This is a genomic window from Mesorhizobium sp. WSM4871 (assembly GCF_055811295.1).
Map to the genome: position 1 here is coordinate 57,672 of NZ_JBVVPU010000004.1, position 112,876 is coordinate 170,547.

At 63.0% G+C, this 112,876-nt stretch carries 106 protein-coding genes and 4 pseudogenes (2 of these 110 only partly in view); 48 read left to right on the forward strand and 62 right to left on the reverse strand.

All coding sequences use genetic code 11. The annotated features are described in order from the left end of the window. The 8 genes from xylB to AC0L2H_RS09575 all read left to right on the forward strand — a co-directional run. Positions 1–782, forward strand: the 3' portion of a protein-coding gene (gene xylB, locus AC0L2H_RS09540; RefSeq protein WP_473589961.1) for a xylulokinase. The gene continues 739 nt to the left of window position 1, outside the view; the window shows 782 of its 1,521 coding nt (coding positions 740–1,521); its start codon lies beyond the left edge, outside the window; the stop codon is at positions 780–782. A gap of 19 nt (positions 783–801) precedes the next feature. Next, a complete protein-coding gene (locus AC0L2H_RS09545) occupies positions 802–1,482 on the forward strand; it encodes an HAD-IA family hydrolase (RefSeq protein WP_473589962.1) in 681 nt (226 codons plus the stop codon). Between the two features lie 14 nt (positions 1,483–1,496). Beyond that, positions 1,497–2,330 carry a MurR/RpiR family transcriptional regulator gene (locus tag AC0L2H_RS09550; RefSeq protein ID WP_473589963.1) on the forward strand — a complete coding sequence of 278 codons (834 nt, stop codon included), beginning with the start codon at positions 1,497–1,499 and terminating at the stop codon, positions 2,328–2,330. A 40-nt stretch (positions 2,331–2,370) separates the two neighbouring features. Then, on the forward strand, positions 2,371–3,081 hold the full coding sequence (gene rpiA / locus AC0L2H_RS09555; RefSeq protein WP_473589964.1) for a ribose-5-phosphate isomerase RpiA: 711 nt from the start codon (positions 2,371–2,373) through the stop codon (positions 3,079–3,081). A 245-nt stretch (positions 3,082–3,326) separates the two neighbouring features. Further along, the gene (locus AC0L2H_RS09560) at positions 3,327–4,421 is read left to right on the forward strand and encodes a substrate-binding domain-containing protein (RefSeq protein WP_473589965.1); all 1,095 of its coding nucleotides are present in this window, start codon (positions 3,327–3,329) and stop codon (positions 4,419–4,421) included. A 110-nt stretch (positions 4,422–4,531) separates the two neighbouring features. Further along, positions 4,532–6,058 (forward strand): sugar ABC transporter ATP-binding protein, encoded by a 1,527-nt coding sequence (locus tag AC0L2H_RS09565; RefSeq protein ID WP_473589967.1) that lies wholly within the window; start codon positions 4,532–4,534, stop codon positions 6,056–6,058. A gap of 25 nt (positions 6,059–6,083) precedes the next feature. Then, entirely contained in the window at positions 6,084–7,088 is a 1,005-nt protein-coding gene (locus AC0L2H_RS09570; protein ID WP_473589968.1) for an ABC transporter permease, read from the forward strand. Between the two features lie 32 nt (positions 7,089–7,120). Further along, positions 7,121–8,542 carry an FAD-binding oxidoreductase gene (locus AC0L2H_RS09575; RefSeq protein WP_473589969.1) on the forward strand — a complete coding sequence of 474 codons (1,422 nt, stop codon included), beginning with the start codon at positions 7,121–7,123 and terminating at the stop codon, positions 8,540–8,542. Between the two features lie 40 nt (positions 8,543–8,582). On the opposite strand, the gene AC0L2H_RS09580 is transcribed toward AC0L2H_RS09575, so the two are convergent. Further along, entirely contained in the window at positions 8,583–9,347 is a 765-nt protein-coding gene (locus AC0L2H_RS09580) for an SDR family NAD(P)-dependent oxidoreductase (RefSeq protein WP_473589970.1), read from the reverse strand. 42 nt (positions 9,348–9,389) lie between these two features. Continuing rightward, a pseudogene (locus tag AC0L2H_RS09585) lies at positions 9,390–9,568 on the reverse strand (glucose dehydrogenase); the annotation flags it as partial. A gap of 23 nt (positions 9,569–9,591) precedes the next feature. Between AC0L2H_RS09585 and AC0L2H_RS09590 the strand changes: the two are divergent. Both AC0L2H_RS09590 and AC0L2H_RS09595 read left to right on the forward strand, forming a co-directional pair. After that, complete coding sequence (locus AC0L2H_RS09590; protein WP_473589971.1) at positions 9,592–10,005, forward strand: LysR substrate-binding domain-containing protein; 414 nt, start codon at positions 9,592–9,594, stop codon at positions 10,003–10,005. Between the two features lie 45 nt (positions 10,006–10,050). Continuing rightward, positions 10,051–10,221 (forward strand): annotated as a pseudogene (locus AC0L2H_RS09595) (SDR family oxidoreductase); the annotation flags it as partial. A gap of 38 nt (positions 10,222–10,259) precedes the next feature. Here the strand turns inward: AC0L2H_RS09595 and AC0L2H_RS09600 are convergent. The 6 genes from AC0L2H_RS09600 to AC0L2H_RS09625 are packed head-to-tail and all read right to left on the reverse strand — an operon-like array spanning position 10,260 to position 16,469. Then, positions 10,260–11,033 carry an SDR family NAD(P)-dependent oxidoreductase gene (locus AC0L2H_RS09600; protein ID WP_473589972.1) on the reverse strand — a complete coding sequence of 258 codons (774 nt, stop codon included), beginning with the start codon at positions 11,031–11,033 and terminating at the stop codon, positions 10,260–10,262. A gap of 5 nt (positions 11,034–11,038) precedes the next feature. After that, a complete protein-coding gene (locus AC0L2H_RS09605) occupies positions 11,039–12,373 on the reverse strand; it encodes a dihydroorotase (protein WP_473589973.1) in 1,335 nt (444 codons plus the stop codon). 15 nt (positions 12,374–12,388) lie between these two features. Further along, the gene (locus AC0L2H_RS09610; protein ID WP_473589974.1) at positions 12,389–13,324 is read right to left on the reverse strand and encodes a polysaccharide deacetylase family protein; all 936 of its coding nucleotides are present in this window, start codon (positions 13,322–13,324) and stop codon (positions 12,389–12,391) included. A 12-nt stretch (positions 13,325–13,336) separates the two neighbouring features. Next, positions 13,337–14,362, reverse strand: a complete 1,026-nt coding sequence (locus tag AC0L2H_RS09615) for an NAD-dependent epimerase/dehydratase family protein (RefSeq protein WP_473589975.1) — start codon at positions 14,360–14,362, stop codon at positions 13,337–13,339. 30 nt (positions 14,363–14,392) lie between these two features. After that, the gene (locus tag AC0L2H_RS09620) at positions 14,393–15,142 is read right to left on the reverse strand and encodes an SDR family NAD(P)-dependent oxidoreductase (RefSeq protein ID WP_473589976.1); all 750 of its coding nucleotides are present in this window, start codon (positions 15,140–15,142) and stop codon (positions 14,393–14,395) included. A 10-nt stretch (positions 15,143–15,152) separates the two neighbouring features. After that, the gene (locus AC0L2H_RS09625; protein WP_473589977.1) at positions 15,153–16,469 is read right to left on the reverse strand and encodes an MFS transporter; all 1,317 of its coding nucleotides are present in this window, start codon (positions 16,467–16,469) and stop codon (positions 15,153–15,155) included. A gap of 229 nt (positions 16,470–16,698) precedes the next feature. Here AC0L2H_RS09625 and AC0L2H_RS09630 point away from each other — a divergent pair, with 229 nt between their 5' ends. From AC0L2H_RS09630 to AC0L2H_RS09655, 6 genes are all read left to right on the forward strand, one after another. After that, positions 16,699–17,049: a RidA family protein gene (locus AC0L2H_RS09630; protein ID WP_473589978.1), complete on the forward strand. Its 351-nt coding sequence runs from the start codon at positions 16,699–16,701 to the stop codon at positions 17,047–17,049. Positions 17,050–17,128: 79 nt separating this feature from the next. Beyond that, positions 17,129–18,043: a nitrilase-related carbon-nitrogen hydrolase gene (locus AC0L2H_RS09635; protein WP_473589979.1), complete on the forward strand. Its 915-nt coding sequence runs from the start codon at positions 17,129–17,131 to the stop codon at positions 18,041–18,043. 12 nt (positions 18,044–18,055) lie between these two features. Continuing rightward, on the forward strand, positions 18,056–19,366 hold the full coding sequence (locus AC0L2H_RS09640; RefSeq protein WP_473589980.1) for a Coenzyme F420 hydrogenase/dehydrogenase, beta subunit C-terminal domain: 1,311 nt from the start codon (positions 18,056–18,058) through the stop codon (positions 19,364–19,366). A gap of 13 nt (positions 19,367–19,379) precedes the next feature. After that, complete coding sequence (locus AC0L2H_RS09645; protein ID WP_473589981.1) at positions 19,380–20,546, forward strand: NAD(P)/FAD-dependent oxidoreductase; 1,167 nt, start codon at positions 19,380–19,382, stop codon at positions 20,544–20,546. Beyond that, positions 20,543–21,826: a Zn-dependent hydrolase gene (locus AC0L2H_RS09650; RefSeq protein ID WP_473589982.1), complete on the forward strand. Its 1,284-nt coding sequence runs from the start codon at positions 20,543–20,545 to the stop codon at positions 21,824–21,826. The genes AC0L2H_RS09645 and AC0L2H_RS09650 overlap by 4 nt, the downstream gene beginning before the upstream one ends. Continuing rightward, positions 21,823–22,488 (forward strand): cysteine hydrolase family protein, encoded by a 666-nt coding sequence (locus AC0L2H_RS09655; RefSeq protein ID WP_473589983.1) that lies wholly within the window; start codon positions 21,823–21,825, stop codon positions 22,486–22,488. Before AC0L2H_RS09650 ends, AC0L2H_RS09655 begins: the two co-directional genes overlap by 4 nt. On the opposite strand, the gene AC0L2H_RS09660 is transcribed toward AC0L2H_RS09655, so the two are convergent. From AC0L2H_RS09660 to AC0L2H_RS09700, 9 genes are all read right to left on the reverse strand, one after another. Continuing rightward, a complete protein-coding gene (locus AC0L2H_RS09660) occupies positions 22,473–23,996 on the reverse strand; it encodes an N-acyl-D-amino-acid deacylase family protein (RefSeq protein WP_473589984.1) in 1,524 nt (507 codons plus the stop codon). The two genes, AC0L2H_RS09655 and AC0L2H_RS09660, sit on opposite strands and share 16 nt — an antisense overlap. Positions 23,997–24,081: 85 nt before the next feature. Beyond that, positions 24,082–25,623 carry a trimethylamine methyltransferase family protein gene (locus tag AC0L2H_RS09665; protein ID WP_473589985.1) on the reverse strand — a complete coding sequence of 514 codons (1,542 nt, stop codon included), beginning with the start codon at positions 25,621–25,623 and terminating at the stop codon, positions 24,082–24,084. A gap of 19 nt (positions 25,624–25,642) precedes the next feature. Further along, entirely contained in the window at positions 25,643–26,611 is a 969-nt protein-coding gene (locus AC0L2H_RS09670; protein ID WP_473589986.1) for a D-2-hydroxyacid dehydrogenase, read from the reverse strand. Positions 26,612–26,621: 10 nt separating this feature from the next. Beyond that, positions 26,622–27,530 carry a dihydrodipicolinate synthase family protein gene (locus tag AC0L2H_RS09675; RefSeq protein ID WP_473589987.1) on the reverse strand — a complete coding sequence of 303 codons (909 nt, stop codon included), beginning with the start codon at positions 27,528–27,530 and terminating at the stop codon, positions 26,622–26,624. Further along, positions 27,527–28,117 carry a hypothetical protein gene (locus AC0L2H_RS09680; protein WP_473589988.1) on the reverse strand — a complete coding sequence of 197 codons (591 nt, stop codon included), beginning with the start codon at positions 28,115–28,117 and terminating at the stop codon, positions 27,527–27,529. Before AC0L2H_RS09680 ends, AC0L2H_RS09675 begins: the two co-directional genes overlap by 4 nt. Then, positions 28,118–30,976, reverse strand: coding sequence for a 2Fe-2S iron-sulfur cluster-binding protein (locus tag AC0L2H_RS09685; RefSeq protein ID WP_473589989.1), 2,859 nt, complete (start codon positions 30,974–30,976; stop codon positions 28,118–28,120). Continuing rightward, complete coding sequence (locus AC0L2H_RS09690) at positions 30,973–31,239, reverse strand: sarcosine oxidase subunit delta (protein WP_473589990.1); 267 nt, start codon at positions 31,237–31,239, stop codon at positions 30,973–30,975. The genes AC0L2H_RS09685 and AC0L2H_RS09690 overlap by 4 nt, the downstream gene beginning before the upstream one ends. Before the next feature lie 2 nt (positions 31,240–31,241). Continuing rightward, positions 31,242–32,483: an FAD-dependent oxidoreductase gene (locus AC0L2H_RS09695; protein WP_473589991.1), complete on the reverse strand. Its 1,242-nt coding sequence runs from the start codon at positions 32,481–32,483 to the stop codon at positions 31,242–31,244. Positions 32,484–32,490: 7 nt separating this feature from the next. Further along, on the reverse strand, positions 32,491–33,909 hold the full coding sequence (locus AC0L2H_RS09700) for an MmgE/PrpD family protein (protein WP_473589992.1): 1,419 nt from the start codon (positions 33,907–33,909) through the stop codon (positions 32,491–32,493). A gap of 171 nt (positions 33,910–34,080) precedes the next feature. Here AC0L2H_RS09700 and AC0L2H_RS09705 point away from each other — a divergent pair, with 171 nt between their 5' ends. The 3 genes from AC0L2H_RS09705 to AC0L2H_RS09715 all read left to right on the forward strand — a co-directional run bounded on the left by AC0L2H_RS09705 (position 34,081) and on the right by AC0L2H_RS09715 (position 39,385). Next, positions 34,081–34,968 (forward strand): LysR substrate-binding domain-containing protein, encoded by an 888-nt coding sequence (locus AC0L2H_RS09705; protein ID WP_473589993.1) that lies wholly within the window; start codon positions 34,081–34,083, stop codon positions 34,966–34,968. A 194-nt stretch (positions 34,969–35,162) separates the two neighbouring features. Continuing rightward, positions 35,163–36,818 (forward strand): ABC transporter substrate-binding protein, encoded by a 1,656-nt coding sequence (locus AC0L2H_RS09710; protein WP_473589994.1) that lies wholly within the window; start codon positions 35,163–35,165, stop codon positions 36,816–36,818. Between the two features lie 146 nt (positions 36,819–36,964). Continuing rightward, a complete protein-coding gene (locus tag AC0L2H_RS09715) occupies positions 36,965–39,385 on the forward strand; it encodes a GcvT family protein (protein WP_473589995.1) in 2,421 nt (806 codons plus the stop codon). 153 nt (positions 39,386–39,538) lie between these two features. Here the strand turns inward: AC0L2H_RS09715 and AC0L2H_RS09720 are convergent, their stop codons facing one another. Together AC0L2H_RS09720 and AC0L2H_RS09725 are read right to left on the reverse strand one after the other, a co-directional pair. Next, the gene (locus tag AC0L2H_RS09720) at positions 39,539–40,444 is read right to left on the reverse strand and encodes an allantoinase PuuE (RefSeq protein WP_473589996.1); all 906 of its coding nucleotides are present in this window, start codon (positions 40,442–40,444) and stop codon (positions 39,539–39,541) included. Positions 40,445–40,492: 48 nt separating this feature from the next. After that, positions 40,493–41,560 carry a pyridoxal phosphate-dependent aminotransferase gene (locus AC0L2H_RS09725; protein ID WP_473589997.1) on the reverse strand — a complete coding sequence of 356 codons (1,068 nt, stop codon included), beginning with the start codon at positions 41,558–41,560 and terminating at the stop codon, positions 40,493–40,495. A gap of 230 nt (positions 41,561–41,790) precedes the next feature. Between AC0L2H_RS09725 and AC0L2H_RS09730 the strand changes: the two genes are divergently transcribed. From AC0L2H_RS09730 to AC0L2H_RS09755, 6 genes are all read left to right on the forward strand, one after another. After that, positions 41,791–42,048 carry a hypothetical protein gene (locus AC0L2H_RS09730; RefSeq protein ID WP_473589998.1) on the forward strand — a complete coding sequence of 86 codons (258 nt, stop codon included), beginning with the start codon at positions 41,791–41,793 and terminating at the stop codon, positions 42,046–42,048. A 115-nt stretch (positions 42,049–42,163) separates the two neighbouring features. Beyond that, the gene (locus tag AC0L2H_RS09735) at positions 42,164–44,587 is read left to right on the forward strand and encodes a phosphoketolase family protein (protein WP_473589999.1); all 2,424 of its coding nucleotides are present in this window, start codon (positions 42,164–42,166) and stop codon (positions 44,585–44,587) included. Positions 44,588–44,638: 51 nt separating this feature from the next. After that, a complete protein-coding gene (locus tag AC0L2H_RS09740) occupies positions 44,639–45,832 on the forward strand; it encodes an acetate/propionate family kinase (RefSeq protein WP_473590000.1) in 1,194 nt (397 codons plus the stop codon). Positions 45,833–45,991: 159 nt separating this feature from the next. Further along, positions 45,992–46,498 carry a hydrolase gene (locus AC0L2H_RS09745; protein WP_473590001.1) on the forward strand — a complete coding sequence of 169 codons (507 nt, stop codon included), beginning with the start codon at positions 45,992–45,994 and terminating at the stop codon, positions 46,496–46,498. Positions 46,499–46,893: 395 nt separating this feature from the next. Next, on the forward strand, positions 46,894–47,706 hold the full coding sequence (locus AC0L2H_RS09750) for a universal stress protein (RefSeq protein ID WP_473590002.1): 813 nt from the start codon (positions 46,894–46,896) through the stop codon (positions 47,704–47,706). Further along, on the forward strand, positions 47,637–48,080 hold the full coding sequence (locus tag AC0L2H_RS09755; protein ID WP_473590003.1) for a cation-transporting P-type ATPase: 444 nt from the start codon (positions 47,637–47,639) through the stop codon (positions 48,078–48,080). Before AC0L2H_RS09750 ends, AC0L2H_RS09755 begins: the two co-directional genes overlap by 70 nt. Positions 48,081–48,151: 71 nt before the next feature. Here the strand turns inward: AC0L2H_RS09755 and AC0L2H_RS09760 are convergent, their stop codons facing one another. The 7 genes from AC0L2H_RS09760 to AC0L2H_RS09790 form a co-directional block, all read right to left on the reverse strand. Continuing rightward, positions 48,152–48,586, reverse strand: a complete 435-nt coding sequence (locus AC0L2H_RS09760) for a GNAT family N-acetyltransferase (protein ID WP_473590004.1) — start codon at positions 48,584–48,586, stop codon at positions 48,152–48,154. A 133-nt stretch (positions 48,587–48,719) separates the two neighbouring features. Beyond that, positions 48,720–49,367 (reverse strand): helix-turn-helix domain-containing protein, encoded by a 648-nt coding sequence (locus AC0L2H_RS09765; protein ID WP_107652362.1) that lies wholly within the window; start codon positions 49,365–49,367, stop codon positions 48,720–48,722. A 327-nt stretch (positions 49,368–49,694) separates the two neighbouring features. After that, the gene (locus AC0L2H_RS09770; protein ID WP_473590005.1) at positions 49,695–50,081 is read right to left on the reverse strand and encodes a hypothetical protein; all 387 of its coding nucleotides are present in this window, start codon (positions 50,079–50,081) and stop codon (positions 49,695–49,697) included. Positions 50,082–50,159: 78 nt separating this feature from the next. Further along, positions 50,160–51,413, reverse strand: coding sequence for an MgtC/SapB family protein (locus AC0L2H_RS09775; RefSeq protein ID WP_473590006.1), 1,254 nt, complete (start codon positions 51,411–51,413; stop codon positions 50,160–50,162). Positions 51,414–51,426: 13 nt separating this feature from the next. After that, entirely contained in the window at positions 51,427–51,876 is a 450-nt protein-coding gene (gene trxC / locus AC0L2H_RS09780; protein WP_473590007.1) for a thioredoxin TrxC, read from the reverse strand. 29 nt (positions 51,877–51,905) lie between these two features. Then, positions 51,906–53,759, reverse strand: a complete 1,854-nt coding sequence (locus AC0L2H_RS09785) for a heavy metal translocating P-type ATPase (RefSeq protein ID WP_473590008.1) — start codon at positions 53,757–53,759, stop codon at positions 51,906–51,908. Positions 53,760–53,907: 148 nt separating this feature from the next. Beyond that, positions 53,908–54,294 carry a DUF302 domain-containing protein gene (locus tag AC0L2H_RS09790; RefSeq protein WP_473590009.1) on the reverse strand — a complete coding sequence of 129 codons (387 nt, stop codon included), beginning with the start codon at positions 54,292–54,294 and terminating at the stop codon, positions 53,908–53,910. A gap of 163 nt (positions 54,295–54,457) precedes the next feature. Here AC0L2H_RS09790 and AC0L2H_RS09795 point away from each other — a divergent pair, with 163 nt between their 5' ends. Beyond that, on the forward strand, positions 54,458–57,139 hold the full coding sequence (locus AC0L2H_RS09795; RefSeq protein WP_473590010.1) for a bifunctional acetate--CoA ligase family protein/GNAT family N-acetyltransferase: 2,682 nt from the start codon (positions 54,458–54,460) through the stop codon (positions 57,137–57,139). A gap of 23 nt (positions 57,140–57,162) precedes the next feature. Here AC0L2H_RS09795 and AC0L2H_RS09800 read toward each other — a convergent pair whose 3' ends face one another. Together AC0L2H_RS09800 and AC0L2H_RS09805 are read right to left on the reverse strand one after the other, a co-directional pair. Then, positions 57,163–58,716 carry a bifunctional aminoglycoside phosphotransferase/ATP-binding protein gene (locus AC0L2H_RS09800; protein WP_473590011.1) on the reverse strand — a complete coding sequence of 518 codons (1,554 nt, stop codon included), beginning with the start codon at positions 58,714–58,716 and terminating at the stop codon, positions 57,163–57,165. 45 nt (positions 58,717–58,761) lie between these two features. After that, the gene (locus AC0L2H_RS09805) at positions 58,762–59,160 is read right to left on the reverse strand and encodes a c-type cytochrome (RefSeq protein WP_097571439.1); all 399 of its coding nucleotides are present in this window, start codon (positions 59,158–59,160) and stop codon (positions 58,762–58,764) included. Positions 59,161–59,338: 178 nt separating this feature from the next. Here AC0L2H_RS09805 and AC0L2H_RS09810 point away from each other — a divergent pair, with 178 nt between their 5' ends. Beyond that, positions 59,339–60,175: a universal stress protein gene (locus AC0L2H_RS09810; protein WP_473590012.1), complete on the forward strand. Its 837-nt coding sequence runs from the start codon at positions 59,339–59,341 to the stop codon at positions 60,173–60,175. Between the two features lie 81 nt (positions 60,176–60,256). Here AC0L2H_RS09810 and AC0L2H_RS09815 read toward each other — a convergent pair whose 3' ends face one another. After that, positions 60,257–60,703 (reverse strand): pyridoxamine 5'-phosphate oxidase family protein, encoded by a 447-nt coding sequence (locus tag AC0L2H_RS09815; RefSeq protein ID WP_473590013.1) that lies wholly within the window; start codon positions 60,701–60,703, stop codon positions 60,257–60,259. A gap of 300 nt (positions 60,704–61,003) precedes the next feature. On the opposite strand from AC0L2H_RS09815, the gene AC0L2H_RS09820 reads away from it, so the two are divergent. The 3 genes from AC0L2H_RS09820 (at position 61,004) to AC0L2H_RS09830 (ending at position 62,557) form a co-directional block, all read left to right on the forward strand. After that, on the forward strand, positions 61,004–61,387 hold the full coding sequence (locus AC0L2H_RS09820) for a phasin family protein (protein ID WP_473590014.1): 384 nt from the start codon (positions 61,004–61,006) through the stop codon (positions 61,385–61,387). 95 nt (positions 61,388–61,482) lie between these two features. Beyond that, complete coding sequence (locus AC0L2H_RS09825; RefSeq protein WP_473590360.1) at positions 61,483–61,773, forward strand: c-type cytochrome; 291 nt, start codon at positions 61,483–61,485, stop codon at positions 61,771–61,773. A gap of 28 nt (positions 61,774–61,801) precedes the next feature. Further along, on the forward strand, positions 61,802–62,557 hold the full coding sequence (locus AC0L2H_RS09830; RefSeq protein ID WP_473590015.1) for an SDR family NAD(P)-dependent oxidoreductase: 756 nt from the start codon (positions 61,802–61,804) through the stop codon (positions 62,555–62,557). A 452-nt stretch (positions 62,558–63,009) separates the two neighbouring features. Here AC0L2H_RS09830 and fixJ read toward each other — a convergent pair whose 3' ends face one another. After that, complete coding sequence (gene fixJ / locus AC0L2H_RS09835; protein WP_473590016.1) at positions 63,010–63,624, reverse strand: response regulator FixJ; 615 nt, start codon at positions 63,622–63,624, stop codon at positions 63,010–63,012. Next, positions 63,611–65,125 carry a PAS domain S-box protein gene (locus AC0L2H_RS09840; protein WP_473590361.1) on the reverse strand — a complete coding sequence of 505 codons (1,515 nt, stop codon included), beginning with the start codon at positions 65,123–65,125 and terminating at the stop codon, positions 63,611–63,613. The genes fixJ and AC0L2H_RS09840 overlap by 14 nt, the downstream gene beginning before the upstream one ends. Positions 65,126–65,378: 253 nt before the next feature. On the opposite strand from AC0L2H_RS09840, the pseudogene AC0L2H_RS09845 reads away from it, so the two are divergent. Next, a pseudogene (locus AC0L2H_RS09845) lies at positions 65,379–65,708 on the forward strand (universal stress protein); the annotation flags it as partial. 141 nt (positions 65,709–65,849) lie between these two features. Beyond that, entirely contained in the window at positions 65,850–66,119 is a 270-nt protein-coding gene (locus tag AC0L2H_RS09850) for a DUF6455 family protein (protein WP_473590017.1), read from the forward strand. A gap of 163 nt (positions 66,120–66,282) precedes the next feature. Here AC0L2H_RS09850 and AC0L2H_RS09855 read toward each other — a convergent pair whose 3' ends face one another. Together AC0L2H_RS09855 and AC0L2H_RS09860 are read right to left on the reverse strand one after the other, a co-directional pair. Further along, on the reverse strand, positions 66,283–66,981 hold the full coding sequence (locus AC0L2H_RS09855; protein ID WP_473590018.1) for a CBS domain-containing protein: 699 nt from the start codon (positions 66,979–66,981) through the stop codon (positions 66,283–66,285). Between the two features lie 134 nt (positions 66,982–67,115). Continuing rightward, positions 67,116–67,340, reverse strand: a complete 225-nt coding sequence (locus tag AC0L2H_RS09860) for a hypothetical protein (protein WP_473590019.1) — start codon at positions 67,338–67,340, stop codon at positions 67,116–67,118. A gap of 135 nt (positions 67,341–67,475) precedes the next feature. Between AC0L2H_RS09860 and AC0L2H_RS09865 the strand changes: the two genes are divergently transcribed. Further along, complete coding sequence (locus AC0L2H_RS09865) at positions 67,476–67,691, forward strand: hypothetical protein (RefSeq protein WP_473590020.1); 216 nt, start codon at positions 67,476–67,478, stop codon at positions 67,689–67,691. Between the two features lie 290 nt (positions 67,692–67,981). On the opposite strand, the gene ccoS is transcribed toward AC0L2H_RS09865, so the two are convergent. From ccoS to ccoN, 8 genes are all read right to left on the reverse strand, one after another. Next, positions 67,982–68,140: a cbb3-type cytochrome oxidase assembly protein CcoS gene (gene ccoS, locus AC0L2H_RS09870; RefSeq protein ID WP_473590021.1), complete on the reverse strand. Its 159-nt coding sequence runs from the start codon at positions 68,138–68,140 to the stop codon at positions 67,982–67,984. Continuing rightward, positions 68,137–70,428, reverse strand: coding sequence for a cation-translocating P-type ATPase (locus tag AC0L2H_RS09875; protein WP_473590022.1), 2,292 nt, complete (start codon positions 70,426–70,428; stop codon positions 68,137–68,139). Before AC0L2H_RS09875 ends, ccoS begins: the two co-directional genes overlap by 4 nt. Then, a complete protein-coding gene (locus tag AC0L2H_RS09880; RefSeq protein WP_473590023.1) occupies positions 70,425–70,922 on the reverse strand; it encodes a FixH family protein in 498 nt (165 codons plus the stop codon). The genes AC0L2H_RS09875 and AC0L2H_RS09880 overlap by 4 nt, the downstream gene beginning before the upstream one ends. Beyond that, positions 70,919–72,484, reverse strand: coding sequence for a cytochrome c oxidase accessory protein CcoG (ccoG, locus tag AC0L2H_RS09885; protein ID WP_473590024.1), 1,566 nt, complete (start codon positions 72,482–72,484; stop codon positions 70,919–70,921). Before ccoG ends, AC0L2H_RS09880 begins: the two co-directional genes overlap by 4 nt. Before the next feature lie 211 nt (positions 72,485–72,695). Continuing rightward, a complete protein-coding gene (ccoP, locus tag AC0L2H_RS09890; RefSeq protein ID WP_473590025.1) occupies positions 72,696–73,559 on the reverse strand; it encodes a cytochrome-c oxidase, cbb3-type subunit III in 864 nt (287 codons plus the stop codon). Between the two features lie 2 nt (positions 73,560–73,561). Beyond that, positions 73,562–73,711 carry a cbb3-type cytochrome c oxidase subunit 3 gene (locus AC0L2H_RS09895; RefSeq protein ID WP_097571450.1) on the reverse strand — a complete coding sequence of 50 codons (150 nt, stop codon included), beginning with the start codon at positions 73,709–73,711 and terminating at the stop codon, positions 73,562–73,564. 11 nt (positions 73,712–73,722) lie between these two features. Continuing rightward, a complete protein-coding gene (gene ccoO / locus AC0L2H_RS09900) occupies positions 73,723–74,454 on the reverse strand; it encodes a cytochrome-c oxidase, cbb3-type subunit II (protein ID WP_473590026.1) in 732 nt (243 codons plus the stop codon). Between the two features lie 11 nt (positions 74,455–74,465). Continuing rightward, positions 74,466–76,076, reverse strand: a complete 1,611-nt coding sequence (gene ccoN, locus AC0L2H_RS09905; RefSeq protein WP_473590027.1) for a cytochrome-c oxidase, cbb3-type subunit I — start codon at positions 76,074–76,076, stop codon at positions 74,466–74,468. Positions 76,077–76,351: 275 nt separating this feature from the next. Between ccoN and AC0L2H_RS09910 the strand changes: the two genes are divergently transcribed. Beyond that, positions 76,352–76,768 (forward strand): hemerythrin domain-containing protein, encoded by a 417-nt coding sequence (locus tag AC0L2H_RS09910; protein ID WP_473590362.1) that lies wholly within the window; start codon positions 76,352–76,354, stop codon positions 76,766–76,768. Between the two features lie 255 nt (positions 76,769–77,023). Here the strand turns inward: AC0L2H_RS09910 and AC0L2H_RS09915 are convergent, their stop codons facing one another. After that, positions 77,024–77,752: a Crp/Fnr family transcriptional regulator gene (locus tag AC0L2H_RS09915; protein ID WP_473590028.1), complete on the reverse strand. Its 729-nt coding sequence runs from the start codon at positions 77,750–77,752 to the stop codon at positions 77,024–77,026. A gap of 153 nt (positions 77,753–77,905) precedes the next feature. Between AC0L2H_RS09915 and hemN the strand changes: the two genes are divergently transcribed. Then, positions 77,906–79,255, forward strand: coding sequence for an oxygen-independent coproporphyrinogen III oxidase (gene hemN / locus AC0L2H_RS09920; RefSeq protein ID WP_473590029.1), 1,350 nt, complete (start codon positions 77,906–77,908; stop codon positions 79,253–79,255). A gap of 12 nt (positions 79,256–79,267) precedes the next feature. Here the strand turns inward: hemN and AC0L2H_RS09925 are convergent, their stop codons facing one another. From AC0L2H_RS09925 to AC0L2H_RS09945, 5 genes are all read right to left on the reverse strand, one after another. Continuing rightward, positions 79,268–79,699 (reverse strand): potassium channel family protein, encoded by a 432-nt coding sequence (locus AC0L2H_RS09925; RefSeq protein ID WP_473590030.1) that lies wholly within the window; start codon positions 79,697–79,699, stop codon positions 79,268–79,270. Between the two features lie 106 nt (positions 79,700–79,805). After that, positions 79,806–80,255 carry a group III truncated hemoglobin gene (locus AC0L2H_RS09930; RefSeq protein WP_473590363.1) on the reverse strand — a complete coding sequence of 150 codons (450 nt, stop codon included), beginning with the start codon at positions 80,253–80,255 and terminating at the stop codon, positions 79,806–79,808. 21 nt (positions 80,256–80,276) lie between these two features. Continuing rightward, positions 80,277–81,149: an SUMF1/EgtB/PvdO family nonheme iron enzyme gene (locus AC0L2H_RS09935; protein ID WP_473590031.1), complete on the reverse strand. Its 873-nt coding sequence runs from the start codon at positions 81,147–81,149 to the stop codon at positions 80,277–80,279. Between the two features lie 73 nt (positions 81,150–81,222). Continuing rightward, positions 81,223–82,326: a copper-containing nitrite reductase gene (gene nirK / locus AC0L2H_RS09940; protein ID WP_473590032.1), complete on the reverse strand. Its 1,104-nt coding sequence runs from the start codon at positions 82,324–82,326 to the stop codon at positions 81,223–81,225. Between the two features lie 310 nt (positions 82,327–82,636). After that, entirely contained in the window at positions 82,637–83,083 is a 447-nt protein-coding gene (locus tag AC0L2H_RS09945) for a pseudoazurin (RefSeq protein WP_473590033.1), read from the reverse strand. Positions 83,084–83,234: 151 nt separating this feature from the next. Here AC0L2H_RS09945 and AC0L2H_RS09950 point away from each other — a divergent pair, with 151 nt between their 5' ends. Then, on the forward strand, positions 83,235–83,939 hold the full coding sequence (locus AC0L2H_RS09950; protein WP_473590034.1) for a Crp/Fnr family transcriptional regulator: 705 nt from the start codon (positions 83,235–83,237) through the stop codon (positions 83,937–83,939). Here the strand turns inward: AC0L2H_RS09950 and AC0L2H_RS09955 are convergent. From AC0L2H_RS09955 to AC0L2H_RS09970, 4 genes and pseudogenes are all read right to left on the reverse strand, one after another. Beyond that, the gene (locus AC0L2H_RS09955) at positions 83,936–84,181 is read right to left on the reverse strand and encodes a DUF1858 domain-containing protein (protein WP_473590364.1); all 246 of its coding nucleotides are present in this window, start codon (positions 84,179–84,181) and stop codon (positions 83,936–83,938) included. The two genes, AC0L2H_RS09950 and AC0L2H_RS09955, sit on opposite strands and share 4 nt — an antisense overlap. A 72-nt stretch (positions 84,182–84,253) precedes the next feature. Beyond that, a pseudogene (locus AC0L2H_RS09960) lies at positions 84,254–84,586 on the reverse strand (DUF779 domain-containing protein); the annotation flags it as partial. Between the two features lie 67 nt (positions 84,587–84,653). Beyond that, positions 84,654–86,171 (reverse strand): aldehyde dehydrogenase, encoded by a 1,518-nt coding sequence (adh, locus tag AC0L2H_RS09965; RefSeq protein ID WP_473590035.1) that lies wholly within the window; start codon positions 86,169–86,171, stop codon positions 84,654–84,656. Positions 86,172–86,317: 146 nt separating this feature from the next. Further along, the gene (locus AC0L2H_RS09970) at positions 86,318–87,286 is read right to left on the reverse strand and encodes a GAF domain-containing protein (RefSeq protein WP_473590036.1); all 969 of its coding nucleotides are present in this window, start codon (positions 87,284–87,286) and stop codon (positions 86,318–86,320) included. Positions 87,287–87,772: 486 nt separating this feature from the next. Between AC0L2H_RS09970 and AC0L2H_RS09975 the strand changes: the two genes are divergently transcribed. The 5 genes from AC0L2H_RS09975 to AC0L2H_RS09995 are packed head-to-tail and all read left to right on the forward strand — an operon-like array spanning position 87,773 to position 94,540. Next, positions 87,773–88,750 carry an ABC transporter permease gene (locus AC0L2H_RS09975; RefSeq protein ID WP_097571468.1) on the forward strand — a complete coding sequence of 326 codons (978 nt, stop codon included), beginning with the start codon at positions 87,773–87,775 and terminating at the stop codon, positions 88,748–88,750. Between the two features lie 35 nt (positions 88,751–88,785). Beyond that, the gene (locus tag AC0L2H_RS09980) at positions 88,786–89,790 is read left to right on the forward strand and encodes a sugar ABC transporter substrate-binding protein (RefSeq protein ID WP_473590037.1); all 1,005 of its coding nucleotides are present in this window, start codon (positions 88,786–88,788) and stop codon (positions 89,788–89,790) included. Between the two features lie 27 nt (positions 89,791–89,817). Continuing rightward, positions 89,818–91,938 carry an ABC transporter permease gene (locus AC0L2H_RS09985; protein ID WP_473590038.1) on the forward strand — a complete coding sequence of 707 codons (2,121 nt, stop codon included), beginning with the start codon at positions 89,818–89,820 and terminating at the stop codon, positions 91,936–91,938. Further along, a complete protein-coding gene (locus AC0L2H_RS09990) occupies positions 91,935–93,050 on the forward strand; it encodes a strictosidine synthase (protein ID WP_473590039.1) in 1,116 nt (371 codons plus the stop codon). The genes AC0L2H_RS09985 and AC0L2H_RS09990 overlap by 4 nt, the downstream gene beginning before the upstream one ends. Beyond that, positions 93,047–94,540: a sugar ABC transporter ATP-binding protein gene (locus AC0L2H_RS09995; protein WP_107650798.1), complete on the forward strand. Its 1,494-nt coding sequence runs from the start codon at positions 93,047–93,049 to the stop codon at positions 94,538–94,540. The genes AC0L2H_RS09990 and AC0L2H_RS09995 overlap by 4 nt, the downstream gene beginning before the upstream one ends. A gap of 64 nt (positions 94,541–94,604) precedes the next feature. Here the strand turns inward: AC0L2H_RS09995 and AC0L2H_RS10000 are convergent, their stop codons facing one another. The 4 genes from AC0L2H_RS10000 to AC0L2H_RS10015 are packed head-to-tail and all read right to left on the reverse strand — an operon-like array spanning position 94,605 to position 98,153. Next, the gene (locus tag AC0L2H_RS10000; RefSeq protein WP_473590040.1) at positions 94,605–95,342 is read right to left on the reverse strand and encodes an SDR family oxidoreductase; all 738 of its coding nucleotides are present in this window, start codon (positions 95,340–95,342) and stop codon (positions 94,605–94,607) included. 26 nt (positions 95,343–95,368) lie between these two features. Next, positions 95,369–95,755, reverse strand: coding sequence for a carboxymuconolactone decarboxylase family protein (locus tag AC0L2H_RS10005; RefSeq protein ID WP_473590041.1), 387 nt, complete (start codon positions 95,753–95,755; stop codon positions 95,369–95,371). A gap of 28 nt (positions 95,756–95,783) precedes the next feature. Next, complete coding sequence (locus tag AC0L2H_RS10010; RefSeq protein WP_473590042.1) at positions 95,784–97,205, reverse strand: MmgE/PrpD family protein; 1,422 nt, start codon at positions 97,203–97,205, stop codon at positions 95,784–95,786. A 24-nt stretch (positions 97,206–97,229) separates the two neighbouring features. Then, positions 97,230–98,153: an NAD(P)-dependent oxidoreductase gene (locus tag AC0L2H_RS10015; protein ID WP_473590365.1), complete on the reverse strand. Its 924-nt coding sequence runs from the start codon at positions 98,151–98,153 to the stop codon at positions 97,230–97,232. Positions 98,154–98,331: 178 nt separating this feature from the next. Here AC0L2H_RS10015 and AC0L2H_RS10020 point away from each other — a divergent pair, with 178 nt between their 5' ends. Further along, a complete protein-coding gene (locus AC0L2H_RS10020) occupies positions 98,332–99,264 on the forward strand; it encodes a LysR family transcriptional regulator (protein WP_473590043.1) in 933 nt (310 codons plus the stop codon). A gap of 42 nt (positions 99,265–99,306) precedes the next feature. Here AC0L2H_RS10020 and AC0L2H_RS10025 read toward each other — a convergent pair whose 3' ends face one another. The 3 genes from AC0L2H_RS10025 to AC0L2H_RS10035 are packed head-to-tail and all read right to left on the reverse strand — an operon-like array spanning position 99,307 to position 102,828. Further along, positions 99,307–100,320 (reverse strand): ABC transporter permease, encoded by a 1,014-nt coding sequence (locus tag AC0L2H_RS10025; RefSeq protein WP_473590044.1) that lies wholly within the window; start codon positions 100,318–100,320, stop codon positions 99,307–99,309. After that, a complete protein-coding gene (locus AC0L2H_RS10030; RefSeq protein ID WP_473590045.1) occupies positions 100,317–101,864 on the reverse strand; it encodes a sugar ABC transporter ATP-binding protein in 1,548 nt (515 codons plus the stop codon). The genes AC0L2H_RS10025 and AC0L2H_RS10030 overlap by 4 nt, the downstream gene beginning before the upstream one ends. Before the next feature lie 34 nt (positions 101,865–101,898). Next, positions 101,899–102,828: a sugar ABC transporter substrate-binding protein gene (locus AC0L2H_RS10035; protein WP_097571478.1), complete on the reverse strand. Its 930-nt coding sequence runs from the start codon at positions 102,826–102,828 to the stop codon at positions 101,899–101,901. Between the two features lie 424 nt (positions 102,829–103,252). Between AC0L2H_RS10035 and AC0L2H_RS10040 the strand changes: the two genes are divergently transcribed. Further along, positions 103,253–104,035 carry an SDR family NAD(P)-dependent oxidoreductase gene (locus AC0L2H_RS10040; RefSeq protein WP_473590046.1) on the forward strand — a complete coding sequence of 261 codons (783 nt, stop codon included), beginning with the start codon at positions 103,253–103,255 and terminating at the stop codon, positions 104,033–104,035. 52 nt (positions 104,036–104,087) lie between these two features. Here the strand turns inward: AC0L2H_RS10040 and AC0L2H_RS10045 are convergent, their stop codons facing one another. After that, positions 104,088–104,966 carry an N-acyl homoserine lactonase family protein gene (locus tag AC0L2H_RS10045; protein WP_473590047.1) on the reverse strand — a complete coding sequence of 293 codons (879 nt, stop codon included), beginning with the start codon at positions 104,964–104,966 and terminating at the stop codon, positions 104,088–104,090. A 24-nt stretch (positions 104,967–104,990) separates the two neighbouring features. Continuing rightward, complete coding sequence (locus AC0L2H_RS10050) at positions 104,991–105,467, reverse strand: hypothetical protein (RefSeq protein ID WP_473590048.1); 477 nt, start codon at positions 105,465–105,467, stop codon at positions 104,991–104,993. 217 nt (positions 105,468–105,684) lie between these two features. Between AC0L2H_RS10050 and AC0L2H_RS10055 the strand changes: the two genes are divergently transcribed. The 5 genes from AC0L2H_RS10055 to AC0L2H_RS10075 all read left to right on the forward strand — a co-directional run bounded on the left by AC0L2H_RS10055 (position 105,685) and on the right by AC0L2H_RS10075 (position 110,867). Then, on the forward strand, positions 105,685–106,665 hold the full coding sequence (locus tag AC0L2H_RS10055) for a LacI family DNA-binding transcriptional regulator (RefSeq protein ID WP_473590049.1): 981 nt from the start codon (positions 105,685–105,687) through the stop codon (positions 106,663–106,665). Positions 106,666–106,815: 150 nt separating this feature from the next. Further along, positions 106,816–107,649 carry an SDR family NAD(P)-dependent oxidoreductase gene (locus tag AC0L2H_RS10060; RefSeq protein ID WP_473590050.1) on the forward strand — a complete coding sequence of 278 codons (834 nt, stop codon included), beginning with the start codon at positions 106,816–106,818 and terminating at the stop codon, positions 107,647–107,649. Between the two features lie 59 nt (positions 107,650–107,708). Continuing rightward, positions 107,709–108,509, forward strand: a complete 801-nt coding sequence (locus tag AC0L2H_RS10065) for an N-acyl homoserine lactonase family protein (RefSeq protein ID WP_473590051.1) — start codon at positions 107,709–107,711, stop codon at positions 108,507–108,509. Between the two features lie 50 nt (positions 108,510–108,559). Continuing rightward, on the forward strand, positions 108,560–109,468 hold the full coding sequence (locus AC0L2H_RS10070) for an NAD(P)-dependent oxidoreductase (protein WP_473590052.1): 909 nt from the start codon (positions 108,560–108,562) through the stop codon (positions 109,466–109,468). A gap of 31 nt (positions 109,469–109,499) precedes the next feature. Then, a complete protein-coding gene (locus AC0L2H_RS10075; RefSeq protein WP_473590053.1) occupies positions 109,500–110,867 on the forward strand; it encodes an MmgE/PrpD family protein in 1,368 nt (455 codons plus the stop codon). Positions 110,868–110,983: 116 nt separating this feature from the next. Here AC0L2H_RS10075 and AC0L2H_RS10080 read toward each other — a convergent pair whose 3' ends face one another. Further along, complete coding sequence (locus tag AC0L2H_RS10080) at positions 110,984–112,363, reverse strand: aminotransferase (protein ID WP_473590054.1); 1,380 nt, start codon at positions 112,361–112,363, stop codon at positions 110,984–110,986. Positions 112,364–112,401: 38 nt separating this feature from the next. Then, a protein-coding gene (locus tag AC0L2H_RS10085; RefSeq protein ID WP_473590055.1) for an NAD-dependent succinate-semialdehyde dehydrogenase crosses the window boundary here: on the reverse strand, positions 112,402–112,876 show its 3' portion. Its footprint extends 1,019 nt past the window's final position; only the last 475 of its 1,494 coding nucleotides appear in the window; its start codon lies beyond the right edge, outside the window; the stop codon is at positions 112,402–112,404.

The following is a 112,876-nucleotide window of genomic DNA, read 5'->3' on the forward strand; positions in this document are numbered from 1 at the left end:
GTTCGGGAGTTATCGCGCCGGGTGAGCTGCAGACCACGATCGGCACGGCAGGCATCGTCGCGGCAGCGCTCGACGAGCCGGTGGCCAACCCGGACGGCCGGCTGCAGGTCTTCTGCAATGTGGCACCGGACAAGTGGCATTGCATGGGCGTCTCGCTCAACGCCGGTGGCGCGATGGAGTGGCTGCGGGCGTTGCTCGGCGGCTTCGCTGGCGGCGATACACCGTCCGCCGAACGGATGGTGACGATTGCCGCCGAAGCGCCGGCCGGGTCGCGTGGGCTCCTCTTCTTGCCCTACCTCAATGGTGAGCGCTGTCCGCATCCAGACCCTTCCGCGCGTGGCGGTTTCGTCGGGCTGACCGCACGCCACGGCGCGGCGGACATGGCTCGCAGCGTCATGGAAGGCGTGACCCATTCGCTGTTCGACATCTACGCGCTGATGGAGAGGGTCGGCATCGGCCGAACCCTGATCAAGGCCTCCGGCGGTGGCGCCCGCTCGGCACTGTGGCGGCAGATGCAGGCGGATCTCTTCGGCTGCGATGTGGTGACGACCGAAGGGGCGGCGGAAGGCGGCGCCTTTGGAGCGGCCCTGATCGCGGGCGTCGGGGTGGGGGTCTGGCCCAGCGCAATCGAGGCGGCAAGAGCGTGTCGTCCCGTCACCCGCGAGACAGCGGATGCGACCGCAGGCGAATTGCTGCGCAAGTCCTTCGAGATTTATGGCGGCCTCTATGGCGCGCTGGCCCCGAGCTTTGCCGCGATCGGCAAGGCTGGACTCGACCGTTGATGGCAGAGGGAGGCGTCGTATGAGCCCACGCAAGGACAGCTACCAGGCGCTTGTCTTCGACCTTGACGGCACGCTTATCGACAGCGCGCCCGACATCGCCGCCGCCGTGAACAAGGTGCTGGAACGTCGCGCCTGGCCGATCCAGAGCGTCGCCTTCATCGAGACGTTTATCGGTTTTGGGCCGCGCAGATTGCTGCTCGACATGTTTGTGGCGCTCGGTCTGCCGAGCGACGATGCGACAGTGGACGAGGCGGTGAAGGAGTATCTCGATAACTATAGCCGGGAGCCTGCCGGACGTACGCTGTTCTATCCGCATGTCCGCGAGGATTTGGAGGCGCTCCATGGCGCTGGCGTGCGTCTCGGCATCTGCACCAACAAGCCGCAAGGACTGTCGCTGAAGGTGCTCGAAATCCTGGGCGTCGCGCCGCTGTTCGAAGCGGTTGTGGGCGCGGATGCGGCGCCCGTTTGCAAGCCGCACCCAAGCCATCTGCTCGCCGTCGCCGAGCGTATGGGCATCACTGGCGACGTCTGGGCCTATGTCGGCGACACCGCCGTCGATCAGGCGACCGCCACCGCGGCGCGTGTACCGTTCTATGCCGTTTCCTGGGGATGCGGCGGACAGGTCGCCGTGGAATCCGAGTGGCGCCTTGACCGCCTGATCGATCTGGCAGCCAATTCCGGACTTGTTCAAGGCAAGTAGGGAGGCCGGTGGCGATGAGCCTGTTGCAACGCATCGTGCAGGAGAGCGGGGAGATGGGCTCGGCCGAGCGCAGGGTGGCCCGTTTCGTCAGCGCCAATCCGGGCGACGTCATCCATATGAGCATGGCGCGCCTGTCGGAGCAGTGCGCGGTAAGCGATCCGACCATCATGCGCTTCTGCCGACGCTTTGGCTTCCAGGGTTACCAGGACTTCAAGCTCAACCTCGCCCAGAGCCTGGTGCCGTCCGCGCCCTTTGCCTACGAGCAGATCGTTCCAGGCGATTCAATCCAGAACGTTGTGCGAAAGACGGCGCGCAACTCGCTGAACGCCATTCAGCGGCTGCTGGAAGATCTCAATCCGGGCGAGGTCGAAGCCGGAGCGAGGCTGCTATCCACTGTCTCGTGGGTCGGCATCTATGCCAGTGGTATTTCCGAGATTACGGCGCTCGATGCCGAACACAAGTTCCAGCGCCTGGGCATGCGTTGCGCAGCCCTCGTCGGGCGCAAGAAGCAATGGCTGCATGCGGAGACCTCGCGACCGGACGAGGTCGCGCTGATCTTTTCCCAGTCGGGGCACACCAAGCAGATGGTCGACGTTGCCACGGCATCGCGCGCCAAGGGCGCGCGCGTGCTGTCGGTCACCGCGGCGGGGAGCCCGCTCGCGCATGTATCGGACGTTCTGATTGCGGTGCTGCCCTACGACCGGACCGAGATCATGACGCCGCTCGCGTCGCGCCTCAACCACCACCTCGTCGTCAACATGCTGGTGACGGCGATTGCCATGACGAGCGGCAGCGAGTTCCCCGACCAACTGCCGGCTCTCGATTCCTGGCAGACTGACAAGATCTGAACACTGCCCGCATGCGAGCCGCCGAAAGGAAGACGTGACAATGAGCACACAGGACGAAGCCAAGAAGGCGGCCGGACGCCGTGTAATCGAGGAGTTCGTCAGGGATGGCATGAAGCTCGGCCTCGGCTCGGGCACGACCTCGCATTTCTTTGTTCGCGAGCTTGGCAAGCATGTTGCGGACGGCCTGAAACTCACCTGCACGACCACCTCTCGCTCTACCAATGACGTCGCCCGCCAGGTCGGCATCGCGCTTACCGACCCTAACGAGATCGGCGAGCTTGACCTTACGATCGACGGCCCCGACGAGATCGATCGCGAATTCAACATGATCAAGGGCGGCGGGGCCTGCCTGCTGTGGGAGAAGATCATTGCCCATGCGTCCAAGCGCATGATCACCATCTGCGATGAAACCAAGATCGTGGAGCGGCTCGGCGCCTTCCCGTTGCCGGTGGAGGTGGTGCAGTTCGCCTGGAGGCAGACCGAACGCATGGTCGCCGAGGCGCTCACCGACCACCGCATCAAGAACGCGATCATCGAGCGCCGCATGCGCGACGGCCAGCCGGTCGTGACCGACAGCGGCCACTTCATCCTCGATTGCCGCTGCGGTGTCATCCCGTCGCCGGCCAAGCTGGAGACGGAATTGAACCGTATTCCCGGCGTGGTGGAGAACGGCCTTTTCACGCGCGAGTCGCGAGGAATGGTGGTCGGCTGCCTCGACGGCACGACCTACGTGGCTATGCGTAGCGCGTAGTGAAGTCTATATTTTGATTGATGCCATTGACGGGCGCCGGATCAGTGCGCGACCGGCCGAGCCGGGCCTGCGTCTTTTAGACGTTCGGCCTAATACTATGAAAACAGTAATATTTTCCTGAAAATCTGAAACTCGCAAAGCCAAACTCCACGAGTGAAGATGCTGGAGATAGGGCGAGCTAGCCCCTTGCCTTGGTTCTGAATAACTAGTATTGCTAGATAAATCACATCCTGGGAGGAAAACAGATGGATCGATTGAACGGACTGACGCGGCGCGGCTTGCTGAAGGCGGGCGGCGTACTGGGCGCGGCCATGGGCGCGAGCGCCCTCGTGGGCAAGGCAGCCTGGGCGCAGGAAGCCGGCTTTATCCCTTTCAGCAATAAGAGCCTCGACTACTACTTCTTCGTCATCCAGGAAGAGGCGGTGAAGCGAGCCGTCGGGGCGAACAAGATGAAGTTCCAGGCAACCAACGCCAGCTTCGACAATACGCGTCAGCTCGAGCAGTGGCAGAGCCTGATGCTGAAACAGCCCTCGGCGATCGTGTCGGATCCAATCGACAGCCAGGCGATTGTCTCAGCCATCCGCCGCTACAATCAGAAGAAGATTCCCGTTGCGATCATCGACACCCCGTCCGATGGCGGCGACGTGGCGATCACCGTCAGCTTCGACAACAAGCTCGGCGGCGTGATGGCCGCGCAGCAGATCATCAAGCGCTTGACCGAAAGGCATGGCAGCCCGAAGGGCACAGTGCTCAACTGCTTCGGCGCGCTCCAGAGCGTGGCTTGGCGCCTGCGCAAGGAAGGCATGGACGAGGAATTCGCGAAATACCCTGATATCAAGTATCTGGCGCGTCCGACCGAAGGACAGCTCGATCAGATGCTCGCCGTGACCCTTTCGACGCTCTCCGAATTCCCCGATCTCGATGCAGTCCACGCGCCGTCGGACTCGCCGTCGCGCGGCATCGTCACCGCGCTCCAGCAGAAAGGCCGCTGGAAGAAGGTCGGCGAAGACGGTCACGTCATTTTCGTCAACATCGATGGCGAGCCGGTGGCGCTGAAGTGGATCCAGGACGGCTTCATGGACGCCTGCGTCTCGCAGGACCCGATCGCCTACGGCGAAATCGCGGTCGAGATGCTGGTCAAGCACTCGCTCAAGAGCGAAGCCGTTCCGATCGGCACCTACGAGAACAAGAAGTACTTTTGGGAGAAGGGCGAGATCGTCGCCGGCGCCACCGGCCCGACGCTCATCATCCCGCCCTTCGTCATCGATGCGTCCAACTCCGGCGACAAGCGTCACTGGGGTGCGATCTCCGAAAAGGAATGGGGTATTCCCTACACTTGATGATCTGCGCAAAGATGTCCTCCCGTGCCACGCCGGTCCCGCCGGCGTGGCACTTGTGGCGTGAGAGATCGCTCCGCATGATAGCAGCCCGACCGATCGGGAGTTCGTAATTGACAGCCGAATCCGCCAGACAGCCCAGCGCAGACCCGTTTATCTTCAGGGTCGAGAACCTCAGCAAACGCTACGGCTCAACCCTCGCGTTGCGCGACGTGTCGCTCGGTATCCGGCGCGGCATGATCCACGGGCTTCTGGGTGAGAACGGTGCCGGCAAGTCCACGCTGGTCGGACTGATCTCCGGTCAACGCGTTCCATCCAGCGGCACTATCTATCTCGACGGCCGGCCGATCGAGAATGTCGACGTGAAGGCGATGGAAAAGGCTGGCGTGTTTCTGGTCACCCAGGAGCCGATGATCATCGATCACGTGACGGCGGCTGAAAACCTGATGCTCGGCATCTGGCCGAGCAGGAGCGGTTTCGTGAACTGGCGCAAGCTCAGGGACGATGCCTCACGCATGCTGGAGGGCACCGGCATAGACCCGCAGGCGATGGCCGGCAGGCTGGATGCGGTTGCCCGCCGCAAGCTCAACATACTGCGCGCCATGTTCAGCGGCGGCAAGGTGATCATCCTCGACGAGCCGACCGCCGCCCTTACCGTCGAGGACCGGGCTCAACTCTTCAGCTTCATGCGCGAACTGAAGGCGCAAGGCGTCACCTTCATCTTCATCTCGCACTACAATGACGAGATCCTCGAGATCTGCGACGCCTGCTCGGTGCTGCGCGACGGGGCGCTGGCCGGCGGCACGGAGGATGTCGGCAGCCTGACGTCCGAGCAGCTTTCGGAGTTGGTGCTTGGCCGAGGTCTCGTGCTGTTTCAGCGCGAACGCCGTACATTCGCGACCGAGGAGCCCGTGGTGCGACTGCGCGATGTGGCCAGTGGCACGATCGGCGTCAAAACGCTCGACCTGCGCCCCGGCGAAATCGTCGGCTTCACCGGACTGCCGGGGGCAGGGGCCAAGGAATTGGCTCGCGCGATCTTCGGGCTCGCACCTACCCAATCCGGAACCATTGCGTTTGGGACCGAAAAACCGCGTCCGCTGCCCGCCACCCCGCGTGACGCCTTCGACATGGGCATTGCCTTTCTTTCCGACGACCGGCATCGCGACGGTCTCGTGGCGCAGATGACGATCGGGGAGAATATCTCGCTATCGTCGCTCCCGGTCGTGGCGCGCGGCGGTTTCCTGCGACCCGAGGCCGAGAAGCTGCTCTCGGACCGCTATTTCCGTGCCATGGGCATCAAGGCCGCAGGCCCAGCGGCGGTGGTCGACACGCTGAGCGGCGGCAACCAGCAGAAGGTCTGCCTTGGCCGTGTGCTCGCCACGAAGCCGCGCCTGCTCATCCTCGACGAGCCGACGCGCGGCATCGACATAGGCGTCAAGCAGGACGTGCTGCGCATAGTCGACGAGCTTGCCCGCGACGGCGTGTCCGTCATTATCGTCTCGACCGACACAGACGAGATCGTGCGCGCCGTCGACCGGGTTTGCGTGTTCGAGGACGGCGCGATCCGCGAAGAATTCTCAGGCGAGGCGATCTCCAGCGAGCGCCTGCGCCAGGGAGCCAAACAGCGGGCTGACGGATGACAGCCACCGGACAAGGAAAGACGCCATGAGCCAGACGACTGCAGCCGCCGCCAAGCCGACCCCGGCTTCCGCCCCGCAGCAAGGCGGGAAGTCGGTGCTGGGCTGGGTGCTGCACAACGTCGTGTGGATATGGCTGATCGCGCTGGTGGTAATCTTCGGCCTGTTTAACGAGTTCTTCTTCACCACCTTCAACCTGCAAAACATCATGGTGCAGGCCACCGTGCTCGGCATGATCGGGCTTGCGGTTGCGCTTCCGCTGCTGGTCGCCGAGATCGACCTTTCGCTTCCGGCGAACCTCGGCTTCTCCTCGGCCATCGGCGCCATGGCCTATTCCGATCTCGGGCTGCCGTGGCTGCTGGCGATGCTGGTGGGGATCGCAGTCGCCACCTTGATCGGCTTCTTCAACGGCCTGTGCATCACCAAGCTCAAGATGGTCTCGCTCATCCAGACCCTGTCGATGATGATCATCCTGCAGGGCGCGCTTCTGACGCTGACCCAGGGCCGCACCATCACCAACCTCCCGGACGCCTATGTGTGGATCGGCCAGGCCGCCATCGGCGGCGGCTGGCCCATCATGCCGGTCGTCTTCATCATAGCGCTTGTCGCAATGGCCGTGTTGCTGCGCAACACCGTGCTCGGCCGCAGCATCTATGCGGTGGGCGGCAATCCCGTCGCCTCGAATTCGGCCGGCATCCGCGTCGACCGGATCAAGATCATCACCTTCACCATCGCTGGATTCCTCGCCGGGGTCGCGGGCTTCCTGCTTGCCTCCTGGCAGATGGCCATCACCTCCAACCAGGGTTCCAGCTACCTGCTTTACGCCATCGCCGCGCCGATAATCGGCGGCGTGAGCGTGTTCGGCGGGCGTGGCAACATCGTCGGCGTGCTGGGCGGTGTGCTGCTGCTCACGGTCATCCAGGTCGGTCTCGCCATCATCTCCGTGCCGTCCTTCTATGTCGGCATGATTGGCGGCTTCATGATCTTTATCGCCGTCGCCATAGACGCGATCCGCGTGCGTTACTTCGGCTGATGCCGCCCGCCGCGCCAACGGCCACCAGCGGCGTGCCCGCTGGCGAAGCGCTCGAAGCGCTTCGCTCCGTCCTCGATGCCGCAGGTTTCATCGACGGATCGGCGCCGGAAGCCGAGCGCTACCTGCACGACTGGACGGGTGACTATCGCGGCGCGGCGCTTGCCGTGCTGCGGCCGAAATCGGTCGAGGAGGTGCAAGCGCTGGTACGCATCTGCGCCGAGCACCGCGTTCCGATCGTGCCGCAAGGCGGCAATACCGGACTCGTCGCCGGTGCCGTCGCCGATGGCCCGCCAAGCGTCGTTGTGGTCTCGCTCGAGCGGCTCAACCGCATACGCGGCATCGACGCCGTGAACTTCACGCTGCGGGCCGATGCCGGGGCCGTCCTGCAGACGCTGAAGGATGCGGCCGATGCCGAGGACATGCTCTTTCCGCTGGCGCTGGGTGCGCAGGGCTCGTGCCAGATCGGCGGCAATTTGGCCACGAATGCCGGCGGCATCAACGTGCTGCGTTACGGCATGACGCGCGATCTCGTTCTTGGGCTCGAAGCCGTCCTGCCCGACGGTAGCCTGTGGGAAGGCATGTCGGGACTGCGCAAGGACAACCGTGGCTACGATTTGAAGCAGCTTCTGATCGGTTCGGAAGGAACACTGGGCATTGTGACGGGCGTCGAAGTGAAACTTTTCCCGCGGCCAGCCAACGTGGAGACAGCCTATCTCGGCCTGGGTTCTTTCGCTGACGCCATGGCGCTGTTCGGCACGGCGCGCCGCGTGTGCTCCGACCTTTTGACGGCCTTCGAGGTGATCGGCTCGGAATGCATTGCGTTTGCCACCTTGAGCAATCCTGAAACACGGGTGCCGCTGGAAGGCGAGTGGCCGGTGCACGTCCTTATGGAGCTTGGCTGCAGTTCCGCCATCGACGGTCGTGCGCTGCTCGAGGCGCTGCTTGGCGAGGCGTTCGCGGCCGGCCTGCTCGGCGACGGCACAATCGCGCAGAGCCGCGCCCAGGCTCGCGCCTTCTGGGCGATCCGCGAAGACCTCGTGGAAGGGCAGGCGAAACGCGGCCGGCACATCCGCACCGACCTGTCCGTGCGCCTGGGCGACGTGGCGCCGATGATCGAGAATGCCCGCAGTTACGTTCTGTCGAACTGGCCGGGCTGGGAGCCTATTGCCTACGGCCATGCCGGCGACGGCAACATCCACTTCAACGTCATGCCGCCGACAGACCTGTCGGCGGGGGCGGTGCGCGAGCGGGGCACGGACCTGTTGGACGGCCTCTACGGCATCGTTCGCGGTTTTTCTGGCTCCTTTAGCGCCGAGCATGGCGTCGGCCGGAGCCGTCGTGCGATCTACTGGAAGTGGCTGACGCCGGAGCAGCAGAAGGCTGCCGCCGCAATCAAGGCTGCCTTCGATCCACTGGGCATCATGAATCCCGGCTGCCTGATTCCCGACGGATGAAGCACCAGCGTCGGAGCATGCCCTCCGTGCAGTTCCCCGCTCAACGTGTCGTGTAGCCGCCGTCGACGACGAGCACTTCGCCTGTCACGTAGCTCGCTGCGTCCGAACAAAGGAACACGGCCGCCGCCGCGATTTCTTCGGGCTGGCCGACGCGGCCCATCGGCGTCATGCGTTGCCAGATCGGAAACCAGTCCGGGTTCTCGATCCCGCCGCGCGACATGTCGGTATCGATGTAGCCGGGCGCGACCGCGTTGACGCGGATGTTCTCGGCCGCGACCTCGCTTGCCAGGCTCCTGGTCATCATGTGCACGGCAGCCTTGGAGCTGTTGTAGGCGACCTGGTTCTGCGGAATGTTGGAGACGATCCCCGATATGGAGCCGACATTCAGAATGGCGCCCTTGCCCTGATGTCGCATTGGCGCAAGTGCCGCGCGGCAGCACCGGAACACAGCATCGACATTGATGGCCATGATCCGGCGCCACGTCTCGTCGGGATAGTCGGCGCTATCGCCATGACTGGCGATGCCGGCATTGTTGACGAGGATGTCGAGCCTGCCTTGGCGAGCGATCACTTCAGCGATCAGTCGGTCGGCGGCGGGAGCATCCTCGAGTTCGGCGGCGATGAAGTTGAAGTCGATATCCGCGTCGAGAAGCGTTTTCTCCGCCTCCTTGCCGAGGCTTCTGCCGCTTATGACGACGCGTGCGCCGACCTCACCCAGCGCCTTGGCTATGGCGAGGCCGATGCCGCGGGTGCCGCCGGTCACCAGCGCCACCTGTGAATCAAGCCGGAATCGATCGAGGATCATGGGTGTCTGTCCTTTGCAATCGGGAGCGCCTTCAGATGTCGACGCTCCGGGGAGGATAACCAAGTCGCGAATGGTGACGGAATGGTGACGCATGAATAGCACCGCTTCCGCCACCTTGCGAGGCTCCATCAGACTGCCCGCGGCGAGCGCCTCGCCATCGTAGCCTTTGGCCAATCGCTGGGCAGCGCCGTCACCACCGGGCCGGTCGTCACCGCTCCGACTGGCGGCCAAAGGCCGGCCCAACGTGCCGGCGGACCTCGCCACGCACGAATGCACCCACTTCATGGACCCGCAGCGAGGCAGGCCGTTCGAGTGCGAGTTTCAGCGTTCGTCCGAGACGATCATGGTGAAGACCGGTGTCCGGTTCACCTTCACGGACGTTGATATGATGGTTGAGGCTTGCCTGGGCGGGCTGGGTATAGCCCAGGTCCTGGCCTTTGGAGTTGAAAGCCATCTGGCGATCGGGTCGCTCGTCGAACTTTTCCCGGATTGGCCCGACGAAACTTTCCCTCTCTATGCAGTCCGCCCTCCCGCCGTTTGCCGCCGGCCAAAGTCGAGGCGTTCCTGGCCTTCTGTGAAGAGATTTCGGGGCGGAGTGCCGCCTGACGGCAGCGTCAGTCGCGATGCACCTCGTCGAAGGCTTTTCTCGCGGCGATGATTTCTCCGACATGCGTCCTCGCGCCATGGAGCTGCGGCAGGTGGCACTATCCTCAAGCGCACCGGCACGCCCGCAGAGGTCGCCGGGCTCATACCCTACCTCGCCCGCGATGGAACGGCTTTTGTCACCGGCACCAGCATCACGATGGATGGCGGTTACGTCCTTGAACACTCGGGGCCATGCTGGCGCGGTGGTTTTGCAAACGTGTCAGCATGATTGCGCTCTCTGGCGCGTCGGGCTGAAGTCTTCCTTCGTCAGCCCGCCATCCAGCCGCCGTCCACCATCAGGTTGATGCCTGTGACGTAGCTTGCCATGTCGCTGGCGAGAAACAAGGCGGCTCCGGCCACATCGTTTGGACGTCCAAGTCGCGGCCATGGCGTGCGCCGTCGCGAGTAGTCGAGCGCGTCGGGATCGTTGGCGACACCCGGCTTGCCGGTGACAATCTTGCCTGGCGCAATCGCATTGCAGACGATCAAATCGTCGGCGTGGTCGACCGCGATTTGCCGTGTCATCTGCACGACGCCGCCCTTGCTCACTGAGTAGGGAAGGTCGCCGGGGCAGGCGACCATGCCATGCTGCGAGGAGATGTTGATGATGCGGCCGCGCACATCGTTGACGGGTGCTTGGGCAAGCATCTGCATCACAGCCCGTCTCGAGCAGTAGAAGAAGCCGGTTAGGTTGACGCTGATGACGCGCTGCCATTGTTCCGGCGTGGTGTCGATCAGATTGGTGCTGGTGTAGATCGCGGCATTATTGACCATCACGTCGAGCCGTCCAAACTGCGTGACGGTCGCACCGACCAGCGCATCGACGGTGCTCCAGTCAGATATGTCGGTCTGGATGTAGACGGCAGCTTTGCCGGCCGAACGGATCAACTGCACGGTGCTTTCACCTCCCTCGATCGGCTGCTCGACCGTGTCGGCGATGACGACGCTCGCACCCTCGGCCGCGAATTTCAGCGCGATCGCACGGCCGATGCCGGAACTGCCGCCGGTGACGATGGCGGTCTTGTTGGCGAGCAGGGGCATGGTTCTCAGCTTTCCCGGGTGACGATGGTTCCAATTTTCGGGCCGATCAGTTTTCCCTCGCGCGCGATTTCGCGACCGCGCAGGAAGACGCTTGTCAGCCGCGCCTGAACGGTCCAGCCATCGAATGGCGTATAGCCCGCTCGCGACACTTGATCGGCATTGGCGATGGTGCTGGACTGGCGCGGATCGAGGATGAGGATATCGGCATCGTAACCGGCGGCGATCCGGCCCTTGCGCCGGCCGAGGCCGAAGCGCTCGGCCGGATTGCCGGCGCACAGGCGCACCAGGTCGGACAGGTCGATAAGCCCATCGTCGACCAGTTTCAGCATCGCCTGCAGCAGCGTCTGCAGCCCTGGCATTCCGCCTGGAATGTCGGCGAAAGCCGCGTAGGGTGCTGCCTTCTCGGTTGGCGCGTGCGGCGCGTGGTCGGTGGCGACGATGTCGATCAGTCCCGCGCGTAGCGCGGCGCGCAGCGCATCCACATCATGCGGCGAGCGCAACGGTGGCGAGGCCTTGAGATTGGCGCCTTGCATCTCATAATCACCGGCAGTGAAGAAGAGGTTCTGCGGGGTGGTTTCGACGCTGGTGTCGGCCATGCCGCGCAGCCGGCTCCACGTCTCGACGCCGAGTTCGGAATTGATCTGGCGTACATGAATTCTGGTCTCGGCCGAGGCGGCGGCAATTAGCGCCCGGGCGATGCCGTTAGCTTCGGCCAGCGGCGTCCGGCTGGCCTGAAAGGCGGCTATGGTGCCGGAGCGGTCGCGCATTGTGCTGCCGGTCAGGATCGATTGATCGCCGGGCGAGATGCCGATCAAAGTGTCGGTGCCGGCGAAAGCCTTCAACGCCTCGGCCACGGCGTCGAGCGTCGCGAAGAGGAAGTCATCTGGCACATCGGCAGTGAAAAGCTCAAACGAGACCGGCGCCAGGTCCAGCAGGCGAGGAATAAGCGACAGGTCGCGGCTGACGACGGTCTGCAGGCCGACATCGACATGGATGCGGGCCTCAGTCATCGCCATCTTGTCGGCAAGCTGTTCAGCCGTGGCCGTCCAAGGCTCGTCGGTCGGCATGTCGAGCACCGTCGTCACGCCACCAAGGGCCGCGGCATGCGTGCCGGAGGAAAAGTCCTCCTTGTGCGTCAGTCCGGGCTCGCGCAGATGCGCGTGCGCGTCGACCAGGCCGGGCAGCAGATAGGCACCGGCCGCATCGATAACGGTCCCGGCCGAAACTGTCTCGCCAGGCGCGACAAGCGCTGCGATACGGCCGCCGGTAATGCCTACATCGCGCCGCTCGAACCCTTCGGCGTTGACGATGGTGGCTCCCCGGATCAGCGTATCGAACATGCAGTCTTGCTTCCGTCAGCCGCGCCGCTCGAAGCCGACATGGTTCTCCAGCCAGAACCGGGCAATGTCTTGGCGGCGCATAAAGGCAGCGGTCGGCTTTTCCTTCACGTGCTCGATCACCTCGCGCAGCCCGGACGCCCGGTTGGGCTGGCCCATCCATCGCGCATGGATGCCGATCGTCAGCATGCGGCCGCCGGTCTCGTCCGCCTCGTCGAGCATGTAATCGATCGCCGAGCGGCAATCCTCGGCAAAATCGCGCGGATTGCTGTAGCCCGGCGCCACCAGATAGCGGCTGTCGTTGAGAGTCTTGGAATAGGGCACGACCAGGATCTCCGTGCCCCGATGGTCGAGGAAGTAGGGCAGGTCGTCATTGCAGGGATCGGAGTGGTAGAGGAAGCCACCTTCCTCAACGAGCAAATCGCGCGTGTTGACGCTGGGCAGCGAGCGGCAGTTCCAACCCAGGGGGCGCCCTCCAAGCAGCTTCTCGTAAAGCGCGACCGCTTCATGCAGATGGCGCTTTTCCTCGCTGCGCTCCATGGTGGTGTAGTCGATCCAGCGCAGGCCGTGGCCGAGCAGATCGTGCCGTCGCGTTTTCATCCATTCGACGAAAGGCGGGTTGCGCTCCAGTGCCACCGCGCAAGCGGAGATGGTGATCGGGATGTCGTAGCGATCGAAGAGTCGTGCCAAGCGCCAGACACCGGCGCGGCTGCCATATTCGAAATGCGTCTCGGTGCCGAGGTCGCGCACCGGCGGGCTCGAGGTCAGATTGTATTCGCCCCAATTGTCGTTGCGGCCGTCTTCCAGCCATGAGTACTCCGAGCCTTCCTCGTAGTTGAGCACGAGGTTGATGGCGAGCTTGACGCCGCCGGGCCAGGTCATGAAGGGCGGGCGCGGACCATAGCCGACGAAGTCGCGCGGCTGGGGCGGTTGCAAGGCAGCGCTCGGCGTCATGGCAAATTCCTCTCAGCTCGTTTCGTTGGCGGCTATCCAGTCCATGTAAGCGTGGAAGGCTTCCTTGCCGGGACGCGGCCGCCATGTGGTGTCGCGCAGGATGCGGGCGATGTCATACGCGCCCCACATGCCGCCTTTCAGTCCCACATCCTGGACGATATTGGCGTCTTCTCCTGATGTCACCTCGGCCTTCAGGCCCGGCACGCGTTCCCTTGCCCAGCCGACGATCTCGCCGATGGTCTGGCTGGATCCGGAGCCGATGTTGTAGTGGCGGTAATTGAGGTGCGGTGCATCGATCAGCGCGAGGATCGCGGCGGCAACGTCGGTCGAGGCGATATAGTCGCCGACGGAGTCCAGGCTGTTCGGCCTGATCACCTCGCCGGCCAAAGCCATATGCGCGACGCGGTTGGGAACATGGCGAAAGTTGCGGCTCTCGGTGGCGCGGTCCATCGGGCCGTAGACGGAAGCAAGCCGCACCGAGACCGCCGACAGGTCGAACAGGTCGGCATAGCGGTTGGTCACCATTTCGGAGGCGAATTTCGAGATGCCGTAGAGCGTCAACGGCGCGACATAGCCATCTTCCGGCAGCGGCTCGCTGCTCCAGTCTGGTCCATTGTGACGGTAGACGGAGCCGGAACTGACATAGACGAAGCGCTTGAGTCCCGGTCTCGCGCGCGCCCAGTCCAGCATCCGCACGGTGCCCATGAGATTGACGTCGACGATGCGGGCAGGGTCTTCAGCCTCCGGCTGGCGTTTTGCCTCCGAGGCGCTGCCGCGCGAGATCGGCGTGACCGTCGCGCCATGCACGATTGCCGTGATGCCTTGCCTGTCGAGCGTTGCGGACCAAGCCTTCGGGTCGAGGACATCGGCAGCGATCACCGTGAGCCGGTCGCGCACCGGGGCGAAATGCCTTTCGGCCGCCGCGTCGAGACCGGACCGGTCGAGGATCACGGCACGGGCTTGCGGATCGCGGTCCAGCCATGCGCGCGCGACCACGCTCATGACAAAGCCGGTGCCTCCCGTGACGAGCAGCGTCATGCGAACTCCTTTGAAGTTGAGCGAAGAGGGTCAGCGCGTCGCATAGCCGCCGTCCACGAGCATGTCGGATCCGGTGACGAAGGATGCGTCCGATGACAAAAGGAAAGCAGCCGCCGCGGCGATCTCATCCGGCTCTGCGATGCGGCCGAGCAGATGGGCGGATCCAAGACCGGTATTGGCGGCCTCGAAATCTGGAAATCTGCGCAGCAGGCGCGCTGTCGCCACCGCGCCCGGCGACAAGCTGTTGACGCGCACCTTGTCCGGCGCATGGTCGACAGCCATCGCCTTGGCGAGATGGATCAGTCCCGCCTTGGCGGCGCAATAAGCGACGGCCTTAGCGGTCGCGACCCGTCCGAACTGTGAGCCGATGAACACTACCGAGCCGCCGCCGCCCGCGGCGATCAACGGCACCGCGAACTTGCTCATCAGGAAAGCGCCGGTCAGGCTGACGTCGAGTTCGTGTCGCCAGGATTGTTCGTCGAGATCGACGACGGTGGCGTTCGTCGATGGTGCGGCGGCGTTGTGCACCAGTCCGTCCAGCCGGCCGAAGCGCTGCTTGGCGATGTCGATGGCGTCGCTGGCCGACGCTGCATCGGTCACATCGCAGCGGCAGGCGGCCGCGGTGGCCCCAAGCCCATCGGCAAGTGCTTGCGCCGCCGCAAGATCATGGTCTGCGCAGACTACGCTGGCGCCTTCCGCAACGCAGCGTTGGGCAATGGCGGCGCCAATGCCGCTTGCGGCGCCCGCGATAAGGACAACGCTGCCTTGCAGCCGGTTCATCGCGGCGACCTCAAACCCGTTCCTCGACACTTTGCATGACCGGCCTGCGCAGAAGATTGTAGCAGGCGGCAAGCGCGACCAGGGCAGCGCCGCCACCGAGCAGCAGGAACATGGCGGGAGGCCCAAGATGCGCCATCAACCCTGCTGCGACACCCGGCGTCGCCACATTGCCGATCGAGTAGAGCAGAAGCAGCGTCCCGGAGGCGGCAACCATGTGCCGGCTATGAAGCTGCGATGCGCCGAAGGCCATCGCCACCGGATAGATCGTCAGCGCCGTGGCGCCATAGAGGAAGAACAGCACGAACAGCAGCGGCACCGACAAAGCGCCGAACCATGCGATCGCGGCGCAGGCCGTCACCGACACCAGTCCTTGCACCAGCAGTATCAGGCGGCGGTCGAACCTGTCCGAAAGCCAGCCGACCGGGGTCTGCGCCACCATGCCGGCAATGCTTATTGTGGTCACCAGCCAGACCGTGGCCGCCGCCGACAGGCCAATCTGCGTCCCGTAAAGAGGCGTCAGCACGAAGACGTTCATGTTGGTGATGCCGCCCTGGAAAATCGCCACGACTGTCACCGGCGCCAGCCTGAAAAGCGCCAGCGGTCCGAGCCGCCTGTCTGCCTTCGCTCCAGGCGCGGGCACCGGATCGGCCGGCACCGAAGGCAGCGTCGGCCAGCGCAGCCCGGCGAAGTTGGGCGCAAAGGCCACAAGCACCGTCGCCGTCGCGACCAGAAACAGATGCGGAGATTGCGGACCGACCATCGCCACCAGGACCTGCCCGAGCAGCACGGCAATCGCCGTCGTCAGCATGTAGACCGCGAACAGCGCGCCGCGATTGTGCTGTTCGGCATATAGATTGATCCAGCTCTCGCAGACGACGAACATCGAGGCCATCGACATGCCGCCGAGCAGCCGCAAGCAGAACCAGCCCGGCATGAAGTCGGTGAAGACGAAGCCCAGGGCCGACAGCAGCGCCGTTGTCAGGATCAGCAGGAATGTCCGCTCATGGCCATAGCGGGCGACCAATGGACGTGTCATCAGGCATCCGATCAGGAAGCCGACCGGATAGGCGGTCAGCACGATCTGCACGACGTCGGGGTCGACGCCGGGTTTGCCGAGGTGGAACGACACCGCGGTCGTCAACATGGCGCTGCCGATACAGGCGAGACAGACGCTTGCCATCATCGGCAGCGTGGCGCGGGAGCGCTCGGCGTTCCGCCACAAGCGCATCGCGGATTGAGCGATCGACCCCATGAATGCCGCTGTCGGCCGGCTAGGACGGGCGCCGGCGATCGCAGGCAGGATCAATGACCGACGCCGGATTCTCATGCATTGCGACGGCTCCCCTTGGCAGTCACGCTGGCCGGCGGCTGCTCTCCCAGACAGAAGCTACACCTCAGCATGCGTGCTGCAAGCGAAGATTGACACGGCTATGGCGTCATTTTTTTTGGCCATCCCAGCGGCGGAAAACGGCATCGCGTCATGCGACAGGCTTTACAGCCCTTTTGCACTCTCCCTACGATAGGTCGCCTGCCGAAGATCGAGAGGAGACCAGGAGATGACGATCGAACGTCTTGAGAACGGCCAACGCTTCTGCCGGGTGCTGCGCTACAACGGCACCGTCTATGTCTCCGGCCTGACGGCGGACGACCTTTCCGGCGATACCACCGCGCAGACGAAGCAGATTTTCGCCAAGATCGATGCGCTTCTGGCCAAGGCCGGCAGCGACAAGTCGAAGCTTTTGAGCGCCCAGATCTGGCTGCGCGACATCGCCGACTTCGACATGATGAATACGGCCTGGGACGCCTGGATCGACCGCGGCGCCATGCCGGTGCGCGCGACGGTGGAGGCGCGACTTGCCGGCGATCAGTATCGCGTCGAGATCATGGTCACGGCGGCGGTCGACTGACGCCGGGGTTCGGACAATTCGTAGAGCGCACCGCCGCCAATCCGGCTCTTTCCGGAAAACCTGTCGAGGAGACGACGCCATGGCTCGATGCCTGACTATCGCGGTCGCCCAGACCGGACCGATCCAGCGCAGCGCCTCGCGTGCCGAAACTGTCGATCGCCTCGTCCACTTGCTGGAGCAGGCAGCTTCTGCCGGGGCCGAGATTGCCGTGTTTCCCGAGATGGCGCTGACCACTTTCTTCCCGCGCTGGCGCATCGATGATCAGGCGGAGATCGATGCCTTCTTCGAAAGTGCAATGCCTGGGCCGGAAACGCGGCGCCTCTACGATGCCGCCGCGCGCCTAAAGGTCGGTTTCGCGCTCGGCTACTGCGAGATCGCGCTGGAAGACGGCCGGACGCGTCATTTCAACACCATGGACCTTGTCGGCCCGGACGGGCGCTTCATCGGCCGCTACCGCAAGATGCATGTGCCGGGGTCGAGCGAGCCGGAGGCAGGCACGACCACGCATCTGGAACGCCGCTATTTCGAGCCGGGCAATCTCGGCTTTCCAGTCTTCGATTATCGCGGCGTGCGCGTCGGCATGGCGATCTGCAACGACCGCCGCTGGCCGGAAACCTATCGCATGCTTTGCCTCAACGGCGCCGAGGTGGCTCTGCTTGGCTACAACACGCCGCTGCTGCTCGACGAGGCGCCGGCGCTGGCGCATCTGCGCATGTTCCACAACCATCTGCCGATGCAGGCTGGCGCCTACCAGAACACGCTGTGGGTGGCGGCGGCTGCCAAGGCTGGCCTCGAAGATGGCCAGGCGCTGATCGGTGGATCCTGCATCATCGCGCCGACCGGCGAGATCGCCGCGCAAGCGATGTCGCTCGACGACGAGATCGTCGTCCATCGCGCCGATCTGGACCTGATCGAGACCTGCCGGAAGGTGAATTTCAACTTCGCGCTCTATCGCCGCCCCGATCAGTACCGGCGCATTTCAGAACCGGTCTGAGATCGAAGCGAGATGGGCTTTCTCGAACCCAGTCAGGACACGATGCCGCGCGCGGTCGGCCCGCTGTCGCTCGGCGAGATTGTCGAGAACGGGCTTTGCATCGGTTGCGGCCTCTGCCGCTCGATCGCCGGTGCCGCCGAAATCGAAATGGTGATGACACCGGCAGGGCGCGAGCGGCCAGTGGCAAGACAGGTGTTGGACAAGGAGACCTTGGTGCGGATCAACGCAACCTGCCCGGGGACCCGGATCGCCGGTCCGCCGCCGGCGCAGATGAGCGGAGCAGCGCTGACCGACACTGTCTGGGGGCCCGCCGAACGGCTTGTACTCGGCCGCGCGGGAGACGCCACGGTGCGGTTTGTCGGTTCCGGCGGCGGGGTGCTGACGGCGCTCGGCCAGTTCCTGCTGAGCTCCGGACGCGTCAAATTCGTGCTGCATGTCGCGGCATCGCATTCCCAGCCGATGCGCAGCGAAAGGCGGCTGAGCTTTGATGCCGCATCGATGCTTGAGGGCGCGGGCTCGCGCTATGGCCCGGCGGCGACCTTGGTGGATTTCTGCGACATTCTCGATCGCGGCGAACCCTTCGCGCTGATCGCCAAGCCTTGCGACATCACCGCCGTGCGCAACCTGGCGCGGCTCGATCCCCGCGTCGACCGATATATGCGCTATGCCTTGGCCTTCGTTTGCGGCGGCGCATCGGATTTGTCGAAATCGGAACAGGTGCTGCAGCGTTTCGGCCTCGCCGAGGACGAGCTCGCGCTGTTCCGCTATCGGGGCCATGGCAATCCCGGCCTCAATCGGATGGAAACCAGGGACGGTCTCGCCTTCGAACTCACCTATAGGCAGTTGTGGGAGGACGAGGACAAATGGATGATCCAGCCGCGCTGCAAGATCTGCCCCGACGCGATCGGCCAGGTGGCGGACATCGCCGTTTCGGATGCCTGGCTGAATGGCGGGCCTGCGGCCGAAGACGAGCCGCTCAACGGCATCATCGTACGCACCCGGCGCGGCCTTGAGCTGTTCGAGGCGGCGGTCGAAGCCGGCGCGCTGGAGATCAAGCGCGAGACCGGCATTGCCGAGATCAGTGAGTTGCAGTCGCACCAGGTGCGCAAGCGGCGCGCCGTCTGGGCGCGGTTGAAAGGCATGGCGATCGCCGGCAAGCCGGTGCCTTTCGTCACCGACCTCGCACTTGAAGATTGCGCCGTGCAGAATTCGCTGGCGGAGAATCTGGCCGAAGGGCGCGGCGCCCAGGACCGTGCCCGGCGCGGACGCCTGGGTGAGCCGCCTGCCGTACCGCGCGAAAGCAAGGCTGTGCAATCATGTTGAAGGACGGGCCGATATGAGTGCCGCCGAGGAAACCGACATCATCATCATTGGCGGCGGCATTGCCGGCGCCGGCGCCGCCTTCGAGATTTCCCGCTCTGCCAAGGTGGTCGTGCTCGAGCGGGAAAGCCATTGCGGCTACCACACCACCGGTCGCTCGGCGGCGAGCTTCACCGAAAATTACGGCAACGGCATCATCCGTCGTATCGTGCTGGCGAGCCGATCTTTCCTGACCGAACCGCCGGCTGGCTTCTCGGATTATCCGCTCCTTAGCAAACGTGGCATGATCACCGTGGCGCGCGCCGATCAGCTCGATCTGCTGCGGAAGGATCTGGAGACCGCGCAGGCTTTGGTCCCCTCGATCGTCGCCATGACCCAAGCCGAGGCGATTGCGCGCGTGCCGGTGCTGCGCGCGGACTATCTCGCCGGCGCTTACATCGAACCGCATTCGATGGATATCGACGTCAACGGCCTGCATCAAGGCTATCTGCGCGGCGCCCGCGCGCGCGGCGCGCGCATCGTCACCAATGCCGGCGTCAGGGCGATTGGACGGCAAGGGAGCCAATGGCGGGTCGAAACCCCAGCGGGAACGTTCCTTGCGCCAACGCTCGTCAACGCCGCCGGCGCATGGGGCGACGAGATCGCCATCATGGCCGGGGTGCGCCCGATCGGCCTGCAGCCGAAGCGCCGCACCGCCTTCAACATCCCGGCACCCGCCAATGTCGACATCACCGACTGGCCGCTGGTCAATGATGTCGGTGCCGAGTTCTACTTCAAGCCGGATGCAGGGCAGCTGTTCGTCTCGCCGGCGGATGCGACGCCCTCTGTGCCGATGGATGCCTATGCGGAAGACATCGATGTCGCGATCGGCGCCGAGCGCCTCGAAAGAGCCACCACGATCGAGGTGCATCGTGTTTCGCGCTCATGGGCGGGCTTGCGGACCTTCGTCGCCGATGGGTCGCCGGTGGTCGGACCCGATGACGAGGTCCCGGATTTCATCTGGCTGGCCGGGCAGGGCGGCTATGGCATCAAGACCTCGCCGGCTCTGTCGCGCGTCTGTGCCAGCCTGATCGCGGGCAAGGGCTTTCCAGACGATGTCGCAAGGCAGGGCGTGTCCACGGACGATCTCACGCCGCACCGGCTGCGCGGCCTCGAGTCTCACGTCAGGCAGGTTCCTTCATGAGCAATGCCGCACTCACGGCCGGCGGCAGGCTGGCCGGGGACCTGCTAGGGAGGCTTGCGCAAGCCACCACCGACGCGCCGGGGATCACGCGCGTCGCCTACGGGCCCGGTGAGCGCTTCGCCCACGATCTCGTGCGCGACGAAGCGGAGAAGCTCGGCGCCACGGCGCGCACCGATGCCGCCGGCAATCTCTATCTGACGCTGAAAGGCCGCAACTCCGACCTGCCGGCGATCGTCATCGGCTCGCATCTCGACAGCGTGCCGCATGGCGGCAATTTCGACGGCGCCGCGGGTGTCGTGGCGGGGCTGGCCGTGATGGCCGAACTGGTCGGGCAAGGCATCCAATTGCCGCGCAATCTGATCGTGCTGGCGACACGGGCCGAGGAAGCGGTCTGGTTTCCGTTGTCCTATCCCGGCAGCCAGGCCGCACTCGGCCTGCTGGAGCCGGCAGCGCTGGAAGCGACGCGGTCGGACAGCGGACGCACGCTTGCCGATCACATGTTGGAGGAGGGCTTCGACCCTGATGCCGTGCGGCGCGGTGTGCCGGGCATCGATGCCGGCCGGATCGCGGCTTTCGTCGAAGTGCATATCGAGCAGGGACCGCGCCTTGTCGCATCCGGTGCGCCAGTCGGTGTCGTCACCGGCATTGCCGGCGGGTTGCGCTATCTCGATGCGAAGTGCTTTGGCGCTTACGCACATTCCGGCGCCGAGCCGCGCTTTGCCCGGCATGACAGCGTGCTCGGCTTTGCCGATCTGGTCGCATGCCTCGAAGCGGAATGGGACGCGCTCGAGCGCGAAGGCCACGAAGCCACCATCACCTTCGGTCGGGTGGAATCCGATCCGAGCCAGCACGGCGGCAGCCGCGTCCTGGGCGAGCTTCGCTTCACGCTCGACGTGCGCAGCGCCGAGGCCGCCGTTCTGGAACGGATCGAGGCAAGGCTGCACGCGCTCTTCACCGAAATTGGCGCCAAGCGTGGTGTGCGCTTCGAGGCCGGGCCGCGCTTCACCTGGGAGCCGGCGACCATGACGCCGGCGCTGATTGCGAGGCTGGACCGCGCTGCCAACGAGCTGCAAATGCCAATGCCGCATGTGCCGAGCGGAGCGGGGCATGACGCGGCCACCTTTGCCGGCGCCGACATTGCGACCGCCATGATCTTCGTGCGCAACGAGAATGGCAGCCACAACCCGCATGAGGCGATGGAGATAGCCGATCTCGATCAAGCGATCCGTCTGCTTCTTCGTTTCGTCACCGACTTCGACAATCCCCTGGGACAGCCATGAACCTTACCACGACCGCCTTGCTCGTCATCGACCTGCAGAACGAATACCGCCCCGGTGCGGCCTGGCCGGTCGTCGGCTATGACGCCGTGCTCGCCAATGCCGCCCGCTTAATCGCAGTAGCCCGTGCCGCAGGCGTGCCCGTCATCCATGCCCAGGCTTGGGTGAAGCCGGAGGAACGCGACGGCTATGCCAGACAAGACGAGGTCCTCACCGAGGAATTCCGCTCCGCCGTGGCCGGCAGCGATGGCGCCGACATTTGCGCCGAAGTGGCGGCGTTGCCCGGCGATACCGTCATCCACAAGCACTGGCCGAGCGCCTTTCGCCGCACCGATCTTTCAAAACGGCTTGCCGAACTCAAGGTCGAGAACCTGATCGTGACCGGCGTGCTGACAGACAGCTGCGTGACCGAGAGCGTGTTCGACGCGGTCTATCAAGGTTTCAGGGTCTGGCTGGTCAAGGATGCCTGCGGCAGCATGACCGAGGCCATGCACCGCACCGGCATGCTCGACATGGCGAACCGGCTCTATGGCGGCGGCATCCTGCGCCTGCCCGAGGCGCTGAAGGCACTCGACGGCCAGCCCTTCGACGGCTGGCGCTGCACGCGGCCGGTGGAATTCGCCTACACGCTTGAAACGGTAGACCGGATTTACGAGGCTCTGTGATCGATGCCGCAGCCGCACGCGCCTCTGACAATCGTCTTCGAAGCCGAGGGCTTGAGGACCGCGCCCGGCAGCGCCCCGGTCGTCCTGCCGCCGCGCCAGACGGATACGCCGTTGACGAAGACATGCTCGATGCCGGCGGCGGGCCGGCGCGGCTCCTCGAAGGTGGCGGTGTCGATGATCGTCTCGGGATCGAAGACGACGAGGTCGGCGAAATTGCCTTCCGCCAGAAGCCCACGGTGCTGGATGCCGAATTCCCGCGCGGGCAGGCCGGTCATGCGGAATACGGCCTCCTCCAGGCTGAACAGGCCGACATCCCTGGCGTAGTGCCCGAGCACACGCGGAAACGTGCCCCACAGGCGCGGATGCGGGTGGATGTCGTGCGGCAGGCCATCCGAACCGATCATGGTGCGCGGATGGGCGATGATGTTGCGCACGTCGGTCTCGTCGAGCTGGAAATAGACAGCGCCGGCCGGCAGCAGTCGCTGGCCCGCCTCGCGCTCGCTGCAATTCCATTCGCGCGCGATGTCGGCGATCTCGCGCCTCGCCATTTCAGGATGCGGATCGGACCAGGTGACGAGGATCTTCAGGCCCGTGTCACAGCGCTCCAGCCGCAGCACCGTCGAACTCGCTGCATAGGGATAGACATCCATGCCGATGTCCATCGTCTGGCGCGCCTGGTCGATCCTTTCCAGTGACGGACGGCTCTTGCCGAAATTCGCGCGGCCGGTGCACTGATGGTGCGAGATGAACAGCTTGCCGCCGGCATGATCGGCAATGTCGATGGCTTCCTCGATCGCCTCGTCCATCGTCTCGAAATAGTTGCGGGTATGGGTGACATAGGGGCCGCCGAGGCCGGCGGCCGTCGCGGCGAGCGCCTTGACCTCTTCGGTCGAAGAGTTGACCGCCGGCGGATAGTCGAGCCCGGTGCTGAGGCCGAAGGCGCCCTCGGCCATCGCCTGCTCCACGGCTTCCTGCATCGCCGCCGTCTCCGCCTCGTTGGCCGGACGGTCGGTCACCGGCATGCAGCGTTGGCGCAGTGTGGTGTGGCCGACCAATAGAGCCGCGTTCGTGGCGATGCCGCGCCGCTTGAGCTCTGCCACATAGTCGGCAAAACGGTCGAAACGGAAACTCTCCCGACCGCCGACCAGCGTGAAGGGCGGCGGCGGTGTTCTGTCGAGCAGCAGTGGCGCCAGGCTGACGCCGCAATTGCCGGCGATCACCGTCGTTATGCCCTGGCTGATCTTCGGGTCCATGCCGCGTGGCGCCAAGAGCGCGCCATCGTCATGGGTGTGGACGTCGATGAAGCCCGGCGCCACGACCTTGCCCCTGGCATCGATTTCCTCGCTGCCAGTGGCGTCGTCCAGCCGACCGATGGCGGCGATCCTGTCGCCGGTGACGGCGATGTTGGCCTCGAAGCGTTTCGAGCCGTCGCCGGCGATCAGCGTCGCGTGGCGGATGACGAGGTCATAGTGCATCGGGCAGATTTTCAACTCTTTTTGTTGGAGCATGATCTCGGGTTGTTGGAGCATGATCTCGGGACAAACGGAAACCGTTTGTCCGAGAAAACCGGTTCCCACTTTTCGGGATCATGCTCTAGCCTTCCGGATTGGCGGCGATCTCCTCGCGCCGGCGCGCGACATAGGCGTCGAGTTCTTCACGGATCGCCGGGTCCAAGGCCGGCTCCTGGTAATCATGCAGCGCCTGTTGCCAGAGTTCTGTCGCACGTTCGAGCGCATCCTTGCCGCCGGCTTCCTCCCAGGCGCCGTGGTTTTGCCAATTGGAGAGCATCGGCTGGTAGAAGGCGGTCGTGTAGCGCGACATGGTGTGCTCGGCGCCGAAGAAATGGCCGCCGGCCGGCACGGACCTGATCGCCTCGAAACCCAGATCGTCCTCCTGGAACGGCAGCGGGCGCAGGAACTCCATCATGTTCTGCAGGATCTCAACGTCGAGCACGAGCTTTTCATAGGACGCCGTCAGCCCACCCTCCAGCCAGCCTGCCGCATGGTAGATCAGATTGGCGCCACCCAGCACCGCGCCCCATGTCGCCATTTCCGTCTCGTAGGCGGCCTGCAGATCGACCACGTTCGAGGCATTCGCGTTCGAGGTGCGGTAGGGGAGATTGTAGCGCCGCGCCAATTGGCCGGCGATGATGTTGGCCTTGGCGTTCTCCGGCGTGCCGAAGGCCGGCGCGCCCGACTTCATGTCGACGTTCGAGGTGAAGGCGCCGTACATCACAGGCGTGCCGGGATTGACGAGCTGGGTCAGCACCACGCCGAACAACGCTTCGGCATTCTGCTGGCAAAGCGCCGCCGCAAGCGTTACCGGCGTCATCGCGCCCATCAGCGTGAAGGGGGTGACGGTTACAGGCTGGCCGTGCTCGGCCATCGCGATCAGGCCCTCGGCCATGGCGTCGTCGAACAGCCGCGGCGAGTTGATCGAGATGATCGTCGTCACGCCGGGCGAGGCCCGCATCGCCTCGACGCTGATGCCGCGTGCGATCGCCATCATGTTGATCCCGTCCATCGCCCGGGCGCGGCCGATCGCCGTGCAGTGGAAGGAGAGATCGCTCAGCGTCAGGTTTGCGTAGTAGGTGTCGAGATGACGGGAATTGGCCGGCAGCTCCATCGGCGCCACCACCTGGTTGCCGATGATGTGGATGGCATTGAAGTGGTGCGCCAGCCGGATGAAATTCTGGTAGTCGTGCAGGTTGCCCTGGCGGCGGCCGTTGACGCGGTCATGCACGTTGGGCGGCCCGGCGACCAGGCCGAAGACCAGCGAATTGTCGCCCAGATGCACCTGCTTTTCCGGATTGCGGCTGGTCAGCGTGAAGGACGACGGCACCGCCCGCAGCGCCTCGCGCACCAGGCTTTCGTCGATCCTGATGGTCTTTTCGTCGCGATCGACGATGGCACCCGCTGCGGCGAACAGATCCATCACCCGCTCGCTCATGACGCGGATGCCGAGTTCCGAGAGGATGCGCATCGACGTATCATGCAGCCGCTCCATCCGCTCTTCGTCGAGCAGCTGCATCGGCGGGTAGGGGTTCTCCACATGCTGCCAAGGCAGTTGCGTGATGCCGCCGCCGCTGCGTCCCAGCTTCGATCTGCGGCCGCCGCCGCGCCTGTCCTGCGTCATCAAACTCTTCCCTCCCGGCTCAGTAGCCGCGCTCTGGGTTCACGACGTTCTGCAGCGGCATGCCGCTGCGGTAGCGCTTCAGATTGTCGGCGAACATGCGCACCGACGTGATGTCCCAGCCGTCATAGACCGCCGCGCAATGCGGCGTGATGGCGACATTGTCGCAGCTCCACAGGGGATGGTCGGCCGGCAGCGGCTCGGTCGTGAAGACGTCGAGTACCGCCCCTTTGATCCGTCTGGCATCGAGCGCAGCCAGAAGTGCTGCTTCCTCGACGACGCCGCCGCGCGAAACGTCGATGAGGACGGCGGACGCCTTCATCGCTGCGAAGGCTGCCTCGCCAAGCAGGCCGCGCGTGGTCGGCAGCAAAGGCACGCAGCAGATGATGAAATCGGCGCGACCGATGAGTGGCAGCAGCGCGTCAACCCCATGAACCTCGTCCAGGCATGGCGTCGGCTTGGGGTGCGCGCGGATACCCAGCGTGCCCATACCCATCGCCCGCGCCCGTTTGGCGACGGCCTCGCCGGTTTTGCCGAGGCCGATGATGAGTACAGTCTTGCCTTCGATCGGCTCGACGCGGCCGCCGCCCCATTGCCGCACCTGCTGGCGGCGCGCAAAGCCGCGCAGGTCGAGCGAGAAGGACAGCATGGCGCCGAGCGCGTACTCCGCCAGCATGCCCGCGGCGACGCCCGCGGAATTGGTGACGGTCAGCCGTTCCGGGTCCCAACGTCCGAGATGATCGGTGCCGGAGCCGCCGACCGAGACCCACTTCACCGTTGGGCTGTCGACAAGGGCCTGGCGCGGATAGCGCGGTGTGCCGTCGAAGCGCACGGAGTAAACCACTTCCGCCGCCACGCGCCCGATCAACTCGGGGAGAGCGGCGTAGCTGTCGCAGGCTTGCACCGTGAGGTCCGGATGCGTCTCCTTGAGCACGGCCAACGCCGCCGCCGGCCGGTCGGTGTGCAGGATGACGGACGGGTCAGCCGACATGGTGTCGCTCTCAGCTCCGGCCAATGTGATCGGCCGATGGGCCGAGCGCGGCGAGCAGCTTCTCGCCGCCTTCCAGCGTTGCATTCTCATGTGGCGCGCGCAGGTTCAGCCAGCGCCTGTCGCCGGAGCGTACCGCCAGCACGGCTTTCATCGCCTGGATGAGGCCTGCATCCTGGATGATCTTGCGGAACGCCTTGATCGCGGCATCCGCTTCGGCAACGTCCTTTCCTGCGATCGTTGCGTCGTAGAGGGCCCGGATGGCGGCGGCGTTGAGGTTGACGGTGGCCGAGATGCAGCCTGCCGCTCCGCTGGCAAGCCCCTTGGTCAGCTGTGCTTCGGAGCTTGGGAAGACCGCAACCTTCGGAGCCGCGGCAATCACCGCGGCCGTGTTGTTCCAGTCGCCGGCACTGTCCTTGTAGGCGACGACGGTGTCGGGAAATGCCTCGCTCAGCCGCGCGGTCAAAGCGGGGCTCACCGGCACACCGGAATTCTGCGGGATGTGGTAGAGGATCATCCGCATCGCAGGGCTTGCCACCCGCTCGATCAGTTCGCCGTAGTAGCGGGCCTGGCCGCTGTCACCGGCAGCTGTGTAGAAGAACGATGGCAGCACCATCACCCCGGCGCACCCGAGCCCGACGGCGTGCGCCGACAGTTCGACGGTTTCCGGCAAGGCGGTGACGCCGGTGCCGGGCATCAGTTGGCCTGGCGAGATGCCGGCCTCGATCAGCCATTCCAGCGCCTGCATGCGCTCGCCCAAGGACAGCGACAGCGCCTCGCCGGTGGTGCCGAACGGCGACAGGAAATGCACGCCCTGGCCCAGCACCCATTTGGAATGCGATATCCAGAGATCGCGCGCGATGCGGCCATCGTTTTCGAACGGCGTCAGGATCGGTGCGATGGTTCCTTGTGGGCGGGTCATGTGTGTCCTTCCGTATCGATCAGAAAATCCGTGCAGTGTCTGGCGGCCGCCGCTACCGTCCTGGCGAAGTAGGCCGATGCGGTGACGTCGAACAGTACATCGAAACCTGCTTGCGAGCGGAATGCGACGGCCTCGATGTGGCCGACGCGTGTTTGCGCAATGTCGTCGACCCCGAATTTATCGGCTCTGAGATCAAGGGCGCATAAGCGGCTCATTGCTTGCGGCGCATGCGGACCAGAGAGACGCAGCCATGCCCAGCCTTCCTCGCGCCATGACGAATAGCCTTTCGGCCCGGCATCGTTCGCCCATGCGGCTTTGAGTTCGGCAAGCGCTTCGCCGGCACCTTCGGCAAGCAGCAGGATGTCCTCGTTGCCGAGACGCAGGATCCGCATGCCGTGATACGCGCCGATGTGATTGACCGCAGGCAAGGAGATGCCGTGCGCCGTGAGCCAGGCAGCACCGCCGCCGCCCTTCAGGCCAAAACGCGGACTGGCCGTCAGGTCGCCCAGCGCCAACGCACCAGTGGGCAGCTTCGTGCCGTCCGCCGCGCCGCCGGCCATGAAGGGAAACACCGCACTTGCCGCCATCTACATCTCCTGCCGTGCATTGGCGGGGTCGAAGAAAGCGTGAGCAACCACCGGTGTGTCTACCAGATTGCCGTTCCGGCACTTCACCGTCACCAGGCTCCCTTCCGTGGAGTCGGCGATATGAACGTAGGCGAGCGCGATGACACAGCCGAGCGTCGGCGAGAAGCCGATCGAGGTGATCTGTCCGACGGGAGCATTGCCGCGCAGTATGAGGCAGCTTTCGCCGGGTAGATCCCTGGCATCGGCCGGAAATCGCAGGCCGACGAGCTTGCGCGACTGGCCCAGCCTTGCGCGCATCTCGACCGACCGTTTGCCGACGAAGAACGGCTTCTTCTTCGAGACGGCCCAGCCAAAGCCGAGCTCGTCCGGCGTGGTGATCGCATCGGTGTCCTGGCCGATCAGAATGTGCCCCTTCTCCAGGCGAAGGATGCGCGAGGCTTCGAGACCGTAAGGCTTCAAGCCGTACGGTTTGCCCGCAGTCATCACCGCGTCCCAAAGGGCGGGCGCGAGACTGGACGGACAATGCAGTTCGTAGCTCAGTTCGCCGGTAAAACCGATCCGCATGACGCGCACCGGCGCGCCGGCGATGACGCCTTCGCGGCCGCTGACATAGGGAAATGCTTCGCGCCCGAAATCGATGTCGCTCTTCAGCGCTTCAAGCACGGCCCTCGCTTTCGGCCCGGTGACATTGAGGCCGCAGAACGCGCCGGTGAGGTTGAGCACGTCGACCCGCAAGCGCCATTGCGCGTTCCAGAACAGCATGTCGGCATAGACGCGCGCCACCGCACCCGTGGTGGCGGTCACATAGAACCGGTCGTCGGCCATGCGGTAGACGACGCCATCGTCGACCACCGAGCCCATCTCGTTGAGCATCAGGCCATAGCGCACACGCCCGACAGGCTGGTTTGCATGCGCCATGGTGTAGAGGCGGTCGAGGAACTCGCCGGCATCGGGCCCGCGCAGTTCCAGCTTGCCGAGCGTCGACACGTCGAGCAGGCCGACCCCTTGCCGCACCGCCGTGATCTCGTCGCGGATCATCTTTTCGGCCGCGCGGGCATCGCCATAGAAATACGGCCGCCACCATGCGCCTACCGGCTTCATCACGGCGTTGAGCGCCAAATGCCTGGCATGCAGTGCGGTGCGCCGTTCGAGCGGTTCGCGGTGGCCGGCAAGCACGCCAAGCGTCTCCGGTCCGACCGGCGGGCGGGCAGTGGTGACGCCGACTTCGGCGACCGCGCGGTTGGTCGCCTCGGCAACGATCCTCGCTGTTGCCAGCGCGGAATGGCGACCCTGGCTCGGGCCCATGCCGACCGTGGTGAAACGCTTGACCAGCTCGATTTCGCGATAACCCTCCTTGACCGCGTTTTGCAGATCCTTGACCTGCAGATCTTCGTCGAAATCAACGAAGTCGCGGCCCTTCGGATCGGCAACGATCGGTAGCACATGGATCGGGCTGGCAGCCATCGGCCTGGTGATTATTCTGTCCTCCACAACAGCGTGGCCGAGCCCCAAAAGTGCGGCCAAGGCCGCGCGCCGGCCGCCGGAAATCGCGCCCTGTAGATCGCTGTCTCCAGCGACAGAGCCGGCAAGGTGGACCGGCGCTTTCGGCAGGCTGAGCATCATCGAGCCGCTAGCGGCGTCATAGCCGACTTTTGCTCCAGCCTGACAAGGCAGCTGCCAGGCGGGCACCTGGCCGGCCGAGACAGCCAGCAGGTCGCACTCGATCCAGCGCCCGCCGACACGAACCCGAGCAAGGTGACGATTTCCCGCGATCCCGTGGGCGGCTTCGATCGTCACGGCCTTCCGGATGGCCACGCCCTTGCCGTGCAACTCGGCTTCGAAGGTGCCTGTCTCGCCGCCGGATCTCGGATCGGCAACCAGTTTTACCGAGACGCCGGCCTCAACCAGATCGAGCGCGACGCAATAGCCCTCATCGCCGGTGGCCAGCACCACGGCCTTTTGTCCAGGGCGCACGCCGTAATGGCGGATCAGCCGCTGCGCCGAGCCGCCGAGCATGATGCCCGGCAGGTCGTTGTTGCGGAAGATGGCGGGTTGCTCGATCGAGCCCGTGGCCAGGACTACCGCGCGCGCCCGTGTGCGATAGAGCCGGTCGCCCTGGATCAAGGGCAGCCAGTTGTCCTCGTACCAGCCGTTGCAGACGGTCCCGGTCAGCAGGCGCAGATTGGGCAATGCCCGCAGCCTGGAAGACAGGTCGGCAAGCATGGCCGGATCGTGCCGGCCATAGGTCAATGATCCGCCGATCTCCGGGTTCTCGTCGCAGAGCACGACATCCGCGCCCGCCTCGGCGGCAGCGATTGCCGCATTCAGCCCAGCCGGACCGGCGCCGACCACCAGGATATCGCAGTGCAGGTGCGTCTTGTCGAAATGCCGGTGTGGGGCCTTGGTGTCGACCACGCCCAGCCCGGCCTTGCGGCGGATCATCGGCTCCCAAAATTTCAGCCAGCTGTCGCGGCGCGGCCCCATGAAGGTGCGGTAGTAGAAGCCGACCGGCAGAAACCGTCCCAGCCTGTCGATGATCGCGTCGCGGTCGCGTTCGAGCGTGCCGTTGACGTTCTGCGCGCTGACTTGCAACCCTTCGCTGATCGGCGTGCGATCTGCGGCGACGTTCGGCTCGAACGGCAATTGCACCAGCGTGTTGGCGTCGGCGCCGGTCATTGAGAGGATGCCGCGCGGCCGATGATATTTGAAGGAGCGTGACAGCACCCATTGTCCGGAGGCTGCGAGCGCGCTGGCGATGCTGTCGCCGGCATACCCCTCGAAGTCCTTGCCTTCGAAGCTGAAGCGTAGGGGACGGCTTCGATCGATCCGGCTTCCCCAGGGCGCAGGCAGCCGGTTCATGATTGGTCCCGGCGTTCGGACGGATCGAATGTCCGGATGACTTCATTGGTGACGAGATCGCGCTCGGCCAGAAAAAAGTAATTGCTTGGCACGTGGCGCCACCACTCGAGCACGATGCCCCTGCGGTTTTCGGCGCGGAACAGATGCCGCGACCAGTCGGCATCGGCGGTTCGGTCCGGGGCCGGCTCGGAGCGGACGGGTCCGAACGACTGGAACTCGTCTATGTTGCGCGGGCCGTTCATCGGGCAAATCAGCACCTTCATGGTCAGTGGCTCGCCGCCGTCGCGCCCATTTCATTGAGCAGCTGGAAGGTTTCGAACCGCTCGAGCGCGAAGGGCTTGAGGATGTCGGGCACGCGCCCCTTGGCGATCGTCTCCGCCATGCGTTTGCCGGCGACGGGCGTCGCCTTGAACCCCCATGTCCCCCATCCGCAATCAAGCCACAGATTGGCGAGTGGGCTGGCACCCATGATCGGGCTGTAGTCCGGCGTCATGTCGGTGATCCCGGCCCATTGCCTGAGCAGCCGCACGCCTTGCAAGAACGGGAAGAGGTGCACGGCGCCCTCGGCGAGGTGTTCCTTCATGTCAAGCGTCGAGCGCGTGGAGTAGAGCTGGTAGGGATCGGACCCGCCACCGATGACGACTTCGCCGCGCGAGGACTGCACCAGATAGGTGTGCAATGAGACGGAGGAGACCAGCGTGTGCAGCCACGGCTTGAGCGGCTGCGTCACCATGGCCTGCAGCGGATAGCAGCGGATGGGAAGCTCGACGCCGGCCATCAGTGCCACGTCGTAGTTCATCCCGCCGGTCGCAATCAGCACCTGACCGCAGGCGATACGGCCCCTGTTCGTCTTGACGGCCTGGACCCGGTCGCCGACGACCTCGAAGCCTTCCACTTCGGTCCGCTGGTGGATCTCGACGCCGCGTCGCGACGCCTGCGCGGCATAGCCCCAGGCAACGGCATCATGCCTGGCGGTACCGCCGTCGGCATGCCAAAGCCCGCCGAGGATTTCGAGCGAACCGCCATAATCCATGTTCAGGGTTGGGACGAGTTCCTCGACCGCCTTCTGGTCGACAACTTCGGTGCGCGTACCCAGATGCTTGCCCATCTCGGCGCGTGCATGAAAGCTGCGCAGGGTCGCCTCCGTGTGCGCCAGCGTCAGCTGACCGCGTTGCGAGAACATGACGTTGAAGTCGAGTTCCTGCGACAGGATCTCGAACAGCTCGACGCCTTCCTTGTAGAAGGCGATGCCTTCGGGGGTGATGTAGTTCGAGCGGATCGTCGTGGTGTTACGCGCGGTGTTACCGCCGGCAAGGTAACCCTTCTCGATGACCGCGACACTGCTTATGCCATGGTATTTCGCAAGGTGATGCGCGCATGACAGTCCGTGGCCGCCGCCACCGACGATGACCACGTCGTAGGAGGGCTTGAGGTCCGGCGTTGCGGGAATGTCGCCGCTGACCGGATAGTCCCGGCTGAAGCCGTATTTCAGGAGCCCGAGCGGCATCTTGGGACTACCAGGCCGGCCGCTGGAGCATCTTGGTGATCACCGGAGGATCGTAGAGCAACGCCGAGAGATCGGAAAAGAGGCTGTCGCGGTCGTTGAGCGAGAGCACTTTGTCGCGGATCGCCGCGGCGCGGCCCTGTCCAAGCACCGGCGTCGCGAATTCCATGTACTTGGCCTCGATTTCCAGATCCGTCAGCGGCGCCTCCGGTCCGCCGCGCGCGTGGACATCACCTGAAACGAGCAAACGGCCGTCGGTCGTCGAGATCACAACATCGGCCCAGCGGCCGGCCGGGAAGCGGGCGCTGTGGCGTTCCGATTCCGAGACGGTGATGCGCTTCAGCATTTCGGCGACCGAACCGTCATCCAGCCCACTGCCGGAAATGTGCTCCAGCCCGATGCGGCCATGCATGATGAAGGTCGCGACGGCGAAGCGCAGGCTGTATTGCGCTTTCGATGTCGTGTCCGGCATGCCGTCGAACAGGGTGGCGGCGTAGTGAAAACTGTTGACCTGAACGTGCCTGATGTCGGCTGGCATCAGATGATGCGCCAGGCAGATCCCGCGCGTCGCGTCGATCGCTGCATGCGCCCAGCGGCAGATCGGGTACGGCTTCACATACTGGTGCAGTACCTGCCAGAAGGCGCCGAGATCCTGCCAATGATCAGCGACTTCGGGCGCTTCGACGGTGATCGCCGGCGCGCCGGTGAAGCCGCGCTCAGCCAGCACGGCGGCAGACAGGCCAATCAGTGCGCCGATGCCCGAGCCGTCGTGCAGCATCGTCGGCGTAGCGATCTCGCGCATCATCTGGCTGCGCGGGCCATGATACTCGGCAATGCCGAGCGCCTCTCGGAATTGCTCATCGTTGAGCCGTCGCAGCCTTGCCGCAACCGCGGCCACGCCCAGAGCATTCCATGCGCCTGACGTGTGGTAATCCGACACCGTCGCATGCAGCGCGATGCCGGCACGGCCGGCAATTTCGTAGCCGACGGCCAGGGATGCCAGCGCTTCCGGGCCGCTGAGGTCTGGCAGCGCCTCGGCAAGCGCTGCCAGCGCCGGTACGACAGCGACTCCGATATGGCCCTTGGTCGGGCTGTAACCGTCGTGGCCATCGAGATTGTCGATCTGCGTTGCGGCCGCATAAGCGGCTCCGGCGATGCTGGCGCGGCGGCCGTCGAAAAGCATGCGCGCCGAATGCAGCGGGTCGGTCGAGCCGTAGAGAAGGGTGGCGGTGTCGCGGGCAATCCGACCAGCTTCCATCGGACCGGCCGCAATGGCAATTCCGAGCGTATCCAGCAGGAGATAGCGTGCCTGTTCCAGGACAGGTGCGGGGAATACGGCCGGCGGGCGCCGCAACACGAAATCGGCCAGGCGAACGGCAACGCTGGTACTCGTGTCAGGCCCTTCACGCCGATGCGACGGCACAGCCACTTGCATTACTCCCCTCTGCAGTCACAACATCAATAAATTGGGTCCATCGAGCTTTCACGTGATTAGTTTGGCGGCTTTGGCCAAAAATATCTATGTCTTGACGCTTTCTCGCAATTGAACGGCTGCCTGCCCGTGCGATAGCGTGTCCCACGTGTGTTGCAGGAGTTTGCGATGAAGCCGCCGCCCCCTTTGAACTATATCAGGTCCTTTGAGAGTTCGGCCCGTCATCTCAGCTTCACCCTGGCTGCCAAGGAACTTGGCTACACGCAGGCTGCGGTCAGCACACATGTCCGTGCGCTTGAGCATTACATCGGCCGGCGGTTGTTCATCCGCTATCCGCGCAGCCTCAAGCTTACCGAAATGGGCGAGGCCTTCCTGCCCACCTTGCGCCAGGCGCTCGATCAGATCGACCAGGCGACGGAGGCGATCGTGACCTCTTCGCGCAACCGCACCGTGGTCGTCTCCTGCCCGATGAGCCTGGCGGAGAACTGGCTGGCAGGCTGCATGGCTGCGTTTCGCAAGAAGCACCCCGAGATCGAGATCGTGCTGCACGGCACGATCTGGGAGGATCTCACCGAGCAGATCGCCGACATAACGATTTCCACACGGCGTTTCGACGACCGCCCGCCCGCCGGCGTCCCGCTCTGGAACGATGAACTGGTTTTGCTGTGCGCCCCGGCATTGCTGGATGGAGAAAATGCCTTGAAGGCACCTGAGGATATTCTCAAGGTGGACTGGATCTTCGTGCATGGGCGCCAGGAATACTGGCAGGTCGTCACCTCGGCGCTTGGCGTCGATATGACGGATTACGACAAGGGTCTGACAACCAACGCGTCCAACATCGCGCTCGAACTCGCGGCCATGGGGGCAGGGCTCGTCGCGACCCAGCGCTCGCTTGCCCATGCGTATCTGGGACGAGGGCTGCTCGTCGAACCCTTCGCGATCCGACCCGCGAGTCCCTGGAATTACTATCTTACCGAGAACCAGCTTTCGAAGGGAAACATCGCGCGCACGGTGCGGGAATGGATTCTTTTACGGGCACAGGAAGACAGCGCCTAAAGCTCTTTTCGCCGCTGGGGACTTTTCCAAACTCAAAATTTGACAGGACAATGGCATCGTTTTTTTAGGCCTCAAAGGCCGGGGTTCGGCGGTTTCTTCGGACGCAAGCCCTTCCAGGATTTTTGCATCGCTCCTAACATGCGCAGTCGCAAGGGGAATGTAACGGGCAAAAAGCCCAAACTGGAGAATCAACAATGTCGATTTTCAAGAGCAACGGTGATCGCGTGCCGGCGGTTATCGAAGACTACGCGGTCGAAGTCAAAAGCGGCAGGATGGATCGCCGCGAATTCCTGGCCATGGCAAGCGCGATGGGCGCTTCCACGGCATTCGCCTATTCGATGGCCGGCATCGCCCCGGCCAAGGCCGCGGCGATTGTGCCCGGCAAGAAGGGCGGCATCCTCAAGATGCAGATGATCATCAAGGAAATGAAGGATCCGCGCTCCTGGGACTGGTCCGAGATCGCCAATGTCATGCGCCAGTGCAACGACTATATGATCCGCTACACCACCGACTTCACCTTCGAGGGCCATCTGGTCGAGAGTTGGGAGGTGAGCGATGACGCCACGCAATACACGCTACATCTGCGCAAGGGCGTGAAGTGGTCGAACGGCGACGACTTCAACGCCGACGACATCGTCCACAACATCGAGCGCTGGTGCGACAAGGCGGCCGAAGGCAATTCGATGGCCGGCCGCATGAACTCCCTCATCGATCCCGCAACCAAGAAAGCGGCAGCCGGCGCCATCACCAAGGTCGACGACCACACGGTGAGGCTGAAATGCCAACAGTCCGACGTCACGATCATTCCGGGCTTTGCCGATTATCCGGCGATCATCGTTCATCGCGACTTCGACAAGAACGGCGGCGATATGCTCAAGACGCCCGGCACCGGTCCCTATGAGTTGATCTCGTACAAGGTCGGCGAATCGGCCTCGGTGCGGCGGCGCAAGGACTTCACCTGGTTCGGCGGCGACCCCTATCTCGATGGCGTCGACTGGACCGACTACGGATCGGACGCATCCAACCCCGCCATCGCCAGCGCCTTCGAGGCCGGTGAGATCGATTGCAACTACCAGACGGTCGGCGGCACGGTCGACCTCTATGACAGCATGGGGCTGGTCAAGGAGCCGGTCGTCACGGCCGGCACCATCGTGCTGCGCACCAATGTGACCAACAAGCCGTATGACGACAAGCGGGTACGTAACGCCATCCAGCTCGCGGTCGACAATGAGACGGTGCTGAAGCTCGGCTACAGCGGCCTCGGACAGGTCGCCGAAAACCACCATGTCTGCCCGATCCATCCGGAATATTACGCTTTGCCGAAAGTTCCACGCGATCTCGCCAAGGCCAAGGCGCTGATGGCCGAGGCCGGCCAGACGGATCACGAGTTCGAGCTGATCTCCTACGATGCGGACTATGTGAAGGATCCCGCCGACGTCGTCGCCGCGCAGATGCGCGAGGCCGGCTTCAAGGTCAAGCGCACCATCATTCCGGGCTCGTCGTTCTGGAACGACTGGACGAAATATCCGTGGTCGACGACCGATTGGGGCATGCGGCCGCTCGGCGTCCAGGTGCTGGCGATCGCCTATCGCAGCGGCGAGGCCTGGAACGAGTCGGGCTACGCCAATCCGGAATTCGACAAGAAGCTCAACGCAGCGCTCGCCATGGCGGATGTCGACAAGCGCAAGGAACTGATGAAGGACGTCGAGTCCATCCTGCAGAACTCCGGCATCCTCGTCCAGGCGTTCTGGCGTTCGCTCTACCGGCACCATGCGACCTATGTGAAGAACCTCGGCATGCATCAGACATTCGAGCTGCAGTTGGACAAGGTCTGGCTGGACAAAGCATAGGCTGGGTTGATCACGGCAAATATGGGGGCGCATGTCGCGCCCCCTGAACTCGCCAGGCGACAGCGATCGTCCAGTCAGTTGGAACAAAAACTCCAAGGCTTTGAAAAAGCGAAAAAAAGTCGCCGAACAAGGGAAGAAATCTGGATATGCGTACTCATGCACAAGCCGTTGTCATCGGCGGCGGCCTGATCGGTTGCTCGATCCTCTATCACCTCGCCAAATTCGGCTGGACCGACGTGGTTCTTCTCGAGCGGAACGAGCTGACGTCCGGCTCCACCTGGCATGCGGCGGCCAACATTCACGGCCTGCATGATTCCACCAACATCAGCCGCCTCCAGCATTACACCATGGCGCTCTACAAGGAACTGGAAGCCGAGACCGGCCAAGGCTGCGGCATCTTTCAGCCGGGCTCGCTCTATCTCGCCCAGACCGAGGCACGCGAGCATCAGCTGAGGCTGCAGGAAGCGAAGGCGCGGCGCTACAAGATGAATTTCTACGAAGTCGCGCGTGACGAGGCGGAGCGGCTGCATCCCCTGGTCGACTTCGACGGCATACGCTGCATTATGTACGAGCCGGAAGGCGGCAATGTCGATCCGTCCGGCGTCACGGCCGCCTACGCCGCGGGCGCGCGCCAGCGCGGCGCGGAGATCCATCGTTTCACGCCTGTCACCGCCACCGAAGCGCAGCCCGACGGCAGCTGGATCGTGCGCACGCCAAAGGGCGACATCCACACGCAATGGGTGGTCAACGCCGCCGGCCTGTGGGGCAGGGAGGTCGCCGCGATGGCTGGCCTGAAACTGCCTTTGATCCCGACGGAGCACCAGTATTTCGTTACCGAGACCATTCCGGAAATCGCCGCCATGGGCCGCCGTTTGCCTTCGGTCGCCGATCGCGATGGTGAGTATTATCTGCGCCAGGAAGGGCTCGGGCTGCTCATCGGCGCCTACGAGCGCAAGATGAAATTCTGGGCCGAGGACGGTACGCCGCTGGATTTCGGCCATGAACTGTTTCCCGACGATCTCGACCGCATCGAAGAGAACATGCTGCGCGCGATCGCGCGCGTCCCGGCCGTCGGCACCGCCGGTGTCAAAAAGGTGATCAACGGACCCATGATCTGGTCGCCGGACAGCGCGGTGCTGTTCGGACCGGTGCCCGAACTCAGCAATTATTTCTGCTGCAACGGTATCATTCCCGGCTTCTCGCAGTCGGGCGGCATGGGCAAGCTGGCGGCAGAGTGGATGATTGAGGGCGAGCCCTCGCTCGACATGTTCGCCTGGGACATGGCGCGCTTCGGCCACTGGGCCGGCAAGGCTTTTACCAAGGCCCGCGTGCAGGACCAGTACAGCCACCGCTTCAAGATCCATTTCCCCAATGAGGAACGCGCCGCGGGACGCCCGGTCCGCACCCGGCCTGCCTATGAGATGCAAAAGGCGATGAACGCCGTCTTCGGCCTCAATTTCGGCTGGGAGCACCCGCTGTGGTTCGCCGCCGAGGGCGAGCCGCGCGAGGAGACGATAGGCTTCACGCGCCAGAACTGGTGGGGACCGGTGGGCCGCGAGGCGCGCATGCTGCGCGAACGCGCCGGCATCATCGACATCTCCAATTTCGCCAAATACGAAGTCAAGGGCACAGGTGCCGATGCCTGGCTCAACGCGCTGTTCGCCAACCGCATGCCGACAAAGATCGGCCGCTCCTGCCTCACGCCGCTGATCGGCAAGCGCGGCGGCATTGCCGGAGACTTCACCGTGACCAGGCTCGCGGACGATGAATTCATGGTCATCGGCTCGGGCATGGCAGAGCGCTTTCACCAAAGGTTCTTCAAGGCTGTCCCCTTGCCCGAGGGCACGATCTTCCGCTCGCGCACGGAGGACCTCTGCGGCTTCAACGTGGCGGGACCGAGTTCGCGCGACCTGCTGCAGCGCCTGACCAATGAGGATCTATCGAACGAGGCATTCCCCTTTATGCAGTCGCGCCGGATCACCGTCGCCGGCATCGATGTGGTGGCGCTCAGAGTGTCCTTCACCGGTGACCTTGGCTGGGAACTGCATTGCAAGGCCGCCAACCAGGTCGAGCTGTACAGCGCGCTGCTCAAGGCCGGCAATGAAGTCGGCGCCGGACCGGTGGGATCGCGCGCGCTGATGTCGCTGCGCGTCGAAAAGGGTTACGGCAGCTGGAGCCGCGAATACTCGCTCGAATATTGGCCGCAGGAGGTCAAGTTCGATAGCCTTGTCAAACTGGACAAGGGCGCGTTCCTCAACCGCGATGCTTATGCCGCCATCGCCGGAAAGCCGGCACGCGATGAACTCATCATGCTGTCAATCGACGCCAGGGATGCCGACGCGACCGGCGGCGAGCCGATCTTCCTCACCGATGGCACGCCGATCGGCCAGGTATCTTCGGGCGCTTATGGCTATTTCGTCGAGCAGTCCCTGGCGCTCGGCTATGTCAAGGCGGGCTCGGCCAAGGCAGGCGACAAAGTGTCGGTCGCCATACTGGGACGGCAGCATGAGGCGATCCTGCTGCCGCATCCGCCATTCGACCCCGAGGGCAAGCGGCTGCGCTCTTGAGCTAGGGGAACCGGCAAATCTCAGCTGGCCGCAGACACCGAAAGTGTGAATCGATGCCGCGCCCTGGCATGGCAAGGTCTACGAGGTTCCAAACAGATAGGGCGTCCATTGGCGGGCGGGTGAAGGCTTCGCCCGTCCGGCCGGTAGACGGCGTCAGCCGCCGAACCGATCCAGCCAATGTTGGGCAAGGTCCGAGCGACGGCAGATCCAGATGTCTGGATTGGCCTTGATCTTGTCGAGGAAGCGGGCAAGTCCGATCATGCGGCCTGGCCGGGCCGCCAGCCGGCAGTGCAGCGACACTGTCATCATGCGCGGTGTCTTCTCGCCTTCTGCCAGCAGCCAGTCCACCGCATCGCTGACATATTCGAAAAACTGGCTGCCCGTCTCCAGGCCTGAGCCGCGCGAGAACCGGCTGTCATTATTGTCGAAGCTATGCGGGACGACCAGGTGCCGCTTGGCAGCGACGTCGACAAAATAGGGCAGGTCGTCATTGTAGTCGTCGCAGTCGAACAGGAAGCCGCCGTGCTCCACCACCAGCCGGCGCGTGTTGAGGCTGGGCCGACCGGTGTACCAGCCGAGTGGACGGATGCCGGTGATCCGTTGCACGGTGTCGACGGTCATCGCGATATGTTTCCGCTCCTCGGCCTCGCTTAGCGGCGCATAATCGATCCACCGCCAGCCATGGCAAACGATATCACTGCCAAGCGCCGCGATCGCCTTGCCGGCCGCCGGATTGAGCTCGAGCGCACGCCCCACCACGTAGAATGTCGGGCTGACGTCCTTGTCCTGAAACAGCGAGGCAAGCCGCCAGATACCGACGCGTGAGCCGTATTCGTAGAGCGATTCCATGTTGCGGTTGCGCAGACCCGGTACCGCCGGGGACACGGCAAGATCCGAGAGGATCGCCTCGGAGACGCCGTCGCCCTCGCCGATGCTGTATTCGGCGCCTTCCTCATAGTTGACGACGATGTTGAGGGCCAGCTTGGCCCCACCGGGCCACTGCGCGGAAGGCGGCTTGTCGCCATAGCCGATAAAGTCACGGACAGGCAGGTGCGGCATTTCTCAGATCTCTCCAGGATTCAGTCGCAAAACATGCGGTCGCCAAAACTATCCGCCATGCATGTCGATCAGTATGCGCAGTGCCCGATCCATTATCTCTTGCGGACCGACCGTCGCGCGCAAACATTCCGTAAGGCCGTAGCCGGCGAGGCCGCGCACAATGATATCGGCGTCGCGCAAGGCCTTCTCTGCGGCCTCCGCGGCGGCTTCGTCGGAGAAGCGGATCAGCACGAAGTTCGTCCGGCTTTCCGGTACATCATATCCGTTAGCCCTCAGGTCCTGCGCGAACCGGTCGCGAATCCGCGCCGTGCTGTCCACAGTTTCGCGCATATAGGCCTGGTCCTCCACGGCCGCGACGGCCATTGCGAGGCTTGTCATCGCGACCTGGTTCGAGTTCTGCATCTTGCGCACTTCGGCCGCGACCGAAGGCGGAAACAACCCCCAGCCAACGCGCGCGCCGGCCAGGCCATAGGCTTTTGAAAGCGTGCGCAGCACGACAGTATCGCCACGTGCGACAAGCGCAAAGACGGGCCGTGGATCCTGGTCGTCGAATTCGCCATAGGCCTGGTCGATCAGCAGAAGCACATCCTGCGGCAAGGCGGCGCGCAAGCGCAGCAGTTCGGCGTTGCGGATGCGGGTGCCGGTGGGATTGCCGGGATTGCAGACGAAGACGATCCGCGTTGCCGAATTGACTGCGGCGAGAATGCTGTCGACCGAAACGGCGAAATGCTGTTCCGCGGCCCTGGCATAGATAGCATCGGCGCGCGCCGTGGCGGAAGCCGCGAAATTATAGGCATAGGAAGTGCCCAGCACCTCGTCGCCTCTTCCCGCAAAGGCCGCGATGGTGCAACTGATGAGGTCCATCGAACCGGCGCCGCACAAGATCAGATTGGGTTCGACCCCATAGCCCCGCGCGATCGCCTCACGCAGCGCCGTCCAGTCCGGGTCAGGATAGAGACGGTTGCGGGCAAGCGTGCCCTGGCCGGCAGCGATCGCCCTGGGGCTGGGCGGAAAAGCGCTCTCGTTCTGGGCAAGTGTTGTCCGGTCGTAGCCGCCGAAATTCGCCAAGGCAAACGCGGACATGGCCTCGACATGAGCGACAGTTTTCAGAGGCATGGTTGGTTCATGGGAATTTTGCTGTCGGCCATCTTGTGAACTACCCTTGCCGGATCGGCTCATGGGGCAAGCTACAACCCGCCTGCGCGTTCACAAGCAAAAACTAGCTGCGCATTGGCTCCGAAATTCTGGCCCTCATTCGCCGGACGAAGTTCCAGAGGCGCGCGCGCTCATCCAGTGGAGGCGTGTTTGCGGTGGATCAAAGCCGGCCTCGTCCCTTGTGAATACAAATGTCGCGAACGATGGCCATTTGGGCTGCAGCACTAAAGGCGAAACCAGATGAAGCTCATGGCAGTCCTTTGTCTGGCGACCTATCCAGAGGTGAACTCCCAGGCAGCGGCCGTAAACGCGTTGCCGTCGCCAAGCAACTCGGCTCAACACTTCATGCATTGCCGTCAATGTCGATATTCCAGATTTTCAATGCGCTGTCGAGCTATCTGCTCGACCTTCCCAATAAGATCCGGGCGGTCGAGGACAAAGACGCTTGATGCCAGCGACGCGATGAACTGAAAGCGCGCCAACGCGTTGGTGTCCATTCGCTGCAGGTCGACCAACACAGGCGCAAGTCGCGATCCGGCGACCGTCGCCAGCAAGGAGCCAAACATGACCGAGCATACGAAACCCCAAGCTTCCGGCGGTCTTCTGTCTGACCGCGAGCTGCACGATATCGATGCCTATTGGCGCGCCGCGAACTATCTGACGATCGGCCAGATCTACCTGCTCGACAATCCGCTGCTACGCGAACCGTTGCGGCTGGAACATGTCAAGCCGCGCCTGCTCGGCCACTGGGGAACATCGCCGGGGTTGAGTTTCATCTATGCCCACCTCAATCGCGTGATCAGGCTCAGGGACGCAAATGCGATCTACATCTGTGGTCCCGGCCATGGTGGCCCGGCAATGGTGGCGAACACCTATCTGGAGGGCGCCTACAGCGAGTTCAATCCGGACGTCACGATGGACGAGCAGGGGATGCGCAAGCTGTTCCGGCAGTTCTCCTTTCCAGGCGGCATCCCGAGCCATGCCGCGCCCGATGTGCCCGGCTCGATCCACGAAGGTGGTGAACTGGGCTATGCGCTTTCTCATGCCTACGGCGCGGCCTTCGACAATCCGGACCTTGTCGTCGCCTGCGTCGTCGGCGACGGGGAGGCCGAAACCGGGCCGCTGGCCACTGCATGGCATTCCAACAAGTTCCTCAACCCGGCGCGAGATGGCGCGGTGCTGCCGATCCTGCATCTGAACGGCTACAAGATCGCCAATCCGACTGTCCTTGCCCGTATCCCCGAAGACGAACTGCGAGCGCTGTTCATTGGCTACGGCTATGAGCCGCTGTTCGTCGAGGGGCACGATCCGGCGCTGATGCATGAGCGGATGGCGGTCGTGCTCGACGATGCGCTCGATCGCATCCGAGCGATCCAGCATGCCGCGCGCTCTGGTTCCACGGTGCCGACGGGGCGACCAAAATGGCCGATGATCGTGCTGCGCAGTCCCAAGGGCTGGACCGGCCCGAAAGAGGTCGACGGGCTGAAGACCGAAGGCTTCTGGCGCTCGCATCAGGTTCCGTTGTCGGGCCTTGCGGAAAACCCCGCGCATCTCAAATTGCTCGAGGACTGGCTGAAGAGCTACCGGCCGGACGAACTGTTCGACGCCGCCGGCGCTCCTGTCGCCTCGATCCGTGCTACCGCACCTGAAGGCACACGGCGCATGGGCGCCAACCCGCATGCCAATGGCGGCTTGCTGCGCCGCTCCCTTGATCTGCCAGCGCTGCAGGACCATGCGGTTGCGGTCGAACGACCGGGCGCGGTGAAGGCAGAGTCGACGCGGACGATGGGTAAGTTCCTGCGTGCCGTGATGGAGCTGAATGAGGCGGCGAAGAACTTCCGCATCGTCGGTCCGGACGAGACAGCCTCGAACCGGCTTCAGGACGTGTTCGAGGTCACCGAGCGCGCCTGGATGGAAACCATCCTGCCCGAGGACGTTCATCTCGGCCGCGACGGCAGGGTTATGGAAATCCTGTCCGAGCACACCTGCCAGGGCTGGCTCGAAGGTTATCTTTTGACCGGGCGGCACGGCCTGTTTTCCTGCTACGAGGCATTCATTCACATCGTCGATTCCATGTTCAACCAGCATGCGAAATGGCTCGATGCCTGCCGCGACATTCCATGGCGGCGGCCGGTCGCCTCGCTGAACTATCTGCTGTCGAGCCATGTCTGGCATCAGGAGCACAATGGCTTCAGCCATCAGGACCCCGGCTTCATCGATGTCGCCCTCAACAAGAAGGCCGACATCGTGCGCGTCTATCTGCCGCCGGATGCCAACACCTTGCTTTGCGTGACCGATCACGTGCTTCGGACATGGAACCGCATCAACGTCATCGTCGCCGGCAAGCCGCCGTCATGGCAATGGCTGTCTTTGGACAAAGCTGTCGTCCATTGCAGGACAGGCATCGGTATCTGGGACTGGGCGTCGACCGAGAATGGCGACGAGCCGGACGTCGTCATGGCTTGCGCTGGCGACGTTCCGACCCTCGAAACGCTGGCTGCCGTGCAGATCCTCAGGCACCACGTTCCTGAACTCAGGATCAGGGTGGTCAACGTCGTCGACCTGATGACCCTGCAGCCCAAGGAGCATCACCCGCACGGGCTGTCGGATCGCGATTTCGATGCGTTGTTCACCACCGACAAGCCGGTCATCTTCGCCTATCACGGCTATCCCTGGACCATCCATCGCCTGACCTACCGGCGCACCAATCACGACAACATCCATGTGCGCGGCTACAACGAGGAAGGCACGACGACGACGCCTTTCGACATGACGGTGCTGAATGGCCTCGATCGATACCATCTCGTCCAAAGCGTCCTCGACCGCCTGCCAAAGGTCAAAGGCGCCAATATCGGCCTGACGCAGGCAATGGAGGGCAAGTTGCTTGAGCATCGAGCCTATATTCGGGCTCATGGGCAAGATATGCCGGAGATCCTTGGCTGGAAATGGGAGCAGGCGCGGGATGCAACGCCAAAACCTGCTGAATGAGCCGATAAGCGGCCTTCGGCGCATCGCAATGGCACGGGATCGGATGGCTGCATGACGGATGCGATCCTTGTCCTGAACGGCGGGTCATCGAGCCTGAAATTCGCTGTCTTCGAGGCAAGCGCAGAGCTTCCCGCGCTGTTGCGCGGCAATGTCTCGTCGCTCGGACAGCAGCCGCACCTGCACGTCGCGGCTGCGGCCGGATCTCCTGAACTCGAATGGAACCTGGGCGACGGACCGATCGATATCGACGAGGCCTTCGCGACGGTCGCTTCGCTGCTCGGTGATCGCGATCTCCTCCGTGCCATCGACAGGGTCGGGCATAGGATCGTCCATGGCGGCCGCGACTTCACCGAAGCGACGCGGCTTGATGAGCACACGCTTGAAGCACTGCGCCTGCTCGAACCGCTGGCTCCGATCCACCAGAAGGTCAATCTCGATATAGTCTCGCTGGCTGCCGAGCTCCTGCCGCAGGCTGTTCAGGTCGGATGCTTCGACACCGCGTTTCATTCGGCCCGACCGGAACTTGCCAAGATCTATGGCCTTCCACGCGAGCTGACCGAAGCGGGCGTTGTTTCCTATGGCTTTCACGGCCTGTCCTACAGCCATATCGCTTCGAAGCTGCGGGACCGCTACGGTGCGGGTGCCGGCGGCCGGGCGATCGTCGCTCATCTCGGCAGCGGTGCCAGCCTGTGCGCCATGGATGGCGGACGCAGTGTCGCCACGACGATGGGGTTTTCGACGCTGGACGGACTTGTCATGAGCACGCGTTGCGGCGCGCTCGACCCGGGGGTCATCCTCCATCTGCTGCAGGACCGGAAGCTGCCGGCCGACGAGCTGGTCACGCTTCTGTACGAGAAATCCGGCTTGCTCGGCGTGTCCGGAATATCCGGTGACATGCGCACGCTGACCGGCTCGCACGATCCTGCCGCCGCCGAGGCCATCGATCTCTTCGTCTATCGCATCGGGCGCGAGATCGGGTCGCTGGCCGCTGCCCTCGGAGGGTTGGATCGGTTGGTCTTCACGGCCGGCATCGGCGAAAACGCGCCGTCGATCCGGGAAAAGGTCGGGGCCTTTGCCGGCTGGCTCGGCGTAGCCATAGACAAGGACCGCAACCAGCGCGGCGACGAAATCATCAGCCTTGCCGGTTCCAGGGTCGAGGTCCTGGTGGTTCCCACGGATGAGGAGAGGGCCGTGGCCGCCGAACTGCACCGGGACGATCGCGCGCCATCTGAGCGCGCAAGCTGATGTCAGTTCTTGTCGGACGGGAAACATAGGAGAGCACGCGCCAGGTCGAATCCCTTGTTGATGCGCATCAATTACCATCCGGGCCATGTTGACGAGGATCAATGACGGCGGCCGCGGTTGCCTGTTGGGTGGTGTCTGTCCAAGCCAAGGGGAACGACCGTGCTGACGAATGAAACGCCCCGGTACGACGACAGCGTGAATACGACCGGCTGCTGCCCCAGGTTCAATCCCGAGGGTTGGGACGGACAGGAACTGCACTTCAAGGGCAAGCGGTTCGTCAAAGCGAAGACCCACAGCGTCATGCATATTCCGATGAACATGGGCAGCGTGTTCGCGCGCGTGAACAAGCACATCGAAGACGCCGGGGCTTCCGACCCCGATCGGTTCATCGTACTCAGCAGGGACGTCTCGCCGTGGAGCAGCGAGCATCTGTTCGCGGTCTCAAAACCTGTCCGTGACGAAGAGATGACCACGCTGAGTGGCGACTACCTGACCAAAGTGTTCGAGGGCCCGTATAGCCAGGCAAAGCAGTGGCACGAGGACATGCAACAGATAGCGCATGATCGAAAATCACAGACACGCGACGTGTATTTCTTCTACACGACATGCCCGAAATGCGCCAAAGCCTATGGGAAGAACTATGTTGTTGGCATTGCGGCCATTTGAGGCGCGCCCTGAAGACGCTATCCGAGCTGCATTCGCCAGAGTCTGCCAATCAGCCATTGCACGCCGTCGAGACTTTTGGCGGTCGGTTGGCAAAATGCCTGTGCCTATATCTCGACCAAGCACGCCCTCGTCGGGCTGACGAAGGCGGCTGCCATGGAACCGGAAGGCAGTTCCTCCAGCGGATGGGGATGGGTCTTTCTTGCTCACATGCAGTCCTTGGATCTGGGAACCGGCAATCCGAATGACCGGCGCTCATTCCTCCGCGCGCAAAGCAAGTTGAAGGAGAGGCTGCAATGTGCCGTCTGCGAAGGTGACGCGTTTGACCCGCGTCAAGGTGCGATGCACCGGAGCATGCAATTCATGGCCGATATCACCGTTGCCAGTGCGAGGTTTGCATGTCCTACAAATCGATCATCGTCAATCTTGCCGTGGACGCAGATCCGGCGCCAATCGTGAAGCTTGCAGTGGAGCTTGCCGGGCGCTTCGGCGCTCACCTCATTGGCCTGGCGGCAGCCGACGTTCCGCCACTGGTCGCGACCGGCGACGGCATGGTCTACGAAGGTGAGATCATGCAGATCCAGCGCACTGAAATCGAAAAGCGGCTTGCGGAACTGCGCGACGAATTCGAAAGGCTGGTCCCCGACTCGATCAGCAGCGAGTGGGGCCAGGAGGTCTGCAGTCCGACGCGGTTTCTAAGCGTTTCCGCCCGCGCGGCTGACCTCATCGTCACCGGCGGTGAAGAGGGAGAGAATGTCTTTCGTGCCGTCGACATCGGCAGCCTGGCGCTCGGTACGGGCCGCCCGGTCTTCGTCGCCGCAAGCAACGTCGAACATATCTTGGCAAAGACCGTCCTGGTTGCCTGGAAGGACACCAGGGAGGCTCGCCGGGCGGTGGCAGATGCATTGCCGTTCTTGGCGAAAGCCACGGAGGTCGTCGTCGCCACGATGGACACCGACCACGACGGAAGCATTCACAACAGCCTCGCCGACGTCGCGGTCTATCTCGAGCACCACGGCATCAAGGCGCGAACCGAAATGCTTGCCGGCGAGGCGGACGGAGACCGGCTGGTCGCGTTCGCGCGCTCGATCCACGCCGATCTGATCGTCTCCGGTGCGTATGGCCACAGTCGCCTGAGGGAGTGGGCGTTCGGCGGCTTCACCCGCGCGCTCATCCAGGAGAGCGGCATTCATCGCCTCATGTCGTATTGACGGCCTGTCATGCCCAGCGAAGTCGATCAATCCCGATACCGGTCTGTCGATCGGCGTCACGGCTCACAAGGTTCGGCAAGAACACCCTGATGTCGAAGTCTGGCGCATCGGCCCTGGTCGTCTTTGCCCGGCAATTCCGCAGCCCACTCGTCCTCATTCTCATTTTCGCGGCCATCGTGTCGGCTTTCGTCGGCGAAGGTAAGGAGGCTGCGATCATCGGCGCGATCGTGCTGGCAAGCTGCGTTCTCGGCTATCTGACGACTGAGTTCATGCTGGTGATCGTTATCATCGTGTTTTTCGCCGATCTCCTGTTTCATCGCCCCTTATCGAATCGCTGCTCTTTCCACTGGCGCTGGCGGTTGGCCTCAGGCTGAGGATGTTGAGACTGCCTCCGCGATTCTGTCACCGGAATCCGGGATTTGCCTGTGCCACTTGACTGCCGTGGTCAGAGCTGTTTTCCGAGCCGCCGGCGAACCAAAACAAGTGTCGCATCGTCGGGGTAGGCCGTGACGGTGAACCCCATGTCGCGTTCGAGCTCGATGGCCGAACGGTTTTCGCGGTTCTCGATCGACTCGATGGTCTCAAGTCCCATCCCTTCGGCATAATTTGCGATATGGGCGAGAAGTTCCCAGCCGACGCCCAGATGCTTGCGATCCGCGCGAATGCAGATCGCGACCTCGCCTACGCGGTCGGCCGGATCGCATGCCAGGGTCGCCACCGCGATCAGCATTCCGTCGGCCGAGAACGCAAGAAAATTATGGATATGGGCGTCATCGGAACGCGTCATCGCCACCAGCCGCTCATGGGAAACCTCCTTCACCCCGCCAAGAAAGCGAAAGCGCAGGTCCTCCGGCGTCACGTGGGTGAAGAACTCGGCCACGGCCGGCTCATCTTCAGGGCGTGCGCGACGCACTTCGAAACGAAACCCGGTATGCGTGGTAAGTGTGTTGTTCATCGTCGACTGGTCCCTGACTTGTGGCCGTTCTGAAGCGTCGCTGCCTTCGGAGGCGTGCTTATTCGCCCATGTCCTGCAATACGTCCTGCTTGAGGATTTCGATGCTGCGCAGGTTAAGCAGGCGAATGACGCCGTTGTCCTTCAAGCGGGTGAAGACCCGCGACACGGTCTCGATGGTGAGGCCGAGATAGTCTCCGATGTCCATACGCGACATCGGCAGTTCGACCTGCCGCAACCCACCCTGCCGCTCGACCATATCGACCAGGAACGCAGCAACACGTTCGATGGCATTCTGGCGGCCGAGAACAAGGAGATGCTCCTGGGCTCTGGTCAATCCCTTGAGCGCCAAGGGCAGGAGTTGACGGGACATGTCCGCACCGGCGGTCAATCGGAAAACACGAACACCAGTCGCGTTGATTGCCTCGGCGAAAAAATGGTGGGTGGTGTCGGCTTCGAAGCCGAATGTCTCTCCGGCCAGGTGGAAGGCACTTATCTGCCTGCGGCCGTCGGCGAGCAGACGGTAGATGCGAACGGCGCCGAACTCAATCTGATAGAAGGCGCCGGCCTTCTCGCCCTGGGCGTAGATTTCGGTCCCGGCGGAAAAGAAGCTGACAGGCTGCAACGGCACGCTGTCGAGAGCTGCCGACAGGCTCGACGGCTGGAGGTGAGACGGCAGTGCAATCTTGGAGGTGGTGTGAGCGTACATGGCTGCGTTCCCGTTGATCCGTGGCTGTAGAAGTCGCGCAATTCCGAGGGCAGCGAAATTCGGTTATGTCCCTAAGGGAAACCACCTAGTCGTGCGTATCGCCGTTGTTCGAACAGGCGGGAAAGCTGGGCACGGAAAGTGCCGGTCGCGAAGCAATGTCCTGGGCAAACGCCCAGCGTTGTCCGGATAGGCAAAGGCAGTTCCCGGCCGCATGACCTGCTCCAGAAATGCCTTGAGCAGGGCCGGCATGGTGGGCGGGTCGGGATGGCCGATCACAATAAGGATGCGCCGCGACATGGCTTTCCCCTGGATGCTGCCTGTCAGCCGCTAAGGCCGTTCGACCCGCGCCACCTGGTAGGTGTGCATGGCTCCATTGCGCGCGATCGAGACATATTCTCCTGTCACGAAGCGCTCGTCGCCAAGATGGAAGCCGATTTCGTCATCGCGGTCGCCTTCGGCATAGTCGAAATACCATTGTCCGCCGGGTTTGCGCCTGAGTCTTCCGATCAGATCCTCCTCACCGGTGCGAAAACGGCGGACGCGGCAGGAAGCCCTGTGCGACTTCCATTCCTCCGCATCGATCCGGCCTTCGCCGGTCAATGGAGCCAGCACGTCATAGCCCTCTTCGCGATCACCTTCGGGATGGCCCTTCTCGCGAGCGAGCAGCAGCCGGACATTGCGGAAATTTGGGGTGAGGTCCTTCAAACTGGTCATTGCGATCTCCTTTGAAGGTGTTCCATAGGGCGGCGGCCGGACCTTGCCCTTGATCCGCATCAAAGAAGGCTCGAGCTTCTATCCAGGACCGAGCAATAAGAGGGCGCAGATGCCCATGGTGACGGCGAGCAAGGTTGCGCCGGCCAGCGGCAGCCAGAACCTGACCGGCCCGGCAAATACTGCGAGCGACAGGCGACCGATCGCGTTTGCTGCCAGCGCCGCGAGCACGGCCTGCCCCACGGTCTCGATGGACACGGAATGCTTGACCAGGCGCAGCGCGCCAAGCACCGAGACATCGACATCGAATGCGCCGGCCAGCGCCGAACTCGCCAGCAGACCACGACCACCGAATTGGCCGGCCAGCCCGGCACTCGCGGTCGCGACGACCGCGAAGAGCAAGGCGAAGAGCAGCAGCGGGCCCAGTTCGAATGGATTGCGTGCGATAGCGCTGCCTTCACCGTTCGCCCCGTCGCGAGTCATCAGCAATGCGCCGCAGACAGCGAAGGCGAGCGCCGCCGCAATCGCCGGTATGGCGATCGAAACGAACACGCTTGTCTCTATGATCAAAACCACCGCGCAGACGCGGAACACCGAAACCATTGCAGCCAGGGATGCTGCCCCGGCGAGCGCCTGCGGATTGCCCGCCGAGGCGGCGTTGCGGGCAAGCGCCAAGGTCACGGCGGTGGAAGAGACGAGCGCACCGGCGAGCGAACTGACGAGCAGACCACGCGTATTTCCCAGAATGCGAACAGCCACATAGCCGGCGAAGGAAATCGAGGCCATCAGCACGGTCAGGAACCAGACCTCCCAGGGATTGAAACCGCCCCACGGGTCCATCGTGCGGTTTGGCAACAAGGGCAAGACGATCGCCGTCATCACCGCCAGGATCAGCGCCGAACGCAGCTCGACCCAGGTCAGTCGCTTCAAAAGCCCGTGCAGCACCTCTCTGCTGGCCAGAATTGTCGCCAAGGCCGCCCCACCAGCCGCCGCCGCCCGATAATCGCCGGCGACGGCAAGCGCGCCAAGCGCGAAAACGGCAAGGCCCGCGATCACGCTCGTGACACTGAAATCCTCGTCATGCTCCGCCTCGCGCGCCTTGTACCAGGCGAAGATCGCAGAAAAGGCGACGAGCCCCCCGACCAGCACTGATACCGCGCCGAGCGCGTCGGCCAATGCCGCCAGAATACCGCCGAGCAGGCCGGATATGCCGAACGTGCGAATGCCAGCTGTCCGGCTGCGATCCGGGGCGTCACGCTCGCGCCAGCCGCGCTCCAATCCGACGAGGAGACCGATTGCCAGGGCCAATCCAAGCCGAGCGATGAGCGTATCCATGGTTCGCGCGACCTCAGGCGGCGACAGTTGGCAGACGGTCGCGCACCCATCTGACGATCTGCCCCGCCGTCATTGCGCCGGAGGTGCGCGCAATTTCACGCCCGCCATGGAAGAGGATCATCGTTGGGATGCCGCGAATGCCAAAGCTTGCCGAAACGGCCTGTTCCTTATCGGAGTTGAGCTTGATCAGGCGGACATATGGTTCCAGTTCGTTGGCCGCGGCCTCGTACGCCGGCGCCATCATCTTGCAGGGGCCGCACCAGGGCGCCCAGATGTCGACCACAACGGGAAGGCTGCTTCGCGCGATCTGACGATCGAAAATCTCAGCGTTGACGTCTTGCGGGTGTCCCGAAAACAGTTTGATACCGCATCGCCCGCATTTTGCCTCCAAGGCATTGCGGGCCTGCGGCAGACGGTTGACGCCGCCGCATTCGCTGCAAACCACCAGATTCTGCTGTGCCATGGCCATTCACCGATTTTCTGTCGTCTCTACTATGCGCGCCCGAGACGTCCGTCGCCAAGAGCACGCAGCGCGTTCAGGATGACCGCTACGTCGATCCCCTCCTGCAGCAACGCGCCCGCCACCGGCGTGATCTGCCCCATGGCTGCGGCAACCATCGCCAAGGCCGAGAGCGCGAGCCCGGCGATGATGCTCTGCAGGGCAATCGCGCGGGTGCGTTGGGCAATCCGCACCGCGTCGGCGACCGGCTGCAACCTGTCGGCCAGTATGATGACGTCGGCCGCCTCCGAAGAGGCCGTTGCACCGCGTGCACCCATGGCAACACCGACCGTCGCGGCAGCGAGGGCAGGGGCATCGTTGATACCGTCGCCGACCATCAGTGTGGGGGCCTGCGCTTTCTCGGCCCCGACCGCCGCGACCTTTTCGGCGGGGGTGGCATTGGCGACGATCGCATCAAGGTCGAGCAAGCGGGAAATGCGGTTCGCAGCCACGCTGTCGTCGCCTGTAAGCATGACGACGCGCTTGATGCCTGCCTGCCGAAGTTCGTCCAACGTATCGCGTGCGTCCGCTTGCAGGGCATCCCCGAATGTAAAAACGCCGGCAAGGCGCTTGCCGAGCGCGACAAAGACCCTCAGCACCGGCTCGTCCCGGTAGCGGTCTTCGCCGCTTCTCGCCCAGGCCGGCAGCGGTTTGTGGGCGAGCACGAGATGCCGCGAGCCCGCCGCGATCGACACGTTCTCGACTTGCCCCTTCAGGCCGGCCCCACGATACTCGCGAACGTCGCACGGATGCGAGAGCAGAAGGTGCCTGGCGCGCGCCGCTCGGGCGATCGAGTCGGCGAGCACATGGTGCGAGGCCTGTTCCAACGATGCCAATAGTCGCAGAAGCTCGTCCGGGTCGCGGCCGGGCGCCACGTCGATTTCGATCAGCCCGGCGCCGCCGACGGTCAAGGTGCCGGTCTTGTCGAAGATTGCGGTCCGAGCCTGCGCAAGGGCCTCCAATGCCGCAGAGCCTTTCATCAGGATGCCGCCATGCGCGGCGCGTGACACGCCGCCAATGAAAGCAACGGGGGCGGCGAGGATGAGCGGGCAAGGTGTTGCAACCACCAGGACGGCGAGCGCTCTGATCGGATCGCCGGAGACGTACCAGGCGATGCCGGAAACCAGCAAAGTGACAGGGAGCAGGAACAGGGCGAAACGGTCGGCCATCCGGATAAAGGGGGCTTTCGCCGTCTGCGCCGCCGCAACCATGCGGACGATCGCCGCGTAGGTGCTTTGTTCGGACAGGGCTGAAGCCCGCATGCTGAAAGCCTCGCCCGCATTGACGGTGCCGCTGCGCAGCAGGTCGCCGGCGCTGCGCCGTTCCGGTAAAGGTTCGCCAGTCACCGCGGACTCGTCGAGCGAGGCCGAAGCGTCGAGCAGGATCCCGTCGACAGGCAGCAACTCACCGGCGCGCACGAGCAGGTGGTCGCCGATTTTGACGTCCTCGACAGGGATGGTTTCTGTTCCTTGTGTCGACTTCCGGTGCGCAACGCGCGGGGACCGGTCGGTCAAAGCCCTGAGGCTGCGTTCCGCGCGCCCACGGGCGAAATCCTCAAGCACCGTGCCGCCGGCATACATGATCGCCACCACTATTGCGGCCAGCGATTGGCCAAGCAGCAGTGCCGCGGACATCGATACCAGTGCGATGGCGTCGACGCCGAAGCGGCCGATCCAGAAATCGCGCAATATCGAAATGGCGAGAGCCACCACCACGGGCAAGGTTGCTGCCGTCCAGATCGTGCCGGCCTCGAGCGACCCGAACCCTGTTCGCCAAACTCCACCGCCGATGGCGAGGCCCAAGACAGCAATGACAAGCAATGCGCGTCGCAGGGTGGACTCGTTCATGCGATGTCCCTCAACCTTGATGGTCCGTGTGGCGCTAGAGCCGGATGATTTCAGGTCAAGTCTACCTGAAATCTGAATCCGGCTCTAAATCAAAGAGATAGAGCATGATGTCGTCCGAAAACCGCTTCACACTTTTCGGCATCATGCCCTAGAGTTCGCGGACCACCTCATCAAGCAGGCGCCGCACATCGTTCGCGACCTGCGCAAGCTCGCGATTGTCGATGGCGCCCATGGAGGCAACTGGATCCACTGCCGCCACTTCCACGTTTCCAGGCTCGACCTCGGTGAGGATGACGTTGCAGGGCAGCATGGTTCCGACCTTGTCGTCTGCCTGTAACGCGCGCCAAGCGAAATGCGGATTGCAAGCACCCAGGATGACGTAGGGCTTGAACTCTGCGCCAAGCTTGGTCTTCATCACCTGCTGAACATCAATCGAGGTCAGAACGCCAAAACCCTTGCTTGCGAGCTTGTTGGTCACGTGGCTGACTGCCGCTGCAAACGGCATGGCGACGGTCTTACTGAAATAGTAACTCATCCAACTCTCCAATCCTTTATCGCAGCAGCTCGTCACCATTTCGCGAAGCGGCCGCCTCAGACCTGGCGCAACAGCTAATCGCGATAACCGGAGAACGCTTTGATCCAACGCAACGAACGGGCAAGATGGACTGGCGATTATCGCCATGAATCGGAGACACAGGGTGACGATCCGGAATCTCGAACATGCTTTCGCCCCGAAGTCGGTTGCCGTGTTCGGGGCATCGGTGCGCGACGGCTCCGTCGGCCGTATCGTCTTCGACAACATCGTCAATGGCGGCTTCGAGGGCGAGATCTGGCCGGTCAATCCGAAATACCCTGAAGTCGCGGGTCGGCGCTGCTGTGCGAAGGCGGCGGATCTGCCGGGTATTCCCGACCTGGGCGTGATCGTAACGCCACCAGAGACGGTTCCCGGCATCGTACGCGATCTTGCTGAAAAAGGCACGCGGGCGGCGGTCGTCATCACCGCCGGGCTGACGCGCGAAAACGGCCTGCGTCAGGCTATGCTCGACGCTGCCAGGCCTACCCTTTTCCGCATCATCGGACCGAACACGCTCGGGCTGATGATCCCGCCAGTGAAGCTCAATGCCGGGTTCGCGCATATGGCAGCCAAGCCAGGCAATATTGCCTTGCTGTCGCAATCCGGCGCCATAGCGACAACGCTGGTCGACTGGGCGGCGGAGAACAATATCGGCTTCTCGCAGATCGTCTCTCTCGGCGACATGGCCGACGTCGATGTCGGAGACTGTTTCGATATGCTGGCGGGAGATGCCCGCACAAGCGCCATCGTGATGTATCTCGAAACCATTCCCAATCCGCGCAAGTTCATCTCGGCTGCCCGTGCCGCGGCGCGCATCAAGCCGGTGATCGCGATCAAGTCGGGCCGGCATGAACAATCGGCGAAAGCCGCCGCGACCCATACCGGCGCGCTGTCGGGCGCCGATCGCGTGGTCGATGCGGCATTGCGGCGCGCCGGCATCCTGCGCGTCAAGGATCTCGCTGAGCTCTTCGATGCCGCTGAAACGACGGCTCGCTTCGCTCCACTCGAACGAGCCCGCGTCGGTATCGTCACCAATGGCGGCGGGGCGGGCGTGCTGGCCGTCGATCAACTCATCGACTGCAAGGGTGAACTGGCCGAGTTTTCACCGGAGACAATAACGCGCCTGAATTCCGTGCTGCCGCCCACCTGGTCGCGCGCCAATCCGGTCGACATCATCGGCGATGCTCCGCCGGCGCGTTACAGAGCTGCCGTTGAGGCCGTCGCTGCCGATCCGGGAACCGACGTCCTGCTGGTGATGAATTGCCCGACGGGGCTCGGCTCACCGCTTGCCGCGGCAAGCGCGGTGGTCGAACTCGCCAGCGAGGGGAAGATAGGCAGGAAACCGGTCCTGACCTGCTGGCTCGGAGAACACACGGCGCGCGCCGGACGACGGATTCTCCAGGAGGCCGGCATTGCCAGTTTCGAGACGCCCGCCGATGCCGCAAGCGCAGTCTCCTACCTCAGCGAATGGTCGCGAGCCCAGCGTGCGCTGATGCGCACGCCCTCGAGCAGTAGCGAGGATACCATCAGCGACCGCGAAGCCGTACTTGCCATCTTCAAACAGGTTGCGAAGGGAGGCCGGCGAATGCTGACCGAGCCCGAAGCCAAGGCGGCGATTTCCGCCTATGGCATTCCGGTGCCCGAGACGATCGTCGCAAAATCTCCCGCCGAAGCGGAGAAGGCAGCAGGCGTACTCCTCAAGACGTCCGAGCACGTCGTCGTCAAACTGCTATCCAAGGCGATCTCGCACAAGTCGGACATTGGCGGGGTGGTACTCAACATTGCCACCGCCGGGGCCGCTGGGGAGGCTGCAAGCTCAATCGAGGCGCGGGTGCGCAAACATGCACCGGAAGCCGACATCGAAGGCTATGCCGTTCAGCCGATGGTGGTGCGAAAACAGGCACAGGAAATCATCCTCGGCATGAGCAGGGATCCGATCTTCGGTCCCGTGGTGCTGTTCGGCGCCGGCGGCGTGGCGGTCGAAGTGATGGACGATACGGCGATCGCGTTGCCGCCGCTCGACGACGTTCTTGCCGGCGACTTGATCGACCAAACGCGGATCGGCCGCCTGCTTGCCGGGTTCCGCGACCACAAACCGGCCGATCGCGGCGCAATCACTGCTGCGCTCAAAGGGCTTTCGCAGATGGTCGTCGACTTTCCCTGCCTCGTCTCCATGGACATCAACCCGCTGCTTGCCGACGCCGCCGGCGTGATCGCGCTCGATGCCCGCATCGAGATCGAGCCGGAACGCGTGGACGAGCCGGGGCCGAACCCGGCGCTTGCCATCAGGCCTTACCCCTCGGGCTGGACCAGGAACTTTGCTGCGGGCGGCGCACACTATCAAATACGGCCGATCAAGCCGGCCGACATCGCGCTCTACCCGGAATTCCTCGCCAGGATTTCTCCGGACGATCTGCGCCTGCGCTTTCTGTCGCCGCGCAAAAGCTTTTCCGACCAGATGCTGAAGCGACTCACCCAGCTCGACTACGACCGCAACATGGCTTTCGTGGCGCTGGAGACCAGCACCGGCGCGCTGGCTGGGGTCGGCCGGCTTTCCTGCGATCCGGACCGGGCCGTTGCTGAATACGCGTTGCTCGTACGCACGGAACTGCAGGGCCAGGGTCTCGGCTGGGAATTGCTCAGGCAGATCGTAGACTATGCAAAGGCCGATGGGATCGGCCGGATCGAAGGCATCGTGCTCGGCGAGAACACGAAAATGCTGACCATGTGCCGCGAGTTCGGCTTCTCGCTAGCGCATCATCCGAGCGAACCCGGCCTTGTCGAGGCGAGGCTCGACCTCCGTTGAGGTCGATCATCCTGCCGCACCTGTCAGGAGGCTGAGCGCAAGGTTTCGGAAGTGTCGCTTTCGGAAAAGCTCCTCAACTCTGCAACGATTTCGGCGGGCTTGCGACCGGCGTCGATCTTGCGCCAGCCAGACTGGGTGGCATTTCGCTGCAACTGCCGGGACAGGATATCGATCGTGGCGTCGGATGGGCCACCCTTGCGCTCGCTGACCCGTTGCCAAAGAACAAGCGGATCCGCCTCCAGCCAGAATCCAAGGAATGCGATGCCCCTGTCACTTGCCGCCTTTTCGATCCGGTTTCGATCGTCCGGCTTGTCGAACACGGCATCGGCAATCACTGACCCGCCCTCGGAAAGGATCAGACCGGCCTGCCACGCCATTTGACGATAGACGCGTTCCGACACTTCCGGTCGATAGGCCTTGTTCGGCAGTCTCGTTTCTGCCGGCACCCCATGCATCGCTTTGCGGACACGGTCGCTTTCGACGATGCGCGCACCAGGCGGCGCGCCGACATGGGCGGCGAGCGCCTCCGCGACCGTCGTCTTGCCGGAACCACTCAGGCCCCCGATGGCAATGAGCCGCGGCGAGGTCTCCTGGAGAAATGTTCGGGCAAGCTCGAAATAGGATCTGGCCTCGGCAATCAACTTGTCGGAATTGGCGCTGCTTTCTTCGACCTGTGTCGCGGTGACATGCGCCCGCACCGCAGCCCGAACCGCCATGAAGAACGGCAGCAGGACAAAGCCGTCCTCGTCGTCGGCTTCGTCGAGATAGCGGTTCATCACGAGATTGGCGAGGTCCGGGAAACCGCGATGCCAGAGGTCCATCAACAGGAAGGCAAGATCGTAGAGCACGTCGACAGTCGCGATCTGGTCATTGAATTCGATGCAATCGAACAGGCGAGGCTCGCCATCGAACAGGCAGATGTTGCGCAGGTGCAAGTCACCATGGCATCGGCGAATCTTGCCGGCGGCCTCGCGACGGTCGAGCAATCCGGAGTGCCGGGCGAGGGCGGTGCGGAAGGCTTCGGCGAAGGTCTTGATCTCCGCTATCCCGAAAACATGGCTGGTGGCAAAGCCGGCCTCGTTGATGTCGAGGACACCGGCCAGGTTGGAGGCTCCACCGCCATTGTGGATCTCAGGGACGCCGCGATGGTAGCGCACAATCATGCGCGCAACCTCTGTCATCAGCGCCGGCGTCAGTTCGCCAGCGATTGCCATCCGATCAAGGAGCTTCGATTGGTCGAAGCGAACCATTTCGATCGCCGCATCGACCAGGTCTCCCGATCCATCGAGTGCCAGCTTGCCCGCGGCCTCTCCCGTAATGCGCCGCACACCCAGATAAAGACCGGGCGCGGTCTTGGAGTTGAGTTCCACCTCTTTCTCGCAGGCGGCCAGCCTCAATGCCGGCGTCGAGAAGTCGACATAAGGCAGCTTGACCGCCCGCTTCATCTTGAAGGCGCGTTGGGCGGCCAGGAAGATCCGCGAAATATGGGTCTCGATCGCCTCGACCGGCCCGGTCTCGCCATATGTGGCGGGATCGAGCAGCAGCGCGGTCGCGGTTTCCTGGGTTTCAACGATCATCGCATGGCTCCTCTGCGCCGTGTGGAAGCGTCCCGAACGGCGCTGCTATCGCTGCAGTGTCTGGACGTAACCAGCAAGGTTGTGGATCCGTTCCCTGGTGACGATTTCTCCGGCGTTTGGGCCGTATTTCTTGGCGTCATCGGGCAGGAATTGCCGGCCCCAGACAGGCATATCGCGTTCGCCATGCTCCGGCACCATCATGCGGCCGTCGATCAGTGCATAGACGCGCCAATACGGAAATTCGCCGCCATTCTTTCTGGAGAGGCGCGTCAGGTCGGCCGGGCGCTTCACCAGCTCGTCGCCCAAGGGGCCGTCACCCTTGCCGTCAGGGCCGTGGCAGACTGCGCAAGAATTCAGATATTCCGCTTCGCCATAGCTCATTTCCTGCGCCATTGGCGCATTGAAAGCCGAGGTTGCGAGAACTGCCGCGATCAGAAGTCTCACTTGTGTTCTCCACCGATTGATTGCCTGAAGCCTATTCCCGTCGCATCGCCGGCGCCTTGATGCGGATCAAGTGCCCGCGCGGCAACGCTGGTTGATTCAGCGCAATGAATGCCCGCGCCGCCCTCGCTAATGATCGAAGCCACGATAGAACCTTCACTCGAAATCAGGAGTTGCCGCCGTGACTTTCAAGACACTGCTTACAGTTACCGGGCCGAACCAAGGCGAGAGCGATCTGAAGCTCGCCGCCTCGCTCTGCGAACAGGTCGACGCCCATCTGTCGGTGCTGGTTCTCGAACTGGCCTCACCGCCCTCGGGCGGTGAGTATGCGGCTATCGTCTCACCAGCCTGGCTGGAGGAACGTCAGGCCGAGCTGAAAAGGCTCAAGAAACGAATTTCGGAGGTCGCCGACTTTCTTTCCAGGAGCGCCGTATCGTCTGATCTGAGCGACGATTATCCCGACGTGGCATGGGCGGACGAAGTCGTCGGAAGACGCGCCCGCTACGCCGATCTGACCATTCTCGGGCCGGATCTGCTTGCGAGCGATACGCTGAAGGGCAAGGTCATCCAAGGAGCGCTGTTTTCATCCGGAAAGCCGTTGCTGCTGGTTCCTGACGGCGCACAGCCGACGCTGAAGCCGAAGCGCATCCTCGTTGCATGGGACGCCCGCATCGAGTCGTCGCGCGCCGTTCGCGAATCGCTCGACATGCTGAAAGGCGCCGAAGAGGTGCGCCTCATCATGGTCGATCCCATCGAGGACGAATTCCACCATGGTGCGGAACCCGGAGCGGACGCCGCGACCTATCTCGCCCGTCATGGCGTGAAAATCACGGTCGAGCGGCTGCCGAGCTCAAACCACTCAGTCGCCGAAGTGCTTCGCCAACACGCTATTGATGTTGCCGCGGACCTGCTGGTGATGGGCGCCTACGGTCATTCCCGGTTGCGCGAGCGCATTTTCGGCGGTGTTACCAAGTCAATGCTCGAGAATTCATCGCTGCCGGTTCTGATGGCGCGGTAGCATCTCAAGCCAAAGAAAGCCGGGCCGGCGCAGTCCGCACCGGCCCGTTCTGTTTTCTGGCAAGGAATTGGCGGGAAGGACTTACTCACTCGCCTCCCGGCCCGACACCTGCTCGATAAGAATCCGGAAAAAAACTGGCGGTGCGCTGTCGGGAGCGGGAGGAATGGCCGGCTTGAGGGCACCTGGCTCCCACCAATCGGCGTGCTTGCTCAATACCGACCAAGCATGATCCCGCTGAAGCTTGTGGCCGATCCGGTCAGGCAGCCCCTCGTATCGGCCATCGACAACAACGCTTCTCCATCCTCGCCCCTGGCTGTGTTCGTCGACCTGGACGGATACCAGCGGATTGGCTCGCATCCATTCAATCTTCTTGCCCGGCATGGAAAACGCGTAAAGATGAGCATCCGAATGGGCGTAATGCAGGGGCACGACGTAGGGCTGGCCGTCCTTCGCGCATGCCAGGCGGCCCACCCGGTTGGCGGTCAGCAATTTGGTGCATTCCAGGGCAGACAGTGCGCGGATCAGCATCGGTGCGTTCTCCTAACTCTTTGTAGCTGTTTGTGTCGTTGTCTCTTTGTCACGTTCATGGCGGGGCGTTTCGAATTGCCACGATCGTCTTGAAAGCCATCATTGCAGACCCTCTTGGGGTCGAGACGAGCCGGCCACGAAAAAGGAGCAAGGGCCTTGATGCGTGTCAAACGCTGCATCCAAGTCGGGATGATACCTATCCCTGGCAAGGATTGTGAGTCCGTTGATCTTGATCAACAACGCGACGGCTATTGGCGGTAGCATTAGCCTGCAGTTCGCGCCGCTCACAAGGAGATTTACATGCAAATCAATCTCGAGCCTTTCCAATTCGGCCTGGTATCCGCGCCGACGCCGCAGAATGTACAGAAGCTTGTCTTCGCTGCGGCATTCACTCAGGCGCACGCTTTCAAGGCGATGATGCGCTATCACATCGAAACGCTGGCGTTTCTGAAACATCGTTGTGAGCAGGATGTGAAGCTGGCCGAGGATCTCATTGCCGGCTCCGAGTTCAATGACGCCTTCGACGTTTTCTCTACCTTCCTGCAGAATGCGGCATCGGAATACGCCATCGAAGCCGGCAAGGTGGCGGCACTGACCTCCAAGCTCGCTTCGGAAACGGCCAGGCGCGTGCGCAAGGATGCCAGAACCGCGATCGAGGACGTAGCGGCCAAGACCGTCACGTAGATCAGATCGAAATGCGGAGGCCTGCAACCATGAACACCTGTATGGACAGTGGCAGTCACAGGTGTCGTCGTCTGCAGGTTTCCGTGCTTGCAGCGATGTTGCTTGGTCTTGTGCCGCCAGCCCCCGCCGATAGCCTGACGGAACATGGAAGGGCGTTGGTGGAAGTCAATTGCGCCCGCTGCCACGCCATCGGAAAAACCGACAAGAGCAGCCATCCTGACGCCCCTGCCTTTCGCACCTTGTCAAAGCGCTATCCGGTTGCTGATCTCGAGGAGGCTTTCGCTGAGGGCATTTCGACCGGGCATCCCGACATGCCCGAGTGGATTGCGAGCCCCGATCAGATCGAGGCAATCATCACGTATATCGGCAGCCTGCAGCAACCATGATTAGAATGGCGGCAATCGGCGGGGTGAAATGATGAATGATTTCAAAGACAAGACCGCGATCGTAACGGGAGCCAGGTCAGGAATCGGCGCCGCGATCGCGATCGAGTTGGCGGCTCGCGGAGCGCATGTCGTCGCCGCCGACGTCGATATGGCGACTGCAGAAACAACGGTCACCAAAATCGCTTCGACACTTGGCAATGCGCGTGCCTGTCAGGTCGATGTCGTCGATCCGCGCTCGGTCGAGCAGATGGTGGCGTTCGCAGTCGAGACCTTTGGCGGGCTCCACCTCGCCGTGAACAATGCCGGCATCGGCGGGCCCAGCGAGGCGACAGCCAACTACCCCCTCGATGACTGGCAGAAAATCATCGACGTCAACCTCAACGGCGTCTTCTACGGTCTGAAATATGAGATCGCGGCCATGCTGAAATCGGGCGGTGGGGCGATCGTCAACATGTCGTCCATTCTCGGCTCGGTCGGTTGGCAAAATGCCTGTGCCTATGTCTCGACCAAGCACGCCCTCATTGGGCTGACGAAGACGGCTGCCATGGAATATGCCGCGCAGAACATTCGGATTAACGCGGTTGGGCCAGCCTTCATCGATACGCCCCTGCTGACGAAGAACCTGGATGCCGACACGATTGGACAGCTTGCTGCCTTGCATCCAATTGGCCGCCTGGGAACACCAGAGGAAGTTTCGGCACTGACTTGCTTCCTGCTCTCCGCCGAGGCCAGCTTCATCACCGGCAGCTATCATCTCGTGGACGGTGGCTACACAGCCAAATGACCTGGCTTTTCCGGACGTCTAGCGGATGGCGTCCGCACTGCGGTCCGGCAGCTATTGAAAATGATGTAAATCAAGGCGCGGCTTGCCGTTTGCGAAGATCATGACCGGATGTGGAAGCCAATCCTAAGCGCTCCGTCTGGTCGCGATCTCGAGCTGGCCGTCTTCGACGAAGACGGGGAGCATGCGCTCGTGTTTGCTTGTGTAAAGGACCTGCAAGGCTGGAGGAATGCCGTAACCGGCGCCCGAGTCGACGTCCGCCCGACGCATTGGCGCGACTCGTCGCAGGCGAGCATCCAGGCAAACGAGCGCAAAACGATTCAATCGAAGACGGAAAGTCCCTAGAGCCGGATGATTTCCGGTCAAGTCGACCTGAAATCTGAATCCGGCTCTAAATCAAAGAGATAGAGCATGATGTCGTCCGAAAACCGCCTCGCACTTTTCGGCACCATGCTCTAGGCCTTGGCTTCCACGATCAGCGCCATGCGCACGAGATGCGACAGGCTGCTTGCGCCCATCTTGCTCATGACATTGGCGCGGTGGATCTCGACCGTGCGCGGGCTGATCCCCAAATCGTAGGCGATCGTCTTGTTCGGCAGGCCCGACACGAGCCCGTCCAGCACCTGCGTCTCCCGCTCCGACAGCGTCGCCAAACGGGCACGTATCTCCGCCGACTGCGGATGCGTTGCGGCCGTCTGATTGCGACCGGCCAGCGCGGAGCGGATCGCGTCGATCAGGATGTCGTCGTCAAACGGCTTTTCGATGAAATCGGCGGCACCTTCCTTCATCGCCTGAACGGCCAGCGCCACATCGGCATGACCGGTCATGACAATGACCGGAACCGAATGGCCGCGGGCCCTGAGCTGACGCAGCAACTCGATGCCATCTATGCCGGGCATGCGCACATCGGTGACGATGCAACCTTCGATATTGCTCATCGCCGTTGACAGAAACGCTGTCGCCGATTCATGCAGGCGTACGGCAAAGTCGGCCGTCGCCAGCAGAAAACCCAGCGACTTGCGAACGTCCACGTCGTCGTCAACCACGTGCACAAGATCATTCCCGGCCATTGGCGACCTCTTCCCTCTCCACAATGCGCAACGTGAACCGGAAGGCAGTTCCTCCGGCAGGCGTTGCCTCGGCCCAGATGTGACCGCCATGCGATTCGACGATGGTACGGCAAATTGACAGACCGACACCCATTCCTTGTTTCTTGGTGGTGACGAACGGCTGGAAAAGCTGGGCCGAGACCTCGGGCGCAAGGCCAGTGCCGGTATCGATCACGCTCACTTCGGCCATTCCATCGTCGCGGGCGACGGTCGTCACGTGCAACTCACGGCGTGGTGCTTCTTGCATGGCCTCAACCGCGTTACGCATAAGGTTGAGCAGCACCTGCTGAATTTGGATGCGATCGGTCAAGACCAGTTCGGCGGCGGGATCGAGCGTATAGCTGACACGGACATTAATCTCTCGTGCACCAACCAGGGCCAGAGCCGAAGCTTCCTCGATCAGCGCCGGCAGGCGTTCGACCTGGCGCTCGCTTTCGCCCCGGGCAACGAAATCCCTGAGGTGACGAATGACATCCCCGGCTCGCAAAGCCTGCTCGGCTGCCTTCTCCACAGCATCTCGCAGCATCGGCGCGTTCTCTTCCGTGCTCTTCTCGAGAAGGCGGCGGCTGCCTTTCAGGTAATTTGTGATGGCGGTGAGCGGTTGGTTGATCTCATGCGCCAATGTCGAGGCCATTTCACCGAGCGCGGTAAACCGCGCCATGTGCAGAAGCTCCTGCTGCTGCTCCTGGATTCTCGCTTCCGCCCGGTGGCGTTCGGTCAGGTCGCGGCAGAAGCCGGTAAAGAAGCGTCCGGTTCCCGGATGCATCTCGCCGACGGAGAGCTCCATGGGAAAGGTGGAACCATCCTTGCGCATTCCCGTGACGGTACGACCAAGTCCGATGATCCGGCGCTCTCCGGTCGTCAGATAGCGGTGCAGGTAGGCGTCATGCTCCTCGCGATAGGGCGCCGGCATCAGCAGGCTGACATTTTGACCTATGACTTCACCGGACTTGTAACCGAACAGCATCTCCGCGGCCGTGCTGAAGGATTGGATGCGGCCCTGTTCGTCGATGACGACCATCGCGTCGGGCACTGTCGCCAGGATCGAACGCAGATGGTCTTCGCGCGACAGGAGCGCGGCGTTGGCGAAGGACAAGTCGCTGACATCCGTGCCCTGGACAAAGATGGCGGCGATACTCCCATCCTCGGCTCTGATCGGCTGATAGACGAAGTCCAGGATGCGCTCCTCGGCGGCTGCGCCATGAACATTGCGAAGCATGATTTTGATGCCACGGCCGACATAGGGTTCGCCGGTGTCGTACACGCGGTCCAACTGTTCAAAGAAACCTTGGCCCTCCAGTTCCGGCAGCGCCTCCTGCGCCGATTTTCCAATCAACTGTCTTTGTCCGATCAGCCGTTGATAGGCTGCATTGGTCAATTCGAAGACGTGGCCGGGTTCGCTCAGCAAGGCCATGAAGCCTGGCGCCTGCTCGAACATTTGGGACAACATCGATTTCAGCATCGTCCAGCCGGCCGACAAGATAGGCGCTTCGTTTTGGCTCACCTGAGGTCCCCGGGTTAGACACGGCTGCAACAAAGGCCAATTATCACTTCTTACCGCACGCGCAAAACGGATCGAGGCCGAAGTCTCGGGATGCAATTGGCGGATCCTTTGGCTCACATCAAGGCATTGGGTGGTGGTGAATGCAACTCCTCACGCATTTCGATCCTCTTCAGCGGAAGGCCTGGTTCCGTCTTCGATCTCAAGCGAATGGGGGCGACGGGCGATAGCGGATGCATTGCCTTTCCTGGCCGGGGCAAACGAGGTCGTCGTTGCCGCCATGGATACCGACCGCGGCGAAAGCATCCGCGACAGCCTCGCCGACGTCGCGGTCTATCTCGAACATCATGGCATCATGGCGCGAACCGAACTGATCCCCGGCGAGGCTGACGGCGACAAGCTTTTGGCATTCGCGCGCTCGATCCGTGCCGACCTGGTCGTTTCCGGTGCCTACGGCCATAGTCGCCTGCGGGAGTGGGCGTTCGGCGGCGTCACGCGCACGCTGATTGAAGACACCGGCATCAGTCGCTTCATGTCGTATTGACCGCGAATCAAATCGGGAATTTCAAGTCCGAAACCTGCGGTCGCTCGCCAGATTGATGCTCCCGGGCGAGGCACATGTTGACCGAGATCAATGCGGCGGTCGCCAACGTGGCAATGATGGTCGCGAACGGGAGTGACCGACATGAGCTTTCTCGACTATCTGATTTCAGTTGATGCCAGGACCGTTTTGATGGGCCGCATGATGCAGAGGCTCGGCGTCGACAGACAATTGAAGGTCGTGGCGGATCATGTGGCCGTCACCAATCGTGCATCGGACCGCTGCCGCTCCTGCGGCCATCAGGACGATTGCACGACCTGGCTCGACGAACACCAGCAAGCCGACAACCCACCGGATTATTGCCGGAACCGCGACCTGATCGCGCGGCTGCAGCACGCCGCTGGTGGACGATAGGCGTCGAGCTAAGACATGATGCCGAAAAGTGTGAAGCGGTTTTCAAACGACATCATGCTCTATCTCTTTGATTTAGAGCCGGATTCAAATTTCAGGTCGACTTGACCTGAAATCATCCGGCCCCAGAGGTCGCATCGACAAGGTCGAACTGGTCGTTGCGTTGTTAGGAAACCAGGATGACCGACAGCGGCGCGGCGCAGAAGAGGCTGTCTTTCACGGCCCTTACGCCAGCAACGTTTTCGGCGGCGACGATTGCCGCCTGACGCTCGCGTTCATCGAAGACGGCGCCGTTCAGTTCGACCATCCCTTTGTCGACGACGACGTTGATCATGTCCTTGCCGGCCCATTTCCGCGTCGCAAGCTCGGCAAGGATATTCTGCCGAATCTGTTCGTCGTCAGCGGTTGCGGGGGCCGATCCGGGCAAGACGCTCAGCAATGCGCGCAGAAGGTCGGAGCGGGTGACGATGCCGACAACTTTGCCATCGTCGACGACGGGAATGCGTTTGACATGATGGCGCCTCATGAGTTCCACAATCTCGGTCAGCGGTGCGCCGGGCGACATCGTGACGACATCCGCCGTCATCACCTCCTCGACACGGCGTCCGTTGGCCCGAACATATTCATCAGCGGCTCTTCCGGGGCTGACAAGAAACTCCAGCCAGCGAGAGCGCTTGCGCTCAGTGCCCAGTTCTCCCCGGCGCAGGAAGTCGCTCTCGCTGACAATGCCCGCCAACGTGCCGTCACCGCGAATGACGGGCAGACCGCTGATCCTTCTCGACAGCATCAACCCCGCCGCGTCGGCGATCGGCGCAGACGGTTCTATTCCAATGACCGGTGCGGTCATTATGGCTGCGGCTTGCATGACTACCTCCTCGGATATCTCCCGGTCGTTTATTGAGCTCTTGCGCGCGACGTGCCTTGATCTGAATCATTTCCGGATCCAGCGGCATGCCGAGGTAGCTGCCTCGAGGCTGCTGCGCCATCGTGGCTGCGGCTTCATCGCCTCAGGACAGCTGAAATGCCTTGGCGGACAAAGGGAAGGCTCTGGCCGAGGCGAAGCCCCACATGTCTGGCTAGCCGCGCCACCGGGTGCTCGTCCGTGTAGAGTTTCACGAGCATGTTCGTGGCATGATAGAGCGGCGCCGCCGTCAGGGCACGGATCGCCGGACTGCCGCCGATGCGAATGAAAATGCTATCCGAGGCGTCTGTTGATTGCATCATGTTGGCCAGTCTTGAGCGGGGGTGAAATCACCGGCGCGGGAGAATTTATGAGACATTTGATCTGAATCAAATGCATCGGGGAGGGATCGTAGGAGTCATCGGAAAACAAGAATTTATCGAAAGGGGCATCCCCACTTGGCCGACGTGATTTCCAAACTTGTGAGGGAGTGCAACGCCGCACGCGGCAAGGGCGTGGATTTTCCGACCATTTGGCAGACCGTGCTGAAGGCACATCCCTATGTCGCCGGGCACCCGAAGCAGGGACTCAACGATAGCGGACCCTTCCTCGAAGTTCCGCTGATCACCGGCCGTCACCTGGTATACGGTCCGTCAGGCTTTCGACTCGGCTGACCTTCAGGCATGGTCATTCTTGGTGTCGGTCTCGACCCAGGCCGATCGCCGAGGCGTTCGATGACGTCGCGATTCATCGAAGGAAGCGTAGCCGAGCACAACCATGAAAAACCCAAAACCCGTCAAGACTGCGATAGTGACGACCAGACTGTCCATGGGCACGTTCGTTCTCCTTGAAAGACTGTTCAAAGAAGATCGCGCCGACGAGGCAAAAACCTTGATCTGGATCAACCAAACCCGACAAACCCGCCAATGGCGTGCCGACAGGCGGCGTTAACCTGCGAAGGGTGTCAAAGCTGGTCCGCCTTGTCGTCCCGATCGATCAGAATCCGCTCCGCCGCTCCGTCGAGATCCTCATATTGACCGCTCCTCAGGGCCCACAGGAACCCAACCAGCCCAAGCGCTCCGAGGAACAGAGCCACAGGTATGAGGTAAGCGAGCGTCGTCATGAGGATTGTGCCAGTGCGTCGATACCGGAGCGCCTGTCGGGCGCAGTGCTTCTTGCTTGAGTGTGCGGCCCAAGCGCTTGCAGCCGCAGCGCGTTTCCAATGACCAGCAGCGAGGAGGCGGACATCGCGATCGCCGCGATCAGCGGCGTGACATGGCCGAGAATGGCGATCGGCACGGCAACGGCATTGTAGATGACCGCGATGGCAAGGTTCTGGCGTATCAGCTGTCCGGCCTTTCGCGAGATGTCGAGGGCCAGGGGCACCGCAAGGAGGCTTTCACGCAGGAAGACGAAATCGGCGGCGTTGCGCCCGATATCGGCTGCGGTGGCGGGGGCGAACGACACGTGCGCCGCGCCCAGCGCGGGCGTGTCGTTGAGCCCGTCGCCAACCATCAGAACCCTGTGCCCCGCCCTGGTCAGCGCTTCGATGTGCTCGACCTTGCCGGAGGGGAGCAGCGCCGGAACGAAGCTCCCGATATCCAGCATCCCGGCAACTTCGCCGCAGGCATTGGCGACATCACCGGACAGCATCTCGACCGACAGACCGGCGTCCTTCAGTTGACGAACCGCCGCCTTGGCATCGGAGCGCGTCGCGTCCTCGAAGGTGAAGGATGCGACGATCATCCCATTCCTCGAGAGCACCGTCCCGCCATGACCGCCAAACTTGCTTTCGTCACCGGTCCGGGCTTTCCACCCGGCCCAACCGCGCCGGCCAAGACGCCAAGTGCTGCCGCCGGTCGTGGCCTCGATGCCGAGACCCGGGTGCTCGCTGACGGTCTCCAGCTTCGGTTGTCTGGCAGATCCCGCGAAGGCGGCTATGGCCTTTGAGAACGGGTGACGGGAGTGCGCGGCCAAGTCGGCTGCGATCGCCAGCATCGCCGGATCGGCGGAGGAGGCGTTGACCAGCCGGGGCTGGCCGAGCGTCAGGGTGCCGGTCTTGTCGAACACGGCCGTGTCTATCGCTGCCAGGCGCTCCAGGGCCGAGCCGTCCTTGACCATCACACCTGCTTCGAAGAGGCGGCGCGCCGCGACCACCTGCACAATCGGCACGGCAAGGCCGAGCGCGCAGGGGCATGTGATGATGAGAACGGCGATGGCAATCGTCACCGCACGATGCCAGTCGCCGGTTGCCGCCATCCAGCCAAGGAACGTCACGAAGGCGGTGAGATGAACCACCGGGGCATAAAGCGCCGAAACGCGATCGGCGATCCGGCGGTAGCGCGCGCGACCGCCTTCGGCGGCTTCCATCAGCCGAACCATTTCGGCCAGGAACGAATCCTTTGCGGCCGCCGTCACTTCCAGCGAAAGCGGGCCGGTAAGGTTGAGCACGCCAGCCTGCACCATATCGCCCGGCGCTACGCTTCTGGGCGTGCTCTCGCCGGAGACGAGCGAACAGTCGAGATCCGACGCCCCCCGCACGATTCTGCCATCGACGGGGATCCTGTCGCCGGTCGCGATCAGCAGTTGCATGCCTGGTTCGATCTCGCCGACCGGCAGGTAGTCGCGTGTGCCGTCATCGCGCAGCACCATGGCGCCGCGCGCCGCCAGCCGCGCCAGGCCGTTCACCGCGGTCCGTGCGCGCTCCCGCATCACGTGATCCAGAGTGCGGCCGATCAGCAGGAAGAACAGCAGCGACACCGACGCGTCGAAATAGGCGTGCTCGCCGTGGTTGATCGTCTCATAGAGGCTCATGGCATAGGCGAGCGAGACGCCCACCGCGATGGGCACATCCATGTTCATGCGGCCGTGGCGTAGCGCATTCCAGGCCGAGCGGAAGTAGATGCCGCCGGCGAAGGCGAGCGCGGGGATGGCGATCAGCGCCGAGACCCAATGAAACAGGTCGCGGGTCGCGCCTTCAGCGCCGGACCAGACCGAGACCGAAAGCAGCATGATGTTGCCCGCGGCAAAGCCGGCGACGGCGACGGCGCGGATCAGTTCCGAGAGCGTCTTGTCCTTGCCATCAGCCTCGGGGTCAAAAAGGTGCGCGTCGTAGCCCAACCGCCCCAGCGTGGCAACGAATGGCGGAACCTCGTCACCGCGCCACCGGACCGAGACCCGTTTCGTCGACAGGTTGACGCGAGCGCCTTCGACACGACCGAGCTTTCCGAGCGCCGTCTCGATCGTCTGGATGCAGGCAGCGCAATGCACAGCCGGCACCGAGAGATCGGTCTGGCGCAGGTCGCCGCCAAGCGCGCGGCTCGCCAACCTTATTTCCTGGCTTGAGGGGAGGGCAGCTTTGCTCCCGTTCAAAGCCAGCGCCATTTCAGCGCCCGGTGCACAACAGCTCATTGCAGCGCTCCATGTGAAATCATGATTCTACGGACATCACGATAGGGTTCGGCGAGACCGGCATCGGCGTCGACTTCGACGATCCAGACGCCGTCCCTTGGCGTGTGCTGCGCGGCGAATTCCTGGCCCGAGGCAGGGGCGAGAGGGACAGCCTTGTCCGCGGCCTCGTAGGCGGGATGACGAAACAGCACCTTGACGCCATGCAACGAAACGGGCTTGCCTGCCGCATCGCTGAGGCCGTAGCGGACCTCGCCCCATGCGATCGTGAGTTTGCCGGTCCAGCCGAGCGCCGCCTGGGCGCGCCCTTCCTCGGCCTTTCGGTTGAATTGCTGGCTGGCCACATAGGTGTTCTCGACGACAAGGCCGGTCCAGCTCGTGCTGGCGAGTGTCGCCATCGTCAGATTGACCGCGATGACCACACCGAAAAAGGTGAGGATGATGACCAACATGTGCCGGCCGGTGAATTCGCGGGGTTTTTGCGTACTGGCGCTCATCTGGCGATCTCCGGTGCGTTGAAGGTGGCCGTGTATTCGTCCGTTTCGAAACTCGCCTTGTCCTCGACGCGGAATTTGAATGTTTGCGTTGCGCTTCCGACCTGGTCCGCCGGCTGGCGCACGAAAACCTTCAGCGTCTTCAGCCGGTCGGGTTCGACCGCAATGGCGAAGGACCGATCAGCCGGAAGGTCGACGCCAACGACGTTCATTTCAGCTCCCTGCAATCCCTGCATCGTGACGATGATCGTCCTGGGCTCGGGGATCATGTTGAGCAGTTTGACGGTGTAGCCGTTGCGGATCGAACCGTCCGACAACGTGACGAATTGCGGGTTGCGATCGTGCAGGACGTTGACCTCGAGCCGGTCACGGGTCAGCAGCGAATAGACCAGCGCGAGTCCGATCGCCGACCATGCGCCCATATAGATGAAGGTGCGCAGCCGAAATATCTTGCGGATATGGAAATGGGCCAGTTTGTCGGAGAAAGCACCGCCGTCGGTCCGGACGAGCGACGGGTTCACCGAGCAGGAGCCGCCTGCGGTCGCCACCGCCATGTTGACGTTGTAATCGGACAGCGTCGCGTAGGAGATCAGCCCGCGCTCCTTGCCGAGCTTGTCCATGACGCCGTCGCAGGCATCGATGCACAGCGCGCAAGTGATACATTCGAGCTGCTGGCCATCGCGAATGTCGATCCCCATCGGGCAGACCGCGACACAGGCATTGCAATCGACGCAGTCTCCGACCGGCTGCCCCGCGGCCTGGACCTTCTTGGCATGACGCGACCGAGGTTCGCCGCGCCAGTCATTGTAGGTCACGGTGAGCGAATTCTCGTCGAGCATGGCCGCCTGGATACGCGGCCACGGGCACATATAGGTGCAGACCTGCTCGCGCATCAGCCCGCCGAATGTGTAGGTGGTTGCTGTCAGCACCGCGATGGTGATGTAGGCGACGGGCGCTGCGGTGCCGGTGAAGACCTCGCCAATCAGCGTCGGCGCATCGGCGAAATAGAAGATCCAGGCGCCACCGGTGGCAGCCGCGATGACCAGCCAGATGGCGTGTTTCGATATGCGCAGCACGAGCTTGCGCGCGGTCCAGGGTCCGGCGTCGAGCTTCATGCGGGCGTTGCGATCTCCCTCGATCGCGCGCTCCACAACCAGAAACAGATCGACCCATACGGTCTGCGGGCAGGTATAGCCGCACCAGGCTCTGCCAACCGTGGATGTGACCAGGAAAAGGCCGACGCCGGCCATGACGAGAAGGCCGGCCACGTAGTAGAATTCCTGCGGCCAGATCTCGATGAAGAAGAAGTAGAAGCGGCGGTTGGCAAGATCGATCAACACGGCCTGATCGGGGGCAAACGGACCTCGATCCCAGCGCAGCCACGGCGTCAGATAGTAGATGCCCAGCGTGATCGCCATCACCAGCCACTTGAAGCGGCGAAAACTGCCCGAGGCACGCTTGGGGAAGACCTTCTTGCGCGCGGCATATAGCGGCTGGCGGATCCTGGCGGAGTTGACCGCCTCGGCTTCAAGCCGTTCTATCTGCGTATTGTCCAGCACGAGCATCTCCAGTCGCGCGGCTTATGGTTTTCGGGGCGCGCGGTCGGACTTTGTTCTTCGGCCGGTGCGCGAAATGCCGCGTTGGACAAGCCTTGCTACAGGGCGGACTGCGCCGCGTTGATGCAAGTCAATCGCCGGACGCCGGAATGCAGTCGAGGCCCGGGCAGGCCGGGCCTCGTCGCTTGGACGGCGGAGGGCCGAGAATAGACCCCCGCTTCTATTCTCCACCTCCAAGCGAATGAATGTAGACTGCCAGTTCCTTGACCCTGGTCTCGCCTAGACGTTCGAACCAGGCCGGCATCACGCCGTGTTTGGGTGCGCGGATCTGCGCGGCGATGGCTGTTTCGCCGGATCCGTAGAGCCAGATCGCATCGGTCAGATCGGGCGCGCCGAGCTCCTTGTTGCCTTTTGCATTATCGCCATGGCAGGCCACGCAGTTTTCCGCGAAAACCTGGGCGCCGGGCTCGACCAGTTTTGCATCTTGAACCGGGCCTGACAGACTGGCGACATAGGTGCTGGCCTGTGCGATCTGGTCGCCGGTAATGATCTCGCCAAAAGCCGGCATTTCCGACAGGCGCGTATCCGGGTCGGATGCGAAGCGGATGCCGTGGGTGATCGTTTGCTGGATCTGCTCGGCACTGCCGCCCCACAACCAGTCGTCGTCGTTGAGGTTGGGAAAGCCCTTGGATCCCTGGGCACCGGAGGCGTGGCACTGCACGCAATTGACCTTGTACGAAGCGCTGCCGGCGGCAACAGCGAATTCGCGCAACGCGTCGTCGCCTGCAATCTCCGAGACGGTTTTCGACTCTACCGCCGCGGCATATTCGGCCTTGGCGAGTTCGGCCGCGGCAAGCTCGTTCTTGACATCGTTGCGGCTCGAATAGCCGAGCACGCCCTTGGTCGTCGAAGTCAGCATCGGCCATGCCGGATAGGCGATGGTGTAGCCGATCGCCCAGACAATGGTGATGTAGAACGTCCAGACCCACCAGCGCGGAAGCGGGTTGTTGAGTTCCTTGATACCGTCCCACTCGTGGCCGGTGGTGGAGACGCCCGACACTTCGTCTATATGCTCGTTGCTCATGATCAGTCGTCCTTGAGAGGGATCCGGGCGGCCTCGTCGGCCTGCTTGCGGCTGCCGGGGCGGAATGCGAAGGCGATTACGCCGACGAAGAAAAGCGCCATGGCGAGCAACGCCCAACTGTCGGCAAACTCCCTCATCAGATTGTAGTCCATCGTCATTCTCCTCAGCGGTAGCCCGCGGCTTCGTCGTAGGTCTTGAAATCGACCAGCGTGCCGAGCATCTGCAGATAGGCGACCAGGGCGTCCATCTCGGTGACCTGTTGCGGGTTGCCGTCGAAGTCGCCGAGCTTGGCTTTCGGATAGCGGGCCTCCACCCCCGATGTGTCGGCGGCGGGATCGGCCTGCGCCATCAGATCAGCTCCGGCGTCAGCGATCATGTCGTCGGAGTAGGGGACGCCGACGCGCCTGTTTGCGATCAGGTGCGTCGAGAAATCCTTCACCTCGACCGGCGCGTCCTTGAGGAAGGCATAGCTCGGCATGATCGATTCCGGCACCACCGAGCGCGGCTCTGCAAGATGCTGCACGTGCCACTCATTCGAGTAGCGATCACCGACCCTGGCGAGGTCCGGCCCCGTGCGCTTCGATCCCCACTGGAACGGGTGATCGTACATCGACTCGGCCGCCAGGCTGTAGTGACCGTAGCGTTCGACCTCGTCGCGGAACGGCCTGATCATCTGGCTGTGGCAGAGGTAGCAGCCCTCACGCACATAGATGTTGCGTCCGGCGAGTTCGAGCGGCGAATAGGGCCGCATGCCTTCGACCTTCTCGATCGTGTTGTCGAGATAGAAGAGCGGTGCGATTTCGACGATACCGCCGACCGTCACCACCAGGAGGGAGCCAACGAGAAGAAGCGTGGCGTTCTTCTCGATGATCGCGTGTTTGTCCATCAAGCCCATTGTCTGGCTCCTTATTGTGCAGGCTGAAGGGCGGGGATGGCGCCCGGCATCGGCTCCTCCTCGCGCTGGTAGCCGAGGATGGTCATGGTGATGTTCCAGGCCATGATCAGGGCGCCGGCAAGATACATCGCGCCACCCGCCGCTCGCATGACGTAGTAGGGATGCATGGCGGCCACGGTCTCGGCGAAGGAGTAGACCAGGAAGCCCTGCTCGTCGTACTCGCGCCACATCAGGCCCTGCATAATGCCGGAGACCCACATCACCGCGGCGTAGACGACGATCCCCAGCGTCGCCAGCCAGAAGTGCCAGGTGACGAGCCGCAGCGAATAGAGGCGCTCACGGTTCCAGAGCTTCGGCACCATGTAATAGATCGCGCCGAACGAGATCATGCCTACCCAGCCGAGCGCGCCGGAATGGACATGCCCGATGGTCCAGTCCGTGTAGTGCGATAGCGAATTGACCGCCTTGATCGACATCATCGGGCCTTCGAAGGTCGACATGCCGTAGAAGGCGATTGCCATCACCATCATGCGAACGATCGGATCGGTGCGCAGCTTGTCCCAGGCGCCGGACAGCGTCATCAGGCCGTTGATCATGCCTCCCCACGAGGGCATCCAAAGCATGATCGAAAACACCATGCCGAGCGTCTGCGCCCAGTCGGGCAGGGCGGTGTAATGGAGGTGGTGCGGACCTGCCCAGATGTAGAGGAAGATCAGCGCCCAGAAATGGATGATCGAGAGGCGGTAGGAATAGACCGGCCGGTTCACCTGCTTGGGCACGAAGTAATACATCATGCCGAGGAAGCCGGCTGTGAGGAAGAAACCGACGGCATTGTGGCCGTACCACCATTGCGTCAAGGCGTCCTGTACGCCGGAGAACGCCGAGTAGCTCTTCGAGCCCAGGAGAGAAACGGGCATCGACAGGTTATTGACGACATGCAGCATCGCGATGGTCACGATGAAGGACAGGTAGAACCAATTGGCGACGTAGATATGCGGTTCCTTGCGCTTCAGGATGGTGCCGAGGAACAGCACGAGGTAGGCGACCCAGACGATGGTCAGCCATATATCCACATACCATTCGGGCTCGGCGTATTCGCGGCTCTCGGTTATGCCGAGCAGGTAGCCGGTCGCAGCCATGACGATGAAGAGCTGATAGCCCCAGAATACGAACCAGGCGAGATTGCCGCCGAACAGCCGGGCGCGGCTGGTGCGCTGCACGACATACATGGACGTGCAGATGAGCGCATTGCCGCCGAAGGCGAAAACGACGCCGGAAGTATGCAGTGGCCGCAGCCGGCCGAGATTGAACCATGGCTCGATGTTGAGGTCCGGGTAGGCAAGCTGCAGCGCGATGACCACGCCGACAAGCATGCCGACGACACCCCAGAACATGGTGGCGATGGCGCCGTAGCGGATTGGTCCATCCATATAGGCGGAAGGGTCGACCGGGGCGGCCGTTTTGAAGTCCGTGTTGCGAATAAGGACGGCAACAAAGCCGAGCAACACAAAGAACAGCACCCACATATGCTGCCGGAAAGGTTCGTCCACACCAAAGCCGGCTGCCGCCAGCGCCGCGAATGTGAGCAAGCCTAGAACGGCGATTTCCGTGCCAAATCTCATGACATGTCCCCGACGTTGAATTCCAATCTGCGAACACCAATCCGCCGCGACACCAATTCCGCAGTTGCTTCGTTGCCGCCTTGATCCAAGTCAAAGCCCGCTACTTTCAGATTGGGCAGCGTTGGGCTCGCAAACAGTCAGGAGGTTGCCTGTTGGTTGAACGGAGGGATCAGTTGAACGGAGAGAAAGAGCGGGGATCGTCGCTATTCGAGACACGCCGAGAGAATTCGATGCCAACTGACCGACCTACCATGGAGGCAGTCCCGGCGGCCGTGATGAAGCGCGCGCATGACGAGAAACTGAGGCTCTGCGACGCTCTGGAAAGAATCGCCGACGCGTTGCCAGGCGTCGACCGTCTGACGTGCCTGCGCACCGCCAACGCGGTCGTGCCGCTTTTGCGCAGCATTCATCAGTACGAGGAGACGATCATCTTCCCTGCCTACGAGGAGGCCGCGGTCGGTAGTAATGCGAACCTTGCCTCAACCCGGCGATTGCGAGCCGAGCATGTAGAAGACGAATGCTTTGCCGGCGAGGTGACTGAAATTCTATTGGCGATCGGCCACGGCAAGACTGTCGAGAACCCCGAAGCCGTCGGTTTCATGCTGCGCGGCCTGTTCGAGAACCTGCGCCGGCACATAGCATTTGAGCGCGAGCATGTCTTGCCGATGATCGGAATCGTTGACGCAGCCTAATGCGTGTTGATATTCAGGTGAGGCTGGCCTGCAAATGGCGATTTCCTACGCTTCCGGTGCTCACGTACTTTGAGTACGCTCCGCTCCGGTTCTCGGAAACCGTCATTTTCGACTCAGCCTGACCTGAATCTCAACACACCTTAAAGCATGATGCCGAAAGGTGTGAGGTGGTTTTCAGACGACATCATGCTCTATCTCTTTGATTTAGAGCCGGATTCAGATTTCAGCTCGACTTGACCCTCAAATCATCCGGCTCTAGGCGCCGGAGCGTTGCTCCAACCGTGCAAGGCTGTCCACTGTCACATGGCGGTTGTTGTCGATCCGGATCACATCCTCGGTTCGCAGCCTGGTCAGCTGACGGCTCACCGTCTCGATTGTCAGGCCGAGGAAATCCGCGATATCGGCGCGTGTCAGCGGCAGGTCGAAGGTCGCCGAGCTGGCGGCCGGGTCGGCCGTGGGATCGATGTTCCTGGCGATCATCAGGAGGAAGCTCGCCACCTTCTCCGACGCGGTCTTGCGCCCCAGCGTCACCATCCATTCGCGCGCCTCGTCGAGTTCGTTCAGTGTCTGCCTGAGCAGGCGATGCTCGAGCTCCGGCGATTCCTTCATCATTCGTTCGATGGCTGTCTTCGGGAACGAGCACAGGGAGACGTTCGTCGCCGCCTCCGCGTTGATCGCACTTTCCGCCTTGAACGGCCTTCCCAGGAAGTCTGGTGCAAACTGAAGACCGACAATCTGCTGGCGGCCGTCCGAAAGGCTTTTTGTCAGCTTCACCACGCCTGAGAGCACGTTCGAATAGCTGTCGACGGTCTCGGCGTCGCCAATCAGTTCGACTCCCGGCTCGATCTTGTGCCGCGACGAGGTCTTGGCGAGCCCGACAAGCTGGTCGGAATCGAGCGCGCCGCAGACGCCGCGGTGCCGCGCTTCGCAAGATTGGCAAAGCACGGGAATGCCGGCACTGTGAACGTCCTGGCGCACTGTCATCATGATTGTCCGAAGGATTCCACGTGCGGGGAAGATAGCATCGGCCTCAGGAAAAGCCTTGCGGCAGTTTGTCCGTGGGGGCTTTGACCGAAATCAAGGCATCGGCACGCCGCTGCGGCCAGATTTATCCCGCAAAAAGAGATGGAAGGCGACATGCAACAGGAATTGGCTGCCAGGCTGAGCGAGAATGTGCCGCGCTATACCAGTTACCCGACAGCGCCGCATTTCCACGCGGGCGTCGACGCTGCCGTCCAGCGAGGCTGGTTGGAAGCGATTGAAGGCGGTGAGGAGATTTCGCTCTACCTGCACATCCCCTACTGCGATCGGCTCTGCTGGTTTTGTGCGTGTCATACCAAGCAGACCCGACACTACGAGCCGGTGACTGCCTATCTCCGCTCGCTGCATGCGGAGATCGCAACAGTCGGCGGCCTCGTCAGCGGCAGGGGCCATGTCCGCGCCGTACATTTCGGCGGCGGTTCGCCCACCATGCTGAAGCCCGAGGATATGGTGGCACTCGGAACCGTCTTGCGCGGCAGCTTCGATTTTCTTCCGAACGCCGGCATCAGCGTCGAGATCGATCCGAACGACATGGACGAGGCACGCCTCGACGCGCTCGCCGAGATCGGCATGACGCGGGCGAGCCTCGGCGTGCAGGACTTCGATCCGAAGGTGCAGAAGGCGATCAACCGCGAGCAAAGCTTCCTGCAGACAAAGGCTGTCGTCGACGGGGTTCGTTCGCATGGCGTTGCGTCTGTCAACCTGGACCTGCTCTATGGCTTGCCGCACCAGACCAGGGAGGGCATTTCCTCCACGGTGTCGCAGGCCTTGACCCTGGAGCCGGACAGGATGGCGCTGTTCGGCTACGCCCATGTCCCCTGGTTCAAAAAACATCAGACAATGATCGATGAGGCGTGGCTGCCGGACTCGATGGAACGCTTCGCTCAGGCGCAAATTGCCGCCAGCCTTATGCTGAAGGCCGGATATCAAGCCGTGGGCTTCGATCATTTCGCCAGATCCGATGATGCGCTGGCCGTTGCTGCACGCACCGGAACCTTGCACCGGAACTTCCAAGGCTACACCGTGGATCGCTGTGAGACACTGATCGGCCTCGGCCCGTCATCGATCAGCCAGTTTCGCCAGGGTTATGCACAGAACATGCCGGCGACCGCCGAATACGGACGCATGGTGGAGCAGGGAGGCCTGGCTGTCGTGCGCGGCATCGAGTTGTCCGATGATGACCGTGTTCGCGGCTGGATCATCGAGCGGCTGATGTGCGATTTCGCCTTCTCGGCGATCGATCTGATCGAACGCTTCGGCGAAACCGGCCAGAAGCTTCTGCTCCAGGCGAGTTCCATTGCGCTTCGGGATCCGGCTCGGTTGCTGGAACTCGATGGCGACAGTTTTAGGGTGCCAGTGGAAAATCGTTCCTTTGTCCGCAGTATAGCGGCCAGGTTCGACAAATATTTCGAAACCGGCAAAGCCAGGCATTCGGTGGCGGTCTGAGCGCCGGCCGGGTCAGAAATGCTCGCCGGTCTTGAAGGGGCCGATTCGGGTGCCGGCCGCGATCAGATACGCGGTCGACCAGCCAATGAGCAGAAACCCGTTGACGCCCTCCAGGGCCGCCAGAACGCGCCAGTCATGGGCCGGCACGACGTCGCCATAGCCAACGGTCGAGAAGGTGATGGTGGAGAAGTAGAGCGCGGTCTCGAAGTCGGGCAGGACTCCAAGCAGGCGATACACTCCTGCCCACAACCACACTTCCGCGGTCATGACGGCAAAAAGACCCATCACCACGCTGATCATTGCGACAACCCGGCTTCGTCGGCCATGCATGCGGAATCGCGCCACCAGATGCCCCATCGCTCGGGTCACTGCAATGAGGCCAAAGGTGTGAATCAAGACCGTCAGGCTTATGACGATCGTGCCGAGGAAGAGGTTGAGAATCATGCAAGGAAACTAGAATTTCTATGGAGGCTTTCCTTGCGCAAAATCAAAACCTGACGCCAGCCTTTCGAGCTTGAGGCGATCCGCCGAGTTTTCGCCGCTACCTGCGCTATTTATCACCGACCGTCGCGGCGGGAGCGAGGCGAAAGAACATCGCCAATTTCAGGCTTGTCGCGATGCGCTCGGCTCTGTCGACAAACACCGCGGCTGTTTCCGGGGCGAAGAGTTCGGCGGTCGTTTGGCGGAACAGGGCCAGCCAGACATCGAAATCGGCTTCGGTGACATCCTTGAGCTTCAAGTGAGCCGGCACGGGGCGTCCGTGGTAGTCGCCGCTCTTCAGGATGACGGAACACCAGAAGTCCGTCATTTTCTCGAGATGCGGCTCCCAATCACCGATGATTTCGCGCGCGAATATCGGCCCCAGACGTTCATCGTTCCTGACTTTTGCGTAGAATTCGCGGACCAGTTTTCCGATCGATGTTCGATCCACGCCAGCATGGCTCAGAGGCTGTTCCGCGACCGGGCGCGCTCGATCGGCCAAGGTTGATTTCAATGTCATCATACGCTCTTGTCTATGCTGTCAGGAGAAGCCCAGGCGCCGAAGGGCAACCTGCACGAGACCGGGCTGGTCGCGGACAAGCCGGAAACCCAGATTGTCGGGCGGCGTGCCGACGGCGCAACCGCCGCTCTTGCCGTCGCGGATGAAGTTCGACATGTAGGTGCGGTGAAATCCCTCAACGACGTGCACGCCGCAATTGTCGATCGAACTCGTGATCCCCACGCCGTCGCTGGCCATTGTTGCATGGATATAGCACGTCGAGGTCCATTCCCAGATGTTACCCGCAACGTCCGCCAGCCCTTTTGAGTTGATACCAAAAGCGCCTTGTAGCCTTGGTTCAGGATCTGGCTTGCGACCAAGGGCGGTTTCAGCGCGATACCGGGCGAGCCATCGCCGAGCCGGGTTCTTCGGGTCGCTTTCACCACTCTCCATGTCGCCCCGGAAGCGTTCGCCCGCGGCGTACGCCCACTCGACGTCCGGGGGCAGCCGCCATGCCTCACCCGTGCGGCTTGACAGCCAGGTCGCATAGGCTTCGGCATCCATGTGGCTCACGCCGGTAACCGGAACGTTGCCACTGTTGCGAGCATCGATGGGCTTGCAGGCGCCGTCCGCCACGCACCGTCCGTATTCGGAAACGCTTACCTGGTATTTCATAATCTCCAGAGGCGCATGGATGGTTTCTTGCACAATAGGCGCTGCGACTGGATGGTTCTCCTTGAGGAATTCCCCGGCCTTTGGATGATCGAATGAACCAGGCCCCAGGATCACCAGCTCGCTCACGGCTATCGGCTGGGAGAACTCCAAAGAACTATCGTCGACCGCATGGGTTATGCCCAGGCCGATCAATGCGGCGGCCGCAATTGTTCCGAACAAGAAGATAGGATCTAGGGACATGGGCACCAAGTCCGTCCGTCAGTGCAACCCTTCGGCCTCGCTGCAGGGTTGCACCGGGGATCGGATCTCCCGATTATGAGGCAATTGCCTTGGGCGCTTCGACCTGCATCATCAGGTCGTCGTCCCAGCTTCCCTCGACTGTGAAGTGCGCGGTTGCGCCGAGTTCGACTGCCTCGATCAGATTGTGGTTCACATAGGCGTAGATGCCCGGCTGCAGGAATGTGTAGAGCGCCGCGCCGGCCGACCCGCCGCGGATGAACCAGGTTTCGAGATCCTTGGCCGGGGGATTGGCGAACTTGCCCTGTTCCCAGACAAAATCGCCGTGGCCGCCGATCAGGTGTGGGCGCGTGTCGCGATTGGCCTGGGAGTGAACGATCAGAATGGTTTCGCCGACCTTCGCTTTCATGGCGTTGTCGCCGGTCAGCGATCCCGCCCTGCCGTTGAAAACGACATGGGTCGGGATCAGCCCGCGCATCACTTTGAGGGTATCGTCGTAATTGTCGCCGGCCGTTTCATATTTCTTGAATTGCCCCTGGTCGTCGCGGGGAATGTAGAAGTCGTTCTCGCCGACGTAATAGATATGGTCATAACGAACGGGCTTGCCCGTGTCGTCCTTGAGACCGTCGCGCGGCAGCACCATGATCGCCCCGCTCATGCCCGACACGACATGCCAGGGGATCATCGCGCCGCCGGGCGCGCAGTGATAGACGAACGTTCCGCTTCTGGTCGCCTTGAAGCGCAGCGTGACCTGCTCGCCCGGATTGACCAGCGTCAATTCGCCACCGCCGAGCGCGCCCGTGGCAGCATGGAAATCGATGTTGTGGGCGAGCGTATTGGTCTCGGGATTGATCAGCGTGAGCTCGACATAGTCTCCTTCATGCACGACCATCAGAGGACCGGGAACTGAGCCATCGTAAGTCATTGCATTGATCTGTGTGCCGTCGGCATCGATGACCATAGGCTTCTCCTCGATCGTCATGGTGAATTCGACGACCTTTGGACCGCCCTTGGCGACCTGATCATGAGCATGGACGAACGGCGGCGGGACCAAGGTTACCTTTTCACGAGGCAATCCGGCGACGTCCTTGGTGCTCGCCACGGCGGGCATTGCACCAACGGTGGCGACCGCGGCCGCGGTAAGAACAGTTCCCAACAAAGCTTCGCGTCTCGTAAGCATTTCCATCTCCTTGGTTTTAGCCATTCGATGTCTTCAGAATAAATCTTGGCTTCGGCCAAGTCTTTGCGCTAACGCAAATCCAATACCTTTGCCGCGGCTTCTGTTTTGGAGACAATATGCGCCGACGCGGACGCGAACCGGATGGGAAGCCGCGGCTGTGGGGGATCGACCACCAGCCTCTCCTCAAGAGGGGGAGGGATCGGTTCTGCGGCACGAAATCCAGAATGAAAAAGGCCGGACCGGACCGCTCCTCCGGTCCGTCCAGCCTCTGTCTCCGGAAGATCGCAAACCGGAGGACGTCCAGAAAAAATCAGTTGGAAGCAGTCTTGGCCGCCTCGGCGAACAGTTCGGCGAATACGGGTTTGGCCTTTCCGATCTGCTTGACGGCTTGCGCAGCTTCCAGGTTGACTGGCTTGCCGACGACGATCAGCGCCACCATGCCCATGCCGTAGTGCGGAGCGCACTTCACGCCATAGACACCCTCCTGGCCAAGGGTCACGGTTACTTCCTCATTGGTCTTTCCCTTGAAAGCCTCGGCGCCGTCCGGGATCATCCCCTTGATGCTTTCGGCATTGTGCGACTTGTCGGTCGGAACGAACTTGACCGTGTCCCCAGGCGCCGCCTGAACGAAGGCAGGCTGGAAGACCATCGAGCCTTTCTCCCCCTTGTTCAGCATCTGCACGACATGTTCTTCGGCATTTGCCGCCCCGGCGATGGAAAGCAGGGCGATGGCCGCGGCGATCAGTGGCAGTTTCATTTGTAAATCCTTTTTTGAGTTCGTCACGGCATCAACCGTCGCGCTCTTTTACTGGGCCTGGAGACTTGATGATTTGCGCTGGCGCAAACTCGCGAGCAAAAACAGCCCTAGTGCTGTATTGTGACCGCGATCAAATTCGGGAGGGACAGTGTTGGGTAGCCTCGATCGCTCGCTGATTGCAGGGCTTTCCGTCTTTGAAGGCCTGGCCGCCACGGATCTTGACCGCATCGTCGGCCAGGCCAGGTCGCTCAGGATCGCCAAGGACCAGCCGGTGTTCGAGCAGGAGCAGGAAGCACATTCCTTTTTCCTGCTGCTGGACGGACATGTGCGCGTCGTCAAATCGACGCCTGACGGTCACGAGGTGACGGTGCGATACATTAGTCCAGGCGAGCTGATGGGCATCGCCCACGCGCTTGGCCGCACCACCTATCCGGCAAATGCGATAGCTGCCGTCGATTGTGTGGCTCTTGCCTGGCCAAGCCATCTTTGGCCAACGCTCGCAGCGAATTTCCCAAGCTTCAGTGCCAACACATACAAGGCCGTGGGCAGCAGACTGCAGGATGCCCATACGCGCGTCATCGAGATGTCCACCGAACAGGTGGATCAGCGTGTCGCCCATGCGCTGCTCAAGCTGGTCAAGCAGACGGGCAAGAAGACGGAGGAAGGTATCCTGATCGACTTCCCGATTTCACGCCAGGACATTGCCGAGATGACGGGAACGACGCTGCATACGGTGAGCCGACTGCTCTCGGCGTGGGAAGACCAGGGATTGGTCAAGAGTGGGCGCCAGAAGGTGACCGTGGTCGAGCCTCACCGGCTCCTTCTGATCGCCGAAGGCCGCGCGGAGAAAAGCTAGTCGGACGCGGTCCCTTCGATCGCGGCCTGCAAATCGCTGCTGAGTTGTTCTTCGTTGAGATCGTGTTCGCGTGCGGCGTCAGAAACCGTATGGAACGAGGCAATCGGGCAGCCGACGCAAAGCAGGCCGTGCTGGAGCACGACCCGGATGGCCGCCGGCGACCGGCTCATGATTTCGTCCATCGTCGCATCGTCGCTGAATTTGTGTTTCATGCTGCTTGTCCGCGCTTTGGAAGCGGACATCTTGCATCCGCTTTGCGGGATGCTCGTTGCGCTGAGACAAAGAGCAAGCAGCCTGGCGCTCGCTTGCGACCCCTGAACGGCGCAGATCGTCGACCGGGTCAGGAACCGCTTCTCCCGCCCGTTGTCCAGCGAGAACATGCCGCCGCGGCCAGGCACCACGTCGATGATGAGATCGGTATGCTTCCAGGCTTCGAATTGCGAAGCACCGATGTAGAAGGGAGCGTCGCCGATGTGGCCGAGCAGCACATCCCGGTCGCCGACGATGAAGCCGGCACGCGGATAGCACATCGGCGAGGAACCGTCGCAGCAGCCGCCGGATTGATGGAACAGCACCGGACCGTGCTCGGCAACGATCTCCGCGATCAGTTCAAGCGCTGCCGGTGTTGCCGTGACCTTGGCATGCATGGCGTTTTCGATTTCCAGGCTTGGGCGCGGCCCCTCGCGGAGCCGCGCCTGTGAGCCAAAGAGGCGATCAGAAGAAACCGAGCTTCTTCGGGCTATAGCTGACCAGCATGTTCTTGGTCTGCTGGTAGTGATCGAGCATCATCTTGTGCGTCTCGCGGCCGATGCCGGACTGCTTATAGCCGCCGAAGGCCGCATGCGCGGGATAGGCGTGGTAGCAATTGGTCCAGACGCGGCCGGCCTGGATCGCGCGGCCGAAGCGATAGGCACGGTTGCCGTCTCGCGTCCAGACACCGGCGCCCAGACCGTAGAGCGTATCGTTGGCGATGCTGAGCGCTTCGTCGTCATCCTTGAAGGTGGTGACCGAAACCACGGGCCCGAAAATCTCCTCCTGGAAGATGCGCATCTTGTTGTGGCCCTTGAATACGGTCGGCTTGACGTAATAGCCGCCCGCCAAGTCGCCGGGCAGGAGGTTGCGGGCGCCGCCGGTCAGCACTTCCGCCCCTTCCTGGCGACCGATGTCGATGTAGGACAGGATCTTTTCCAATTGCTCGGACGAGGCCTGCGCACCGATCATCGTCGCCGGATCGAGCGGATCGCCCTGCACGATCGCTTCGACGCGCTTGAGGGCGCGTTCCATGAACCTGTCGTAGATCGATTCATGGATGAGCGCGCGGCTCGGGCAGGTGCAGACCTCCCCCTGGTTCAGCGCGAACATGACGAAGCCTTCGATCGCCTTGTCGAAGAAATCGTCGTCCTCGGCCACGACATCACTAAAGAAGATATTGGGCGACTTCCCACCCAGCTCTAGTGTGACCGGGATCAGGTTCTGGCTGGCATATTGCATGATCAGCCGGCCCGTCGTGGTCTCGCCGGTAAAGGCGATCTTGGCGATGCGCGGCGACGAGGCGAGCGGCTTGCCGGCCTCGAGGCCGAAGCCGTTGACGATGTTGAGCACGCCAGGCGGCAAGAGATCGCCGATAAGATCGGCCCAGAGCAAGATGGCGGCAGGGGTCTGCTCGGCAGGCTTCAGTATCACGCAGTTTCCGGCGGCAAGCGCGGGCGCAAGTTTCCAGCAGGCCATCAGCAGCGGAAAGTTCCAGGGGATGATCTGGCCGACCACGCCGAGCGGCTCATGGAAGTGATAGGCGACGGTATCGTCGTCGATCTGGGAAAGACTGCCTTCCTGGCCGCGCAAGGCGCCAGCGAAATAGCGGAAATGGTCGATGGCTAATGGCAAGTCGGCCGCGGTCGTTTCGCGGATCGGCTTGCCGTTGTCCCAGGTTTCGGCGCATGCGAGGAGATCGAGGTTTTCCTCCATGCGGTCGGCGATACGATTGAGGATGAGCGAGCGTTCGGCCACGCTGGTGCGCCCCCAGGCGCCCTTGGCGGCATGCGCCGCATCGAGAGCCGCCTCGATGTCCTGGGCGTCGGAACGCGCCACTTCGCACAGCAGCTGGCCGTTCACCGGCGAGTGGTTATCGAAGTAGCGGCCGGCGTGCGGCTCGGCCCATTTGCCGCCGATGAAATTGCCGTAGCGCCTGTCGAACGGCGCCTTGACCGAGCGTGAGAATTCAACCTTGTTCATCTGTCTTCCTCCCGAAGCCGACGTCGCGGGATGCAACGCTTCGGAAGAGAGACTTGTGATTTCCGCCGCTCTTGTCACCGTATCGGAGACAGTGGGCAGACCGGATGTGTCGCAGAATTGCGACACTCATGCGAGGATTCGAATGGTCAGTGGGACCTGTGTACGTCCAGGCGGTTGAGCTTGCGGTGAAGCGTCGCTCGGCTGATGCCAAGCGCCTGAGCCGCGGCCGAGACATTTCCGTCTGCCCGCGCCAGCGCCCGCTGCAGGGCGCCGCGCTCGGCCTCGGCGAGGATTTCGGGGCCACTCTCCGCCCAACCGAGCAGATCGGCCGCGGGCATCGGTTTGTCGAGACATTGTTGCGTTATCCCAAGCGCCAGGCGAGCCGATCGGGTCGCGCCGACCACAAGGTCATCGGCATCGACTGCGATCAGCGCGCCGGAGCCTTTGTCGGTCACCGGCGCCAGCAGAATTCGCGCCTTCGGGAATGCCATCCTGAAGTTCTCCGCCTCGATCCGACGCGCCGCATCGACCACCGCCACCGAAATAAGATTGGCGAAGGCTTCGGTCAGATCGGCCCGGCACGACGAGACGTCGAGCGCGGCGACAAGATTCCCCTCATGATCGTAGATCGGAGCAGTGGTGCAGCTCAGCCCCGTGTTGCGCGTCTGAAAATGCTGGTCGCGGTGGATCGTCAGCGCCCGCTGTTCAACCAGACAGGTACCGATACCGTTCGTGCCCTGGCTCTCTTCGTTCCAGACGGAGCCAGTCCACAACCCCCAGGAATGAAACGTCTCGTCATCCACGGGCGCGCCACGCCGTTCTACCGGCACACCGTCGCGATCGGCGAGCAGTACGCAGCATCCGACGCCGCCCACCGCAAGATAGAGCCGGTCCAGACTCGGTTGGGCGGCTCGGACGAGTGCTTCGATGCGTTGCCGGGCTTCCTCCAATTCGGCCTCTGTCAGATAGCGTGGCGGGCTGCAATCAGTCGGATCGAGCTGATGCAAACTGGAAGACCGTCGCCAAGAGGCGACCAGCGCCGACTTCGCCGCGGCGTCCGAAGCGATCGCGGCCTGAATGCGGTCGGCATGATGACGGGGCAAATCCTCGCCCATGCTTATCCTCCCAAAACCCATTTCTTGCTTTCGGCTCCTGGACCATGGCCGATTCAAGACAGGGCAACGCTGATGTCGTGTCAGGTTCCGCTTTCAATCACCGCATTGTCAATTCGACAGAAGGACCAGAAAGGGGACATCCTCCATGTTTCCTATTGGTTAGTGATGTTTGGCCAACCGATGGTCGTTCCTCGTCGGTGCATTTTCTCCTCCAGGCACCTTTCGGTTGATGCCCAAAGCCTATCAGCACGAACTGGGGCGTTCATTGATCGAGCGCAAAGACGAACACCCCGCCGGGCCGCCCGATGCTTCAAAGCCTCCGCGCACTGCCGTTCTTCGCGATAGAGCCGGTAGCCAACATAACTGATATTCCATGAACGGGTCTGTCTCGGGTTCTCCAAAAAAGGGATGTTCGTTCCAGCTTGATGCCGATCGCGCGGGTCCGCGTCCGCGGAGCAATATCGGCCGGTCTGGGAGGTCCGAAAAATGGGGAAGGCGCGATTGTCGCAAGAGGGCGTGGTGTTCGCACTGGCCGTTGCGATGTTTGCGGTGTTCGCGCTGACGCTCAACAATTTCCTGACCGCCGGCAACCTCATTGCGCTGGTGCGCAGCGTCTCGATTCTCGGTATCCTCGGCCTGGGCATGGGGCTGGTCGTGATCGGTCGGGGAATAGACCTCGCAATGGTGGCCACGATGGTGGTCTCGTTGTCCTGGGTTTTGTCCATGGCGCAGACCGGTACGCCATTTGACACCGCGCTGGCGTATGGCGTCCTGCTCGCGCTTGCCATCGGTCTGGCGAGCGGCATTCTCGTCGCCTACGCCGATATTCCGGCGATCTTCACGACGCTTGCCATGGGCCTGGTCGCCTATGGCTCCGGGCGCGCCTTCCTGTTTCAGATCGACGTGCAGAACACCCCGGTCGGCGTTACCTGGTTCGACTTCCTCGGTCGCGGCTTGTTGTTCGGCCTGCCGATGCCGATCATCGCCTTCGCCGTGCTTGCGGCGCTGATTGCGCTGCTTTTGCTGCGCACCCGTTTTGGCCGGTTTGTCTATGCGGCGGGCGACAACCCGCTGGCGGCCCGCATCACCGGTTTGCCGCTGCGGCCGCTTATCGTGGCGCAGTACGTCGTGAGTTCGCTGATCGCCTTCCTCGCCGGCGTGGTCATGGCGGCGGCCGTGTCCGGCATGAGCACGCGGGTCTACAACTCGACCATGATCTACGACGTCCTGCTCGTCGTGGTGCTGGGCGGCATAAGCCTGAGCGGCGGCCGCGGCGGTGTGCGCAACGTGCTGGTCGGAACGCTGCTCGTCGGCGTGCTGCTGAATGGCATGACCATCCTCGACATCACCTACACCACGCAAAACCTGATCAAGAGCCTGATCCTTCTGCTGGCGATCATGGTCGACAGTTTCATCAACCCCAGGGACGAGCAGACCTCGCAGCAGAGCCAAGGGGACATCTGAACCACATCTTGTTTGCAATTCAACGGGAGGAAACCATGAAGATTCGCAACATTCTGGCGGCAGGCCTGATGGCCCTCGGGTTGGCGGGCGCCGCACATGCCGATGACGGCCTCGACAACCCGTCGCGCAACCCTTTCTATGACGGCCTGAAGGGAAAGCGCGTCGTTTTCATTCCCCTGGCGATGGGCTTCGACCTGACCGAGGGCTGGGCCGCGATCATGCGCAAGCAGGCGGCCGACCTCGGTTATACGCTTGAAATCCGTGATCCGAACTGGAGTACGGACGCGGGCACGCGCGCTCTGACCGCGCTGATCGCCGAAAAGCCCGACCTCATCATCGCGCACAATCCTGACGTGCAATCCTATGCGCGGTTGCTGAAGCGCGCCATGGACGCCGGCATCAAGGTGATCCAGCTCAATCTCGAATCCGTGGTGCCGACCGACGCCTATGTCGGCGCCGACTGGTCGCGCGTCGGCTACATCGAGGCGGATGCGCTGGTGAAGCAGTGTGGAGCGAGCTCCGGCAAGTCCGGCAAGATCGCCATCATCCGCGGCCAGCCTACGGCAGCTTCGGATCTCTACGAGCTTTATGCCTACAAGCAGACCTTCGCCAAGGATCCGTCGATCAAGGTCGTGTCGGAGCAGGCCGCCCAGTACGACCCCGCCAAGGCGCGCGCGATCATGGAGACGGTATTGCAGCAGCACCCGGATCTGTGTGGTGTCGTCGGCAACTGGGATAATCAGGACGTCGGCGCGGGCGCCGCGATCCAGGCGGCCGGCAAGGCCGACGACATCTACCTCGTCACCTCCGGCGGCGGCAACAAGATAGGTTGCGACAACATCGAGAAGGGGCTGCTGGACCTGATCATCAGCTACGATGTCCCGCTCCAGGGCAATGCGATCAACCAGCAGATCGTGCAGACACTGCTGGCGCCGGCCAAGGCCGGAGAGAGCAAGACCTCCTACTACACCCCGCTGACGCTGCTGACGAAGGACAATATCGGTCCGCGTACCTGCTGGCAGCTGGACCAGCTGAAGTAGGCCGACTGGCGAGCACCAAGGATCATCATGGCCAGCAGCGACACCTCCGCCTATCTGCGTTCGCGTTATCTCCCCGATCACCTGATCGGGGAGCTTCTGTCGAAGCGCTGGATCGACAATGCGATCCCGTTTTCCGCCCTCCTGCTCACGATCGTGGTGCTGGGCTCGATCATTCCGGACTTTCTGTCCCTGTCGAGCCTTTCCGACCTCGCCCGGCAGTTCGCGGAATTCGGGCTCGTGGTGCTGGCCCTGACGGTGGTGATGATCTCAGGCGGCATCGACCTCTCGGTCGCTTCCGTCTTCTCGCTCGCGGTGCTGTTCTCGCTGATCGGCGTGAATGTCTACGAACTGCCGGTTCCGGCCGTCCTCGCCGGCATCCTGGTGATGGGCATGGGGTGCGGCGCCATCAACGGCGTGCTGGTCGGCTATTTGCGCCTGCGCGCCTTCCTGACCACGCTGGTCAGCCTGATCATCTTCCGCTCGATCTACGAGATCGTCTTCGTGAAGATGTCCACCTCGATGATGGTGGGCTTTTCCATGTCCGACCTCTGGCTGTTCATCGGCGAAGGCACGGTGCTCGGCGTTCCGACCTCGCTGGTGATCACGCTGGTGATCGCTCTCGCCTGGCACCTCGTGCTGTCGCGCATGCGCCCCGGCTGGCGGCTCACCGCGGTGGGCGGGGCGCGGCGATCGGCTTTCAACGCCGGCATCGACGTGCGCTTCATGGTGTTCCTCACCTATGTCGCCTCCAGCACGATGTGCGCGCTGGCCGGCTTCCTGTTCGCCGCTCGGCTGGGCAGCACAGGGTCCGACACCGGCGTCGGGCTCGAAGTGCAGGCGCTCACTGCGGCCGTGCTCGGTGGAACGGCGATCGGCGGCGGCCGGGGTTCGGTGGCGAAGGCGATCATCGGCAGCCTGCTGGTGCTGATGCTTACCAACGGACTGATCAATCTCGGGATCAGCGGCCCAATCACCTCGACCATCCTTGGCGCAATCCTGCTTTTTGCCGTCTTCGTCGACATGCGCTGGCAGAAGCACCGCCACCGCATTCTCGCCAAGGTCTACGTCTCGCCGGCCTATCTTTCCCTGCCGCCGGCGCCGAAGGTCGACGCACCCGGCTCGCCCTATGTGCTGAACGATCGCTTGCGCTCCGTCGAGATCATCGGGCTCGGCGAGATCGAGGGACCAGAGGACGTAATCCTCGATCGCGACGACAATCTCTATTGCGGCACAAGGCATGGCGACATCGTCCGCTTCTTCGGCCCCGACCACAAACGCTCCGAGGTGTTCGCGCATATTGGCGGCCATCCGCTCGGCATGGCGTTCGACCGCACAGGCAACCTGCTCGTCTGCATCGGCGGCATGGGTCTGTTTCAGGTTGCGCCCGACAAGACCGTCACCAAGCTCACCGACGAGACGAACCGAAGCTGGACCTCGGTCGTGGACGATTCGCGGCTTCGACTGGCCGACGACGTCGACGTTGCGCCCGATGGCCGCGTCTATTTCAGCGAGGCGACGATCCGCTACGAGCAGGAGGACTGGGCGACCGACGCGGTGGAGAGCCGGGCGAGCGGGCGCATGATCTGCTACGACCCGCGCACCGGCAAGACGCACACCGAGATTCCGAAGCTGGTCTTCGCCAACGGCGTCACCATGTGTCCCGACGGGCAGTCCTTCATGTTCGCGGAGAGCTGGACCTGTTCGATAAGCAGATACTGGTTCGACGGACCCAAGAAGGGCACCACCGAACGCGTCATCTCCAGTCTGCCCGGCTATCCCGACAACATCAACCGGGCCTCGGACGGCAACTACTGGCTGGCGCTGCTCGGCATGCGCGGGCCGGCGCTCGACCTTGCGATGCGCATGCCCGGCTTCCGCAAGCGCATGGCTCGCCGCGTTGCGCCAGATCAGTGGCTCTACCCGAACATCAACACCGGCTGCGTGGTGAAGTTCAACGAGAAGGGGGAGATCCTCGACAATCTCTGGGATCTCGGCGGCCGCAACCATCCGATGATCACCTCGATGCGCGAGCATCGGGGATGGCTCTATCTGGGCGGTGTTTCGAACAACCGCATAGGCCGCTACAGACTGCCGGACGCGGATCCCGACTGGTGCGGGCAGGATGCCTATTGGGGACCGCGCCCATGATCGGCGCCATCAAGCGCGCCTGGGCGAATTTCCGTGGCTTCGATCTCACAGGCAGCACGGTGCCGCCGATGGACGGCCCGCTGCGGCCGAATGCGAAGCTCGACGCAGCACCGCTGCTTCTGGAACTCGCCGACGTCGATAATCTTGTGCTGCGCGGGCAACAGATACTCTGCTCGGTCGGTCAGGAAATCCATACCCTGGCGCCGGAGATCGGCAATAGCGGGGAGGCGCTTTCAATCACCGGGACGCACAGCGCCGGCAAGCCCGTGACCAGCATGGCGGCGGCCGGAGACCTGCTGGCTGTCGCCGTCGAGGGCGAGGGGATCCGCATCGAAAGACCGGGGCGCGCATCGACGGAACTGATCAGGCCGGAAGGGCTCAATGTGGAGTGCATCACGGCTATGGCCTTCGCCGACCCCTCCACCTTGCTCATCGCGGTGGGATCGGCCCGCAATCCCGCGCATCGTTGGAAGCACGATCTGATGACGAAGACGGAAGCGGGGTCGGTCTGGCGCGTCGACGTCGGCGCGCGCAGTGCCGTTTCAATCGCCTCGGGGCTGGCATTTCCATCCGGGATAATCGTATCCAAGGACCGCCTGTTCGTTTCGGAGGCCTGGCGCCACCGTGTCGTTTCGATGGGCCTCGACGGCTCACTCCAACAGATCGCCCTCGGCTCGCTCCCCGCCTATCCCGGGCGCATCGCACCGGCAACGGAAGGCGGCTTCTGGCTGGCGATGTTCGCGCCGCGCAACCCGCTTGTCGAGTTCGTCCTGAAGGAGGACGAGTACCGCAGCCGCATGATCGAGACGATCGATCCAGAATATTGGATCGCTCCCTCCCTCGTCACCGGGCGGAGCTTCCTCGAGCCCATACAGGGCGGCGCGCGCAAGAAGCTCAATATGCTGAAGCCTTGGTCGCCGACCTGGTCGGCGGGCATCGTCGTGCGCTGCGACGGGGCCATGTCGATGTTGCGAAACTATCAAAGCCGTGCCGATGGCGACGTGCACGGCGTGACGTCAATGTGCGAAGCCGATGGCCGGCTTCTGGTCGGTGCAAGGGGATCGGGGAAGATCGTGGCGATCGACGAACGAGCGGGGCAGACCGCAAGATGACACCGCTCATTCAATTGCGCGGCGTCTCCAAGGACTTCCGCGGCGTTCTGGCGATCTCGAACGTGGATTTCGAAATCCGTCCGGGCGAGATACACGCTATTCTCGGCGAGAACGGCGCGGGAAAGTCGACGCTCATGAAGGTGCTCGCCGGCGTCTACCAGCCGAGCTCCGGCGAAATGCTGCTCGACGGCCAGCCCGTTACCCTGAATTCGCCATCAGACGCGCTGAACCGCGGCATAGCGATGGTCTTCCAGGAGACCAACCTGGTGCCGTCGATGTCGGTGGCGCAGAACATCTATCTTGGCGACGAGAAGCTGTTCAACCGGCTGCGCGGCTTGAACATCCAGGCGCAGCGTTACCTGCTGTCGCTCAATTTCTACGTCGATCCCACCGCGCAGGTCTCCTTTCTGGGGGCCGGCAAGAAGCAGATGGTCGAGATCGCGCGCGCCGTTCATCACAATGCGCGGCTCATCATCTTCGACGAGCCGACCGCGACGCTGACGCCTGAGGAGAAGTTCCACTTCTTCAACCTTGCCCGGCGGCTCAAGGAAGAGGGCATTGCGATCATCTTCATCAGCCATGCGCTGGAAGAGGCCTTGCAGCTGTCGGATCGCATCACGGTGATGCGCGACGCCAAAGTGGTGGTGACCGACGAAACGAGCAAGTTCGACCGGGACCGGATCGTCCAGGCAATGGTCGGGCGCAGCCTGTCCGGCGAGCTCTATTCCGGCCAGACGCGCCTGGCGCGTCCCATGGGCAGAAAGATTCTCAGCGTCGAAAACCTGTCGATGGGCAATACGGTGCGCAACACGTCCTTCTCCGTGTTCGCCGGACAAGTGACGGGGATGTTCGGCCTTGTCGGCGCGGGACGCACCGAGACGATGAAGATCGTCGCCGGCGTGCTGAAGCGCGATTACTTCCATGGCGGCACGGTGCGCTTCGAAGACAGGCCGGTTCGTTACCGGACGCCGCGACCAGCGGTGCGCGACGGCATCGTTTATGTCACAGAGGACCGCAAGATCGAGGGGTTCTTCGAAACCATGACGATCGCCGGCAACATCCAGCTTGGGCAACTCGCCAAAGGCAACAATCCGCTGACGCCGGTCGCGCCGCGGCAGGGGCGGGAACTTGCCACCGAATGGACCAAGCGGCTGGGGGTCAAGGCGATCGACGCCGATGCCCGCGTCATCGAACTCTCCGGTGGCAACCAGCAGAAGGTGGTTCTGTCCAAGGCGCTGATCCAGAAGCCCAAGCTGGTCATCCTCGACGAACCCACACGCGGCGTCGACGTCGGCACCATCGTGGAGATCCACAACTTCATCAACGAGCTTGCCGACAGCGGCATGGCCGTGGTGGTCATCTCGTCCTACCTGCCCGAGATCATGTCGCTGTCGGACCGGATTCTCGTTGCGCGGCAGGGACGGATCGTCGAGGAAATGGACATCGCCGAGGCGACCGAAAGCGGGATCATGTACGCGGCGGTCCACTGAGCCTGCGGTGGCTGACCACGGGCAAGGACGGAACCGGAAATCGCGGCGAAACGAACCGCCCCGGCTACCACCTGTTCGTCGGCAGCACGAACATCTGCGCGATCTGGACGTGCGGTGGCTGATCCAGCGCGAATGAGACGCATCGGGCGATGTCCTCGGGGTCGAGCGCCATGCCGAACTTCTCGAAATATTGTCGGGATGCCTCCTCGTCGCCACGGTGGCGGGACGTGACGATGTTGGTGCGGGTAAGCCCCGGCAAGATCTCGATCACGCGGATGGGTGTCTCCGCCAACTCGCCGCGGATGATGTCGCTCAGCATGTGCACGCCGGCCTTGCTGGCGGAGTAGGGCGCCTGGTCCGGCACCAGGCGCAGCGCGCTGATGGAGCTCATGTTGACGATGTCGCCACGGCCGCGTTCGATCATCCCAGGCAAGATCGCCCGCGTCACGCGCATGAGGCCGATCAGATTGGTCTCGATGATCGCCGCCCAGTCGTCGGCCGATCCGATGTCGAAGCGGGTACGCCCGCCAATGTCGTGGCCGGCATTGTTCACCAGTACGTCGATGTCGCGGAATTCCGGCGGCAGCCGGTCGAGGCAGTCGGCGACGGCGGTGCCGTCTGTGATATCAAGGGGGAGCGGGAAGACATTGGCGCCGAGATCGCCAGCCAGGGCGGTGAGGGGGCCTTGCTGGCGATCCGCCAGGACGATGCGGCAGCCCTTGGCGTGGAGGCTCATGCAAACCGCGCGGCCGATGCCGCTCGCGGCACCGGTGACGAAGGCTATCCTTTGCCGATCCGTCATGTCAGGCGGTCCCCAAAAAACGCCGGTCAGGCCTTGGCGGCATCAAGTTCGGCGAAGGCCTCGCGCGCAATGCGGAAGGAATCCACGCCCGCCGGCACGCCGGCATAGATCGCTACCTGCAGGAAAATCTCGCGGATCTCGTCGCGGCTGACACCGTTCTGCAAAGCGCCCTTGACATGCATCTTGAGCTCATGGGGCCTGTTGAGGCAACTGATCATGGCAAGGTTCAGCATCGAGCGCGTCTTGCGCGACAGGTCTTCGCGGCCCCAGACCGCACCCCAGCAATACTCCGTCACCAGTTCCTGCATGGGGCGATTGAAGTCGTCCGCGGCGGCGAACGACTTTTCCACGAACTCCGTGCCCAGCACATCCTTGCGGATCGCGAGGCCACGCTCGAAGACATCCTTGGACATATGAAATTTGCTCCTGCTTTTGGATCGGTTACGAAACTTGCCTGGACGATAGACGCGTGGCTTTGCCGGCCCCGTGTAGGGGCGCTCGCGTCGCTTGCCTTCTGGCTGCTCCCTTTGCCGCGCAAAGCGACAGGAGCCGGCCGGCGTCTTTCTTCGTATCCAACCTGTCGACAAATTCTTCGACAGCCTCGGCCCCGGCAGGGCCAAGGATAACCGCGGCCGCCGACCGGAAGCGCTCGCGCACCTCCGCCTCGGTGGCGGGCACGACATCGGGCAGGCCCATCGAAAGCTGGCGGCCGTCGCCGAGCACCACATCGATCGCCGCGCCCTGCTGGCCAGGAAACAACGCGGTCAGATCCGGGCTGGCAACCAGTTCGCTGGCGCCGATCAGGCGTATCGTTTCAGCATGAGCGAGATCGCTGTAGATGTCCTCCGACAGCCGGCCGTGCGCAAACACGGCCCCCACACCAAAGGGAATGCTCATCTTCGCCTGGAGGGCCCTGTCGAATGGTCCTGTCCGGTCGCAACCGGGATATGCGGCGGCTGCGGCGGGCACGCTGATGCGGATGCGCTCGACCGGCGCGGCGTCCGAGCCGATCATCTCGACAAGCTTCAATGCCGTCTGGCAGGCTGTCTGGGCGAAATTACAGGCAGGTGCTGCCTTGTGATAGACGTTGAGAATATCGGCCTCGCCATCGGGGAAGAGTTCGATCGGGCCGGGCATCGGCCGCCGCGCCAGCGCGGCAAAATATCCCGACCGGCCTTCAAGGATGTCAGGACTGCCAAAGGCTCCGGCTTCGGCCAACCGAATCGCCATCCAGGCATTGCGCGCGGCAAAGCCGGGATGGAAGAACATGTCGGAGCCGCCGCTGTGCGGCCACTGGTTCAGCCCGGACGCGGTGTTCGCCGCCAAGGCAATGGCCGCGGCCACTTGCTGCCGGTCGAGCTTCAGCATCCAGGCGCCGCCGCATGCCGATCCGATGGGAGCGACCAGTCCTGTCGGCCGGAAAAGTGACGACATCGCCGGGTCGATCAGCATCCTGCCAAGGCGTCCGCCGACCTCATAGGCGACCACCGCCGACCGGATCAGGTCCATGCCGGCAACAGGCTCCGTCTCGGCCAAGGCGAGAAGCAGCGGCCAGACGACCACACCGTGGTGGCAGACCGATGCGGCATGCATGTCTTCCCTGACCAGGCCGTGGCCCTTCACGGCATTGACGAAGGCGGCGTCCGCCGGTGTCGTCGTTGCGCTTTCGCCAATCATATGGCCGCCAGGCGCTGCCGCCACGGCGGCGACCGCCTGCCGGCTGGGCTCCAATGCCGAAGCCTCGAACGCACAGCCGAGAAAATCGAGCAGGCAGAGCTTGGCCTTGGTGACGACGGCAGGACTGAAAACCGGCGAAGCAAGGTTCGCCAAGGCATCCGCCAGTTCCATCGAGCGCGTCGTCATATGCTGCTCTCCACAAAACAAGGCCTAGGCGCGTATCTCCACGCCGGCCCACTCCTCGATGATGCGGACCATCGAGGTGAAATCGGAATCCGGCCCGAAGCGGGCATTGGTGGCGGCGAGCATCTGCCGCACCAGGGAGCCGCCGACCATTGGCACGCCCAAATTCTCGCTTTCATCGACGCACATGCGCACGTCCTTGTACGACAGCGCAGTGGAGAAGCCGAAATCGAAGGTTCCCGGCAAGACGGCGCGCGGGAACTTGTCCTGCGTCGCGCTGTTTCGCCCGCTCGAGGCATTGATGATGTCGCACATCACCGTGGGATCCAGGCCGGCCTTGACGCCCATGGCGAGCGCCTCCGCCGACAGCAAGATGACGCCGGCGGCGATCATGTTGTTGCCGAGCTTCGCAACCTGAGCGCTTCCTGGCGTCTCTCCGCAATAAAACCTGCGGCCAAAATTGGCCAGGACGGGTTCGATCTCCTCGTAAATCTGCTTGGGGCAAGAGACCATAACGGCGAGCGTGCCGTTGCGTGCGCCTGCGATGCCACCCGATATCGGTGCGTCCACCCAGGCGATGCCTTTGCTGGCCAGGGACTCCGAGATGATCTTTGCCATGCTCGGTCCGGTGGTGGACACGTCGACGATGATCCTGGCCTTCGAGCCGGCCGCGATGCCGGTCGCACCCAGCACGACTTCCCTGACGATGGGTGGCGTCGGCAGGCTGCAGAATACGATGTCGGCTTCATCCGCGACCGCCTTGGGAGATGCGGCAAGTTTGGTAAATTCCGCCGGCAACTCTTTCGCCGCGTCGGGCCGCGTGTCGTAAACGATCAGATGATGGCCGGCCTCGATCAGGCGGCGCACCATCGGCACGCCCATGCGGCCGAGGCCGATGAACCCAAGCGTTTGACGCTGCACGACTTTTCCTCTCGAATTTATTGAATTCAGGCAGTTTTGGACTGGTTCAGACTAGGCCAAATGCCGCCCGTGCGATAAGGCCCGCGACGCGCATAACAGCTTTGCCGCAAGCCCGACGCCCGCTTGTCAACGGCTCCGATGTACCCCAAACTCCGGCATTCGTTGCATGCCAACGGAAATTCTCTGTTCCGCATTTTGCGACGAGGCAATGTTCATGTTCGACTTACGGCAGCTCCAGCTGTTCACGGCAGTGGCGGAATTCGGCAGCTTCTCGCGGGCCGCCGTCGCGCTATCGGTCAGCCAGCCGGTGCTCAGCAGACAAATCAAGGCGCTGGAGGAGAGCGTCGGGATCGCGCTTCTTTATCGCAACGGTCGCGGCATCGTCCTGACCGAAGCAGGCAAGCTTCTGCGGGACTACGCATCGGCAATCCTGGAGCAGGCCTCGCGGGCCTCGACTGAACTCGGCGCCTTGCGATCGAACCCGCGTGGGACGATTGCTCTCGGAATGCCGCCGTCGGTCGGCGTCGTCCTGACCTCGCCGCTCGTCCAGCATTTCCACGAGCAGTTCCCGCAGGTGAGCATGCGCGTCGTCGAGGGGTTCAGCGGCCATCTCCTCGAATGGCTGGTGATGGGGAAGATCGACGTCGCGGTGCTGTACAACGCGCCGCGCATGAACAACCTTCTGTCGGAGCCGATCCTGCGCGACGAACTCTTTCTGCTCGGCGCCGAGAATGACCCAAGCAAGCTCGGCCCCGGACCGGTCGATGCCGAGGTTGTTTCGCGTATCCCCATGATCCTTCCGGCCCGACCGCATGGGCTGCGGGTGCTGCTGGATCAGATCTTCGGTTCTGTTGGCATCGAACCCAGGATCGAGGTCGAGGTCGAGGCGATGCCTTCGACGCTGCGCCTCGTCGAGGCCGGTATGGGGTATACGATCCTGTCCTATTCGAGTTGCCACAATCTGGTGGCGGAAGGCAGGATCAAATACTGGCGTATCCAGAACCCGTCGATAGAAAGGGAACTGCTGCTCGCGACGTCGACGCAGCGGCCAACCACTACCGTCATCCGGGCGCTGACCACCCTCATAAGGGAGGAGGTGCGCGCCTTGCGCAAAATGGGAATCTGGGACCCGAAACCCTGAGAAGCCGGGTACATCCTCGAAGAGGTGGTGCCCGGCCCTCGGTCACACTGAGGCGGCATAACGCCGGGCGAGAGCGGACATGCCGACCGCGAGCACGAGGATGCCACCCTTGAAGATCGGCTGGAAATGGGTGGGCGCGCCAAAAATGCTGAGCCCGTTGAAGCCGACCGCGAGGATGAGCACGCCGACCAGGGTCCCGGTTATGTGAAATTCACCTTCCTTCAGCGTAGCGGAGCCCAGGAAGACGGCGGCGAAGGCGTCCAGGAGATAGCCGTCGGCGGCCGCCAGCGTGCCGCTGCCAAGCAGCGAGGACAGCAGCGTTCCCGTCAATGCGGCGCAGAAGCCGGCGGTGGCAAAGGCAAAGATCTTGATGCGGTCGACCCTTATGCCCGAGAGCCTTGCCGCCTCCAGGTTGCCGCCGACAGCCTGCATCTTCTGGCCGATGTCGGTCTTGTTCAGGATGACCCAGAGCGCAATCAGCACGACCACCATGATGATCACCGGATTGGGCAGGCCGAAGACCAGGCGACCAAGCGAAATGTCGGTGAAGGCACGCGGGATTCCGGTGGCGATCGGGAAGGAACTGTAGGTGAAGCCTATCCCCGTCAGCATGGTCCCGATGCCCAGCGTGGAGATGACGGCGTTGATCCTCACCTTCGTCACCAGCACGCCGTTCAAGGCGCCGATCGCGGCGCCGAGCAGCAGGGCGCAGACGATGCTGAGCCAGATCGGAAAACCCTGGTAAGCCATCAGTCCGGTGACGATCAGGCCGACGAAGCTCGCGACATAGCCGATGCTGAGGTCGAACTCGCCGACAACGAGCGTGTAGGTCAGCCCGGAGGCGATGATCGCGGTCAGCGACGCCTGGCTGAGGATGTTGAGGAAATTGGCGCGGGACAGGAAGATTCCTGGCGCGTTGGCCGAGAAGAAGATCACCATCAGCAGGAGCCCGACGATCGTACCGTAGCGAGAGAGCCAGATCAGCGCTGTCCGCTTCCACGAAGACTTGCGGAGCTGTGGCGCGTCCTTCGCCGCGGTTCCGGCCTGGGCCATCATGCGATGTCTCCTTCTTCGTCGTTGGGATCATGGTAGCTTAGTTCGATGATCCGCGCCTCGGTGATATCGGCGCCGGTCAACTCGCCGGTGATGCGGCCTTCGCGCATGACGAGGACGCGATCCGCCAGCAGCGTGAGTTCCTCGACATCCGACGAGATCACCAGGATGCCGACGCCGGACCGGGCGAGCGCCCGGATCGCATCATGGATCTCTTCACGCGCGCCGACATCGACGCCTCGCGACGGCTCGTCGAGAATGAGCAGCCTGGTTCCGGCGTTGAGCCAGCGGGCGATCAGCGCCTTTTGCTGGTTGCCGCCTGAAAGACCGCCGATCCTGGCGTCGACGCTGGGCGTCTTGATGCCCAGCTGGGCTATCAGGCTGTTCGCCTGCCGCCGGGCCTTTCTGTCGGAGACGAAGGGGAGCCCCGGAATGGCGCGCAGTTTCTTTAAGGTGGATATGTTGATGTTGAAGCCCACCGACTGCTGCAGCATCACGCCTTGCGAGCGGCGTTCCTCCGGCACCAGCGCTATGCCGGCGCGGACCGCTTCGGCCTCGTTGGCGATGTCGAGCCGTTTGCCGTCGAGCTCGAAATGGCCGGCATCCGGCCGGGCCGCGCCGGCCACGAGATGGGCAAGTTCGGTCCGTCCCGCGCCGACAAGGCCGCCGAGCGCCAGGACCTCACCCTTGTAGAGATCGAAACTCACACCCTTCACCGCGCTCTTCCAGGCGATGTCGCGGACGGAGAAGATCGGCTGCCGGCTGCGGTCGACGGCGAAGCGGGCGCGCGCGTCCGGCGGGCGTATGTCATGGCCGATGATGGCTCTGACCAGACCCTTCTTGTTGAGCGCTCCACGCTCCGCGCCATCGACGATGCGGCCGTCGCGCAGCACCGTGATCCTGTCGCAGAGCTGGAGCACCTCTTCGAGCCGGTGCGAGACATAGAGTATGGCCACGCCCTGGGCGGAGAGATCGCGGATGATGGCGAAGAGCTGCTCGCTCTCCGGACCAGAAAGCGAGGCCGTCGGCTCGTCCATCGCGATCATGCTGGCTTCGCCCACGAGCGCCTTGCTGATCATGACGAGCCAGCGCTGGGCCACCGAGAGTTCGGAAATCTTCGTCTCGAGCGGAAAGCGGATGCCGACGCGCTCGGCGGCGGCGCGGGCGGCGACGCCGGAACGCTGCCAGTCGATTATCCCGAAACGGGTGACCTTGGGCGCGCCGAGCAGCATGTTCTGCAGTGCGTTGAAATGCGGGATCAGGTTCAATTCCTGATGGATGAAGGCAAGCCCGGCGTTTTCCGAGGCCCGGGGCGACCCTTTTTGCAGGTCCTCGCCGGCGATCGTCACGCTGCCCTCGTCAGCCACCGTTACCCCGGCGAGGCAGCGGATCAGCGTAGACTTGCCGGCGCCATTGGCGCCGACCAGGCCATGCACCTTGCCTTTCTCGATGTCGAGATCGGCGTGGTCGAGAGCGAGTTCTCCCGCAAAGGATTTGGTCAGGCCGCGGATGCGCATCCATGGCCCGGCCGAAGCGGCGGGCGGCATCTAGCGACGCCGCTCCGCCAGGCGCTGCAAGGTCTCACATGCCATTGGGATGTTCGGCCATGAACTTGTCGACATTGTCCTTGGTGACCACGATCCCGGGGATCTGGATATCCTTCGGCTGCCAGGAGGCTCCGGCCTTGATCGAGTCGAGGATGGCCTGGAAGACCTCCTTGCCCTCCTGGTAGGCCGGCTGCCAGACCGTCGCCGTCAGGTCGCCTTCCTTGACCAGTTGCAGTGCTTGCGGGCTGCCGTTGATCGAGACCGTGGTGACGTCGGTGCGGCCGGCCTGGCGCATTGCAGCGACGGCTCCCTGCATCGGCTCATCCCAGCACGCCCAGATGGCGAGCGGCTTGTCGCCGCCGGCGGGATGCGCGGTGAGCCAGGCCGCGGCGGTGGCGTTGCCGAACTGGACCTGCCCGGGCGCCGTCACTTCGCTGTAGTCCACCTTGACGTCGGACTTGCCCTTGACGCCCTCGTCGAAGGCGATGCCGCGATCGATGCAGAGCTTTCCGGGGTGGAAGGTCATTGCCAGAACGTCGGCCTTTTCGCCAACCTTGTCGATCAGGAACTTCACCGAGTCATCGCCGACCTGGCGACCGCTCGTCGTCACGACGATGCCGGGAACGATCTCGCCGCCCCAGGTGGCGACGGGAATGCCCGCATCGCGTGCAGCGGCGAGACCGGAGCCAATGGAGCTGCTGGCAAAGGCAAGCACGAAGATCGCGTCGACCTTTTGCGCGGCGAAAGAATTCATCGCGGCGTTGGCCTGGTCGGCGCTCGCCTGCGTATCGGTCACCTTGACGTCCCAGCCGGCAGCCTTGGCGGCTTCGGTCGCGCCGCCGATGACGGCTATGTTGAGGGCATCGTTGGCCAGAAGTGCAACGACGCCAAGCGTCTTCGCCTGGGCGACGGTGGCAACCATCATGGCGCCGGCCGTCAATGCGGCAAGCAGCAGTTTATACATTTGGAAATCCTCTCTCCCTGTCGACCGTCCCCACGATGGGGCCGGCGCCTTCCCTTCACGAGATTTCAGCGGTCTTCGTTTGCTCCTTGCACCCAAAAACCCACTCCTCCGGCCAAGCCTCGAAGCGGTGTGCCTCTCCAAGTCCGTTTGGCGCCCCGCGAATTGGGTCCACGGCTTGCTTAGCTGCCTGGATCGGTCGCATTTGATACCGGTATCATAAATTACATTCGGAAGGGCGGCAATAGGCGGCTTGCTTGTCCGGAAAATTCGTTTTTGGCCCAAAATTGGACAAGCGCCGCTACACTGCGCGCATCTTTCCCTATTTTCACTTGTTAGCGGTATCACGTCAAGGTTATGGATAGCCACGGCGCGGGCGATCCTTGCCGCGAATGTCTTGAGGCCGCGGGCCATAGGAGGAACCAACATGCAAGTGAAATACGATTTTTCCGGCAAGAACGTCATCTTGATCGGTGGAACCACCGGCATTGGCCGTGCCACGGCGCTGGCCTTCGCCCAGGCGGGGGCAAATCTTTTTGTCGCCGGCATCGGCGCCGAATTTGGCAACAGCCTCAAGGAGGAGGTGAAGCCGCTGGGCGTCGAGATCGAGTTCATGGAGACCGATGTGCGTGACAGCAAGGCGATGGCCGCGCTGCACCAGAAAGCCTTCGAGCGCTTCGGCAGGATCGATGTCGCTTTCAACAATGCGGGCGTGCCCGGCAAGACGGCGCCCGTGCACGAGCTCGACGACGCCGACTACGACCTCTTGATGGACGTCAATCTACGCGGCATGTTCAACGGACTGAGGCATCAGATCCCGCATATGATTGCCAAGGGCGGCGGCGCGATCGTCAACACGTCATCGCTCTTCGGCGTCATGGGTTTTGCCACCACCGCCGTTTACTGCGCGAGCAAGTGGGGGGTGATCGGGCTAACCAATTCGGTGGCGCTGGAAGTGGCGCGCAAGAACATCCGCGTCAACGCCATCGCGCCGGGCTCGGTGATGACGCCGCTGCTGCGCGGCATGTTCGGCAGCGAGCAGGGGGCAAAGGATACGGTCCTGCCGATGATCCCCATGGGGCGCATCAGCGATCCGTCCGAGATTGCCCAGCTTGTGCTGTTCCTCTCATCGGACGCAGCCTCATTCATTACCGGCCAGGCGATTGTGATCGATGGCGGCGGCTTCGTCGCCGGCGCTGACCAGCTCTGAATTCTTAAGGTGCAGCTTGGGCAGGGCGTCTGTGCGCCCTGTCGCGCAAGGTTCAATCCACCCAGCTTTTCTCGCCCTTTGCGAGCGCGATCTCCACCACCTGCAGGCCCTTGTCGGTGAGCCGCGACGGAAATGTGGTGCGCAGCCGATCCTCGTGGACGGGAATCACCCGCCGCACTTCGCCACCCACCGATTTCAGCATCTCAACGCTGGAGAAGATCAAATTGTGCTGGCTGCCGACGGCAAGGCCGATCGGCACGATCTGCGGCGCATCCGCATCGAGGCCGGTCAGATTGTCGTAGGTATAAATCAAGTCGCCCGCGAAGATCCACTTGTCCTCGCCATCCCTGGCGCCGTCGTTGCGGATGGTGACATACATGCTGCCATAAGTATGGGTATCGGCGGCCAGATGGACGTCGATGCCCGGCAAGACATCCTGCTGGTCGCCGTCGATACAGATCATGCGGCCTTCCTTCGCCGCCTCGACGGCGCGCACGATGTCGGCGGGATCGCCGCCACCGGTCAGGAAACGGTATTCCGGGCCCAAGGTCAGAGCCCAGACCCATTTGTCCAGCTCGCTCTTCTGGACATAGAATTTCGCGTTTGGAAACAGATGCATGGCGCCCATGTGGTCGAAATGGGCATGGGTGATGAAGATGCTGGTCACGTCTTCCGGCTTGACGCCGCATTCGGCCAGAACCTCGCGCGGTCCGTGATAGTTCGAGACCCCGTAGGCGGTCGCCAATTGTTCGCCATAGGCAACGTGGTCGTAGCCGGTGTCGATCAGGATCGTCTCGCCTTTTCCCTTAAGCAGTGCGTAGGCATAGGGCAGTTTGCGTGTGCCCTGATGCTGAGGGCCGTACATCATGACGCTGAAGGGAAACTTCTCCACCGCCGCATATTCGAGCACCCAAATCGAGTAGTCCGCCATTTCATCCTCCCTGATACCGTTGACTCACGTGACTTCCTGCAACAAGCGCTGCGGCGCATGGGCCGCGCAGCACGCCTGGCCGAAATCGACAAGTTCGAAGCCCGGCAACAGACGGGCCGTGGCTCGAAGGTGGTCGCTTGACGCCCGCAGCGTCCGGACGAGCAGATCGGTTTGCTCAGCGGTATCGATCCGGCGAGACTCCAACGCCGCGACGCAGGCGCGGAGGAGCGTTTCGGCGGCGCCATGCAGATGGTGATGGTGATGCGTAGCGACTTCGGGCACTGCGAGCGCGCGCACCTCCTCGGCTGCTCGCGTTGCTGCCTCCCGCGCCCCGGCGAGCGCGCCTTCGGCGAGCGCGGCGCGGCGGCGCGAGGTCATCAGCAACAGCGCGAAGCCAGCGACTTGCGTCAGCGTCTCGCTGATCAGCTGCTGTACCGGTCGAGCAGCCGCCACGTAGCGAAGCACCGCCCGTTCCTCTCCGCTGTTTGCCGTTCCATCCATTGCGATCTCCACGGAACCCCTGAATGCGCAAAGCCTTTCAGGCAATACTGGATTTTGGTATCGGTAACAATACTATTGCGGAATTCTGTCGTGAAGGCTTGTTTGCCCACTCACGCAGTGATTTGATTTCCGCCGCCACATCGGACTGTGATGGGAAATGCCGAAGAGATCGTCTGGAGACGGAAATCCGCATAGCGGCAGTGCGAGGATGCGGGACGTGGCGGCTCGCGCCGGCGTCTCCACCATGACGGTGTCACGGGCGCTGAACGAGCCTGGCAAAGTCTCCGAAGAGATGCGCGAAAGGGTGCTCCGGGCGGTGCGCGAGATCGGCTATTTGCCGAACCACCTGGCCGGCAGCCTGTCCTCGAACCGCTCCACGACGATTGGACTGATCGTGCCGAGCATCGACAACTCGATCTACACGCAAACGGTCAAGGGCTTGTCGGAGGTGCTCAAAAGCTCAGGCTTCCAGCTGATGATCGCCGAGTCGGGCTATGACCCAAACGAGGAGGAGGAGCTGATAACGGTCTTCCTCAGTCACCGCGTGAGTGGCCTGGTTCTGCACAGTACCGAGCATACGCCGCAGGCTGCGGAAAAGATCCGGAAATCAGGCATACCGGTGGTCGAAAACGGCAATATACCCAGAGAACCGCTGGATATGGTGGTCAGTTTCTCCAATTACGATGCATCCTATGCAATGACGATGCATCTCGGCCGGCTCGGATACCGCAAGATTGCCTTCGCCAGCCTCTACTCGGTCCACAACGACCGCTCGCAGGACCGGTTGCAAGGTTATCATGCCGCGCTCAGACAGCTTGGCCTCGATCCCGATCCCCGTATCGTGCTGGAGACGGAGCGCGGCCTCGCCGCCGGGGCGGAGGTGATGGCGCGCGTGGTGCAGAGCGTGCCGGAAGTCGACGCGCTGTTTTGCGCGGGAGACGTGCTGGTCGTCGGCGCGCTCTTCGAGTGCCAGAAGCGCGGCTGGGCGGTGCCTGGCCGGATCGCTCTGGCAAGCTTCGACGACGTGGACCTTTTGCGTCACGTCAGCCCATCCGTCACCACGCTGAGGCTGCCGCGCTATGATATCGGCGAGCGAACGGCGCGTATCCTGCTCAGCCGAATCATGGACGGGGCCGAGCACCTGCGCGGCAGTGTCGTTGATCTGAAATTCGAATTGATCCAGCGCGAAAGCACTTGATCGCCGCGACCCGGTAGCAGCGGTTGCATCGCTGACGGCGCTGCTCTATAGTCCATTTCTGTTACCGGTACCAAAAAGATTACTGACGCGACGCTGCGTCCGGGCCGGGACGAGGACTTTGGCGATGCTCACGAAGCGGCGGGGCAGGATATGAGCGTGTCGAAGGAAACAGAACAGGCGATGCTTCCCGCCTCGGCAAAAGTCCTGAAGGGACGGCGTGCGTTGATCACCGGCTCCACCGCGGGGCTGGGACAGGTGATGGCCGCCCGGCTTGCCGAGGCCGGCTGCAGCGTGATGCTGCACGGGCTCGAAACGCCCGAGGCGGTCGAGCCGCAGCGCGAAACCCTGGCCCGCAGGACAGGCTCACAGATTGCCTATCACAGGGCTGATCTGTCCACGCCAGCAGGGGTGGATGGGCTTGTCGCAGCGGCCAACGCCGAACTTGGCGGGGCGGATATCCTTATCAACAATGCGGTCGTACGGCATTTCGCATCGATCATGGATTTCCCGCCCGATCAATGGGATATGGCGCTGGCCGTGAACCTCTCGGCCATTTTCCATGCCGTCCGCCTGTTGCTGCCGCAGATGCGGGCGCAGAACTTCGGGCGCATCTTCAACATAACCTCCGTCTACGGCATGCGCGGCACACCAGGCCGTGTTGGCTATGTGACGACGAAGTCCGCTATTCTCGGCCTCACAAGGGCAGTGGCACTGGAGAATCTGGACGTCGACGTCACCTGCCACAGCCTCTGTCCCGGCTCGGTGCTGACACCGGGGACCGAGAGCCGGGTGGAGGAGTTGATGGCGGATCAAGGTATTGACCGCGGCGCGGCGGAGCGCCTCTTTCTGGAAGGCAAGCAGCCCGGCGGCAGCTTCGTCTCGCCACAGAGCGTCGCCGACCTCCTGGTCTTTCTCTGCGGGCCGATTGCGCGCGACATGACAGGAGCCATGCTCCCGGTCGAGGGTGGATGGCTTGCGAGCTGAGCTGATCCGGATCGACGTGACCCGGCCGGATGACGCCATGGCAGCGAAAGGAGGCACGCATGGATGACACTTATGAACTCTACGCGGTTCGCTACGGGCACCACGACCGCAACGCGGCGGCGAATTTCATCGGCGGCGATCCGCACGACGGCCCAATGCCGCTTGACTATTTCGTCTGGGCCATCGTCGGCAAGACGCGGACCTTCGTGTTCGACACGGGCTACGACGCAGAGGTGGCTGAGAAGCGGCAAAGGCAGCTGCTGCGGCCGGTCGGCGAAGGCCTGAAGATGATCGGGATCGACCCGGACAAGGTCGAGGACGTGATCCTGTCGCACATGCATTTCGATCATGCCGGCAACCACGACCTGTTCCCGAATGCCCGCTACCATGTCCAGGACGTGGAGATGGCCTATTGCACCGGGCGCTGCATGTGCCACGACTATCTGCGCCATCCCTTCGCCTATGAGGATGTGGCCAGCATGGTGGCCAAGCTCTTCGCCGGGCGGGTGACGTTCCATGACGGGATCTCCGAGATCGCGCCGAACCTCACGGTGCACCGCGTCGGCGGCCACTCGAAGGGATTGCAGGTGATCCGGGTGAAGACGGCGCGCGGCTGGGTGGTGCTCGGGTCCGATGCCTCGCACTTCTATGCCAATTTCGAGCAGAACCGGCCCTTTCCGGTGCTGGAGAGCGCCACCGACATGCTCGAAGGCTACGCCACGATGCGCAGGCTCGCCAGTTCGCCCAAACATGTCATTCCGGGCCACGACCCGCTTGTCCTGGCGCGCTATCCGGCCGCGCTGCAGGGGGTCGAGGATATCGTGCGCCTGGACCTCAATCCGATTGCAGCAGCGCCATGAGCATTCGCGCGCGGACCTGAGCTGCACTGGCTTTCAAGCAGGAGATCACGATGACCAAACTCAAGCTGGGTTTTGCCGGCATAGGACGCATGGGAACACCGATGGTGAGACGGCTGATCGCCGCTGGCCATACCGTTACCGTCTTTGACACCAACACCGTCGCCGTCTCGGAACTGGCAGGAGAGGGAGCGGGAAGGGCCGCGACCCCGGCGGAGCTGATGGGTCAGTCCGATGTGGTGCTGTTGTCGCTGCCGACGCCTGAGATTGTGCAGGCCGTCGCCCTCGGGCCCGACGGGCTTGCATCGGGGAAGGGGGCCAAAATCGTCATCGACCTGTCGACCACTGGCCCGCGCACCGAGCGGCAGATCGCCGAAGGCCTGAAGGCGGCTGGCATTACGACGGTCGACTGCCCGGTAAGCGGTGGCGTCGGCGGCGCCGAGAAGGGCACGCTGGCGATGATGGTCGCCTGCGACGTGTCTGTCATGGAGACGGTGCAGCCAATCCTCGAAGTGCTCGGCAAGCCAATCCATGTCGGCGCCGAGCCGGGCATGGGGCAAATGATCAAGGTAATCAACAATTTGATGTCGGTGACGGCGCTGTCCATTGCTTCCGAGGCGCTGGTGCTCGGCACCAAGGCCGGCATCGATCCCGACGTGCTAATCGAAGTGATCAATTCGGGCAGCGGCAGCTCCAATGCGACGATGACCAAGATTCCGAAATTCGTCCTGACCCGCAGTTTCGATTTTGGCTTCTCGATCGGTCTGTCGGCGAAGGACATCCGGCTCTGCCTCGAGGAGAGCGACGCGCTTGGCGTGCCGATGATCGTCGGCGGCGCGGTACGGCAGCTTCTGACGGTGGCAAAGGGCGATCTCGGCGCGGATGCGGACCTGACCGAAATCATCAAGCCGATCGAGGGCTGGGCCGGTGTGACCGTTGCCGGCGGCAAGGCGAGGGGCTGATGCGTCGCGGTTGCAGATCGGAGACCCGCGCATGACCGGCGCTGTTTTACAGCCTTCCGCCACAGGCCTCTCGCGCCGGCTCGCGGCTTTCGTTCACCGCTCCCGCTGGGAGGATGTCCCGGAGCCGGTCCGCGCGCACGCGATGAGATCTGTCTTCAATGGCTTCGGAACGGCGCTCGGCGGCTCGTCAGATCAGGCGGTGCTGCGGTTGACCGAGAGCCTCGCGCCTTTTTCGGCCGGCGAGACCGCGACCGTCATCGGCCATGCCCAGCGGCGGGACGCATTGACGGCCGCTTTCCTCAACGCAGCGGCGATAAATGTCTTCGACTTCGACGACACCCATGCCGGGACGATCATCCATCCCACCGCGCCCGTCGCGCCGGTCGTGCTGGCTTTTGCCGAAACGCGCCCGGTGAGCGGCGCGGAACTCCTCCATGCCTTTACCCTGGGGGTGGAGGTCGCCTGCCGCATCGGCAACGCGGTCTCGCCCAGCCACTACGACCGCGGCTGGCACATCACGTCGACATGCGGGATCTTCGGCGCCGCCGTGGCCGCCGCGAAACTTCTCGATCTCAGCGAGGACGAGATCCTCTGGGCGCTCGGCAATGCCGCCGCGCAGGCTTCCGGCCTGGTCGAGACGCTCGGCTTCATGGCCAAGAGCACGGGCATCGGCAATGCGGCTCGCGGCGGTCTTGTCTCGGCCCTGATGGCGCAGTGCGGTGTCGAAGGGCCGCCGCAACCGCTCGAGGGACCGCGCGGTTTCCTGAAAGTCTGCTCGGACCAGCCAAGGCCCGAACTGATCGAGGGTGGACTGGGACGGGATTGGGAAATGCTGCGCAACATGTTCAAGCCTTACCCCTGCGGCGTGGTGCTGAACCCTGTGATCGATGCCTGCCTTAGTGCCCGCGCCGAACCCAATTTCTCCGCTGACCGAATTGCCGAAGTCGTCGTACGCGGCGCCCCTTTACTCAAGGTCCGCGCCGATCGGCCGGAAGTCACCACGGGGCGCGAGGCGCAAGTGAGCGCCCAGCATGCGGTCGCCGTCAGCCTGCTGCGCGGTCGTGCGGGTGCGGAGGAATTCAGCGATGCCGCCGTGAACGATCCGCAAGTGAGGGCCTTGCGCGCCAAGGTCCACGCGGTTGAGATCGATGCCGGCACGCCGGTCGAAGCCGCTCATGTCTCGATCCGATATGCGGATGGCTCCTCGGTCGAGGTGACCGAAAAAGTCGCAAACGGCAGCCTTGCTCGACCCATGTCGGACCCAGCGCTCAGAGAGAAGTTCGTCGCGCTGGCGCATTACGGTTGCCCAACGCTCACTGTTGCTCCGCTTGCCGACGCGCTTTGGAGCCTTGCTGATCTTGCAGACGCCGGTGCTCTCATGGCGCTCGCCCGGCCTTGACCCGAAGTTGCCCGCAAATGAGGTTCTTCGATTTATACCCTCATCTGGCTAAGGCGCTGGACATCCCGGCCGGCCTGTTGGGCGGCCTCTACGGCATAGTCCCATCGGTGAGGATGTCAGCCGTGGCCGAACACGCTGTTCACCGCGTCCGCTGTTTTTGACACGACGATGTCGGCTTCCTCGCGCGTCAGGCAGAGCGGCGGGGCGAAGCCGAGGATGTCGCCTTGGGGCATGGCCCGGCCGATGACACCACGCTCAGCAAGCGCTGTGGCCACCTGCGGCCCGATCTTCAGCGAGGCATCGAAGAAGACGCGGTCATCCTTGTCGGCGACGAACTCGACCGCCGCCAACATGCCGTCGCCGCGGACGTCGCCGACATGTCTGTGGCCGCCCACGGCTTTCGCAAGTTCGGCGCGGAAATAGGCGCCGGTCTCGCCGGCGTTTCTGACCAGGTCCATCTCGTCGATCAGTTCGAGATTGGCGACGCCGGCGGCAACGCAGATCGGATGCGCCGAATAGGTCCAGCCATGGCCCAGCGAACCGAGCTTGTCTGAGCCTTGCACCAGCACTTGCCAGACCTTGTCCGAAACGATGACGCCCGACAGCGGCGCGTAGGCCGAGGTCAAGCCTTTGGCGATGGTGATGAGGTCGGGCTCGATATCGTAGTGGTCGGAGCCGAACATCGTGCCCAGCCGGCCGAAGCCGGTCACCACCTCGTCGGCGACCAGCAGCACGTCGTATTTCTTCAGCACCGCCTGGATTTTCTGCCAGTAGCCGGCTGGCGGCGGCACGATGCCGCCGGTGCCGAGGATCGGCTCGCCGATGAAGGCGGCGACGGTCTCCGGCCCTTCGGCGAGAATCATCTCCTCGAGCTTGTCGGCGCAATATTGCGAAAACTGCTCCTCGCTCATCGAGCGGTCGGCGCGGCGGAAATAATAGGGCGCCTCGGTGTGCAGGATTGGGGCGCGCGGCAGGTCGAAGGCATTGTGGAACAGATCGAGCCCGGTGAGCGAACCGGTCATGACGCCGGAGCCGTGATAGCCGCGCCAGCGTGAGATGATCTTCTTCTTCTCCGGCCGTCCCAGAACATTGTTGTAGTACCAGATGAGCTTGATGTTGGTCTCGTTGGCGTCGGAACCCGACAGGCCGAAATAGACGCGGCTCATGCCTTTCGGCGCGCGATCGATGATCATCTTGGCGAGCGTGATCGAGGCCTCGGTGCCGTGGCCGACATAGGCGTGATAGTAGGCCAGGTTCTTCGCCTGCGCGGCGATGGCGTCGGCGATCTTCTGGCGGCCATAGCCGACATTGACGCAATAGAGCCCGGCAAAGGCATCAATGCTCTTCTTGCCATTGTTGTCCCAGACGGTGACGCCTTCGCCGCCGGCCATGATGCGGGTCGGGCTCTCACCCCGCGCGTGCGTGCCCATGTGGGTCGAGGGATGGAAGAAGTGGTCGCGATCCCAGGCGGCGAGTTCGTTGGACTGGTCGAGCATTCTTTTGACTCCTGACGAAACGAAGAACCCAACGCGGCTTAGGCCACGTCGAGACAAAGGTATTTGAGATCGGTGAAGGCCTCCAGCCCGTGGCGCGAGCCCTCGCGGCCGATGCCCGACTGCTTGACGCCGCCGAAGGGGATCGGCGCGCCGGTGATCTTGACGCGGTTGATCGCCACCATGCCGTAGTCGAGCGCGCGGCCCAAGCGCTGCTGCCGGGCGCCGTTCTCGGTCACGACATAGGCGACAAGGCCATATTCCGTGGCATTGGCGCGGGCGACGACCTCGTCCTCCGTATCAAAGGCGGCCACTGCCGCGACCGGTCCAAATGTCTCTTCGCGCATGATCAACGCATCGTCCGGCACGTCAACCAGCAGCGTGGGCTGGTAGAACAATGGCCCGGCCTGGTGGCGGCCGCCGCCGGTGAGGCAGCGAGCGCCGCGGGCCAGCGCATCGGCGACCTGTTGCTCGACCTTCCTCACCGCGCGTTCGTGCATGAGAGGTCCGATATCG

Coding starts and splice junctions, on each gene's coding strand:
- AC0L2H_RS09545 (WP_473589962.1), top strand. CDS start 802: ATGAGCCCACGCAAGGACAGCTACCAGGCGCTTGTCTTCGACCTTGAC.
- AC0L2H_RS09550 (WP_473589963.1), top strand. CDS start 1,497: ATGAGCCTGTTGCAACGCATCGTGCAGGAGAGCGGGGAGATGGGCTCG.
- rpiA (WP_473589964.1), top strand. CDS start 2,371: ATGAGCACACAGGACGAAGCCAAGAAGGCGGCCGGACGCCGTGTAATC.
- AC0L2H_RS09560 (WP_473589965.1), top strand. CDS start 3,327: ATGGATCGATTGAACGGACTGACGCGGCGCGGCTTGCTGAAGGCGGGC.
- AC0L2H_RS09570 (WP_473589968.1), top strand. CDS start 6,084: ATGAGCCAGACGACTGCAGCCGCCGCCAAGCCGACCCCGGCTTCCGCC.
- AC0L2H_RS09580 (WP_473589970.1), bottom strand. CDS start 9,347: ATGATCCTCGATCGATTCCGGCTTGATTCACAGGTGGCGCTGGTGACC.
- AC0L2H_RS09600 (WP_473589972.1), bottom strand. CDS start 11,033: ATGCCCCTGCTCGCCAACAAGACCGCCATCGTCACCGGCGGCAGTTCC.
- AC0L2H_RS09605 (WP_473589973.1), bottom strand. CDS start 12,373: ATGTTCGATACGCTGATCCGGGGAGCCACCATCGTCAACGCCGAAGGG.
- AC0L2H_RS09610 (WP_473589974.1), bottom strand. CDS start 13,324: ATGACGCCGAGCGCTGCCTTGCAACCGCCCCAGCCGCGCGACTTCGTC.
- AC0L2H_RS09615 (WP_473589975.1), bottom strand. CDS start 14,362: ATGACGCTGCTCGTCACGGGAGGCACCGGCTTTGTCATGAGCGTGGTC.
- AC0L2H_RS09620 (WP_473589976.1), bottom strand. CDS start 15,142: ATGAACCGGCTGCAAGGCAGCGTTGTCCTTATCGCGGGCGCCGCAAGC.
- AC0L2H_RS09625 (WP_473589977.1), bottom strand. CDS start 16,469: ATGAGAATCCGGCGTCGGTCATTGATCCTGCCTGCGATCGCCGGCGCC.
- AC0L2H_RS09630 (WP_473589978.1), top strand. CDS start 16,699: ATGACGATCGAACGTCTTGAGAACGGCCAACGCTTCTGCCGGGTGCTG.
- AC0L2H_RS09635 (WP_473589979.1), top strand. CDS start 17,129: ATGGCTCGATGCCTGACTATCGCGGTCGCCCAGACCGGACCGATCCAG.
- AC0L2H_RS09640 (WP_473589980.1), top strand. CDS start 18,056: ATGGGCTTTCTCGAACCCAGTCAGGACACGATGCCGCGCGCGGTCGGC.
- AC0L2H_RS09645 (WP_473589981.1), top strand. CDS start 19,380: ATGAGTGCCGCCGAGGAAACCGACATCATCATCATTGGCGGCGGCATT.
- AC0L2H_RS09650 (WP_473589982.1), top strand. CDS start 20,543: ATGAGCAATGCCGCACTCACGGCCGGCGGCAGGCTGGCCGGGGACCTG.
- AC0L2H_RS09655 (WP_473589983.1), top strand. CDS start 21,823: ATGAACCTTACCACGACCGCCTTGCTCGTCATCGACCTGCAGAACGAA.
- AC0L2H_RS09660 (WP_473589984.1), bottom strand. CDS start 23,996: ATGCTCCAACAAAAAGAGTTGAAAATCTGCCCGATGCACTATGACCTC.
- AC0L2H_RS09665 (WP_473589985.1), bottom strand. CDS start 25,623: ATGACGCAGGACAGGCGCGGCGGCGGCCGCAGATCGAAGCTGGGACGC.
- AC0L2H_RS09670 (WP_473589986.1), bottom strand. CDS start 26,611: ATGTCGGCTGACCCGTCCGTCATCCTGCACACCGACCGGCCGGCGGCG.
- AC0L2H_RS09675 (WP_473589987.1), bottom strand. CDS start 27,530: ATGACCCGCCCACAAGGAACCATCGCACCGATCCTGACGCCGTTCGAA.
- AC0L2H_RS09680 (WP_473589988.1), bottom strand. CDS start 28,117: ATGGCGGCAAGTGCGGTGTTTCCCTTCATGGCCGGCGGCGCGGCGGAC.
- AC0L2H_RS09685 (WP_473589989.1), bottom strand. CDS start 30,976: ATGAACCGGCTGCCTGCGCCCTGGGGAAGCCGGATCGATCGAAGCCGT.
- AC0L2H_RS09690 (WP_473589990.1), bottom strand. CDS start 31,239: ATGAAGGTGCTGATTTGCCCGATGAACGGCCCGCGCAACATAGACGAG.
- AC0L2H_RS09695 (WP_473589991.1), bottom strand. CDS start 32,483: ATGCCGCTCGGGCTCCTGAAATACGGCTTCAGCCGGGACTATCCGGTC.
- AC0L2H_RS09705 (WP_473589993.1), top strand. CDS start 34,081: ATGAAGCCGCCGCCCCCTTTGAACTATATCAGGTCCTTTGAGAGTTCG.
- AC0L2H_RS09710 (WP_473589994.1), top strand. CDS start 35,163: ATGTCGATTTTCAAGAGCAACGGTGATCGCGTGCCGGCGGTTATCGAA.
- AC0L2H_RS09715 (WP_473589995.1), top strand. CDS start 36,965: ATGCGTACTCATGCACAAGCCGTTGTCATCGGCGGCGGCCTGATCGGT.
- AC0L2H_RS09720 (WP_473589996.1), bottom strand. CDS start 40,444: ATGCCGCACCTGCCTGTCCGTGACTTTATCGGCTATGGCGACAAGCCG.
- AC0L2H_RS09725 (WP_473589997.1), bottom strand. CDS start 41,560: ATGCCTCTGAAAACTGTCGCTCATGTCGAGGCCATGTCCGCGTTTGCC.
- AC0L2H_RS09730 (WP_473589998.1), top strand. CDS start 41,791: ATGTCGCGAACGATGGCCATTTGGGCTGCAGCACTAAAGGCGAAACCA.
- AC0L2H_RS09735 (WP_473589999.1), top strand. CDS start 42,164: ATGACCGAGCATACGAAACCCCAAGCTTCCGGCGGTCTTCTGTCTGAC.
- AC0L2H_RS09740 (WP_473590000.1), top strand. CDS start 44,639: ATGACGGATGCGATCCTTGTCCTGAACGGCGGGTCATCGAGCCTGAAA.
- AC0L2H_RS09750 (WP_473590002.1), top strand. CDS start 46,894: ATGTCCTACAAATCGATCATCGTCAATCTTGCCGTGGACGCAGATCCG.
- AC0L2H_RS09765 (WP_107652362.1), bottom strand. CDS start 49,367: ATGTACGCTCACACCACCTCCAAGATTGCACTGCCGTCTCACCTCCAG.
- AC0L2H_RS09770 (WP_473590005.1), bottom strand. CDS start 50,081: ATGACCAGTTTGAAGGACCTCACCCCAAATTTCCGCAATGTCCGGCTG.
- AC0L2H_RS09775 (WP_473590006.1), bottom strand. CDS start 51,413: ATGGATACGCTCATCGCTCGGCTTGGATTGGCCCTGGCAATCGGTCTC.
- trxC (WP_473590007.1), bottom strand. CDS start 51,876: ATGGCACAGCAGAATCTGGTGGTTTGCAGCGAATGCGGCGGCGTCAAC.
- AC0L2H_RS09785 (WP_473590008.1), bottom strand. CDS start 53,759: ATGAACGAGTCCACCCTGCGACGCGCATTGCTTGTCATTGCTGTCTTG.
- AC0L2H_RS09790 (WP_473590009.1), bottom strand. CDS start 54,294: ATGAGTTACTATTTCAGTAAGACCGTCGCCATGCCGTTTGCAGCGGCA.
- AC0L2H_RS09800 (WP_473590011.1), bottom strand. CDS start 58,716: ATGATCGTTGAAACCCAGGAAACCGCGACCGCGCTGCTGCTCGATCCC.
- AC0L2H_RS09815 (WP_473590013.1), bottom strand. CDS start 60,703: ATGCTGATCCGCGCACTGTCTGCCCTGGAATGCACCAAATTGCTGACC.
- AC0L2H_RS09820 (WP_473590014.1), top strand. CDS start 61,004: ATGCAAATCAATCTCGAGCCTTTCCAATTCGGCCTGGTATCCGCGCCG.
- AC0L2H_RS09825 (WP_473590360.1), top strand. CDS start 61,483: ATGTTGCTTGGTCTTGTGCCGCCAGCCCCCGCCGATAGCCTGACGGAA.
- AC0L2H_RS09830 (WP_473590015.1), top strand. CDS start 61,802: ATGATGAATGATTTCAAAGACAAGACCGCGATCGTAACGGGAGCCAGG.
- fixJ (WP_473590016.1), bottom strand. CDS start 63,624: ATGGCCGGGAATGATCTTGTGCACGTGGTTGACGACGACGTGGACGTT.
- AC0L2H_RS09840 (WP_473590361.1), bottom strand. CDS start 65,125: ATGCTGAAATCGATGTTGTCCCAAATGTTCGAGCAGGCGCCAGGCTTC.
- AC0L2H_RS09850 (WP_473590017.1), top strand. CDS start 65,850: ATGAGCTTTCTCGACTATCTGATTTCAGTTGATGCCAGGACCGTTTTG.
- AC0L2H_RS09855 (WP_473590018.1), bottom strand. CDS start 66,981: ATGCAAGCCGCAGCCATAATGACCGCACCGGTCATTGGAATAGAACCG.
- AC0L2H_RS09860 (WP_473590019.1), bottom strand. CDS start 67,340: ATGATGCAATCAACAGACGCCTCGGATAGCATTTTCATTCGCATCGGC.
- ccoS (WP_473590021.1), bottom strand. CDS start 68,140: ATGACGACGCTCGCTTACCTCATACCTGTGGCTCTGTTCCTCGGAGCG.
- AC0L2H_RS09875 (WP_473590022.1), bottom strand. CDS start 70,428: ATGAGCTGTTGTGCACCGGGCGCTGAAATGGCGCTGGCTTTGAACGGG.
- AC0L2H_RS09880 (WP_473590023.1), bottom strand. CDS start 70,922: ATGAGCGCCAGTACGCAAAAACCCCGCGAATTCACCGGCCGGCACATG.
- ccoG (WP_473590024.1), bottom strand. CDS start 72,484: ATGCTCGTGCTGGACAATACGCAGATAGAACGGCTTGAAGCCGAGGCG.
- ccoP (WP_473590025.1), bottom strand. CDS start 73,559: ATGAGCAACGAGCATATAGACGAAGTGTCGGGCGTCTCCACCACCGGC.
- AC0L2H_RS09895 (WP_097571450.1), bottom strand. CDS start 73,711: ATGGACTACAATCTGATGAGGGAGTTTGCCGACAGTTGGGCGTTGCTC.
- ccoO (WP_473590026.1), bottom strand. CDS start 74,454: ATGGGCTTGATGGACAAACACGCGATCATCGAGAAGAACGCCACGCTT.
- ccoN (WP_473590027.1), bottom strand. CDS start 76,076: ATGAGATTTGGCACGGAAATCGCCGTTCTAGGCTTGCTCACATTCGCG.
- AC0L2H_RS09910 (WP_473590362.1), top strand. CDS start 76,352: ATGAAGCGCGCGCATGACGAGAAACTGAGGCTCTGCGACGCTCTGGAA.
- AC0L2H_RS09915 (WP_473590028.1), bottom strand. CDS start 77,752: ATGACAGTGCGCCAGGACGTTCACAGTGCCGGCATTCCCGTGCTTTGC.
- hemN (WP_473590029.1), top strand. CDS start 77,906: ATGCAACAGGAATTGGCTGCCAGGCTGAGCGAGAATGTGCCGCGCTAT.
- AC0L2H_RS09925 (WP_473590030.1), bottom strand. CDS start 79,699: ATGATTCTCAACCTCTTCCTCGGCACGATCGTCATAAGCCTGACGGTC.
- AC0L2H_RS09930 (WP_473590363.1), bottom strand. CDS start 80,255: ATGACATTGAAATCAACCTTGGCCGATCGAGCGCGCCCGGTCGCGGAA.
- AC0L2H_RS09935 (WP_473590031.1), bottom strand. CDS start 81,149: ATGTCCCTAGATCCTATCTTCTTGTTCGGAACAATTGCGGCCGCCGCA.
- nirK (WP_473590032.1), bottom strand. CDS start 82,326: ATGCTTACGAGACGCGAAGCTTTGTTGGGAACTGTTCTTACCGCGGCC.
- AC0L2H_RS09945 (WP_473590033.1), bottom strand. CDS start 83,083: ATGAAACTGCCACTGATCGCCGCGGCCATCGCCCTGCTTTCCATCGCC.
- AC0L2H_RS09955 (WP_473590364.1), bottom strand. CDS start 84,181: ATGTCCGCTTCCAAAGCGCGGACAAGCAGCATGAAACACAAATTCAGC.
- adh (WP_473590035.1), bottom strand. CDS start 86,171: ATGAACAAGGTTGAATTCTCACGCTCGGTCAAGGCGCCGTTCGACAGG.
- AC0L2H_RS09970 (WP_473590036.1), bottom strand. CDS start 87,286: ATGGGCGAGGATTTGCCCCGTCATCATGCCGACCGCATTCAGGCCGCG.
- AC0L2H_RS09975 (WP_097571468.1), top strand. CDS start 87,773: ATGGGGAAGGCGCGATTGTCGCAAGAGGGCGTGGTGTTCGCACTGGCC.
- AC0L2H_RS09980 (WP_473590037.1), top strand. CDS start 88,786: ATGAAGATTCGCAACATTCTGGCGGCAGGCCTGATGGCCCTCGGGTTG.
- AC0L2H_RS09985 (WP_473590038.1), top strand. CDS start 89,818: ATGGCCAGCAGCGACACCTCCGCCTATCTGCGTTCGCGTTATCTCCCC.
- AC0L2H_RS09990 (WP_473590039.1), top strand. CDS start 91,935: ATGATCGGCGCCATCAAGCGCGCCTGGGCGAATTTCCGTGGCTTCGAT.
- AC0L2H_RS09995 (WP_107650798.1), top strand. CDS start 93,047: ATGACACCGCTCATTCAATTGCGCGGCGTCTCCAAGGACTTCCGCGGC.
- AC0L2H_RS10000 (WP_473590040.1), bottom strand. CDS start 95,342: ATGACGGATCGGCAAAGGATAGCCTTCGTCACCGGTGCCGCGAGCGGC.
- AC0L2H_RS10005 (WP_473590041.1), bottom strand. CDS start 95,755: ATGTCCAAGGATGTCTTCGAGCGTGGCCTCGCGATCCGCAAGGATGTG.
- AC0L2H_RS10010 (WP_473590042.1), bottom strand. CDS start 97,205: ATGACGACGCGCTCGATGGAACTGGCGGATGCCTTGGCGAACCTTGCT.
- AC0L2H_RS10020 (WP_473590043.1), top strand. CDS start 98,332: ATGTTCATGTTCGACTTACGGCAGCTCCAGCTGTTCACGGCAGTGGCG.
- AC0L2H_RS10025 (WP_473590044.1), bottom strand. CDS start 100,320: ATGATGGCCCAGGCCGGAACCGCGGCGAAGGACGCGCCACAGCTCCGC.
- AC0L2H_RS10030 (WP_473590045.1), bottom strand. CDS start 101,864: ATGCCGCCCGCCGCTTCGGCCGGGCCATGGATGCGCATCCGCGGCCTG.
- AC0L2H_RS10035 (WP_097571478.1), bottom strand. CDS start 102,828: ATGTATAAACTGCTGCTTGCCGCATTGACGGCCGGCGCCATGATGGTT.
- AC0L2H_RS10040 (WP_473590046.1), top strand. CDS start 103,253: ATGCAAGTGAAATACGATTTTTCCGGCAAGAACGTCATCTTGATCGGT.
- AC0L2H_RS10045 (WP_473590047.1), bottom strand. CDS start 104,966: ATGGCGGACTACTCGATTTGGGTGCTCGAATATGCGGCGGTGGAGAAG.
- AC0L2H_RS10050 (WP_473590048.1), bottom strand. CDS start 105,467: ATGGATGGAACGGCAAACAGCGGAGAGGAACGGGCGGTGCTTCGCTAC.
- AC0L2H_RS10060 (WP_473590050.1), top strand. CDS start 106,816: ATGAGCGTGTCGAAGGAAACAGAACAGGCGATGCTTCCCGCCTCGGCA.
- AC0L2H_RS10065 (WP_473590051.1), top strand. CDS start 107,709: ATGGATGACACTTATGAACTCTACGCGGTTCGCTACGGGCACCACGAC.
- AC0L2H_RS10070 (WP_473590052.1), top strand. CDS start 108,560: ATGACCAAACTCAAGCTGGGTTTTGCCGGCATAGGACGCATGGGAACA.
- AC0L2H_RS10075 (WP_473590053.1), top strand. CDS start 109,500: ATGACCGGCGCTGTTTTACAGCCTTCCGCCACAGGCCTCTCGCGCCGG.
- AC0L2H_RS10080 (WP_473590054.1), bottom strand. CDS start 112,363: ATGCTCGACCAGTCCAACGAACTCGCCGCCTGGGATCGCGACCACTTC.